The 95,331-nt window shown below is 72.9% G+C and carries 96 protein-coding genes and 1 pseudogene (1 of these 97 running past the window's edge); 42 read left to right on the plus strand and 55 right to left on the minus strand.

Annotated elements, in window-relative coordinates; genetic code table 11:
- From ABD665_RS10970 to ABD665_RS10985, 4 genes are all read right to left on the minus strand, one after another.
- Positions 1-734, minus strand: partial view of a hypothetical protein gene (locus tag ABD665_RS10970; RefSeq protein ID WP_204910623.1) — the 5' portion only. It extends 577 nt beyond the left edge of the window; 734 of the gene's 1,311 nt are visible here — the first part of the coding sequence; it begins with the start codon at positions 732-734; the stop codon falls past the left edge of the window.
- Between the two features lie 79 nt (positions 735-813).
- Complete coding sequence (locus tag ABD665_RS10975) at positions 814-1,284, minus strand: cupredoxin domain-containing protein (protein WP_204910622.1); 471 nt, start codon at positions 1,282-1,284, stop codon at positions 814-816.
- 189 nt (positions 1,285-1,473) lie between these two features.
- Positions 1,474-2,331, minus strand: coding sequence for a cation diffusion facilitator family transporter (locus ABD665_RS10980; protein ID WP_344742300.1), 858 nt, complete (start codon positions 2,329-2,331; stop codon positions 1,474-1,476).
- 127 nt (positions 2,332-2,458) lie between these two features.
- Positions 2,459-2,863 carry an ArsR/SmtB family transcription factor gene (locus tag ABD665_RS10985; RefSeq protein WP_425562143.1) on the minus strand — a complete coding sequence of 135 codons (405 nt, stop codon included), beginning with the start codon at positions 2,861-2,863 and terminating at the stop codon, positions 2,459-2,461.
- Between the two features lie 88 nt (positions 2,864-2,951).
- On the opposite strand from ABD665_RS10985, the gene ABD665_RS10990 reads away from it, so the two are divergent.
- The 3 genes from ABD665_RS10990 (at position 2,952) to ABD665_RS11000 (ending at position 4,870) form a co-directional block, all read left to right on the plus strand.
- A complete protein-coding gene (locus ABD665_RS10990; protein ID WP_204910619.1) occupies positions 2,952-3,698 on the plus strand; it encodes a ZIP family metal transporter in 747 nt (248 codons plus the stop codon).
- 81 nt (positions 3,699-3,779) lie between these two features.
- Positions 3,780-4,004: a hypothetical protein gene (locus ABD665_RS10995; protein WP_204910618.1), complete on the plus strand. Its 225-nt coding sequence runs from the start codon at positions 3,780-3,782 to the stop codon at positions 4,002-4,004.
- Positions 4,005-4,108: 104 nt separating this feature from the next.
- Positions 4,109-4,870 carry a VIT1/CCC1 transporter family protein gene (locus tag ABD665_RS11000; protein ID WP_344742303.1) on the plus strand — a complete coding sequence of 254 codons (762 nt, stop codon included), beginning with the start codon at positions 4,109-4,111 and terminating at the stop codon, positions 4,868-4,870.
- A 113-nt stretch (positions 4,871-4,983) separates the two neighbouring features.
- Here the strand turns inward: ABD665_RS11000 and ABD665_RS11005 are convergent, their stop codons facing one another.
- From ABD665_RS11005 to ABD665_RS11015, 3 genes are all read right to left on the minus strand, one after another.
- Positions 4,984-5,487: a signal peptidase II gene (locus ABD665_RS11005; RefSeq protein WP_204910617.1), complete on the minus strand. Its 504-nt coding sequence runs from the start codon at positions 5,485-5,487 to the stop codon at positions 4,984-4,986.
- Between the two features lie 57 nt (positions 5,488-5,544).
- Complete coding sequence (locus ABD665_RS11010) at positions 5,545-6,111, minus strand: cation diffusion facilitator family transporter (protein ID WP_344742306.1); 567 nt, start codon at positions 6,109-6,111, stop codon at positions 5,545-5,547.
- A gap of 119 nt (positions 6,112-6,230) precedes the next feature.
- Complete coding sequence (locus tag ABD665_RS11015) at positions 6,231-6,614, minus strand: metalloregulator ArsR/SmtB family transcription factor (protein WP_204910615.1); 384 nt, start codon at positions 6,612-6,614, stop codon at positions 6,231-6,233.
- A gap of 98 nt (positions 6,615-6,712) precedes the next feature.
- Between ABD665_RS11015 and ABD665_RS11020 the strand changes: the two genes are divergently transcribed.
- Positions 6,713-7,540, plus strand: coding sequence for an undecaprenyl-diphosphate phosphatase (locus ABD665_RS11020; protein WP_204910614.1), 828 nt, complete (start codon positions 6,713-6,715; stop codon positions 7,538-7,540).
- Positions 7,541-7,839: 299 nt separating this feature from the next.
- Here the strand turns inward: ABD665_RS11020 and ABD665_RS11025 are convergent, their stop codons facing one another.
- From ABD665_RS11025 to ABD665_RS11055, 7 genes are all read right to left on the minus strand, one after another.
- Positions 7,840-8,079: a hypothetical protein gene (locus ABD665_RS11025; protein ID WP_204910613.1), complete on the minus strand. Its 240-nt coding sequence runs from the start codon at positions 8,077-8,079 to the stop codon at positions 7,840-7,842.
- Between the two features lie 14 nt (positions 8,080-8,093).
- On the minus strand, positions 8,094-8,807 hold the full coding sequence (locus tag ABD665_RS11030; protein ID WP_204913722.1) for a cytochrome c biogenesis protein CcdA: 714 nt from the start codon (positions 8,805-8,807) through the stop codon (positions 8,094-8,096).
- Positions 8,808-8,866: 59 nt separating this feature from the next.
- Positions 8,867-9,538, minus strand: coding sequence for a redoxin family protein (locus ABD665_RS11035; protein WP_204910612.1), 672 nt, complete (start codon positions 9,536-9,538; stop codon positions 8,867-8,869).
- Complete coding sequence (locus ABD665_RS11040) at positions 9,535-10,116, minus strand: vitamin K epoxide reductase family protein (protein WP_204910611.1); 582 nt, start codon at positions 10,114-10,116, stop codon at positions 9,535-9,537. Before ABD665_RS11040 ends, ABD665_RS11035 begins: the two co-directional genes overlap by 4 nt.
- Before the next feature lie 128 nt (positions 10,117-10,244).
- A complete protein-coding gene (locus tag ABD665_RS11045) occupies positions 10,245-10,991 on the minus strand; it encodes a thioredoxin domain-containing protein (protein WP_204910610.1) in 747 nt (248 codons plus the stop codon).
- 102 nt (positions 10,992-11,093) lie between these two features.
- Positions 11,094-13,331: a heavy metal translocating P-type ATPase gene (locus ABD665_RS11050; RefSeq protein WP_204910609.1), complete on the minus strand. Its 2,238-nt coding sequence runs from the start codon at positions 13,329-13,331 to the stop codon at positions 11,094-11,096.
- On the minus strand, positions 13,324-13,692 hold the full coding sequence (locus ABD665_RS11055; RefSeq protein ID WP_344742313.1) for an ArsR/SmtB family transcription factor: 369 nt from the start codon (positions 13,690-13,692) through the stop codon (positions 13,324-13,326). The genes ABD665_RS11050 and ABD665_RS11055 overlap by 8 nt, the downstream gene beginning before the upstream one ends.
- A gap of 316 nt (positions 13,693-14,008) precedes the next feature.
- Here ABD665_RS11055 and ABD665_RS11060 point away from each other — a divergent pair, with 316 nt between their 5' ends.
- Both ABD665_RS11060 and ABD665_RS11065 read left to right on the plus strand, forming a co-directional pair.
- Entirely contained in the window at positions 14,009-14,464 is a 456-nt protein-coding gene (locus ABD665_RS11060; RefSeq protein WP_344742315.1) for a DUF4307 domain-containing protein, read from the plus strand.
- A gap of 55 nt (positions 14,465-14,519) precedes the next feature.
- A complete protein-coding gene (locus ABD665_RS11065) occupies positions 14,520-15,401 on the plus strand; it encodes an SURF1 family cytochrome oxidase biogenesis protein (RefSeq protein WP_204910607.1) in 882 nt (293 codons plus the stop codon).
- 184 nt (positions 15,402-15,585) lie between these two features.
- On the opposite strand, the gene ABD665_RS11070 is transcribed toward ABD665_RS11065, so the two are convergent.
- The 6 genes and pseudogenes from ABD665_RS11070 to ABD665_RS11095 all read right to left on the minus strand — a co-directional run.
- Positions 15,586-16,404, minus strand: a complete 819-nt coding sequence (locus tag ABD665_RS11070) for a cytochrome c biogenesis CcdA family protein (protein WP_344742317.1) — start codon at positions 16,402-16,404, stop codon at positions 15,586-15,588.
- Entirely contained in the window at positions 16,401-17,027 is a 627-nt protein-coding gene (locus ABD665_RS11075; RefSeq protein ID WP_204910606.1) for a redoxin family protein, read from the minus strand. Before ABD665_RS11075 ends, ABD665_RS11070 begins: the two co-directional genes overlap by 4 nt.
- Positions 17,028-17,035: 8 nt before the next feature.
- The gene (locus ABD665_RS11080) at positions 17,036-17,632 is read right to left on the minus strand and encodes a hypothetical protein (RefSeq protein ID WP_344742319.1); all 597 of its coding nucleotides are present in this window, start codon (positions 17,630-17,632) and stop codon (positions 17,036-17,038) included.
- Positions 17,633-17,804: 172 nt separating this feature from the next.
- A complete protein-coding gene (locus ABD665_RS11085; protein ID WP_204910605.1) occupies positions 17,805-18,446 on the minus strand; it encodes a DUF305 domain-containing protein in 642 nt (213 codons plus the stop codon).
- 126 nt (positions 18,447-18,572) lie between these two features.
- Complete coding sequence (locus ABD665_RS11090) at positions 18,573-19,076, minus strand: DUF6153 family protein (RefSeq protein ID WP_204910604.1); 504 nt, start codon at positions 19,074-19,076, stop codon at positions 18,573-18,575.
- 153 nt (positions 19,077-19,229) lie between these two features.
- Positions 19,230-19,667: pseudogene (locus ABD665_RS11095) on the minus strand (DUF305 domain-containing protein); the annotation flags it as partial.
- Between the two features lie 628 nt (positions 19,668-20,295).
- On the opposite strand from ABD665_RS11095, the gene ABD665_RS11100 reads away from it, so the two are divergent.
- The 7 genes from ABD665_RS11100 (at position 20,296) to ABD665_RS11130 (ending at position 27,369) form a co-directional block, all read left to right on the plus strand.
- A complete protein-coding gene (locus tag ABD665_RS11100; RefSeq protein ID WP_344742323.1) occupies positions 20,296-22,482 on the plus strand; it encodes a heavy metal translocating P-type ATPase in 2,187 nt (728 codons plus the stop codon).
- Between the two features lie 242 nt (positions 22,483-22,724).
- Positions 22,725-23,201: a metalloregulator ArsR/SmtB family transcription factor gene (locus ABD665_RS11105; RefSeq protein ID WP_344742326.1), complete on the plus strand. Its 477-nt coding sequence runs from the start codon at positions 22,725-22,727 to the stop codon at positions 23,199-23,201.
- Positions 23,198-24,313, plus strand: coding sequence for an ACR3 family arsenite efflux transporter (arsB, locus tag ABD665_RS11110; protein WP_344742329.1), 1,116 nt, complete (start codon positions 23,198-23,200; stop codon positions 24,311-24,313). Before ABD665_RS11105 ends, arsB begins: the two co-directional genes overlap by 4 nt.
- A 62-nt stretch (positions 24,314-24,375) precedes the next feature.
- On the plus strand, positions 24,376-25,827 hold the full coding sequence (locus ABD665_RS11115; protein ID WP_204910602.1) for an FAD-dependent oxidoreductase: 1,452 nt from the start codon (positions 24,376-24,378) through the stop codon (positions 25,825-25,827).
- Between the two features lie 2 nt (positions 25,828-25,829).
- A complete protein-coding gene (locus ABD665_RS11120; RefSeq protein ID WP_204910601.1) occupies positions 25,830-26,261 on the plus strand; it encodes an arsenate reductase/protein-tyrosine-phosphatase family protein in 432 nt (143 codons plus the stop codon).
- Positions 26,258-26,929: an arsenate reductase/protein-tyrosine-phosphatase family protein gene (locus ABD665_RS11125; protein ID WP_204910600.1), complete on the plus strand. Its 672-nt coding sequence runs from the start codon at positions 26,258-26,260 to the stop codon at positions 26,927-26,929. Before ABD665_RS11120 ends, ABD665_RS11125 begins: the two co-directional genes overlap by 4 nt.
- A complete protein-coding gene (locus ABD665_RS11130) occupies positions 26,926-27,369 on the plus strand; it encodes an arsenate reductase/protein-tyrosine-phosphatase family protein (protein WP_204910599.1) in 444 nt (147 codons plus the stop codon). The genes ABD665_RS11125 and ABD665_RS11130 overlap by 4 nt, the downstream gene beginning before the upstream one ends.
- Here ABD665_RS11130 and ABD665_RS11135 read toward each other — a convergent pair.
- The 3 genes from ABD665_RS11135 to ABD665_RS11145 all read right to left on the minus strand — a co-directional run bounded on the left by ABD665_RS11135 (position 27,353) and on the right by ABD665_RS11145 (position 31,174).
- The gene (locus tag ABD665_RS11135; RefSeq protein ID WP_344742336.1) at positions 27,353-28,495 is read right to left on the minus strand and encodes an ArsO family NAD(P)H-dependent flavin-containing monooxygenase; all 1,143 of its coding nucleotides are present in this window, start codon (positions 28,493-28,495) and stop codon (positions 27,353-27,355) included. The genes ABD665_RS11130 and ABD665_RS11135 overlap by 17 nt on opposite strands.
- Positions 28,496-28,557: 62 nt before the next feature.
- Positions 28,558-29,799, minus strand: coding sequence for an MFS transporter (locus ABD665_RS11140; RefSeq protein ID WP_204910598.1), 1,242 nt, complete (start codon positions 29,797-29,799; stop codon positions 28,558-28,560).
- 28 nt (positions 29,800-29,827) lie between these two features.
- Positions 29,828-31,174, minus strand: coding sequence for an NAD(P)-binding domain-containing protein (locus ABD665_RS11145; protein WP_204910597.1), 1,347 nt, complete (start codon positions 31,172-31,174; stop codon positions 29,828-29,830).
- 153 nt (positions 31,175-31,327) lie between these two features.
- Between ABD665_RS11145 and ABD665_RS11150 the strand changes: the two genes are divergently transcribed.
- Entirely contained in the window at positions 31,328-31,675 is a 348-nt protein-coding gene (locus ABD665_RS11150) for an ArsR/SmtB family transcription factor (protein WP_344742339.1), read from the plus strand.
- 116 nt (positions 31,676-31,791) lie between these two features.
- Here ABD665_RS11150 and ABD665_RS11155 read toward each other — a convergent pair whose 3' ends face one another.
- The 5 genes from ABD665_RS11155 to ABD665_RS11175 form a co-directional block, all read right to left on the minus strand.
- Entirely contained in the window at positions 31,792-32,790 is a 999-nt protein-coding gene (locus ABD665_RS11155) for a bile acid:sodium symporter (RefSeq protein ID WP_204910596.1), read from the minus strand.
- On the minus strand, positions 32,787-33,512 hold the full coding sequence (locus ABD665_RS11160; protein WP_344742418.1) for a MerR family transcriptional regulator: 726 nt from the start codon (positions 33,510-33,512) through the stop codon (positions 32,787-32,789). Before ABD665_RS11160 ends, ABD665_RS11155 begins: the two co-directional genes overlap by 4 nt.
- Before the next feature lie 268 nt (positions 33,513-33,780).
- Positions 33,781-34,230 carry a hypothetical protein gene (locus tag ABD665_RS11165; protein ID WP_204910594.1) on the minus strand — a complete coding sequence of 150 codons (450 nt, stop codon included), beginning with the start codon at positions 34,228-34,230 and terminating at the stop codon, positions 33,781-33,783.
- A 444-nt stretch (positions 34,231-34,674) separates the two neighbouring features.
- Complete coding sequence (locus ABD665_RS11170; RefSeq protein WP_204910593.1) at positions 34,675-36,768, minus strand: GMC oxidoreductase; 2,094 nt, start codon at positions 36,766-36,768, stop codon at positions 34,675-34,677.
- Positions 36,755-37,804, minus strand: coding sequence for a LacI family DNA-binding transcriptional regulator (locus ABD665_RS11175; RefSeq protein ID WP_344742342.1), 1,050 nt, complete (start codon positions 37,802-37,804; stop codon positions 36,755-36,757). The genes ABD665_RS11170 and ABD665_RS11175 overlap by 14 nt, the downstream gene beginning before the upstream one ends.
- Before the next feature lie 420 nt (positions 37,805-38,224).
- On the opposite strand from ABD665_RS11175, the gene ABD665_RS11180 reads away from it, so the two are divergent.
- From ABD665_RS11180 to ABD665_RS11195, 4 genes are all read left to right on the plus strand, one after another.
- Positions 38,225-39,547, plus strand: a complete 1,323-nt coding sequence (locus ABD665_RS11180; protein ID WP_204910592.1) for an extracellular solute-binding protein — start codon at positions 38,225-38,227, stop codon at positions 39,545-39,547.
- 103 nt (positions 39,548-39,650) lie between these two features.
- Positions 39,651-40,610 carry an ABC transporter permease subunit gene (locus ABD665_RS11185; protein WP_204910591.1) on the plus strand — a complete coding sequence of 320 codons (960 nt, stop codon included), beginning with the start codon at positions 39,651-39,653 and terminating at the stop codon, positions 40,608-40,610.
- Positions 40,607-41,491, plus strand: coding sequence for an ABC transporter permease subunit (locus ABD665_RS11190; RefSeq protein WP_204910590.1), 885 nt, complete (start codon positions 40,607-40,609; stop codon positions 41,489-41,491). Before ABD665_RS11185 ends, ABD665_RS11190 begins: the two co-directional genes overlap by 4 nt.
- A 62-nt stretch (positions 41,492-41,553) precedes the next feature.
- Complete coding sequence (locus tag ABD665_RS11195) at positions 41,554-42,585, plus strand: glycoside hydrolase 5 family protein (protein ID WP_204910589.1); 1,032 nt, start codon at positions 41,554-41,556, stop codon at positions 42,583-42,585.
- Between the two features lie 25 nt (positions 42,586-42,610).
- On the opposite strand, the gene ABD665_RS11200 is transcribed toward ABD665_RS11195, so the two are convergent.
- Positions 42,611-43,036 (minus strand): Rieske 2Fe-2S domain-containing protein, encoded by a 426-nt coding sequence (locus ABD665_RS11200; protein WP_204910588.1) that lies wholly within the window; start codon positions 43,034-43,036, stop codon positions 42,611-42,613.
- A gap of 91 nt (positions 43,037-43,127) precedes the next feature.
- On the opposite strand from ABD665_RS11200, the gene mmuM reads away from it, so the two are divergent.
- Entirely contained in the window at positions 43,128-44,060 is a 933-nt protein-coding gene (gene mmuM, locus ABD665_RS11205; RefSeq protein ID WP_204910587.1) for a homocysteine S-methyltransferase, read from the plus strand.
- Between the two features lie 239 nt (positions 44,061-44,299).
- Here the strand turns inward: mmuM and ABD665_RS11210 are convergent, their stop codons facing one another.
- The 6 genes from ABD665_RS11210 to ABD665_RS11235 all read right to left on the minus strand — a co-directional run bounded on the left by ABD665_RS11210 (position 44,300) and on the right by ABD665_RS11235 (position 50,993).
- On the minus strand, positions 44,300-45,511 hold the full coding sequence (locus ABD665_RS11210; RefSeq protein WP_204910586.1) for a SigE family RNA polymerase sigma factor: 1,212 nt from the start codon (positions 45,509-45,511) through the stop codon (positions 44,300-44,302).
- A 144-nt stretch (positions 45,512-45,655) separates the two neighbouring features.
- A complete protein-coding gene (gene efeB, locus ABD665_RS11215; RefSeq protein ID WP_204910585.1) occupies positions 45,656-47,002 on the minus strand; it encodes an iron uptake transporter deferrochelatase/peroxidase subunit in 1,347 nt (448 codons plus the stop codon).
- A 25-nt stretch (positions 47,003-47,027) separates the two neighbouring features.
- Positions 47,028-48,248: an iron uptake system protein EfeO gene (gene efeO, locus ABD665_RS11220; protein ID WP_344742348.1), complete on the minus strand. Its 1,221-nt coding sequence runs from the start codon at positions 48,246-48,248 to the stop codon at positions 47,028-47,030.
- A gap of 3 nt (positions 48,249-48,251) precedes the next feature.
- The gene (gene efeU / locus ABD665_RS11225; RefSeq protein ID WP_204910584.1) at positions 48,252-49,130 is read right to left on the minus strand and encodes an iron uptake transporter permease EfeU; all 879 of its coding nucleotides are present in this window, start codon (positions 49,128-49,130) and stop codon (positions 48,252-48,254) included.
- Between the two features lie 184 nt (positions 49,131-49,314).
- Complete coding sequence (locus tag ABD665_RS11230; protein ID WP_204910583.1) at positions 49,315-50,646, minus strand: MATE family efflux transporter; 1,332 nt, start codon at positions 50,644-50,646, stop codon at positions 49,315-49,317.
- 74 nt (positions 50,647-50,720) lie between these two features.
- A complete protein-coding gene (locus tag ABD665_RS11235; RefSeq protein WP_204910582.1) occupies positions 50,721-50,993 on the minus strand; it encodes a cell division protein CrgA in 273 nt (90 codons plus the stop codon).
- Positions 50,994-51,182: 189 nt separating this feature from the next.
- On the opposite strand from ABD665_RS11235, the gene ABD665_RS11240 reads away from it, so the two are divergent.
- From ABD665_RS11240 to ABD665_RS11290, 11 genes are all read left to right on the plus strand, one after another.
- A complete protein-coding gene (locus ABD665_RS11240; protein WP_344742351.1) occupies positions 51,183-51,998 on the plus strand; it encodes a DUF881 domain-containing protein in 816 nt (271 codons plus the stop codon).
- Positions 51,999-52,357: 359 nt separating this feature from the next.
- Entirely contained in the window at positions 52,358-52,558 is a 201-nt protein-coding gene (locus ABD665_RS11245) for a hypothetical protein (RefSeq protein WP_204910581.1), read from the plus strand.
- A gap of 2 nt (positions 52,559-52,560) precedes the next feature.
- Positions 52,561-52,953, plus strand: a complete 393-nt coding sequence (locus ABD665_RS11250; protein WP_204910580.1) for a TadE/TadG family type IV pilus assembly protein — start codon at positions 52,561-52,563, stop codon at positions 52,951-52,953.
- On the plus strand, positions 52,950-53,393 hold the full coding sequence (locus ABD665_RS11255; RefSeq protein ID WP_204910579.1) for a TadE/TadG family type IV pilus assembly protein: 444 nt from the start codon (positions 52,950-52,952) through the stop codon (positions 53,391-53,393). Before ABD665_RS11250 ends, ABD665_RS11255 begins: the two co-directional genes overlap by 4 nt.
- Positions 53,390-53,812, plus strand: coding sequence for a pilus assembly protein TadG-related protein (locus ABD665_RS11260; protein ID WP_204910578.1), 423 nt, complete (start codon positions 53,390-53,392; stop codon positions 53,810-53,812). Before ABD665_RS11255 ends, ABD665_RS11260 begins: the two co-directional genes overlap by 4 nt.
- Positions 53,813-53,814: 2 nt before the next feature.
- Positions 53,815-54,522 carry a hypothetical protein gene (locus tag ABD665_RS11265; RefSeq protein WP_204910577.1) on the plus strand — a complete coding sequence of 236 codons (708 nt, stop codon included), beginning with the start codon at positions 53,815-53,817 and terminating at the stop codon, positions 54,520-54,522.
- A 4-nt stretch (positions 54,523-54,526) separates the two neighbouring features.
- Positions 54,527-55,306 (plus strand): CpaE/TadZ family protein, encoded by a 780-nt coding sequence (locus ABD665_RS11270; protein WP_204910576.1) that lies wholly within the window; start codon positions 54,527-54,529, stop codon positions 55,304-55,306.
- The gene (locus ABD665_RS11275) at positions 55,303-56,841 is read left to right on the plus strand and encodes a TadA family conjugal transfer-associated ATPase (RefSeq protein WP_344742356.1); all 1,539 of its coding nucleotides are present in this window, start codon (positions 55,303-55,305) and stop codon (positions 56,839-56,841) included. The genes ABD665_RS11270 and ABD665_RS11275 overlap by 4 nt, the downstream gene beginning before the upstream one ends.
- Positions 56,842-56,848: 7 nt before the next feature.
- Positions 56,849-57,724 (plus strand): type II secretion system F family protein, encoded by an 876-nt coding sequence (locus ABD665_RS11280; RefSeq protein ID WP_204910575.1) that lies wholly within the window; start codon positions 56,849-56,851, stop codon positions 57,722-57,724.
- Positions 57,721-58,614 carry a hypothetical protein gene (locus tag ABD665_RS11285; RefSeq protein ID WP_204910574.1) on the plus strand — a complete coding sequence of 298 codons (894 nt, stop codon included), beginning with the start codon at positions 57,721-57,723 and terminating at the stop codon, positions 58,612-58,614. Before ABD665_RS11280 ends, ABD665_RS11285 begins: the two co-directional genes overlap by 4 nt.
- Before the next feature lie 142 nt (positions 58,615-58,756).
- Positions 58,757-61,921 (plus strand): LysM peptidoglycan-binding domain-containing protein, encoded by a 3,165-nt coding sequence (locus ABD665_RS11290; RefSeq protein WP_204910573.1) that lies wholly within the window; start codon positions 58,757-58,759, stop codon positions 61,919-61,921.
- A 39-nt stretch (positions 61,922-61,960) separates the two neighbouring features.
- Here the strand turns inward: ABD665_RS11290 and ABD665_RS11295 are convergent, their stop codons facing one another.
- The 3 genes from ABD665_RS11295 to ABD665_RS11305 all read right to left on the minus strand — a co-directional run bounded on the left by ABD665_RS11295 (position 61,961) and on the right by ABD665_RS11305 (position 64,846).
- Positions 61,961-64,225, minus strand: coding sequence for a heavy metal translocating P-type ATPase (locus ABD665_RS11295; protein WP_425562159.1), 2,265 nt, complete (start codon positions 64,223-64,225; stop codon positions 61,961-61,963).
- A gap of 2 nt (positions 64,226-64,227) precedes the next feature.
- Positions 64,228-64,440: a cation transporter gene (locus tag ABD665_RS11300; protein ID WP_204910572.1), complete on the minus strand. Its 213-nt coding sequence runs from the start codon at positions 64,438-64,440 to the stop codon at positions 64,228-64,230.
- A 106-nt stretch (positions 64,441-64,546) separates the two neighbouring features.
- Entirely contained in the window at positions 64,547-64,846 is a 300-nt protein-coding gene (locus ABD665_RS11305) for a metal-sensing transcriptional repressor (RefSeq protein ID WP_204910571.1), read from the minus strand.
- Positions 64,847-65,442: 596 nt separating this feature from the next.
- On the opposite strand from ABD665_RS11305, the gene dnaB reads away from it, so the two are divergent.
- Both dnaB and ABD665_RS11315 read left to right on the plus strand, forming a co-directional pair.
- On the plus strand, positions 65,443-66,786 hold the full coding sequence (dnaB, locus tag ABD665_RS11310) for a replicative DNA helicase (RefSeq protein ID WP_204913709.1): 1,344 nt from the start codon (positions 65,443-65,445) through the stop codon (positions 66,784-66,786).
- A 92-nt stretch (positions 66,787-66,878) separates the two neighbouring features.
- On the plus strand, positions 66,879-67,772 hold the full coding sequence (locus ABD665_RS11315; RefSeq protein ID WP_204910570.1) for a prolyl oligopeptidase family serine peptidase: 894 nt from the start codon (positions 66,879-66,881) through the stop codon (positions 67,770-67,772).
- A 57-nt stretch (positions 67,773-67,829) separates the two neighbouring features.
- On the opposite strand, the gene ABD665_RS11320 is transcribed toward ABD665_RS11315, so the two are convergent.
- A complete protein-coding gene (locus ABD665_RS11320) occupies positions 67,830-68,195 on the minus strand; it encodes an aldo/keto reductase (protein ID WP_204910569.1) in 366 nt (121 codons plus the stop codon).
- A 72-nt stretch (positions 68,196-68,267) separates the two neighbouring features.
- A complete protein-coding gene (locus ABD665_RS11325) occupies positions 68,268-69,233 on the minus strand; it encodes a sigma-70 family RNA polymerase sigma factor (protein ID WP_204910568.1) in 966 nt (321 codons plus the stop codon).
- Between the two features lie 88 nt (positions 69,234-69,321).
- Here ABD665_RS11325 and ABD665_RS11330 point away from each other — a divergent pair, with 88 nt between their 5' ends.
- On the plus strand, positions 69,322-69,720 hold the full coding sequence (locus ABD665_RS11330; protein ID WP_204910567.1) for a VOC family protein: 399 nt from the start codon (positions 69,322-69,324) through the stop codon (positions 69,718-69,720).
- 37 nt (positions 69,721-69,757) lie between these two features.
- On the opposite strand, the gene ABD665_RS11335 is transcribed toward ABD665_RS11330, so the two are convergent.
- Positions 69,758-70,807, minus strand: coding sequence for an alcohol dehydrogenase catalytic domain-containing protein (locus ABD665_RS11335; RefSeq protein WP_204910566.1), 1,050 nt, complete (start codon positions 70,805-70,807; stop codon positions 69,758-69,760).
- A gap of 459 nt (positions 70,808-71,266) precedes the next feature.
- On the opposite strand from ABD665_RS11335, the gene ABD665_RS11340 reads away from it, so the two are divergent.
- A complete protein-coding gene (locus tag ABD665_RS11340; protein ID WP_204910565.1) occupies positions 71,267-71,407 on the plus strand; it encodes a hypothetical protein in 141 nt (46 codons plus the stop codon).
- 101 nt (positions 71,408-71,508) lie between these two features.
- Here ABD665_RS11340 and ABD665_RS11345 read toward each other — a convergent pair whose 3' ends face one another.
- The gene (locus tag ABD665_RS11345) at positions 71,509-72,015 is read right to left on the minus strand and encodes a hypothetical protein (RefSeq protein WP_204910564.1); all 507 of its coding nucleotides are present in this window, start codon (positions 72,013-72,015) and stop codon (positions 71,509-71,511) included.
- A 270-nt stretch (positions 72,016-72,285) separates the two neighbouring features.
- Here ABD665_RS11345 and ABD665_RS11350 point away from each other — a divergent pair, with 270 nt between their 5' ends.
- Positions 72,286-73,362: a peptidoglycan-binding protein gene (locus ABD665_RS11350; protein ID WP_204910563.1), complete on the plus strand. Its 1,077-nt coding sequence runs from the start codon at positions 72,286-72,288 to the stop codon at positions 73,360-73,362.
- A gap of 58 nt (positions 73,363-73,420) precedes the next feature.
- Here ABD665_RS11350 and map read toward each other — a convergent pair whose 3' ends face one another.
- Both map and ABD665_RS11360 read right to left on the minus strand, forming a co-directional pair.
- Positions 73,421-74,188, minus strand: a complete 768-nt coding sequence (gene map, locus ABD665_RS11355; RefSeq protein ID WP_204910562.1) for a type I methionyl aminopeptidase — start codon at positions 74,186-74,188, stop codon at positions 73,421-73,423.
- Between the two features lie 41 nt (positions 74,189-74,229).
- The gene (locus tag ABD665_RS11360; protein WP_204910561.1) at positions 74,230-74,934 is read right to left on the minus strand and encodes a DUF429 domain-containing protein; all 705 of its coding nucleotides are present in this window, start codon (positions 74,932-74,934) and stop codon (positions 74,230-74,232) included.
- Between the two features lie 56 nt (positions 74,935-74,990).
- On the opposite strand from ABD665_RS11360, the gene ABD665_RS11365 reads away from it, so the two are divergent.
- On the plus strand, positions 74,991-76,043 hold the full coding sequence (locus ABD665_RS11365; protein WP_344742367.1) for an LLM class flavin-dependent oxidoreductase: 1,053 nt from the start codon (positions 74,991-74,993) through the stop codon (positions 76,041-76,043).
- A 66-nt stretch (positions 76,044-76,109) separates the two neighbouring features.
- Here ABD665_RS11365 and ABD665_RS11370 read toward each other — a convergent pair whose 3' ends face one another.
- Positions 76,110-76,865, minus strand: a complete 756-nt coding sequence (locus ABD665_RS11370) for an exodeoxyribonuclease III (RefSeq protein WP_204910560.1) — start codon at positions 76,863-76,865, stop codon at positions 76,110-76,112.
- A 43-nt stretch (positions 76,866-76,908) separates the two neighbouring features.
- The gene (locus tag ABD665_RS11375) at positions 76,909-78,465 is read right to left on the minus strand and encodes a molybdopterin-dependent oxidoreductase (protein ID WP_204910559.1); all 1,557 of its coding nucleotides are present in this window, start codon (positions 78,463-78,465) and stop codon (positions 76,909-76,911) included.
- A gap of 89 nt (positions 78,466-78,554) precedes the next feature.
- Between ABD665_RS11375 and ABD665_RS11380 the strand changes: the two genes are divergently transcribed.
- The gene (locus ABD665_RS11380; RefSeq protein ID WP_204910558.1) at positions 78,555-79,025 is read left to right on the plus strand and encodes a hypothetical protein; all 471 of its coding nucleotides are present in this window, start codon (positions 78,555-78,557) and stop codon (positions 79,023-79,025) included.
- Positions 79,026-79,178: 153 nt separating this feature from the next.
- Here the strand turns inward: ABD665_RS11380 and ABD665_RS11385 are convergent, their stop codons facing one another.
- From ABD665_RS11385 to ABD665_RS11395, 3 genes are read right to left on the minus strand one after another with little or no spacing between them, the layout of a single operon-like run.
- Positions 79,179-81,080 (minus strand): ABC transporter transmembrane domain-containing protein, encoded by a 1,902-nt coding sequence (locus ABD665_RS11385; RefSeq protein ID WP_204910557.1) that lies wholly within the window; start codon positions 81,078-81,080, stop codon positions 79,179-79,181.
- Entirely contained in the window at positions 81,077-82,816 is a 1,740-nt protein-coding gene (locus ABD665_RS11390; RefSeq protein WP_204910556.1) for an ABC transporter transmembrane domain-containing protein, read from the minus strand. The genes ABD665_RS11385 and ABD665_RS11390 overlap by 4 nt, the downstream gene beginning before the upstream one ends.
- On the minus strand, positions 82,810-83,439 hold the full coding sequence (locus ABD665_RS11395; RefSeq protein ID WP_204910555.1) for a TetR family transcriptional regulator: 630 nt from the start codon (positions 83,437-83,439) through the stop codon (positions 82,810-82,812). The genes ABD665_RS11390 and ABD665_RS11395 overlap by 7 nt, the downstream gene beginning before the upstream one ends.
- Before the next feature lie 289 nt (positions 83,440-83,728).
- Here ABD665_RS11395 and ABD665_RS11400 point away from each other — a divergent pair, with 289 nt between their 5' ends.
- Complete coding sequence (locus tag ABD665_RS11400) at positions 83,729-84,388, plus strand: HAD-IA family hydrolase (RefSeq protein WP_344742372.1); 660 nt, start codon at positions 83,729-83,731, stop codon at positions 84,386-84,388.
- Between the two features lie 22 nt (positions 84,389-84,410).
- On the opposite strand, the gene ABD665_RS11405 is transcribed toward ABD665_RS11400, so the two are convergent.
- The 5 genes from ABD665_RS11405 to ABD665_RS11425 all read right to left on the minus strand — a co-directional run bounded on the left by ABD665_RS11405 (position 84,411) and on the right by ABD665_RS11425 (position 89,505).
- On the minus strand, positions 84,411-84,965 hold the full coding sequence (locus ABD665_RS11405) for a heavy metal-binding domain-containing protein (RefSeq protein ID WP_204910554.1): 555 nt from the start codon (positions 84,963-84,965) through the stop codon (positions 84,411-84,413).
- A gap of 282 nt (positions 84,966-85,247) precedes the next feature.
- Positions 85,248-86,096 carry a transglutaminase N-terminal domain-containing protein gene (locus ABD665_RS11410; RefSeq protein WP_204910553.1) on the minus strand — a complete coding sequence of 283 codons (849 nt, stop codon included), beginning with the start codon at positions 86,094-86,096 and terminating at the stop codon, positions 85,248-85,250.
- Between the two features lie 31 nt (positions 86,097-86,127).
- On the minus strand, positions 86,128-87,057 hold the full coding sequence (locus ABD665_RS11415) for an alpha-E domain-containing protein (RefSeq protein WP_204910552.1): 930 nt from the start codon (positions 87,055-87,057) through the stop codon (positions 86,128-86,130).
- A complete protein-coding gene (locus ABD665_RS11420; RefSeq protein ID WP_204910551.1) occupies positions 87,054-88,766 on the minus strand; it encodes a circularly permuted type 2 ATP-grasp protein in 1,713 nt (570 codons plus the stop codon). The genes ABD665_RS11415 and ABD665_RS11420 overlap by 4 nt, the downstream gene beginning before the upstream one ends.
- A gap of 94 nt (positions 88,767-88,860) precedes the next feature.
- A complete protein-coding gene (locus ABD665_RS11425) occupies positions 88,861-89,505 on the minus strand; it encodes a hypothetical protein (protein ID WP_204915024.1) in 645 nt (214 codons plus the stop codon).
- Between the two features lie 94 nt (positions 89,506-89,599).
- On the opposite strand from ABD665_RS11425, the gene lysS reads away from it, so the two are divergent.
- Positions 89,600-91,120, plus strand: a complete 1,521-nt coding sequence (gene lysS, locus ABD665_RS11430; RefSeq protein ID WP_204913706.1) for a lysine--tRNA ligase — start codon at positions 89,600-89,602, stop codon at positions 91,118-91,120.
- 74 nt (positions 91,121-91,194) lie between these two features.
- Here lysS and ABD665_RS11435 read toward each other — a convergent pair whose 3' ends face one another.
- On the minus strand, positions 91,195-92,874 hold the full coding sequence (locus ABD665_RS11435) for a YibE/F family protein (RefSeq protein WP_204910550.1): 1,680 nt from the start codon (positions 92,872-92,874) through the stop codon (positions 91,195-91,197).
- Between the two features lie 180 nt (positions 92,875-93,054).
- On the opposite strand from ABD665_RS11435, the gene ABD665_RS11440 reads away from it, so the two are divergent.
- From ABD665_RS11440 to ABD665_RS11450, 3 genes are read left to right on the plus strand one after another with little or no spacing between them, the layout of a single operon-like run.
- Positions 93,055-93,795, plus strand: a complete 741-nt coding sequence (locus ABD665_RS11440; protein ID WP_204910549.1) for a DUF3152 domain-containing protein — start codon at positions 93,055-93,057, stop codon at positions 93,793-93,795.
- Positions 93,792-94,328 carry a GNAT family N-acetyltransferase gene (locus ABD665_RS11445; protein WP_204910548.1) on the plus strand — a complete coding sequence of 179 codons (537 nt, stop codon included), beginning with the start codon at positions 93,792-93,794 and terminating at the stop codon, positions 94,326-94,328. The genes ABD665_RS11440 and ABD665_RS11445 overlap by 4 nt, the downstream gene beginning before the upstream one ends.
- A 13-nt stretch (positions 94,329-94,341) precedes the next feature.
- On the plus strand, positions 94,342-95,295 hold the full coding sequence (locus ABD665_RS11450) for a DNA-3-methyladenine glycosylase family protein (RefSeq protein ID WP_344742378.1): 954 nt from the start codon (positions 94,342-94,344) through the stop codon (positions 95,293-95,295).
- The last annotated feature ends 36 nt before the right edge of the window (positions 95,296-95,331 follow it).

Below are 95,331 nucleotides of genomic sequence, written 5' to 3' on the forward strand. Positions count from 1 at the left end.
GTGCCGGACGGGGGGACGAGCCGGGACAGGTTCACCAAGGGCGAGGATGCGGTGAGCACGCCTGCGCCGTTGCGGCCCCACACCGACAGATGCGCCATGAAGGTGGCGTAGACCTCGAACGGGTCGGCCGCGGCGAACCAGCGTCGCCCGAACAGCACGGACCCGCAGGTCAGCACAGCGATGTAAAGGGCGGCGCCTAGGAGCAGCATGTGGATCGTCGTCCGGTCCGGGGCGACGAGCTCTAGGTACACGAACCCGAACAGCCCGGCCACCGCCGGCCAGACGCCGACGCCGGGTGGTAGGTCGAGGGCGCCGTGGTCAGGGTCGATGCGCAGCGCGCGGCAGACCAGCAGGTGCAACGTCCGCAGGGGGTTCAACAGCGGCCACACCCGGCCGAGGAGCAGTGACAGCGGGACCAGCCCGATCCACACCCAGACGTAGACGAAGCCGAAGATCGGGTTCGTCAGGTTGTCCGCACCTGCAAGTAGCGCCCATGCGGCCCACGCGCCGGCGGCCAGGCCGAGAACGCGGACCATCCAACGCACGGCCGCGCTGTCGACCAGGCGGGTCAGGCGGGGCAGTGCCACCGTGCCCCGCCCCGCGGAACGGGTCGCCCGCCACGTGAGCGAGAGGACCACGAAGGACGCGAGCACCGCCAGCATCGCGCCCACCACGACGATCTCGAACGGCACGGGCAGGTCCTGACGGCCGCCGATGCCGTGCAGCGGCACCATCAGGACCTTCCCCGATGACGCGTGGCGGGCCGACTGTCGATGCTCTCGTCGCTGTGGGTGTCGCTGTGCGTGGGACTAGTCACGTGACGGCGAGCTTCGCGACGAGCAGCTCGGTCTCGTGGGTCTCGACCTCGAAGACGCCCTTGACGTCGGCGACGAAGCTAACCGAGGCGGCCTCGCCTGGGGGGAGGTCGAGGGTCTTGTCGTAGCCGTGGACGTGGACGGAGTCTTTGACGTCGCTCGTGGCGGTGATGGTGACCTTCTGGCCGGCCTTCACCTTCGTGGTCTGCAGGCCCGGGCGGACCCGCCCGCCACTGACTTGCACGTTCACGACGACGGCGTCGGTCTCCGCCGTCGGGCTCGGGTTGCCCGGGCTGGTGGGGGTGGGCGAGGTGTCCGGGGTGCTGGGGGTGCTCGATGTCGACGGTGCGGTGCTGGCTGCTGGTGCGGACGAGGTCGCCGGTGGCGACGCGGGTGTGCTGCTGGTGCCGCAGGCGGCGAGCGGCACGGCGAGCACGCTCAGCAGGACGGGCAGGAGGGCCGTCCTCAAGGAAGCTCGCATCGGGGGCCTTTCGGGGCTGCGGTCATGACCGGTCGGAAGGAGCAACGCAGCACGGCTCGTCGTGGTGCCCGCGGCAGGCGAGTCACGAAAGCAACTCGCGTGGGACAGCTCGGCCCTTGCGGCCGCGAGGCGCAGGAAAGTGAGCGCTTCGGCGGCTAGGGCGCCTCGGAGCAGGGGTCACAGGTGCTGGATGGTCTCGTGGTCTTGGTGGCCGACCGGTTCGAGCTGGAAGGTGCAGTGCTCGACCTCGAAGTGGTCGTCCAGGCACGTTCCGAGGTTGTCGAGGACCTCGCCGGAGCGCCCGGCGCGCCACCACTCGTCGGTGACGACGACGTGGGCGGAGAGCACCGCCGAGCCGCTGGTGATGGTCCAGGCGTGCAGGTCGTGCACGTCGACGACCCCGGGGGTCTCGGCGATGTGGCGCCGTACCTGGTCGAGGTCGACGCCGGGCGGGGTGCCCTCGAGCAGGACGTGCACGACGTCGCGCAGCAGGGACACCGCGCGCGGCACGATCAGGCAGAAGATGGCGATGGAGGCGATCGAGTCGGCGCGGGTGTAGCCGGTCAGCCCGATCACCACGGCGGCCACGACGACGGCGATCGAGCCGAGCAGGTCGCCGAGCACCTCGAGGTAGGCCCCGCGCAGGTTCAGGCTCTCGTCTTTGCCGCCGCGCAGGATGAGCAGCCCGACCACGTTCGCCACGGCGCCGCCGAGGGCGACGAACAGCATGAGGGTGCTGGAGATGTCGGCCGGCTGGTTCCACCGCCGGACCGCTTCGACGAGGACCCAGACCGCGATCCCGGTGAGCAGCAGCCCGTTGACGAGCGCGGCGAGGATCTCGGCACGCTGCCAGCCGAACGTGCGGCTCGAGGTCGCTGGTCGGGCGGCCAGGGAGGTCGCGATCAGGGCGATGACGAGACCGGTGGCGTCGGTGAGCATGTGCCCGGCGTCGGCGAGCAGGGCCAACGACCCTGACAGCAGACCACCGATGACTTCGGCGACGAACACGGCCGCGGTGATGCCGACCACCAGCACCAGCCGCCACCGGTGCCTACCGGTCGCCGTCGACGCCCCGTGATCGTGACTGTGCCCGTGGCCGCTCATGCGCGGCACTGACGCGACAGGGCACGCCCCGTCGTCGGGCGGACGACTCGACGGGCTGTCATGCGCCCACCTGCGCCGGGTCGTGCGCCTCGCCGGTGTGGTCGATCCGGGGGCACAGGGTCACGGCGTCGCCGGTGGCGGCGAGGACGCGTTCGGCGGCGCTCAAGAGATCCATCAGCTCGGTCGCTACGGCGAGGGAGTAGACCGACGACCGCCCGACCGTGCGGACCTGGACCAGCCCGCAGTCGCGCAGGCACGCCAGGTGGGTCGACGTGGTGCTCTGCGCCAGCCCGACGTGCTCGGTCAGCTCGACCACCCGGTGCTCCCCGAGGGCAAGGTGCAGCAGGATCCGCAGCCGGGTGGGGTCGGCCAGGCTCCGGAACAGGCACACGGCCGCCGAGGAGTCCGACTCCGCCGCCGAGGTGGCAGCGGCAGCCAGCTCCGGCTCAAGTTCGATCGACACCAGACGATGACATCGCATCTGGTAGGTTCCGTCAAATCATCGTTCGATTGCGATGGCATCGGCTCAGGCAGTGGCTTCAGGGAAAGCGGTGGACGTGGACGACGTGGCGCGGGCTGCCCTGTACGTGAGCCTGCCCGTCGGGGCCGCGCTGGTCGGGTCCCTGATCGCCCTCGTGCGGCGCCCCAGCGCGGCGGTGGCGAGCGCGATCCAGCACTTCGCTGCCGGGGTGGTGATGGCCGCCCTGGTCGGGGAGGTGCTGCCCGGCCTGCGCGAGCAGGGCCACCTGCCCTGGGTCGTCGCCGGTTTCAGCGTCGGGGTCGCGCTGATGCTCGCCCTTGGTGCGTGGAGCCGCCGCCTCGAGCAGCGCCGCACCAGCATCGCCCGTAGCGAGACCTACGTGCTGCCGATCGGCCTGCTCGCCGCGGTGGGCGTCGACCTCCTCATCGACGGCGAGCTCGTCGGGCTCGGCGTGACCCTCGGCTCGAGCACCGGGCTCATCATCACCCTCGCCCTCACCGTCGAGATCCTTTTCTTGTCGTTGTCGGTGGTCGCCGAGCTCACCGACGCCGGCGTGCCGCGCGGCCGGTCGGCGCTGATCACCGTCGGACTGGGTCTGCTGACCGGCGTGGGCGCGGTCCTCGGCGCCGCGCTGCTGGGCGGCGCCAGTCACGAGGTGCTGGCCGCGGGCCTGGCCTTCGGCACGGCCGCGCTGCTCTACCTCGCCGTCGAGGAGCTGCTCGTCGAGGCTCACGAGGAGCGCGAGACCACCGTGCTCAGCGCCATGTTCTTCCTCGGATTCCTGATCGTCTACGTCCTCGGAGAGGTCGCCGCGTGAACCCCAAGCCGGTGTGCCCACCAACCTGGCCGATGGCTCGTGATGCCCGGCCCTTCCGCATCGCCCTGAAGGAGTCGGCTCGTGCTTGATGCCAAGGTCCGTCGAGAGATCGCGCAGCTGGGCCGGCTGTGGCTGCTCGCCCTCGCCTGTGCGGGCACCGGCGCGACCGTGGTGTCTCGAACCGGGTCGGTCAAGGTCGGGATCATCGCGTTCCTGATCAGCCTCGTCATACTCGGTCCCGTGCTGTGGGTCATCGAACGTCGGCTGCGTCGACGCCGCCCACAACCAGACGCAACCCGGCCGTGAACGCGACCACACCGCCAGCAGGCAGGCCCGCGGACGACAGCAGCACCCTCGGCGGCTACAGCCACAGCCGGTCGGCAGCTGCACCCGCCGCGACGACCGGGCCCGTGACCCCGCCCCGCCCTGCAGCGGCACCGCTGCTCGAGACGGCACCGGTGCAGGAGGCCGCCCTGGCCAGAGGTTGGAGCCACCGGCACCGCGACGTCTCCGGCGGCTGGCTGCGCCCGACCGTGTTCGGCGCCGTCGACGGGCTCGTCACCAATGCCTCGCTGATCGCCGGTGTCGGCGGGGGTGGCGTGTCCACCCACACCATCGTGCTGACCGGGCTGGCTGGGCTGGTCGCCGGCGCGTTCTCGATGGGGACCGGGGAGTACGTGTCGGTCACCAACCAGAACGAGCTCGTCCACGCCGAGGTCGCGGTCGAGAAGACGATGCACGCCCGCTTTCCCGAGGCCGAGCAGGCCGAGCTGACCGACACCTTCGCCGGCTACGGCGCCGACCCCCAGACCGCCGCCACCATGGCCGCCGCCGTCTCCGCCGACCCCGACGCCGCACTGCGGTTCCACACCCGCGAAGAGCTCGGCGTCGACCACACCGACCTGCCTTCCGCGATCATCGCCGGGGCCGCGTCCTTCGCCGCGTTCTCGGTCGGCGCGCTGCTGCCGCTGCTGCCCTACCTGCTCGGTGTGGCGCTGCTCGAGGTGGCGATGGTCATCACCGCGGTCGCGCTCATCGTCGGCGGCATGGTCGTGGGCCGGCTCACGGGTCGCCCCTTGCTCCGCTCCGGCCTGCGCCAGCTCGGCCTCGGCGGTGCCGCCGTCCTCGTCACCTACGGCATCGGCCGCCTCATCGGTGGCTCCGTGGCGTGATCGGCCCCCCCCGGACACGACTGACGAGTGGGCCGAGGGTCGACGTCGAGGCGGCCGGCATCCCGCCCAACTCCGCCGGACCAGCTCCTTCCTCGCCGGCCCCGGATTGGTCGCTACGTCGGCTGCTGGCCGCTCGTGTCCGCCGCCGCGGCCCCTGCGCTCGGCGAGCGCCAGGCAGCCACGAGGACAGCCACCGCACCGAGGGTGATGAAGACGTCCGCGAGGTTGAAGGTGGGCCACCAGCCGGAGTGCAGGTAGTCGGTCACCACGCCGTCGCCAGCGCGGTCGACCACGTTCGCCGCCGCACCGGCAACGATCGCAGCCAGTCCGAGAACCATGATCGAGAAGCCCCTCGCCGCTTCATGCCACGCGAACACGGCCACACCGGCGGTGATCAGACCGACGATCGCCAGGATCAGAGCGGCAGGCAGCTCCGCGCCGACCCCGAACGCGGTGCCGGAGTTGAACCCCAGACGCAGGTCGAGCAGGCCGAGGTCCACGACCCGACCGGCACCGAGGGTCCGCTGCGCGGCGGCCTTCGCAATCAGGTCAGCACCACCCAGGCCGACGATCAACCCGACGAGCAGCAGCCGCGCTGAGGCGGTGTGTCCGCCCATCAGCGCCGCACCTCGTGCGACAAGACCTGACGCCGACGCGGCCCGTGCGATCGGAGCTCAGTCGTCATCGTCATCGCCGTCATCGCCGTCGTCGTCGCCGTCTTCGACCAGCTCGCCTTCCCAGGCTTCTCGGCCTTCGTTGATCGCGAAGACGGCGATCACGAAGCCGGCGACGGGATCGAGCCAGGCGGCGCCGGTCAGGGTGAACACGACCAGCCCGACGAGGGTCGAGATGCTCAGCAGCACGCAGATCCGGGTCTCGGCAGCGTCGGCCAGGATCAGCGGGTCACCGCCGAGCTGTTCCCCGACCCGCCGCTTCGCCCGGGCCAGCACAGGCATCACGACGATCGACAGCACCAGCAGCACGATCCCGACCGTGCTGCGCTCCGGCGTCTCTGCGCCGAGCAGGGACCGGATGCCCTCGACGACGACGTAGGCAGCGAGCAGGAAGAAGGTGACCGCGACCGCCTTCAGAGCGCGGCGTTCCTTCACCTCGTCGGCCTCGCCGTGGCGCAGGCGGGCGGCGAGGCGCAGCCCGACCAGCACCGCCGAGACGGACTCGATGCCGGAGTCGAGCCCGAAGCCGACCAGGGAGACCAGCCCGGCGAGCAGGCCGAAGGTCACCGCGACCGCGCCCTCGACGACGTTGTAGGCGACCGTGAACCGGGCCAGCCGCAACCCTCGGCGGGTGAGCCGTTCGACGTCGGCCGACGAGACCGAGGCGGCTGGAATACCAGATGAGGTCATGCCTGGAGCTCCTGGAGCGTGGTCGAGCCGTAGCGGGGGCAGAGTGTCACGGCCTCGCCGGTGAGAGCGAGCAGCACCTCGGCGGCCTGCAGCAGGGCCAGCACCGCGTCGGGGTGCGTCAGGGTGAACACCGACGCCCGCCCCTGCGGCCGAGAGGACACCAGGCCGCACTCCTTGAGGCAGGCGAGGTGCTTGCTGACCGTGCTCTGCGCCAGGTCCAGGTGTGCCGCGAGCTCCCCGACGCGGTGCTCACCGAGCGCCAGGTGCTGCAGGATCGCCAGCCGGGACCGGTCGCTGAAGCCGTGGAACAGACACGCGGCCGCTTCCCGCGCCGGCGGTCCCGTGTCACCAAGAGCAACTTCGAGCCCTATTATCGCCATTCGGCGATACTAGCGGGCCGGTTCGGTCTCGCCAGGTCGACCGCCTGCCGACACCGACGTCAGCGGCAAGAGGACGCGCGAGGACGAAGGAGAACACGGTGGATTTGGGCGAAGCGGTGCTGCTCGGCGTGACGGAGGGCCTGACCGAGTTCCTCCCGGTGTCGAGCACCGGCCACCTGACGGTGGTGGAGAAGCTGCTCGGGCTGCGCCTCGACGACCCGGGCGTGACCGCGTTCACCGCGATCATCCAGCTCGGCCCGATCCTGGCGGTCCTCATCTTCTTCCGCCGCGACATCGTCGCCCTCGCCGGCGCCTGGCTGCACGGGATCGCCTCGCCCAGCCGGCGTGGCGACCAGTACCGCCTCGCCTGGGCGGTGGTCCTCGGCACGATCCCGATCGGCGTCGTCGGGTTCCTCGGCCGGGACGCGATCAGCGCCGCCCGAAGCCTATGGGTGGTCGCGGCGGCTCTCGTCGGCTGGTCGCTGGTGATGGTCGCCGCCGAACGAGCAGGAACTCAGAGCCGCAACGAGAGCGAGATCCGCTGGCGCGACGCGCTGGTGGTCGGGCTGGTGCAGTGCGTCGCCCTGATCCCGGGGGTGTCACGATCGGGCGCCACGATCAGCGCCGGCCTGCTGCGCGGTCTCGACCGCGTCAGCGCCACTCGGTTCTCGTTCTTCCTGTCCATCCCGGCCATGATCGCGGCGGGGGTGTTCGAAGCAGCCAGCGAAGGCTCGGCCGTGTCCCGGACAGTCGGATGGGCAGCAACCGGCACGGGAACGTTCGTCGCCTTCGCCGTCGGCTACGCGGCGATCGCCTGGCTGCTGCGTCTCGTCGCCCGACACCCCATCACCGTGTTCGTGCCCTACCGGATCGCCCTGGGACTGCTCATCGCTGCCGCACTCGCGACAGGTCTCATCACGCCCTAGCTGACGTGTACTAACCCGACTTGCCGGGCTCATACTCGACGACGAGGGCAACTTCGGGGGGAAGAAGGACTGGCATGGTCCGACGGGTCGTCGTAGGGCTTCTGGGACTGTATGTGCTGCTCGCGGTCGTGAGCCGGTTCGTCGAGGGCATGGGCGCCGTTCGGTGTGGCTGTACGGACGCCTGCTGGTGTCACCGTCCGATCCTGAGCACGTTCCGATGGGTGTTCCCCTGGGGCCATCGTTGAGCGTCCGTCGTTGAACCGAGGCCTTGCCGGTCGTACCTCGAAACGAGCCTCTGCTCAGCCAAGCCGCTGATCACGGGGTCGCTTCCGGCCGGACTTGCTGCTTGCGTGGAGCCCGAACACGATCAGGCCGGTGCTGACGAGCAGCCCGGCGACGAGATGGACCATCACGCTGCTCGGGCCGTGCTTCGACCCGACGGCCACCACGCCCACCAGCTGCACGACGAAGGTCAGCAGGCCCAGCTGGAGAGCGACCGTGTGCAGCTGAGCGCGGGCACGGGTGTCCAGGGGGCTCATGGTCGGATCCTTCTTCAGATGGCGGTGGTGAACTGTGCGGCCCACTGGCGCAGCACGGCCGTGGCGTGGTCCCACAGACCGGTGACCATGAGCAGTCCGACGGCGATCATGGCGAGGCCCCCGATGCGCAGGAGAAGGTGCTCGTGGCGACGCAGCACGCTGATCGCGCGAGAGGCCTTGGCGAAGGCGGCCGCGGCGATCAGGAACGGGATGCCGAGCCCGAGGGCGTAGGTAAAGGCGAGCAACCCGCCACGGGTGGCGCTGCCCTCGGTGAGGGCGAGTGAGAGCACGATGCTGAGGGTGGGCCCGATGCACGGGGTCCAGCCGAGCCCGAACACCACGCCCAGCAACGGCGCACCCGCCAGTCCGACCGCGGGCATCCGCCGTAGCCGCACATCGGCCCGTCCGAGCGGGAGCAGGCCGGTGAAGACCAGGCCCATGACGATGACAACAACGCCCGCGATGCGGCTGATCAGGGCCTGGTAGGTCAGCAGGACCTGACCGAGTGCCCCGAGGACGACGCCGGCGGCGACGAAGACGCTCGCGAAGCCGAGGACGAACAACGCCGCCCCGAGGACGGTCCGCTGGGCTCGGGTGTGACCGGCGACCAGGTCGGCGGCACCCATGCCGCTGGCGTAGGCGAGGTAGCCGGGTAGCAGCGGCACCACGCACGGGCTGAAGAACGACACGAGCCCGGCCAGCAGCGCGACGGGAAGCGCGACCAGCATGGTCCCGGTGACGGCGTCCTGCATCCAGGCGGCCAGCTCGATCAGCACGGTCGGCGCACCTACTTGCCCTCGTAGGTCTCGTCGATGAGGCCGAGCAGGGTGGTCAGGCTGACCACGCCGACGACCCGAGCGGCGATCCGGCCCTGCCGGTCGATGAACAACGTGGTCGGGATCCCGTTCGGCGGAAGAGTGCCGGCGAAGCGGACGAGCTGTGCGGCGCTGGGGTCGTAGATGTGCGGGTAGTCGATGTCGAAGGTCCGCAGGAACGCCTGGGCGGTCTGCGGGCTGCTCTCGCGGACGTTGATGCCGACGAATGCTGCCGTGTCGGCCCGTTTCCGGCTGGCTTCGGCGAGGTCGGGCGCCTCGAGGCGGCACGGGGCGCACCACGCTCCCCAGACGTTGATGACGACGACCTTGCCCGGGTAGTCCGCGGTAGAGACCGTGCCCTCGCCGGACAGCGCGGGGCCGGACGCCACCGGCGCCGGCAGCCGTTCCTCCACCGGAATCCGGGTCAAGGCCTGGGTGACCGGACCGTCGGCGCCGGGCGTGCTGCCCAAGGGGCGGCTCCCGGTGCGGGTCAGCGGGTTGATCGAGTCGCCGCCGCACCCTGCTGTCAGCAGGACGAGCAGCAACGCGACCAGCGGCGCCGTACGGCCGGCGATCCCGGTGCTTCTGCTGCTCGCGGGCGAACCGACGCGCCGCAGGGTCGGCTGCGCGGCCGTGGTGCTCACGCGATCACGGTGATCGTGACGACGGCGGCAACGAGGAGGAACCAGCCCAGCAGGATCGAGCTGTGGTTCTGGGTCGCTATGTCGAGAGCGGGACGGACAGGGGTGGGGAGCCGGCGCCGGTTGCGCCCGAGGTTGTGCAGGGTGACGTACCAGAGCGCGGTGAACGTCGCGGCCCACGCGGCCATGCAGTAGGGGCACAGCGCCCCGATGGAGACCAGGCTCTGCCACATCAGCCACCCCACGAACGCGGTCCCGGCGAGGACCCCGACCTGCAGCCCGGCGGCGTACCAGCCGCTCAGCCGGCCGCCGCTGAGCAGCATCGCGCCGGTGGCGGCGACGACGGCGAAGCCCGCGATCCCCAGGTAGGGGTTGGGGAAGCCGAAGACCGCGGCCTGCGCCGAGCTCATCACCGGACCGCAGGAGACGGTCGCGTTGATGCTGCACGACGGCGTGTAGAACGGGTTGGTCAAGAGCCAGTACTTCTCCACCGCCAGCACGAACGCTGCCGCGAACCCGAGCAGCCCGGCAGCCAGCAGCGCGACGCCGACCAGGCGCTCTGAGATGCGAGCGGTCGGCATGGGCTCGGGCTGAGTCCCCTCGGGCGGACCGGTCTGGGGCAGAGCGGTCTGGGGGAGTGTGACCTCGGAGGAGGCGGCGTCAGATGCGGTGTCGGTGACGCGGGTTCCCGGTCGGTCGTGCTGGATGGTCACGACCCGGCCAGGGCGGTTTCGATGGCGACGGTGAGCTCGTCGACCGACTTCGGTTCGAGCCGTTCACCGTTGAGGAAGAACGACGGGGTCCCGGTCACGCCAAGGGATGTGCCGTCGTCGATGTCGGTCTGGATCCGGGCCTTTGTGGCCGGCGAGGTGTAGTCGGCCTCCCAACGCGTCATGTCGAGCCCGAGCTTGCGGGCGAGGTCGCGGAACGCGTCGTCCTGCGGCGTCTGCTGCTCGCCCCATTGGGTCTGGGTCTCGTACATCTGCCGGTACATCGCCTCGAACTGTCCCTGCTGAGCTGCGGCTTCGACGGCCCGCGCCGCTCGCTCACCGTTGACGTGACCGGGCAGCGGGAAGTAGCGCACGACGAAGCTGACCCGGTCGCCGTAGGTGCTGCGCAGCTGCTCCACGACCGGGAACGCGGCGCGGCAGCCCTCGCACTCGAAGTCGAGGAACTCCACGAACGTCACCTTGCCGTCGGCGACGTCGTTCAGGCGGTGCGAGTCCTCGCGGACGGTGGCCCCCACCCCGCTGGCAGCGGTGTCGGGGGAGTCCGCACCGCGCAGCTGCACGACCGCGACGACGCCGAGCAGCAGGGCCAGCAGCCCGCCAGCGACGCCGGTGAACAGCCGGTTCCTCCTCCGGGTGAGCCGCAGGGCCTCCTGCTCGGCGGCCAGCCGCTTACGGCTGGTCGACGTGGTCGGAGTTGATCGGCTCGTCGATCGGTTCGCGGCCATGCTTCTTGTCCTCTGTGCCTCTCGGTCGGGACCTCTGCGGGGGTGCCGCTCGGCGTCTCGGTCGGTCATCGTCGATGGGTCGTCGCCCTCGTGCGTGCCGGGTCAGCTGCAGCAGGCGCAGCCCGGAGCGCAGCCACAGCCGCTGTCGGAACCGTGAGACGTCTCCTGTCGTGTCGCGGGCCGCGTCGCCGACAGGGTGAGCACGGACGACAGGGTCAGTGGGGAACGCGGAACGTCGACACCGCCACCAGCAGACGGCTTCGTGGTCTGCGGCAGGTTCACCAGCGGCATGCTCATCACAGGTAGGCCTCCCGCAGGTACGGCTGCAGCAGAGCGGTGTTGGACCGGCAACGACCTGGCCGAGGCGGAAGTTCCTGCCCGGAGGGCGGGACGCGAGGGCAGGAACAGTCGTCGACCGGCGCGGAGGCCGTTCAGGATCACGAGCACCTCGGCCAGCTCGTGGGTGGCGACGACGGTCGGCAGGCCGAGGACGCCGAGCGCGGACAGCGGCACCAGGACGGCGATGATCAAGCCGGACAGCACCAGGTTCTGCACGAAGATGCCCCGCGCGTGGCGGGCGTGCGCGACGGCGTCCGGGAGGCGCCGCAGGTCCTCGCCCATCAGCGCGACGTCGGCCGCCTCGATGGCCGCGTCGCTGCCCATGGCGCCCATCGCGACGCCCGCGTCCGCGGTCGCCAGTGCGGGCGCGTCGTTGATGCCGTCGCCGACCATTGCGACCGGTCCGCGCTGTCGGAGGTCGGTGACGATCGCGGCCTTGTCCTGCGGGCTCAGCTCGGCCCGGACGTCGGTGATGCCGGCCTGGGCTGCGATCGCGTTGGCGGTGCGCGTGTTGTCACCGCTCAGCATGACCACGTCCATGCCCTGCCGGCGCAGCAGCGCTACCGCTTCCGCGGCCTCGGGGCGGATCTCGTCGCGCACAGCGACCGCGCCGAGCAGCTCCCCGTCCTGCTCGACCAAGACGACGCTCGCACCATCGTCCTGCAGCCGGGCCACGGCATCGGCAAGATCTGCCGCTGCGACGAAGCCCGGCTTCCCGAGCCGCGCCGGCCTCCCCGCGACCGTCCCGGTCAGGCCCTGACCCGGCACGGCGATCACGTCGCCCGCCTGCATTGCGGCGAGGTCCTTCGCTGCTTCGAGGATCGCCGCGGCCAGCGGGTGCTCGCTGCGCGTTTCGAGCGCTGCGGCCACCGCGAGCACCCGGTCGGGTGTGACCGTGGGGGAGGAGGGGACGACCTCGACCACAGTGGGCTCGTTGCGGGTGAGGGTGCCGGTCTTGTCGAGCGCGACGGTGCGGACGGAGCCGAGCGCCTCGACCGCCGCGCCGCCCTTGATGAGCACCCCGCCGCGCGACGCGGCGCCGACCGCGGCGATGACGGCGATCGGCACGCTCAACGCGAACGCGCACGGTGCGGCCGCGACGAGCACGACCAGGGCACGCGGGATCCAGACCGCGGGGTCGTCCAGGACGCTGCCGAGCAGGGCGACCAGTGCGGCCAGCACGAGCACTCCGGGAACGAGGGGTCTGGCCACCCGGTCGGCGAGTCGCTGGCTGCGGCCCTTGCGGTCCTGCGCCTCCTGCACGACCCGGACCAGCCGGGCCAGCGAGTTGTCCGCCGCCGTCGCGGTCACGCTCACCTCGAGCGCACCGGTGCCGTTCACGGTCGCGGCGAACACCGGCGACGCCGGGCCGACCTCGATCGGAACAGACTCCCCGGTCACGACGGAAGCGTCGATCGTGCTCCGACCGCTGCGCACCACGCCGTCGGTCGCGACCTTCTCGCCCGGACGGACGAGCAGGACGTCGCCGACGGCCAGCTCGTCGAGCGCCAGCGTAACTGAACGATCACCACCGCCGCTGCCACCACCAGCGCCACCGCCGCGCAGGACCGTCGCCGTCGGCGGCGCCAGGTCCAGCAACGCCCGCAGGCTGTTCCGCGTCCGGGTCAGGGCGTAGTCCTCCAGCCCCTCGGCGATGGAGAACAAGAAAGCCAGGGTCGCGGCCTCCGCGACCTCGCCGAGCAGCACCGCCCCGACTGCGGCGATCGTCATCAGCAGACCGACCCCGAGCCGGCCCCGCAGGAGCCGGCGAAGCGCCGACGGCACGAACGTCGCCGCACCGACGACTGCCGCCGCGTAGAACATCACCAGCTCGAACGAGGTGCCGCCGGGAGCGACCGCACCGGCCAGCAGGAGGACGCCTGACAGCGCCGCAGCCTGGATCTCGCGCGCCCGCCACACCGGCGTAGGTGTCGTGCCCTGCTCCGCGTCGTGGGCGTCGGCCTCGTCGACCTCGTCAGGGCCGCAGCATGCGTCAGCCACGACCAACCGCCAGCTCCGCAGCCACCTCGTGGTCGGTGCAGGCGTAGTCGTCAGGCCCGCACGGCTCACCGGCCGATGCGCCCTGGTTCACCACGAGGACCAGTGACGCGAGCTGCGCCAGCGCCCCGGCCAGCCGGGGATCGGCGAGCTCGTAGCGGACCCGGCGCCCCACGTGCACGGTCGACACCAGTCCGCAGCCGCGCAGGCACGAGAGGTGGTTCGACACGTTCCCGCGCGTCAACGACAGCGCGTCCGCCAGGTCCGACGGGTACGCCGGACCGTCCACCAAGCGCAGCAGCAGCCGCCGTCGCGTTGGGTCGGCCAGAGCCGTCCCGACCCGACCTAACGCGTCCGCGTCCACGAGGACGCCCACAGGCTCATGCTCGACCGTCACGACACAAACACTACAGCCGTCGCTTAATCAAGCGCAGAGGGTGGGAGTGGGGCACGGGAAGATGCGGCGATCACCACGGTGGCCGGGAACTGCAGTCGGCATCCGAGTCGTTGGGCTCGGTGTGCCGCCGCCACGTGACCCGGCGCCGTCACCTCGCGTCGAGCACTCCCGTCGACCGACCTCGGCGTCCAGTGCAGCACTCGCAGCCGTTGCCGCGCTCGAGGAGCATCGTGCAGCGCGCTGCCGCGCAGCCAGCTTTCCCCCGGCATGTGGACGCTGAAGGGTGGCCAGGACTCGACCGGGTCGTCGCGTACGGGGTGAAGGGGAGGCACCGGGCGCCGGCGTCGCCGAGGTCGAGCTGCGCCTGGCGAGGCGCTACCCAACACCTCGGGTTGATCGCAAGATCAAGGTTGCGCTGATCGGTGCGGCCACGGTGTGCGCCCTGACGTGGCTGGTCTCCACGGCACTGACCCACGCCCGCCCGGCCGTCGATGCTCAGGTGCTGTCCTTCGACGTCAGATCCGACACGACCATCAGCGCGGAGATCCTGGTGCAGCGCCGCGACCCGACGAAACCGGCCGTCTGCCGGCTCCTGGCGCAGAGCACCGACTTCCAACCCGTCGCCGAGAAGGACGTGGACGCACCCGCCGACCACTCCGAGCTGACCCGGGTCGAGGTCGACCTGACCACACTGCGCCGCGCCACCTCGATCAAGGTCACGACGTGCCGCACACGATGACCCACCCGTTCCGCGAGCGCGAGCGCCCGAACAGCCGCCCACGCGCGGACGAACCGTGAACCAGCCCCCCGACCCCGACACCTCGAGCTCGGCCAGCAGCCGACCTCCGGCCCTGAGCGAATCGGCGACAGCCTCTGGAGCCCCAGGCCGACCCCCCGCGAGGCCGGAAGGTGACAACAAGCGCCTCTGGATCCGCTGGGCATTTCTCGTCGCGTTCGTCGCAGCCCTCGTTACGGCCTTCGTCTACCTCGGCGACTGGCAGCTCGAACGGCTGCAACAACGACGCCAACGCAACATCTCGACCGTCGCCAACACCCAGAACGAGGTGTTGCCGTGGGAGGAGGTCTTCACCCGGACCATCACCGACGCCGACCAGTGGCAGCGGGTCAGTGCAGTCGGGGTCTTCGACGCCGAACGCCAGGTGCTGCTGCGCTACCGCACCAGTGGTGATCTCAACGGCTACGAAGTCCTCACCCCGCTGCGCACCACGGCAGGAACCGTCCTGGTCGACCGCGGCATCGTCCCCCTCAGCGCCGGCGAGGAGGTCCCCAGCACCGCGCCACCACCCCCGACCGGAACGGTCACCGTGGTCGGTCACGTCCGACGCAACGAAGTGGGCCGGACCACAGCCAGAGTCCCCGTGAACGGGTCGGCCAGGCTCATCGACTCCACCGCCGTCGGTGCGACGCTGCCGTACCCCGTCGCGAACGGCTACATCGGCCTGCTCACCGTCGAGCCCAGTCAGACCGGCAACTTCAAGCCCGTCGCACTACCCGAAATCTCCGACGGACCGCACTTCTGGTACGCCGCGCAGTGGTTCATGTTCGCCGGGATCGGTGTGCTGGGCATCGTCGTCTTCATCCGAGGGGACCTCCGCGAACGTCGCATGGGCGTTCGATCCGGCACTCAAGGCCCCCGAGAACCTCGCTCGGGCTGACGGCAGAGTCGGCCACTCGACCACCCGGTCTGTCGAGACCTGCCCTTTAGAGGGCCGATGAGTTGGACGAGACCAGTGCTTGGCGGATGGCCGCCCCCCTTGAACCAGTGGCAGGACGAAGAGCGACCTCGGTCTGAACCGGCACATCGACGTTGCAGCCGTGCGCGTTCACCTCCTGACCACCTCAGAGGGGCGTCTGCCAGTTGGCGACGAGGCCCTGCAGCTGCGCGATCAGCGAGGCCCAGATGCCGCTGACCTGCATGATGCCCACGACGATCAGTAACAACCCGCCGACTTGCATGATCCGGCGGGCGTGCCGCTGGGCGAACGCGAAGACTTTGAAGGCTCGCTGGACTCCCAGGGCGGCCAGCAGGAACGGCAGTCCGAGGCCGACGCTGTAGGCGAACGACAGCAATGCGCCGCGGCCCGCGCCGCCGGTGCTGAACGACAGGGAGAGGACTGCGGCGAGGGTGGGACCGATGCACGGGGTCCAGCCGACTCCGAAGAGCACGCCCAGCAGCGGGGCGCCGGCCACCCCGAGGCGGGGCTGGAAGTCCAGGCGGAACGAGCGGTTGAGCAGCGGGACCCGGGCCAAGACCCCGGTGAAGATCAGGCCGAGCACGATGGTGAAGACGCCGAGCACCTTGATGATCAGGCCCTGATGGGTGAGCAGCAGGGTGCCGGCGGCACCGAAGGCCGCGCCGTAGCTGGTGAAGACCGCAGCGAAGCCGAGGATGAACAGCAGGGTCCCGGTGACCGTGCGGCTCGGTCTGCTCCGGCGACGTGGTCTTGGCGCGGCCTCGAGAGCTGAGCTGGCTGAGCCGTGGGTCAGCCTGGTGGGACCTGTCTGGGCGTCGGCCCCTGCGGTGCCGCTGACGTAGGCGAGGTAGCCGGGCACGAGCGGCAGGCAGCAGGGGCTGAGGAACGAGACGAGTCCGGCCGCCATGGCGACCGGGATCGCCAGCAGCAGCGGCCCGTACGCGACGAGGTCCCCGGGGTTCACCGGGTGGCCTTGCTGGCCGCGATCTCGTCGTCGAGCAGCCCTTGGAGGGTGGTGTAGGTGACCGGTCCGATGATGCGGGCGGCGACGCGGCCTTGCCGGTCGATCACGACGCTGGTCGGGACGGCGGTGGTGGGGATCGTGTCGCGCAGGGCGAGGAGGACCTCACCGTTGTGGTCGACGACGCTGGGGTAGGCGACCTTGTTGGCCCGCACGAAGGCCTTTGCGGCATCGGGGTTGTCGCGGGTGTTGATCCCGACGAAGCTGACGCCGCGACGGGCCTGTTCGGTGGCGACCCGCACCAGGTCGGGTGTCTCGGCGCGGCACGGTGCGCACCACGACCCCCACACGTTGATCACCACGATGTCGCCGGCCAGCTGTGACAGGGCGAGCGGCTTGTCGTCGAGGGTGGTGCCCTCGAGCTTCGGTGCCGGGACCCGACTCGCCGCCGGGTAGAGGTCCAGGCCCGGTTCGGCGGTCACCCCGGTGCCGTCGTTGGCCCGGGAGAGCGCGTTGTCGTCGTTGCTGGACCAGGGCCTCCACCACATCATCAGGAGCACCAGAGCCAGAACGGCGAGGACCCCGGCGAGGGCCTGGAGCCGGCGAATCGCCTGCACGGCGGTCATGGGTGCGTTCATGGCAGCTGCAGGACGATCTGCTGGTCAGGCTCGAGACGAAGCCGTGCCGGGTCGCCGCTGACCGCTGTCCCGTTGCTGGTCAGCGTGACCTGCTGGCCGTCGGCGGCTTGCACGCCCCCGATCTGGGTCGTGGTCAGCTCGACGCCCCACTCGACGAACAGCTGGCCGAGGGTGAACGTCTCCCCGGCCCGGTCGGCCTCGATGTGGATCGTGCCGTCCCGCTCGTGGGTGTGCAGCGCCGACATGGCACCGGTGGTGGGGTCGACGCCGATGTTGGACGGTACCGGCACCTCGCTGCCCTTGACGATGATCCGAAGTCGGGGGTGGTAGTGCTCGGCGGTCCCCATCGGTCCGAGGTCCAGGCCGGCGGCCGCGACGCGTGCCGTGACGTCGGTGGGTACCGGCCATGGCGGTTGGGACCGGCTGTCCGGCTCGACGGGTTGCGGCGCTGCCGAAGGCTGGTCGGGGGCGGTCGTCGGCGCAGGGGCGCTGCACGCGCTGGCCGCGGCGACGACGAGGAGGCTGAGGACGGCAGCGGCGACCGGTCGGCGACGCCGGGCGGGGATGGTCGAGATGATGGCTAGCTCCTTCAACGTGGGTGAGAGCGACGCCGCTGACGGGCTCGCTCAAGGGACGGCGTCGACCGAAGCGGCCTGTCTCGGTCCGCAAGAGGGCGGCTGCGGCGCCGTCCGAGTGGCTGACGACCGTGTGGCCGGGTAGGTCGACGAGGCCGGGACCGGTGATGCCGGTCCCGGCACGTCGTTCCTACAGGGTGGCGAGCAGGTCCTTCATGACACCGACCTCTTGCTGCTGGGTGGTGATGATGGTCTTGGCCAGGGCGATGGCGTCGGGGTTCTTGCCGTTGCTGACCTCGGACTGAGCCATCTTGATCGCGCCCTGGTGGTGCGCGGTCATCAGCTGCAGGTACGTCTTCTGCCCGGCCTGACCATCGGCCTGGTCGAAGTCCTTCAGCTGGGCGTCGGTGGCCATCCCGTCGTCGCTGCCGTGATTCATGCCGCCCATGCCGCCGCCGCTCATCTCCTGCTGGCCCCAGGCGGCGAGGTAGCCCTTCATAGTGTCGATCTCGGGCTGCTGCGCGGCCTTGATCTGCTCGGCGAGCGCGGTCACGTCCGGGTTCACGCCGCTCTTGGCGAGCAGGGTGTCGCTCATGGCGACGGCCTGCTCGTGGTGGGGCAGCATCATCTGCACGAACATGACGTCGGCGTCGTTGAACTCGGCCGAGACGCTCGTGCTCGAACTCGTGCTGGCACTCGTGCTGCTGGCGGGCGGGGCCGTCGAGCTGGGCGCCATGGCGCCCATGCCGGTGTCGCTGCACCCGGCCAGGGCGAGAGCGGCGGTGATGGTCAGGGCCGCGAGGCCCGTCTTCAGTGCGCGTGGGTAGGTCATGAGGGTTCTTCTCCGTACAGGTCTGTGTGGACATCCGGGACACCCGCGTCACAGCCCGCTCGAAGCGGGGTGCGTCCGGGGTGGGGCTGAGCCGAGGCTCAGCGGGTCGTCAGCAGCACAGGTCGATCAGGTACGAAGAACAGACAGCTCCGCCAGCGACAGCGGTGGAATCAGCCGACCCGCCACGAAGAGGGTCACCAGCCGGGACAGCCGCGTCAGGCGGGGGAGCAGGAACGGTAGGACGCGCGCCGGCCGCGGCGGGGCGAGCAGCCACCGGAGCACGAGCAGGGTGAGGGCGAGCAGGCACGACCCCAAGGCCATCTGGTGGTCGGCGCAGTCCGGGCAGCCGCCTCCGGTGCCCGTGCCTGACCTGCCAGCGTCGGCGTGAGCGCCCGCGTGCGCCGCAGCCATCGGCAGCATCTCGCCGGTCCCGCTGTGCCCGGCGTGGTCGCCTTGAGCGGAGGAGGTGGCCGGGCTGAGGGCCATGTCGTGGCCGAAGGCCATCTGGTGCATGCCGACGATGCCGAGCACGACCACCACGAGGGTGGCCGCAAGCAGCAGGCGTCGAACCCAACGACGGTGCGTGCGCGGACGGCGGTCGCCTGCGACGACCTGCAGGTCGGGCCTCACGTCGCACCTCCACTCCGTCTTGATCGGCCACGCCAGGCTAGCGCCGAACCCCAGGGGGGTATCGGAGCGCCGGACGGGCGGTTTGCGCGACCCACCCGTGCGAGGGCCGCCGATGAGTTGATACCCACGCCGGCGCCCCTGGTCCACCAGTGGCTAGCGCGGTGTGGCGTCGGGGTTCGGCGTCGTCGCGGGCACCGCAGCGGCGGCGTCGAGCAGGACCGTCAGCTCCGCCTCCCGGGTGCGGAGCACCATCTGAGCGAACTCGAGCAGGGCCGGGCTCTTCCCGTGGGCGATCTCGTCCTGGGCGGCGGCGACCGCGCCACGGTGGTGCTTGGTCATCATCTCGACGTACAGCGCCTGAGCGGCGGCGCCTGTGGCGCTGTCGAGCGCGTCCATCTGGGTCGGGGTGGCGATCCCGTCGCCGCCGCCACCGTGGTCGTGCGGGGCGTCGGCCGTGACCGGTTCGCCACGCTCGGCGACCCAGGCCTGCAGCTGGTCGGTCCCGGTGCTGCGGTTCTCGCGGAGCTCGACGGCCAACGCCGACAGGGCCGGCGGCAGGCCCTTCTGCTCCAAGACGAGCTCGCTCATGGTGGCGCCCTGCTCCGTGCGGGATCATCGCGCGAGCGAAGACGACGTCAGCCTCGTTGTAGTCGACAGTCGTGGCGCCAGGCGTAGTGCCGCCGGTGACGTCCGGCGCCGGGTCCTCCGTAGTGCCACAGGCGACCAGGGCGGCCATGACCGTCAGGACAGCGACCAGCACCGCTACACGTTGCCGTGCGGACGCCAGCAGCTGACCCGCGCCGTCTTGCCACACCGTCGTCGTCACGCCCTTCCGTCGCCGCTCATGTCGCTGCCGTGCGACCCCGATCATCCTCGACGGCGCCCGAGCAGCGCTTGGAACGGCTCGGAAGGGCCTGGACGGCTGCTGCGTGCTGGGAGGACCTTGTCCGGAGGGGGAATACGACGGGAGCCTTGCCGGTTCGGCCGAACGAGAGCAACATACCCCTAGGGGGTATCAACGGAGAGGTTCGAGGTGAACGAGCAGCACCACGACAGCCACGCCGCCACCGGCGCAAGCACGGACGAGACCAGCAGCCCGGAGGCGACCCAGGGTCCGGCTGGCGCCCAGGAGGGCCACGTCTCCCCAGGCGGGCGCCTCAGCGCACCCGGAGCCGAGCACCAGGCTCACTCGTACGAGGCCTCGCCTGCGCCGTCTCAGGTGGCCACGATTCAGCAGGCAGACGCCGACGCCACGGCCGCTCCGGGGAGCCACGGCGCCCACCAAGACGTCCACCGTGGAGCGCTCGAGGACGGGCACCAGGACCACGCCGACCACGCCGGGCACGAGGGTCATGCGGAACACGGCGACCACGCCGAGCACGCGGGGCACTCGGGACATGCGGGTCACGGCGACCACGTGGCGATGTTCCGGCGGCTGTTCTGGATCATGCTCGCGTTCGCGCTGCCGGTCGTTTTCCTCTCGCCGATGTTCGCGATGATCGTGGGCTACGACCTCCCCGACGCCGGCTGGGTCGGGTGGGTCTCGCCGGTCCTCGGCACAGTCATGTACGTGTGGGGCGGGCGTCCGTTCCTGACCGGCGCGGTGTCGGAGCTCCGGGCGAAGAGCCCCGGGATGATGCTGCTCGTCGCGCTGGCGATCACGGTCGCGTTCGTGTCGTCGCTCGGCGCAAGCTTGGGCCTGCTCAGCCACGAGCTCGACTTTTGGTGGGAGCTGGCGCTGCTCGTCGTGATCATGCTGCTCGGCCACTGGATCGAGATGCGGTCCCTCGCGCAGTCGGCGTCGGCGTTGGAGTCGCTGGCCGCGTTGCTGCCCGACGAGGCCGAACGTGTCGACGGCGACCAGACGGTGGCCGTCTCCCCAGCCGACCTGCGCGTCGGCGACGTCGTCGTCGTCCGCCCCGGCGGCCGGGTCCCCGCTGACGGCACCGTCGTCGACGGCACCGCCGACGTGGACGAGTCGATGATCACCGGCGAGTCACGCCCCGTAGCGCGCAGTGTCGGCGACACCGTCGTCGCGGGCACCGTGTCGACCGACTCCGCGCTGCGGGTACGGGTGTCCGCGGTCGGGGACGACACCGCCCTGGCCGGCATCCAGCGTCTCGTCGCGCAGGCGCAGGGCTCGTCGTCGCGGGCGCAGCTGCTCGCCGACCGTGCCGCGGGCTGGCTGTTCTGGTTCGCCCTGGGCGCAGCCGCGCTCACCGTCGTGGTGTGGACGCTGCTCGGGTCCCCGGACAACGCGTTGATCCGCACCATCACCGTGCTCGTCATCGCCTGCCCGCACGCCCTCGGCCTCGCCATCCCCCTGGTCGTGTCCATCGCGACCGAACGTGCCGCCCGCGGAGGCGTCCTCATCACCGACCGAACCGCGCTTGAGGCGATGCGCACCGTCGACACCGTCCTGTTCGACAAGACCGGCACCCTGACCAAGGGCGAGCCGGCCCTCACCCACGTCCTCGCCGTCGACAGCCACACCAACGACGGGTACACCGACGACGAAGTGCTCGCCCTGGCCGCGGCCGCCGAGGCTGACAGCGAGCACCCGCTGGCTCGCGCCATCGTCACCGCCGCGAGCGAGCGGAGCCTGCCGCGACGTCGCGCGTCCGGGTTCCAGGCATCAACTGCGGTCGGCGTCAGTGCCACCGTCGACGGGCACACCGTCGCCGCCGGCGGCCCCGCGCTGCTGCGCGAGCACCAGCTGACGCCGCTTGACGGCGTCCAGGCATGGGCCGAGCAGGGCGCGATCGTCCTGCACGTCCTCGTAGACGGCCGCATCGCCGGTGCCCTGGCCCTGGCCGACGAGGTCCGCCCGGAGTCGCGCGAAGCTGTCGACGCCCTGCACAAGCTCGGCCTGCAGGTCGTCATGATCACCGGCGACGCAGAACCCGTCGCCCGCAGCGTCGCCGCCGAGCTCGGCATCGACGAGGTCTTCGCCGGGGTCCGGCCAGAAGACAAGGGCGACAAGGTCGCCCAGCTCCAGGCCCGAAACCAACGCGTCGCGATGGTCGGGGACGGCGTCAACGACGCCCCCGCTCTCGCTCAGGCCGACGTCGGCATCGCGATCGGCGCCGGAACAGACGTCGCCATCGCCTCCGCAGGTGTCGTGCTCGCCAGCGACGACCCCCGTTCAGTCCTGTCGGTGATCGAACTATCCGAGGCGAGCTACCGAAAGATGCGCCAGAACCTCGGCTGGGCGGCCGGTTACAACCTCGTCTCCGTGCCCCTGGCCGCGGGCGCCCTCGCTCCCGTCGGGTTCGTGCTGCCGATGGCTGTCGGCGCGCTGCTGATGTCGGCGTCGACGGTCGTGGTTGCGGCGAATGCCCAACTGCTGCGCCGCCTAGACCTCAGTCCCCAGGCCAGCACCGGCAGGGTGCTGCGCCGGCCGTAGGTTGAAGATTCCGCAGGTCCTGCTGTACGGCGGTCGGAGGCGGGCTGCGGTCTCGGCCCCCAGGACGCCGTTCCGCAGGAGTCCGCTCGGGGCGCCGTGCGCTTTCGAGCATTCGGGCTGCCGGGGAACGCGTTGCAGCTGAGGCTATTCAGTGGCTCCGCTTTCCCTGGCGTGCCGGGGGGCCGCGTCAGGAAAGATGCCCCGGCGGCGGGCTGCGGTCCGGCGTCGTCAGGAGCGCTCAGGTGCAGGTGCTCGGTCTGAAGCGGAGTGGGCGACTGTCGCCGCAGTTGCGCGATCAGTTGCAGCCAGACATCGACGTGTGTCAACATTTACGAGTGTCGATGTCTATGAGCGTGATGTCTCCTGTAGAGACGGTGGCGTGCTGCTCGCCTCTCTCGCGGGAACCGCTGACCCCTACCCAGGCCGAGCAGGTGGCGCCGCTGCTGAAGGCGCTCGCTGACCCGGTCCGGCTCCGGCTCATGTCGATCGTGGCTTCGCACGAGGGCGGTGAGGCGTGCGTCTGCGATCTCACCGACTGCTTCGAGCTCTCGCAGCCAACCATCAGCCACCACCTGAAGGTGCTGCACGCGGCCGGCCTGCTCGAGCGCAGCAAGCGTGGCGTCTGGGTCTACTACCGCGTCCGTTCGATGGCTCTTGCTGACCTCGCCACCCTCATCACCCCGACGCCTCAGACCGGTACCACCAGGAGCTGCTCGTGAGCGCCCACACCTCGAAGCTGGCGACCGGCGAGCAGGAGACCCGGGCGCGCCTGTCAACGGTCGACCGGTTCCTGCCGGTGTGGATCGTGGCGGCGATGGCGCTCGGGCTGCTCCTGGGCCGGGTGGTCCCGGGATTGGCCGGGGTCCTCGACGCGGTCAAGATCGGGTCAGTGTCGCTGCCGATCGCCATCGGTCTGCTCGTGATGATGTACCCGGTGCTGGCCAAGGTCCGCTACAACGAGACCCACCGGGTGCTCGCGGACCGGCGCCTGATGATCACCTCGCTGGTGATCAACTGGGTCTTCGCGCCGGCGTTCATGTTCGCCCTGGCCTGGCTGTTCCTCCCCGACCTGCCGGAGTACCGGACCGGGCTGATCATCGTCGGGCTCGCCCGGTGCATCGCCATGGTGCTGATCTGGAACGACCTCGCCTGCGGAGATCGGGAGGCGGCAGCGGTGCTCGTCGCCATCAACTCGGTGTTCCAGGTGCTGGCGTTTGGCGTCCTTGGCTGGTTCTACCTGCAGGTGCTGCCGTCCTGGCTTGGTCTGCCAACGACGTCAGCCGGATTCTCGGTGTGGGCGATCACCGCGAGCGTCCTCGTGTTCCTCGGCATCCCGCTCGTGCTCGGCTTCCTAACCCGCACCATCGGTGAGCGGCGGCTGGGACGCGAGACCTACGAGCAGAAGGTCCTGCCGAAGATCGGACCCTGGGCGCTCTACGGCCTGCTCTTCACCATCGTCATCCTGTTCGCGCTGCAGGGCGACACGATCACCTCGGAGCCCCTGCACGTCGCGCGGATTGCGCTGCCGCTGCTCGTCTACTTCGCCGTCGTGTTCTCGGTGAGCCTGCTCATCGGCCGCGCGCTAAAGCTCGGCTACCCCAGGGCCACGACGCTGGCCTTCACGGCGGCCGGCAACAACTTCGAGCTGGCCATCGCCGTTGCGATCGCGACGTTCGGGGTCACGTCGGGCCAGGCCCTCGCCGGGGTCGTAGGGCCTCTGATCGAGGTCCCGGCCCTCGTCGCCCTGGTCTACGTGAGCCTGTGGGCCCGCAAGCACCTTTTCCCCGACGGCACGGCCACCCAGCCGCTGTCCCGGGCGTCGCGCGACTGATCCTCACGCGCCGGGGTCGTCGGCACCGGCGCTCTTCTCAGATCTTCTGGAAAGGCTTCTCGATGCACCTGGTGGCCATCGGGGGCAGCGACGCCGGCATCTCCGCCGCGTTGCGTGCCCGCGAGCTCGACCCGTCCGCCGACGTGACCGTGGTGGTCGCCGACGCGTACCCGAACTTCTCCATCTGCGGGATTCCGTACTACGTCTCGGGCGAGGTGGGGCACTGGCGCAACCTGGCCCACCGGACCTCGGCGGACCTTGAGGCGACGGGGATGCGGCTTCGGCTCGACACCTTCGTCACCGACATCGACGTCGCCGGTCGCCGGGTGCTGGTCCGCGAGCCGGACGGCGGGCGCTCGTCCATCGAGTACGACGAGCTGGTCGTCGGGACGGGTGCACTACCGGTCCGCCCGCCGATCGCGGGTCTGGACGAGCTCGGGGCCCAGGACGGCGTCCATCTCCTGCATTCGATGGGGGACACCTTCGCCCTCACGGAGAGCCTCGACCGGATCCGGCCACGCAAGGCCCTAATCGTTGGGGCGGGTTACGTCGGGCTGGAGATGGCGGAGGGCCTGACGGCGCGTGGCATCGAGGTCACCCAGGTCGAGATGCTGCCCGAGGTCCTGCCGACCGTGGACCCCGAGCTCGGTGCGCTGGTGCACGCCGAGCTCGACCGCCACGGCGTCCGCGTCCACACGAGGACCACCGTCACGCGCATCCGCCGCACCGGTCAGGACGAGCACGGCAAGGGCTCCGGACGCCTGCACGTCGAGGGCACCGGGCAGCACGGCGAGCCGCTCGGTTGGGACGTCGACCTGGTCCTCGTCGTCGTGGGCGTGCGTCCCGACACCGACCTGCTGGTCCGCGCCGGCGCCCAGACCGGACCCCGCGGCGCCGTCAGCGTCGACGAGACGATGGCCACCGGCCTGCCGCACGTCTGGGCCGCGGGAGACTGCGCCGTCACCCACCACCGCCTGCTCGGCACCACCTACCTCCCGCTCGGCACGACCGCACACAAGCAGGGCCGCGTGGCCGGGGAGAACGCACTGGGCGGCGCCACCCGCTACGCCGGCAGCCTGGGCACCCAGGTCGTCAAGGTCTTCGACCTCGTCGCCGCCCGGACGGGCCTGCGTGAGCACGAGGCCGTCAGCGCCGGGTACCGGCCCGGTACGAGCCAGTCGAGCCCGGACGACCACAAGGCCTACTACCCGGGGGCGCAGCCCATCAGCATCCGCGTCACCGGCGACCTCGACACCGGGCGGCTGCTCGGTGCCCAGCTGGTCGGCGCGCGAGGCACCGAGACCGCGAAGCGCGTCGACACGTACGCGGCGGCGTTGTTCCACGCGATGACGGTCGACGGCATGTCCGAGCTCGACCTGTCGTACACCCCGCCGCTGGGCTCGCCGTGGGACGCCGTGCAGATGGCGTCGCAGGCCTGGGTGCGCGAGCACCAGCTGCCCCCGCAGCAGGTTGCCCTCGCCACGTCGCTCCCCTCGTCGCTCGCGCGGCCGTGACCGTGGCGACGGTGCTGTTCGTGTGCGTCCACAACGCGGGGCGCTCTCAGCTCGCCGCAGGCCTTGCCGCGTACCGGGCCGGACCAGGCGTGCGGGTGCTGTCGGCGGGGACGGAGCCGGACGCCCACGTCGACGCAGTGGCGCTGGCGTCGCTGGCCGAGCTGGGCATCGACCGGTCTGACCAGGTGCCGTCGCTGCTGACCGACGACCTGCTCGACCAGGCCGACGTCGTCGTGACGTTGAAGCCTGGCCTCGCCGTGGCGCAACGTCCGGGCGTGCGGTACGAGAACTGGCCGCTGCCCGACCCGCAGGGTTGGGACCTCGACGGCATCCGCGGGTTGCGCGATCACCTCGACGCCCGCGTCGCCCAGCTCCTGGCCGGCCTCTCGACCGGACGCGACCCATCTGCACTCGACGACGAGGACACCCCATGACCGACACGCACACGGACACGCAGCTCAAGACCCCGCTGCACGGGCTGACCAGCGACGAGGAGGTGCTGCACCGCATCGTCGACAAGCTCGCCGACCGGTTCGAGGGCATCTTCGCCGCCGAGACCGTCGACCGCTACGTCTTCGAGTCCTACACGGCCCTCGCACGGACCTCGAAGATCCGCGGCTTCCTCGTCACCCGCACGGAGCGGTTCGCCGCCGACCGGCTCAGGGCTCTGGCGACCGCGAAGGGCGCCCTCGAGCAGACGGTGCCGGAGGTGCTGTTCATCTGCGTGCAGAACTCCGGCCGCTCCCAGATGGCCGCCGCGCTGCTCAAGGACCGCGCCGGCGACCGGGTCCACGTCCGCTCCGCCGGCTCCGCACCGGCCGAGCAGATCGACCCGCACGCCATCGAGGTGATGGCGGCGCGCGGCATCAGCCTCGACGAGGAGTTCCCGAAGCCGCTGACCGACGACGTGGTCCGCGCCGCCGACGTGGTCGTCACGATGGGCTGCGGAGACTCCTGCCCCCTCTACGCGGGCAAGCGCTACCTCGACTGGAACGTCGCCGACCCGGCCGGGCGCAGCCTCGAGGAGACCGAAGTCATCGCCCGCGACATCCAGACCCGCGTCGACACCCTCCTCGACGAGCTGATCGGAGCCACACGATGACCGACACCACCCCGACCACCCAGCCTTCACCGAAGCCCTCGGTGCTATTCGTGTGCGTGAAGAACGGCGGCAAGTCCCAGATGGCAGCCGGGCTGATGACCCGCCGCGCCGGAGACACCATCGAGGTGGAGTCGGCCGGCACGAAGCCGGGCACCACGGTGAACGCGCTGTCGGCAGAGTCGCTGGCCGAGGTCGGCGTCGACATCAGCGCGAACACCCCAAAGCCGGTCACCGATGACCTTGTGCGGGCCGCCGACGTCGTGGTGACCCTCGGCCGGGAGGCGCACGTCGACGAGGTGCCCGGCACGACGTTCGAGAACTGGGACACCGACGAGCCGTCCGAGCGTGGCATCGACGGCATCGAACGGATGCGGCTGGTCCGCGACGACATCGCGCGCCGGGTCGACGAGCTGTACGAGCGGCTCAACGCCGGACGCTGACCCGCCCCGCCCGGTCGCCCAGCTCACGCAGTTGCTCGACGATGGCGTCGACGCTGGCGCGGGCGACGCCCCCGACCCCGATGAGGGTGGCGGACGCGGGTCCGCACCAGTCGCCGTAGCCGAGGAAGAACAGTCCCGGGTCATCGACCGAGCGCGACGGCAGCGGCGGGTCGGTGACCGGCAGCGCGTCGCTGCGGGTCAGGGCCAGCCCAGCGAGGTGGCGCAGGTCGGGACGGAAGCCGGTGCACCACACGATCGCGTCGGCCGCCAGCTGGCGGGGCGGGTCGTTCCAGGCGACGCCGGTTGGGGTCACCCGGTCGAACATCGGCTGCGCCTGCAGGTCGCCGCGCCGGCGAGCGGCGAGGACCGGCGGGACCATCACGATGTCGCCGAGCCCACCGACACCCGGGTCCGAAGGATCGCCGGCGGCGGCCGCGCGGACCCGGCGGGTGGCGAGCTCGAACAGCTTGCGACCGTCGACGTCGTCGGGCAGGAACCGCGGCGGGCGGGCCGTTACCCACGCCGTCTCCCCGGTGGGGCGGCTGGTCAGGTCGGCGGCGATCTGAGCGCCGGAGTTGCCGCCGCCCACGACCAGCACGGTCTGGTCGTCGAAGTCGGCCGCGCTGCGGTAGCCGGCACTGTGCAGCTGCCGTCCTGCGAAGGCGTCCATGCCCGGGTACGTCGGCCAGAACGGCCGGCTCGCGCCGGTCGCGTTGACCAGCACCCGGCACCGCCACACTCCGCGGTCGGTGACGACGTCGAAGCCTTCGGTGGTGCGCGTGACGGTCCGGACGCGGACCGGCCGGTGGACGGGCAGCTGGTAGCGGTCCTCGTAGGCGCTCAGGTAGTCGCGGACGTGCTGCGCCGACGGGTTGCCCTCGCCGGTCCAGGGGGGCATCGGCCAGCCGGGCAACGAGCTGAAGCCGGCGGGGGAAAACAGCTGGAGGGTGTCCCAGCCCGCCGTCCATGCGCCGCCTGCGCTCGGGTTGGCGTCGAGGAGGGCGAAGCTCAGCCTGCCCAGCTCTCCCGGTGCGCTGGGTCCGCTGGTGGCCCGCCGGCGGGCCCGCTGCAGGTAGTAGCCGGTGGCGAGCGCGGCCTGCCCGCCGCCGACGACGAGCACGTCCACGTCGCCGGCTGCCGGGCCAGGCGTAGGCCCTGTCTGGGGCGCCGAAGGTGGTTCGGCGGTGCTCACCGCTCCAGTGTTCCCGCCGGACGAGACCCGGGGAGCGAGCCGAGGCTGAGCGCGGCCGCACCCAGACCGACCGCGGCCATCACCGCGAGCATCGCGGCGTAGCTGCCGAGCGCCACGGCCAGGGCAGCGCCGAGGAACGGTGCGACAGCGGTGGTGAACGTAAGCGGGGCGGCGAGGACGCCGCTGAGGGTGCCGTAGTGGTGGGCGCCCCAGCGGTCGGTGACCGCGGTGGCCTGCAGCAGGGTCACGATGCCGCGGACCATCCCGGCCAGGACCGCGACGGCGACCAGGGCAGGCAGCCAGGTCAAGACCCCGAGCAGGCCGGTGCTGAGCGCGACAGTGGCCAGCACGACCAGGGTCCGGGCTCGCACGCCGAGGCGCCGGGCGAGCGGGGCGTAGCCGAGCCGGCCGATGACCTGCCCGACACCGCCCACACTGAGCACGACGGCAGCGGTCGACGCCCCGATGCCCCGCTCGCCGAGGAGCGGGACGAGGTTCACGACCACCACGTACGACGTCAGCGTCGCCAGCCCGAACGAGACCACCAGAGTGCGGAACGCCCGGCTGCGCAGCACCTGCCTGGGCGCGTGCGGTACTCGGGACGAGGCGGTCGCTGGGCGATGCGCGGGCCGTGCTGGCCAAGGCAGGCGCAGCCCCCACACGTGGGCGGGGACGGTGACGACGGCTAGCAGGACCGCCAAGACCAGGTAGGTGGTGCGCCAGTCCAGGCGTGCGGCCAGGCCGGCGGTGAGCGGGGCGAAGATCGTGCTGGCCAGACCCGCGGCCAGCGTCAGCACCGTCAAGGCCCGCACCCGCGCCTCACCGAACCAGCGGGTCAGCGCTGCGAACGCGGGCGGGTACAGCACCGCGCTCATCGCGACCCCCGCCACCGCCCACGCCGTCACGAACCAGGCGAACGTCGGCGCGAGCGCGACCCCGACGGTCGCGAGCACGGCCAGCACGGACCCGAAGGTCATCAGCCACCGCGGCCCGTGCCGGTCCAACCAGCGTCCGACGCCGATTCCGAGCACCGCCGAGACGACCAGACCGAGCGAGAACGCAGCCGTCAACCGGGTCAGCGACCAGCCGGTGTCGGCGCTGATGCGTACTCCCAGGACGGGGAACGCGTAGTAGAGGACACCCCAGCTGGTGGTCTCGGTGACGCACAGCGTGACCAGGACCCGACGGAGCCCGCCGTGCGGGCGCGGGACGGGCTCCGACGTCAGGGCTGAGACCACGAGACGGCTGGCTCGGCGACCGGGCGGGTCAGGGCCTGGTGAGCAGGCTACCGATGCTCAGCAGCTGCGGCTCGACCCGTGCGGCACCGGCGGGCGCGGGGGCGCAGCAGCCACCCGACGACGCGCCGTCGGGGTCGTCGAACAGCCCGGCGCCGCCGCACACGCCGGTATCGGGCAGTGTCAGCTCGACCCGCGCGGCGGCCTCCTGGTCACCGGTCAGCTCGGCGACGACGCTGCGGACCTGCTCGTAACCGGTCAGCGCGAGGAACGTCGGCGCCCGCCCGTACGACTTCATCCCGACCACGTACAAGCCCGGTTCGGGCTGCGCGAGCTCCGCCGCGCCATGGGGGCTGACGGAGCCGCACGAGTGCAGGTTCGGGTCGACCTCCGCAGCCAGGCGCCGGGGAGCCTGCAGCACCGGGTCGAGGTCGAGGCGCATCTCGGATAGGAACGACAGGTCCGGGCGGAACCCGGTCAGCACCACGACGCGGTCGGCTTCCTCGAGACGCCGGCCGTCCTCACTGACCAGGACCACCTTCGCGTCGCGCTGCTCCACAGACTCGGTGCGGAACCCGGTCACCATCGTCACCAGCCCGTCCTCGACCGCCTGGCGGGCCCGCACGCCGAGGGCGCCGCGCTGTGGCAGCTCGTCGGCGGCGCCCCCGCCGAACGTGTCGCCGACCAGGCCGCGGCGCAGCACCCATGTCACCTGGGTGCCCGACGTCCGCGCGGCGGCAGCGAGATCGTTGACCGCGGTGAGCGCGGAGTGACCGCTGCCGACGACCACGACGTGGCGGGAGGCGAGCGAGTCGATCTGCTCCGGGGTCGGCGGGAGATAGGTCAGGAGCCCGGATGCGGCGGCAGCGCGCTCCCCGATCGCGGGCAGGCCGTCGGCGCCGGCCGGACCGGGCTGGTTCCAGGTGCCGGAGGCGTCGACGACCGCGCGGGCTTCCACCCGCGACTCGGCCCCGTCGGCGTCGACCAGGTGGACCGTGAACGGCTGGCCGTCGCGGCCGGCCGAGACCAGCCGGTCGCGGCCACGCCGCGACAGTCCCTCGACCCGAGTGCCGTAGCTGACGCGGTCACCGAGGGCGTCGGCGAGCGGGGCGAGGTATTCCGACACCCACTGCGCTCCGGTCGGGTAGCCCTCGCCCGGTGCCGTCCACCCGCTGGGCTCGAGCAGCCGGGCCGCGGCCGGGTCGACGAGCTCGGGCCACGGCGAGAACAGCCGCACGTGCGCCCACTGCTTGACTGCGGCGGCGGGTCCGTCGCCGGCCTCGAGGACGAGCGGGGACTCACCGCGCTCGAGCAGGTGTGCCGCGGCGGCTAGGCCCTGGGGCCCGGCACCGATGACGACCACGGGAAGCGTGTCCATCCCTCGATCCTCCTACAGATTGACGGAACTCGATACGTCAGACAGTAGCGTCCCATCGACCGATGTCAATGCGGCGGGCATACTGGTGGGGTGCCGACCGCTACCGCTTCTGCTGCTCGAACGTCCTCGACGCTCGGTCTGCTGCCTGTCGGCGTGGACCTGCTGGGTGCCGACGTGGCGGGTTGCTGCTCGCCGCTGACGGGTGAGGTGCTGAGCGACGCGGCCGCCGAGCAGCTGTCGCGGGTATTCAAGGCGCTCGCCGACCCGACCCGGGTGAAGCTGGTCTCGCTGATTGCGGCCGCCGGGCCGGACGGTGCGTGCGTCTGCGACCTGGTCGGACCGGTGCGGCTGTCCCAGCCGACGGTGTCGCACCACATGCGCCAGCTGGTGGAGGCGGGGCTCATCACCCGAGAGCAGCGCGGCAAGTGGGCCTACTACCGCCTCGTGGAAGGCGCCTTCGCGTCAGCGTCACGGGCACTGAACCCCGACCCGGCCACCTGACAGGGGCGACCTGAGGCAGCCCGGGGCGGTCGGGCATGCGGTCGGCCAGCCGCAATGAGGCGGCGTGAAGGCGACCGCGACTCTTAGCTGAGAGCTGGCTCGGCCGGGCCAGTCGTCTAGCGGGAGACGAGCTGTGCTTGCCGGGTCCGGTCTGGGATGAGTCGCGGGACGAGGCGGACGTAGACCACCATCCCGACCAGCTCGACGAGGGTCTGGGTGACCACGACGGCCGGCGCTATCGCCAGGGCCGGAGGCAGCGCGAGGGCGAGCGGCAGCACCACCAGTGAGTTGCGGGTCGCACCGCTGAACGTCAACGCACGCGACGTGGGGACGTCGAGGCGCACCGCTCGGGCCGTGAGCACGCCGACGACGGCCATGACGACGAGGAAGCCGGCGTAGAGCGGGACGAGCCCGGCCAGGGCGACGCTGTTCGTGGTCAACCGCTGTGCCTGGGAGGCGACCACGACGAACAGCACGAGCATCATCAGCGGCACCATCGACGCCGGCGCTGCGGCTGCGACGCCGGCGACGAGCCGGTTGCGGGCGGTGGCCCACTGGGTCAGCGCAGCGGCGAGCAGCGGGACGACGATCAGGACCAGGAACGCCTCGACGAACGGGCCGACCTCGATGATGCCGAGCGTGGACGCCCCGGCGAACATCCACAGGTAGGCCGGCAGCAGCACGAGCTGGACCAGCATCAGCAGCGGGGCGGCGGCGAGCAACTTGTCCTGCGCGGCGCCGGCTAGTCCGGAGAACACGATGACGTAGTCGATGCACGGGCAGAGCAGGACCAGCAGTACCCCGATCAGCAACGCCGGGTCGTGGGCGACGAAGCGCGACAGCGCGAACACCACGAGCGGGACAGCGACGAAGTTGACCACCAGCAGCGTCGTGAGGAACCGGACGTCGGTGAACGCCGCCCGCAGCCGGGTCAGCGGGATGCCGAGAAAGGTGACGTAGAGCAGCAGTGCGATCGACGGGTTGATCCCGACCTCCAGCACGTGCGCGCCGGCCACCAGCAGCGCCACCGCGAACCCCGCCACGATGGCGAGCAGGTACAGAGCGATCTGGTGGCGCTCCAGCCGTTCCACGACTCGGCCCCACGACGTGCTCACGGGGCCTCGACGAGGTCGGGGAGGCCGGTGATCTCGGCGAGCAGCGGCAAGCCCTTCGGCGGGGTTCGGATTGTCAGGGTGAACGTGTCGTGGCGCAGCGAGAGGTCGAAGCGGAAGAACGGGCAGCACGCCTGCTCGGCCGCGGCGAGAGCGGCAGTGTCGGCCAGGGCGGTGACCGGTAGTCGGTAGCGCACGCCGCCCCCACCACCGACACCGTTCAGCCGTTCGGCGGGGGTCTCGGCAAGCAGGGCATGCCACCGGTCCACCTGCCCGCTGCGCTCGGCACCGAGACGGCACACGACCGGCGCGGCCGGCGTGTGGAGCAGGAATCCGCACGACGGGTCGCACTGCTCGTCGCGGTCAGGCAGCTCGTCGAGGTGAGCCCGGGCGGCGTGCAGGTGGTCGCGCAGCTCGGTCAGGGTGTCAACGGCGTCGTCGACCGTCGTCAGCTGCGCGGACAGCAGCGGCCGGAGCCGGGCCTTCGCCGACGCGCACGGGCCCGCCTCCCACTCCGCCAGCAGGCCAGCGATGTCCTCGAGCGGCAGATCGAGCTTGCGTGCGGAGTCGATGAACCTGAGCCGGTCGAACACCGAGTCCGGGTACGACCGGTACCCGTTCGGCAGCCGCCCCGACCGCACCAGGCCCAGCTGGTCGTAGTACCGCAACGTCGACGCCGGGACGCCGCTACGCGCAGCGACCTCAGCGATTCGCAAAGGGCTCACACGGGCGACGCTAAACCTTGAAGTCGACTCGAAGGCCGAGTCGGGTCCTCGAAGGAGACAGGGTTCGCCACCGGTCCGGCTGAGCCTGGCTGCCAAAGGTCGTGTTCCGCTGCACCCGGCTCCTCGACGACCTCACACCTCAGTCGCCAACCACTGCGTCATCGAAGTGGTGGAACTTGTGACCGTCGGTCGTGCGCAGCACGCCTCGCTGTTGGGTCCACCGGCGGCACTGCCGCCAGGCAAAGTTCTGAGAGCTCCCGGTGTCGGGTCAGGACCTGCCGAGGTCTCCCAGGTTGTTGGCACAAGAGACGCCCTTCGAGTGCACCTCGTCGCGGCTGGCAGCGGAGGCCGCGGACCACGCGGTCGGAACCTCGTCTGTCTCCAACCAGGCCGGCGGATGGTGCCGGTCGGTGACGGCAGGGTCGAAGTAGCGGTGCCACTGCGACCAGGCCCACGCTCTGGCCTGGTCACGTTCGCCCTCGAGCTCGCCGACGCGGGCGAGCAGCCTCTCCAGGTCCTCGCGGGCGTGGGCGATCAGGTCGGCATCGGCAGCGGTCCCGACACCCTCGGCGACTGGGCGGGCAGCGGTCTCCGCGTCGCCAGCGTGCACCGCCAACAACCTGTCGGAGGCGGCGTACCACGGGCCCGGTGTCGCACGCCCTAGCCGGGCTCGGATCGCCTCGACACCCACCGCCAGAGGAGCCAGGTCGTCGTTCACAAGCCAGACGATAAGACCGCGGCAGGACACCCAGGGCGCACATGTGTGCTGCACGAGCCCGGTCGGCCCGACCCGTGGGTGCTGTCGAGAGTGCCTTGTCCGCGGTGACGTGCCCACGGGGTCGCGACGAACCTGCTCGTCCGGTGCGACACCTAGCATCCGACCATGGCATCGAAGCGCGATGAGCGACGAGGTCCCCGGCCGGCTCAGTTCCTCGAGCCAGCAGCGCTCGAAGCGCTGCAGCGGACGTCGTCAGTGTCCGACCTGGTACTTCAGGCGGAGGAAGCGCCCCAGGACGGGAGATCTCCCGGGTTTGCGGGGCTTACTCCCCCCTCGCGCACGACCTCAGGACCGGTCCTTCGGGGCCGGTCCTTGTGCGTTGCGCAGGTCTTCCCGCCGCGGGACCTCGCGCGTCGCGCGCGTCTCGCCGCAGAGCGGCACCCCTCAGGCGGGCCAGCTGTCGCGCAGGTGCTCGGCCACGCGCATCGCGTTGGCCACGATCGTCAGGGTCGGGTTGACGCTCCCGTTCGTCGGGTGCAGCGAGGAGTCGCAGACGACCACCCGGCTGCTGCCCCAGAGCCGCCCGTAGCGGTCCGTCGCCCCGGTCGCCGGGTCGTCGCTCATCCGCGCGGTCCCGCACGAGTGCTCCCCGGCGGCCGACGCGGTCGCCGCGCCGCGGTGGCGGTGCACGCCCCGCGCGCCCGCGGCCTCGAGCCAGCGGGTGCCGTGCTCGGCCAGGCCCGCCTCGACCTCGAGGGAGGCGGGGTGGGTGCTCTTGCGGAGCCGGGCCCCGGGCCGGCCCCAGCGGTCGGTGACGTCGGCCAGCGTGACGGCCGAGGTCGCGCTGGGGATCTCCTGGCCCATGCCGAAGGCGCCGAACGCGTACGGCCGGCGGTCCCGCATCCACTCCTTGTGCGCCAGGCCCCAGCGGGGGACGCCGACGCCCGGGTCGGACGCGGAGGTCAGCGGCAGCACGCTCATCAGGTCGACGAGGACGCCGCCGCCCCAGGGGATCGTCTGCGCGTGCACGTGGTCGAGGGTGCCCACGGAGTGGCCCGGGCCCAGCCCGTTCTTGAGCGGGGTGTCGACCTCGCAGCGCAGGCTGACGAAGCGGTGGTCGTGCAGGTGGCGGCCGAGGTGGGCGTTGCCCAGCCCGCTGGCCAGCAGCAGCCGGGCGGACTCGACCGCGCCGGCGGACACCACGACGACGTCGGCCCGGACGGTGCGGGCCACGGCGTCGCCGGAGCAGCCGGTCATGACCTCGACCGAGGCGCCGCCCGGCCCGTCGTGCACGACGGTGACCTCGGCGTCGACCAGCAGGTCGACGTTCCCGGTGGCCAGCGCCCTCGGCAGGAACGTGTTGTGCGAACCGTTCTTCGCGTCCACCGGGCAGGCGTGGCCCACGCAGGACGAGCAGCGCACGCAGGCCGGGCGGCCGGACGCGGGCACGCTGTTGATCGCGAGCGGGAGCGCACCGGCCGCCCAGCCGAGCCGTCCCGCCGCGGAGGTCAGCGCGTCCCGGGCGGGTTCGCCGCCCATCGGTGGCATCGGGTAGCCCTTCGACCGCCGCGTCCGTCCGGTCAGCGGCCCCTCCTCGCCGGAGACGCCGAGCTCCCACTCGGCCCGGGTGTAGTACGGCTCCAGCTCGTCGTAGCCGACGGGCCAGTCGGCGAGGGTGGCCCCGTCCGGGTTCCCGTAGACGGACGCCATGGCGAAGTCCTCGGGGAAGAAGCGCCAGGCCATGCCCTGCCACAGCCGGGTCCCGCCCCCGAGCGCGTACGCGTTGAGCCCGTAGGCCCAGGCGTCGTCGCCGTCGACGAGCGTCTCGTGCAGCCGGCCGTCTTCGCTCTCGTGCACGGTCAGCCGCGGGTGACCCGGTCCGGGTCCGGCGGGGGAGCGGTAGACCGCGTTGCGCTTGCCGTGCAGGTGGTCGCCCCGCAGGCCGGCGTTGGGGAGCAGCGGCGCACGCTCCACCACCAGCACGCTGTGCCCGGCCTCGGCCAGGGTCTGCGCGGCCACGCCGCCGCCCGGGCCGGACCCGACGACGACCGCGTCGTAGTGGTCCCGCAGCCGGTCCGCCGCGACGGTCGTGGGCAGGTCGAGCTCGACCGGGCTCGTGCCCGGGGGCAGGTCGCGGAACCCGAGCATGGACAGTCCCACCGGCCAGGTCGCCGCGTGCGCGGGGTCGCCGGCGCTCCGCCGGGAGGCGTAGTAGCCCTCCCAGCACAGCCGGACGAGGGCGTCGAGGTCGGCGCCGAGCGTCTCGTGGGCGGCGACTTCGCGCAGCGCCGCGTCCTGGTCCTGCGCCGGCAGCGCCGCGAAGCCGCGGCGCGTCAGGTCGTCGACCAGCCGTTCCAGGGCCGGCAGGGCCCACCGGGGCTCGGGGTCCCCGTCGCTCAGGTACGCGCCGACGCCGCCCTTCCAGCCCCCGGGCCACGCGTCGGCCGGGACCACCCGGTCGACGGCCGTCCGGAGCTCGGCCGACGTCACCAGCCGGAGCCAGCGCTCGTCGTCCGACCCCGGCTCAGCCGTGCGCACGGGCAGCACCTCCGTGGACCAGGGGCGACCCGTCGAGCGGTGCCGTGGACGCACGGACGACGAGCTTCGTGGCCAGCTCCACCTGGCGCCCGAACGGCTCGTTCTCCGTCAGCATCTCGGCGAGGATGCCGGCGGCCGTGCGGCCCATGTCGGCCAGCGGCTGGCGCACGGTCGTCAGCGGCGGCGAGAACCACCGTGCGACCGGGAGGTCGTCGAAGCCGACGACGCTGAGGTCCTCGGGGATGCGGCGCCCCGTCACCCGGGTGGCCTCGATGACCCCGAAGGCCTGCTCGTCGCTGCCGGCGAAGATCGCGGTCGGCGGGTCGGGCAGGTCGAGCAGGGCGAGGGCCGCGTCGTAGCCGGCGCGGTGGTGGAAGCTGCCGTGCCGCACGAGGGCGGGGTCCAGGGCCACGCCCCACGAGGCGAGCTCGGAGCTGTAGCCGGCGATGCGCGCCCGGCTGCACAGCATCGCCTCCGGTCCGCCGATCACGGCGATGCGCCGGTGCCCCAGCTCGAGCAGGTGGCGGGTCGCGGACACCCCGCCCGCCCAGTTGGTGGCCCCGACGGTGGCGACCGACGGGTCGGGCAGCTCGCCGGCGGGGTCGATCAGCACGTACGGCAGCCGCGCCCGGGCCAGGTTGTCCTGCACGGCCGGCGTCAGCTCGGAGGTGACGAGGATGGCGCCGCAGCGCTCCTGCGACGTCAGCCCGGCCGACCAGGCGACCAGCTCGCTCGCGGTCGGCCTGGACGACACCACGACGTCGAGCGGGCCCGAGGTGACGCCGCGCAGGATCTCCACCGAGTAGGGGCTGTCGAGGGCGCCGAAGATCAGCTCGACCGGCAGGCGTACGGGCGTCGTCCGGCCCGGTGACCGTCGCGGGGGCGCGTAGTCGTACTCCTCGAGCAGCCGCTGCACCCGCAGCCGGGTCCCGGGGCCGACGTCGTGGCGGTCGTTCAGCACCTTGGACACGGTGGCCATCGAGACCCCGGCCGCGACCGCGACCGTCTCGAGCGTGGCGCGCCCGGGCTTGGTCACTGTCCGCTCCTTCGCGGGTCACGGGCTCCGCGACGTCGCGCAGGCTCGCGCTGGGTGCCTCGGTGCACGTGGAGCTGGTGGCGCCGGTCCGGACGGGCCGCGCAGCGCGTCTCGGCGCCCTGCCGCGAAAGTGTCCCGACGGACCGGTGATGTCTCGCCGTGGTCAAAGAGAAACTCTTCGAAACGATCCTGTCAAGGTTTCGGTGAAATCATTGACGCGCAGGTGAGAGCGTCTTAATGTCGCCGACACCGACGAACACGATTCGAAAGTTTCGGTCCACGAACCGCCGGGGGTCGGCCCGACAGCTCGACAGCACGTTGACGCAGATGGGCCGGTGACGTGCCGGCCACGCCGTCCGAGCGCCGTTGGCGCGCATGCACGACCAGCAGTTGTCTTGTTCTGAGCAAAGGAGCCCAGGAATGGTTGACAGCACCAATTTTTCGCGACGTTCGTTCATGGGGCTGAGTGCGGCGGCTCTCGCCGGCACGGCCCTGGCCGGCTGCTCGGGCAGCAGCGCCGGCGGTGGCGGTGGCGGCGGTGGTAGCAGCGAGCCGCTCAAGTTCTGGAACATGCCGTGGGGCCAGACGACGTTCAACCCCCTCGACGAGAAGATCACCAAGGCGTACGCGCCCGCGGCCGGCATGCCGCCCGTCACCTACCAGGTGATCCAGTGGGCCAACTTCAACCAGACGTTCGCCTCGGCGGTGGCCTCGCGGACCAACCCCGCGGTGAGCTCCGGCGGTGGCACCCAGGTCTTCCAGTTCGAGGCGCAGGGCGGCATCGACTACGTCGACAAGCTCTACGAGACCTGGAAGCAGAACGGTCTCTACGACGACTTCCTGCCGGGCCTGATCGACACCCTCAAGGTGGAGAAGGGCTACGCGGCCATCCCGTACAACCTCGACATGCGCGTGCTCTGGTACAACCAGGCGCTGCTCAAGCAGGTCGGCGCGGACGTGCCGACCGACTGGCAGTCCTACCTGGACACGGCCGCCGCGCTGAAGAAGGAGAACATCTACGGCTACGGCACGGGTGCCGGCGCCGGGGCGTACACCGGTCAGCACGCCATCGTCTGCTGGATGATCAACAACGGCGGCGGCCTCTTCGACGAGAACAAGCAGCCGAACGCGGTGACGCCGGAGAACATCGAGGCCGTCGAGTTCGTGCTCGAGATGGTCTCGAAGGGCTACGTCGACCCGGCCAGCTCCACCTACACGTCGGACAACGTGCAGAGCCAGTGGAAGGCCAAGAAGTTCGGGATGGGCTACGACACCGGCGGCCTGGCCGCGAACGTCGCCGGCGAGATCGCGAAGGACCTGATCGTCATGAGCCCGATCACGTCGCCGTCGGGCAAGAAGGGCGCGCTCTACTTCCCGAACAACGTCATGGTCTACGCCAACAACCCGAGCGTCGAGGGCACGCACGCCTTCCTGACGTACTACTACCAGAACATGGCGCCGCTCTGGACGGAGGCGACCGGCATCGGGCTGCCGCCGCTGAAGTCGATCGCCGCGACGGACGAGTTCAAGCAGAACAAGAACAACGTCAAGATCATCGAGGAGTGGCAGCCCATCTCCAAGACGTGGGCCGCGCCGGGCACGGAGGCGAACTTCCTCAACGTCACGACGGTCGACGCCACCCCGGCGATGAACGTCTTCACCCAGTCGATCCTCGGCGGCCAGACCGATGCGCGCACCGCGCTGACGAAGCTGCAGGACGAGGTCAAGGCCAACCTGAAGTAGTCCTTCGGGTGCGTGCCATGGCTGACTGCCTGGTGCATCGCCCCGCCCGCCCGGTGTCGCCGGGCGGGCCGGGGTGGCGCCCACGACCGGAGAGGTGACACCCGTGTCCACCCGTACCGTCGAGCAAGACCTGGGCCGCGCGCGCAAGGGCGTCGGGGTCGCCGGACCCGGACGTCCGGGCCGCCCCGCCCCCCGGCGACCGGGGGCGAGCACGTTCACGCTGCTCGCCTTCGCGGCCCCCGCGATCATCCTGCTCGTCCTGCTGAACCTCTACCCCGTGCTCTACGCCGGCTACCAGAGCCTGCGCGACGGGAGCCTCATCTCCGCCGGCGACTTCGTCGGCGCGGAGAACTACCTGAAGGTGCTCTCCAACCCGGAGTTCTGGGCCTCGGCGCGCTTCACGGTGGTCTTCACCCTCGTCGGCGTGTTCGGGAGCTGGCTCGTCGGCCTGGCGCTGGCGATCCTGCTCAAGACCAAGGTCCCGGGCTCGACGCTGTTCAAGGTCCTCCTGCTGCTGCCGTGGGTCGTCCCGGTCGTCGTGTCGGCCACCGCGTGGAACTGGCTGGTGGCGACGCCGCAGAGCCCGCTGCCGATCCTCGCCGAGGCGCTCGGGCTCGGGAACGTGCTCTTCCTGGCCAACCCGACCCTGGCGCAGGTCACGGTCTGCGTCTTCAAGGTCTGGATCAGCTTCCCGTTCATGATGATGATGATGGGCGCGGCGCTCGCGTCGGTGGACAACAACGTCTACGAGGCGGCCCGGGTCGACGGCGCGAGCCGGTGGCAGGAGCTCACCAGCATCACGCTGCCGATGATCTCGCGGTCCACCTACATCAGCTGGATCCTCATGACGATCTTCTGCGTCAACGACTTCCCGACGATCTTCCTGCTGACCGGCGGCGGCCCCGTCAACGCCACGCAGTCGCTCGTCGTCATGGCCTACAACACGGTGTTCCAGAACTTCAACACCGGGACCGGGGTCGCGATCGCCTTCGTGATGACGCTCGTGCTGATCATCATCTCGGTCGCCCTGTTCCGGCAGATCAGGAAGGTGCAGATCCTGTGACCGCGACATCGATCCCCGTCCCCACCGGGGCGGCCAAGCCCGCGGTCAGGCCCGCGAGCCGCAACCCCGACGCGGGGACGCGGGGCGCCAGCGCCGTGCGGTTCCTCGTGCTGCTGGTCGTCACGGCCATCGTGCTCGTGCCGATCCTGGCCGTGGTGGGGCTCTCGCTCCAGCCCGCGCTGGGCAGCTCGGCCACCGGGCTGACGCTCGAGAACTTCGTCAACATCTTCAGCCAGACCGACGTGCTGCGCTGGCTGCGGAACAGCATGAGCGTCACCCTCGTGACGGTCGTCGTGTCGGTCGCGGTCGCCGCTCCCGCCGGCTACGTGCTCTCACGGGGTCGCGGCAAGCTCGTGTCGGGCTTCTCGCTGATCCTGTTCGTGATCCAGTCGCTGCCGGTCGTCACGGCGATCATCCCGCTGTTCATCCTCTTCGCGGTGCTGGGCCTGGTGGACACGCTGTGGGGCCTCATGATCATCTACGTCGGCTCGACGATGTCGGTGGCCATCTGGATGATGGCGGCCTACTACGACTCCATCCCGGTGAACCTCGAGGAGGCGGCCTGGATGGACGGGTGCTCGGTCTTCGGCGGGTTCATCAAGGTCGTCCTGCGCAACTCGCTCCCGGGCATCCTGTCGACGGCGATCTTCTCGTTCCTGCTGGCGTGGAACGACTACCTGGTCGCGCTGGTGTTCCTGCGCTCTAACCTGAACTTCACGTTCCCGGTCGGCCTGCAGAGCTTCTTCCAGCAGAACGCGACCAACTGGGGCCTGGTCATGGCGGTCGCCGTGATGATGATGCTGCCCCCGGTGATCCTGTTCGCCTGCCTGAACAAGTACTTCAGCGTGGGCGGCATCGGCGGGTCGCTCGCCGGGCAGTAGCCCGGCTCGGCCCGCCGCACCCCTCGGAACCATCCGGACGATCACACGAGAGAGCAGACGACGTGCGGACCGAGGACGTCCACGGCTTCAACTACGACGGGTCCTGGGGCACCAGCGGCCTCGACCTGTGGCAGCACCACGACCACGGCCGGATGGCCGTCGAGGTGGCGCGGGGCAAGGAGTACTTCCCCGGCTGGAACGTGGCGCGCTGGTGGCTCTCGCACGAGGCCCACCAGCGCGACCCGGCTCGGTTCCTGGCCAACTTCGAGGCCGGGCTCTCCCTCTTCGAGCGCCACGGCATCCTCGTCGTGCCGGTGCTGTTCAACCGCTGGCGCGACCCGGTGTGCGACTTCGGGGGCGTGCCGCTGGACCACATCGTCCCGCACCACAGCGCCTGGACGGGCGTCGACGACCTGTTCGCGGACCCGGACGCGGGCGACCCGGTCGCCGCTCCGGTGCAGGCCCTCTTCCACCGCTACCTGGTCGACGTCGTCGGCAGCCACGTCGACGACCCGCGCATCTGGGCCTGGGACCTGTGCAACGAGCCGCTCATGGGCCGCTACGTCGAGGACGACGACAGCCCCGTACGCCGGGCCGAGCTGACCTGGCTGACCTGGTGCCAGCGGGTCTGCAAGGGCCTGGGCGCGGTGCAGCCCCTGACGATCGGCAACTTCGCGAGCGTGAAGGCCCTGGAGCTGACCGAGCCGATCTCCGACGTGCTCGGCTTCCACCCCTACTTCATGGCGAACGGCAGCGGGCACAACGAGAACACCCTGACCAAGCCGGCGTTCGAGGCGTTCCTCGACGCCTGCGAGGCGGTCGCGCAGCGCTCGGGCAAGCAGCTCTACGCCAGCGAGACCGTGTGGGGGGCGCGCGACGACGCCGCCCACGTCGAGGTCATGCGCTACACGCTCGGCCAGCTCGCCGCCCGACGCATCGGCTTCACCGTGCACGCCCTCGGCCACAGCCTCGTGGCCGACCTGCACCAGGACGCGTACGGACCGGTCGGCAGCCCGGAGTGGCTGCACTTCGTCGAGGCCGACGGCTCGCTGCGGGCCGGGCACGAGGCGTTCAACGAGTTCGCGCCCCGCTAGAGGGCGCGGCTCCCGCCCCGAGGGGTCAGGCCACCGACAGCGAGTCGCCGGAGACGGTCACGGTCCGGGCGGCGAGGGGCTGCGTCGCGGGCCCGTTGACCACGGAACCGTCGGTGATCGAGAACTTGCTGCCGTGGCAGTTGCAGTTGATCGTGTCGGTCACCTCGGCGACCGGGCAGCCGGCGTGGGTGCAGATCGACGAGAAGGCCTTGAAGTCGCCGGCCGTGGGCTGCGTGACGACGGCCTGGCCGGCGGCGAAGACCGCGCCCCCGCCGACCTTGATCTCGCTGGTCTTGGCGGTCACGGGTCCCGCGGAACCACCGGAACCGGGTGCGTCGTCACCGCCACCCCCGCAGGCGCTGAGGCCACCGACGGCGGCGGCGGCCAGGCCGGCCGTGGCGAGCAGGGACCGACGGCTGATCGTGCGGTCGGGACGGACGTACGGGGTCATCGAGGGCTCCAGGTGCGTCGGTTCCAGCGGGTCAGGACGACCGTACGTGGTGACCGGGAACGCGTCGTCGGACCACGCCTACGCTGACCGGGTGACCCACCCGGCGCCGCGCAGCTTCACCGAGGCCCTGGCCGAGGGCCCGCTGGTCCTCGACGGCGGCCTGGCCACGCAGCTCGAGGCGTCGGGCCGCGACCTGACGTCGTCGGTCTGGTCGGCCCAGGTGCTGGCCGACGACCCCGAGGCGGTGGTCGACGCGCACCGCGCCTTCTTCGCCGCCGGCGCCCAGGTCGCCACCACCGCGTCGTACCAGGTGTCGTCGCGCGGGTTCGCCAGCGTCGGGCAGGACAGCCTCCACATCAGCCGGCTGCTGCGCCGCAGCGTGCGGCTCGCGCGCCGGGCCGCGGACGAGGTCGACGGCGAGACGTGGGTGGCCGCGAGCGTCGGCCCGTACGGCGCGGCGCTCGGCGACGGTTCGGAGTACCGGGGCGACTACGGCCTCTCGGTCGCGCAGCTGCGGCGGTGGCACCGGTTCGGCATCCAGGTGCTGGCCGACGTCGGCCCCGACGTCCTCGCGCTCGAGACGGTGCCCTGCCTGGCGGAGGCCGAGGCGCTGCTCGAGGAGGTGCGCGGGCTGTCGCGCCCCTCCTGGCTGTCGATGACCTGCGTCGGGGACCGCACCCGCGCGGGCGAGCCGGTGGCGGAGGCCTTCGCGATGGCGGCGGACGTCCCCGAGGTCGTCGCGGTGGGCGTCAACTGCCTCGACCCGGCCGACACCCCCGCCCTCGTCGCCCTGGCCACGGAGCTCAGCGGCAAGCCCGCCGTCGTCTACCCCAACGCGGGGGAGCAGTGGGACGCGGTCGCGCGCCGCTGGACCGGGGACCAGGCGGACGTCGGGACCTACGTCGGCACCTGGCTCGACGCGGGCGCCGGCCTGGTCGGCGGCTGCTGCCGCGTCACGCCCGCCGACATCGGCGAGATCGCCCGGGCCGTGGGCCGCAGGACCGCGGCTCCGACCCCGGTCTGAGTCCCCACTAGGTCCGGGGGCCGAGCGCGCACAGGAACCACACACCTGCGTGTGATGTGTCGCACACGTCCGCGACGCACCCTCGAGTCATGACCATCATCCAGCCGGCCCTCGCGGCCGCCGTCGTCCTCGGGGTCCTCGTCGTCGCGCTCTCGGCCGTCGTCCCCGACGTCCTCGACTGGGGCACCCGGGCCCGGCACTGATCTCGTCGGCCTTCTCCGGTGCGCGAGCGGCTCCCGTCAGAGCTCGGGGAGCCGCAGCCGTTCGTCCTGCAGCAGCCGGACGAGCTGCGCCCGGTCGATCGTCAGGGCGGGGCCACGTCCGACGTTCTCGGCGATCACCGTGATCACCTCACGGCCGTCGGGGCGGTACTGCCCCTCCAGCCCGTCGACCGTGTCGAGCCCGTCGCTCAGGACGAAGCGGTTGCCGTCCATGAAGCGGATCGAGGTGCAGGCGTTGCCGGTGGCCTCGCCGCAGCGGGGGGCGTACGAGCGGTCGGTCGCGATCTGGACGGAGACCTGGGTCGCGCCCTCGCCGACCCGGAACACCTCCATGCCGAGCGCGCCCCGCTTGGTGCTCCAGAGCCCCTCGGTCTCGTCGCGGGCGTAGTAGCTGGAGGCGTTGAAGTAGGCCCCCTCGGGGTCGAGGTAGTCGGCGACCACCTCGTAGACGGTGGCGCGCCAGGCCCGGACGAGCGCCGCCTGGCAGACGACCTGGGTGCGGTCGCAGGCCGCCGTCGGGCTGGGCGTGACGGTCACCGTGGAGGTCGGGGCGGGCGCCACGGGGGCGCTGGCCGGGACCTGCGCCGTCGGGCGCAGCTGGGTGACGACCAGGACGAGCAGCACGAGGGCCGCGGCGGCGGCGACCGAACGTCGGGCCCAGCGCTGCCGCACGAGCCGGCGGCCCTGGGTCAGGTCGTCGTAGCGGCGGACCGAGCGGACGTCGGGCGGGACCGCCTGGTCGAGCCGGAGGGCGAGGACGGCGTCGTCGGCGAGCTCCGGGGCCCCGCGGACGAGGGCGGCGCGGGCGTCACGGGAGACGTCGCCGACGGTGGTGACCGACGAGTCGAGCACCGCCGCGATCTCCACGCTCGGCAGCCGCGCGACCCACTCGAGGACGACGACGAGCCGCTGGCGTGCGGACAGGGAGCCGAGCAGGGTGACGAGCGGGTCGACGGCCTCCTGGCGCGTACGCGCGTCGACGAGCTCGAAGCGGGCGCGGGGCGAGGAGTCGGGCAGCGTGCCCAGGTCGGTGGTGTGCAGCAGCCGGAGCGCGACGAGGCGGGGGTCCCGGACGCGGCGCCAGCGGGCGTACAGGTCGGCGAGGGTCGCCCGGACGAGCTCGTCGGCGGCCTCGCGCTGACCGACCAGGAGGAAGGCGCACCGCTGGAGCAGCGACCGCTCGTCCTCGACGAACGTCGCGTAGTCCCGGTCCCGCGTCAGGCTGGTCATCTGGCCCCCTCGGCAGGGTATTCGGAACCGGCCACCCTGCGCGATGCCCCCGCCCCGCCCGAGGGCGTCAGGCTTGACGGTCGTGCATCGAGCCCGATGCAGAGGTGTCCTGCTCGACGGCCGGTCCGGGCAGGAGAAGCCGGGTCAGGCGAACAGGGCCTGGCCGACGTGCTCGCCGGGCTTCGCGCCGGGCGGGACCGCGAACAGCGCCGAACCCGTGTGCTGCAGGTACTCGCTCAGCCCGTCCTGGCGGGCGAGCTTGGTCTGCAGCGGGATGAAGTGGGTGCGCGGGTCGGTCACGTACGCCATGAAGAACAGCCCGGCGTCGAGGCGGCCGAGGTTCGTGCTGCCGTCGACGAAGTTGTAGCCGCGACGGAGAAGCTGCACGCCGTCGTTGTTGTCGGGGTGCGCGAGGCGGACGTGCGCGTCGGTGGCGACGACGGGCTGCTCACCGCGCCCGAGCATCGCGAAGTCCGGTTGGGCGAACTCGCCGCCGCCGGACAGCGGTGCGCCCTCGGCCTTGGTCCGGCCGATCACCCGCTCCTGCTCGCTCAGCGGCTGACGGTCCCAGGTCTCGATGGTCATGTTGATCCGGCGGGTGACCAGGTAGGAGCCGCCGGTCAGCCAACCCGCCCGCGGGTCCGCGCCGCCGGGCACCCACACGTGGGCGTCGACGCCGGCGGGGTCCTCGGCCTTGAGGTTCATGGTGCCGTCCTTGAACCCGAAGAGGTTCCGCGCCGTGACCTGGGAGGTCGACGTGGACGACGTCCGCCCGAAGCCCAGCTGCGACCAGCGCAGGGCGGCCCGACCGAAGGCGATGCGGGAGAGGTTCCGGATGGCGTGCACCGCGACCTGCGGGTCGTCCGCGCAGGCCTGTACGCACAGGTCGCCGTCGGAGCGGGACTCGTCGAGGTTGTCGCCGGGGAACTGCGGCAGCCGCTTGAGCGCGGCCGGGTGGCGGGCGGCGATGCCGAACCGGTCGGTGCCCGACTCCCGGAACAGCGACGGCCCGAAGCCGAAGGTGATCGTCAGGCCGGAGGCCGGCAGCCCGATGGCCTCGCCGGTGTCGTCCGGGGGCGCGTCGTACGGGCCGGAGGTGGGGCCGTACTCGCCGGCGCCCTCGCCCTGCGTCATCCGCGCAGCGGCCTCGGTCCAGTCCTGCAGGAGCGAGACGAGCTCGGCGCGCGAGGAGGTCGTGACGTCGAACGCGGCGAAGTGCAGCCGGTCCTGCGCGGGCGTCGTGATGCCCGCCTGGTGCTCGCCGTAGAAGGGGTAGACCGGAGGTCCGGCGGCCGGCTTCGGGGCCGGGGACTCGGCGGCCCGGGCCACGCCGATGCCGCCGGCGAGACCGACGGCCGCACCCGCGATGCCCGCGCCCGACACCCCCAGCGCGCGACGGCGGGAGAACCGCCAGCGGCTGCGCGGGACCTGCTCGCCGACCGGTTCGGTCGTCGGGGCGGGCGTGGTGTCGGGACGCGTCTCGTCGGGCACGGTCAGCGGGTCACTTCCTCGGAGCTCAGGAGACGGCGGCGGTCAGCTTGGACAGCGGCTCGGCCAGCGCGTTCACCGAGTCGGACAGCTTCTTGACGTCGCTCTTGCTGACCTCGTCGTAGAGCTTGAAGCCGTCGCCCGACTTCTGCTGGTCGAGCAGGGTCTGCAGCGCCGAGAAGCGCGTGTCGAGCTGGGTGTCGAGCGCGGGGTCGCGCTGCTGCAGGATCGGCCGCAGGCCCTCGTACGCGATCCGCGCGCCGTCGACGTTGGCCTGGAAGTCCCACAGGTCGGTGCGCGACCAGTACTCCTCCTCGCCGGTGACCTTGGTCGTGGCGACCTCGTCGAGCAGGCCGCGCGCGCCGTTGGCGATCTGGTCGGTGGTGAAGGTGAGCGTCCGGGTGCGGTCGTAGAGGGTCTTGATGTTCTTGGCCAGGTCGTCGGCGTAGGTCGCGCGGGCGCTCGTGCTCAGCGCCTGGTAGCCCTTGGCCCGGGCCGGCCACAGGTCCTTCTCGATCCGGTGCCAGCCGGTCCACTTCTGGCCGTCCTCGAGGTCGGCCTCGCGCAGGTCCGTCTTCGGGTCGAGGTCGCCGAACGACTCGGCCACGGGCTCGATGCGCTCCCAGTGCTCGCGGACCTCGGGATAGAGGGCGCGGGCCTTGGCGTCGTCGCCGGCCTTGTAGGCGGTGACGAACTCCTCGGTGCCGGTGAGCAGCGAGTCGGTCTGGTCGCGGACGTACGAGGCGTAGTTGGCGTTCGCGACGGCGACGAGCTCGCCGTCGTCGCCGCTCGCGGAGGTGTTCTCGCCGGAGTCAGCCACGGCGAAGGGTGCCCGGATGCCGTCGCCGACCATGCCCGGCTTGCAGGCGGTGAAGTAGCCGCCGGCGGGGGCGGTGAGCACGAGGTCGCGGGTGATGCCCGGGCCGATGTTCTCGATCTCGCCGACGATCCGGAGGCCGTCGCCGGCCAGCAGGTAGAACTCGTTGATCTTCGAGCCGCTGTTGGTGACGGTGAAGGTCAGCTTGCCCGAGGGGGCGCCGGTGCCGGAGACCGTGCAGGCGGTGTCGCTGGCCGCGACGGTCAGGGTGCGGGGGTCGGCCGACGGTCCGTCGCCGGAGGAGGACTGCGTGTTGTCGGTGCAGCCGGACAGCACCGGGAGCACGAGCAGCGCACCGGCGGTCGCGAACGGGGCGAGGCGGCGCATCGCGGGCCGCGCGGTGCGCGGGCGACGGGTCGTCGGGACGAACACGGGTCAGTTCCTTCCGGAGGCCACGGGCTGCGCGGACGCAGGGGCGGCGGGACGAGGGGCGGGCGCGGCGCGGTGCCGGCCCTGGCGGACGAAGACGGTGAGCACGGGCACGACGTAGCAGACCCAGGCGACCGCCTCGAGGACCGTCGTGGCGGGGGAGAAGTTGAAGACGCCCTTGAGCACGGTGCCGTACCAGGAGGTCGGCGGGATGACGTGCGAGACGTCGAAGGCGAGGGTGTTGAGCCCCGGCAGGATGCCGGCCTCCTGCAGGTCGTGCACGCCGTAGGAGAGGACCCCGGCGGCGACGAAGATCAGGAAGATCCCGGTCCAGAAGAAGAAGCGGCTCAGGTTGATCTTCACCGCGCCGCGGTAGGTCAGGTAGCCGAGCACGACGGCCACGGCGATCCCGAGGACCGCGCCGACCAGCGGCTGGGCGCTGCTGCCGGTGGTGCCCGTGGCGGCGGAGGTCGCGGCCCACAGGAAGATCGCCGTCTCCAGGCCCTCGCGGCCCACGGCCAGCATCGCGACGATCGCCAGCGACCAGGCGGTGCCCTCGGCGGCCTTGTCGACGGCGGAGCGCAGCTCGCCCGACAGGGTGCGGGCCGTCCGCGCCATCCAGAAGATCATCCAGGTGACGAGGGCGACGGCGACGATGGACAGCGAGCCGCCGATCGCCTCCTGCGCGGTGAAGGTCAGGCCCTTGGGACCGAAGGTCAGCAGCGCGCCGAAGCCGAGGGACACGATGATCGCGACCCCTACGCCGAGCCAGATCCGGGGCAGCAGTGACTGGCGCCCGGTCTTGACCAGGTAGGCGATGAGGATGCTCACGACGAGCGCGGCCTCGAGGCCCTCGCGCAGGCCGATGAGGAAGTTGGCGACCATGCTGGGCTGCTCTCCTCGGTCCGGTCGGGCGGCTGGTGCTCTGCGGCCCGGGGGGGCTGGTCGACGGAGCGGCTCCTAGGTGAGCCTCGCCTAAGTTAAGCCACCCTTACCGTGCTCGGCAACCAGTGTGACGCGGCAGACAGAGTTAGGCCACGCCCGCGTGCCGAAAAGACGAGGCTGCGGGTCAGGCGCCGGTGCGGGTCCAGGCCGTGCCGCGGGCCCGGAGGCCGAGGGTCGTGGCCCGCGTGGCCATGAACACCGCGTACGACGCCCACACCCACGCGAGCCCGACGCCCAGGTGGTGCACGACGAGGGCGACGGGGAGGTAGAGGGCCAGCGAGACCAGGCCGGCCAGCGCCAGGTAGCGGGCGTCCCCGGCGCCGATGAGGATGCCGTCGAGGACGTAGACGATCCCGGCGAGCGGCGCCTGCAGGGCGACGACGAGGACCACCCGGCTGACCAGCTGCTGCACCTCGGGGTCGGGCGTGAACAGCCCCACGTACGCCGGCCGCGCCACCACGAGCGCGAGGCCGAAGACGAGCCCGGACACGACGCCCCAGCCGAGCATCCGCCGGGTCAGCGCCCGGCCCAGCGCCACGTCGCCGCCGCCGAGGGCCGACCCGATGAGGGCCTGCCCGGCGATGGCGACGGCGTCGAGGGCGAAGGCCAGCAGCGTCCACAGCCCGCCGACGACCTGGTGCGCGGCCAGGGTGACGGCGCCGAGCGCGGCGGCGACGAGGGTGTTCGTGGTGACGGCCGCCTGCAGGAGGGCGGTGCGGACGACGAGCCAGCCGCCGGTCCGCGCGACGGAGAGGATCCCGCCCGGGCGCAGGGCCAGCGTCGCTCCGGCCGCCCGCGACCGGCGGACGACGACGGTCACCACGACGACGGCGGCCCCGGTCTGCGCGACCAGCGTGCCGAGCGCGGAACCGGCGATGCCCAGCCCGACGCCGTAGACGAGGGTGACGTTGAGGACGACGTTCGCGAGGTTGGCCGCGACGACGACGACCAGCGGCGTACGCGCGTCCTGCAGCCCCCGCAGCACGCCGGTCCCGGCGAGCAGGACGAGCACCGAGGGCAGGCCGAGCGCGGCGACCCGCAGGTAGGTGGTGGCCAGCGCGGCGACCTCCGGCTCGACGCCGTAGAGGCCGACGACCAGCGGCAGGGCCAGCTCGAGCCCCAGGGCGAGGACGACCCCGACGACGACGGCGAGGACCAGGCCGTCGAGCCCGCCGGTCAGCGCGGCGAGGCGGTCACCGGCGCCGAGCCGGCGGGCGACGGTGCCGGTCGTGGAGTAGGCCAGGAAGATCGACAGGCCGACGAGGACGTTCAGGACGTTGGAGCTGAGCCCCAGCGCGGCGAGCGGGGCGGTGCCGAGGTGCCCGACCACCGCGGAGTCCACGAGCAGCAGCAGGGGCTCCGAGACCAGGGTCGCGAAGGTCGGCAGGGCGAGGGCGAGGATGCGCCGGTCGAGCGTCCGGGCGGACGCCGGACCGGCGGGCGTGGAGTTGTCCACAGGAGTTGTCCCCAATGTGGAGAATCACACCGGTGTAAGCAGGTGCTCCCCGGAGCGTGCGGGAGGCGGTGCGGTCAGCGCCAGAGGGTGGCGAGGCCGAACGCGGCGGCCATGCCGCCCATGCCGATGAGGATGTTCCAGTTGCCGAGGTCGCTCATGAGGGGCACGGCGTCGCCGGCCACGTAGTAGACGATCAGCCAGGCGACGCCGAGGAGGCCGACGGTGATGAAGGTCGGCGGCACCCAGCGACGGCTGGACGGTGCCTTGACCTTCTTGGCCTTGGCGACCTGCTGCTTCTTGACCTTCTGCTTCTCGTCGGCAGACTTCCGTGTGCGGGACTCGGGCACGACCATCTTCCTCAAGCGCTGGGGAGGCTCCGCCCCGACCGGGCAGGCCCGCGGGTGGGCCGGTACCTCACTTCGAGCCGTTAGCGTAGTTGCTGGTGGGCCCCGGGGCGACGTCCCGAGCCGACCGCCGCGCGTGGCGCCGCTCCCGACGGGGTCGGACGCCACGTGAGCCAGCAGTCAGGAGAGCGAGTGCCGCAGGACGCGCACACGTGGGGCGACCGCGTGGTGGCGGCCCTGCTGCGCGGCCGCGAGGCCAGCCGCCGACGCCGGGCCGGCCGCCGTCCGACCGCCCGCGCGCTGACCGCCGGGGTGTGCGCGATCGCCGCCTTCCTCGTCGTGGTCAGCACCGTGAACGCCCGGGGCAGCGACCTCCGGCCCGCCCGCAACACCGACCTCGTCAGCCTGGTCGCCGACCAGTCCCGGCAGAACGCGCAGCTCACCCGCCAGGTCACCGACCTGCGCGCCGAGGTCGACGCCCTCGCCGACTCGGAGAACGCGGGCGCCGGCTCCGACCTGCCCCAGCAGCTCCAGCGCCAGGAGGCCGCGGCCGGCCTGACCCCGGTGACGGGCCCGACGGTCTCCGTCACCCTCAACGACGCCCCCTCGTCCGTGGCCGCGAACGGCGTCGACGCCGACCTGCTCGTCGTCCACCAGCAGGACATCCAGGCCGTCGTGAACGCGCTCTGGGCCGGCGGCGCGGAGGCGATGACCATCCAGGGCCAGCGCGTCATCTCCACCACCGGCATCAAGTGCGTGGGCAACACCGTCGTCCTGCACGGCGTCCCCTACGCCCCGCCGTATGTGATCAGCGCGATGGGCGACCAGGACCGCCTCGAGAACGCCCTCACCACCTCCGAGCCGGTGGACATCTACCGCCAGTACGTCGCCGCGTACGGCCTCGTCTACTCCGAGGGCCGCGAGGCCACGGCCACCTTCCCGGCCCACGAGGGTTCGCTCGACCTCCAGCACGCCGCCCCGCTGACCACGAGCGCAAGCCCGCGCTGAGGGCCGAGTTCCCCATCCCAAGCTGGGCTCCTCACTCCGAGCGACCACTGGTCACGTGGGGATGGTGGGAGTGGCGATAGGAGCCCCCAAGTGACCAGTGGTCAGCGACGGCGGGGGTGACCCGGGCAGGAGCTCGGCCTTCTGGCGGTACGGACAACACCTGAGGCCGCTCGGACAACAGGTCGGACAACACCGGTTTGTCACCCTGAGCCTGTGAAGGTCCACAAGATCGACAAAAGCCCGCCTCACGTACGCCGCCGCCGGTAGCGTGTCGATGTCGGCCTCGGGGGAGTCTGCGTGCTAAGGGGCGGGTCGACGCGCCGACCTGTCCGAGCCTTCCCCCGCGTGGAAGGACTGCGATGAAGATCAGAACCCTTGCCGCCGTGATCATCGGTGTGCTGCTCGTGCTCCAGGCTCCGCGGGCGCCGAGGCCTGTCCGGGATGAGCGCGGGCTCAGCCAGTCGGCCGAGACGGCGATCCTGCTCGCCGGCGCGGTCGTGGTCGCCGGGATCGTCGTCACGGTCATCACCGCCTTCGTCAAGTCCAAGCTCCCGAAGTAGCTGTGCGCAGGAGCGGGCAGCGCCCGGTCAGGGCCGACCAGCGCGGCCTCAGCTCGTCCACCCAGCTGGCCGTCGTCTTCCCGCTGCTCATGCTCCTGACGCTGGGCATCGTCCAGGCCGGACTGTGGCTGCACGCCCGCAACGTCGCCCAGCGTGCGGCGACGTCCGCGGTCGACGTGGCGCGCGGCAGCTACGGCACCGCGGGAGAGGGCGAGCAGCGCGCCCGCGACCTCGCCGCCGCGGCGGGGCTGACCGACGTCGTCGTCCACGTCGACCGCGGACCCCAGCGGGTCACGGCCTCGGTGACGGCGCACGCGACGCTGGTGCTGGACCTGGGGCTGGGGACCGTCGATGAGACCGCGTCGGCGCCGCGCGAACGGGTGAGCAACCCGTGACCCCCCGTACGCCCACGCGGTCCGGGCTCGGGGAAGCCGGGTCCGTCGCCGTCGAGATCGCTCTGCTCGCTCCCGCCCTCGTGCTCGTCCTGGGGCTCCTGGTCGCGGGCGGGCGCCTCTGGTTCGCCCGGACGACCGTCGTCGAGGCGGCGCAGACCTCGGCCCGGGCCGCGTCCCTGGCCCGCGGACCCGCCGAGGCCTCGGCGGTCGGCGCCGACGCCGGACGCCAGTCGATGACGACGGCCGGGCTGCGGTGCGCGCAGAGCTCGGTGCGGGTGTCCACGGCCGCCTTCGCGGTCCCCGTCGGGACGCCGGCCACCGTGACCTCCGACGTCACGTGCGCGGTGCCGTTCGGCGACGTCCTCCTGCCCGGCCTGCCCGGCACCCTCAACCTCACCGGTCGCGGCAGCGCGGCCCTCGACACCTACCGGGCGCGATGACCGGCCCCGCCTCCGGGCCCCGCCGCGACGAGCGGGGCCTGACGGTGAGCGTCTTCGTGCTGCTCGTGCTCGCGGCTCTCGTCGCCGTCGCCGGGCTCGTCGTCGACGGCGGGCAGAAGGTCACCGCGGCCAGCCAGGCCGAGGCCGCCGCCGACGGTGCGGCCCGCGCCGCCGGGAACGCCGCCGCCACCCAGCGCCTCGCCGGACGGGACGGGGCCGGGGCGGGCGTGCTCGCGGCCAAGGCGTACCTGGCGGGCCAGCCGGGCGTCACCGGTTCGGTGAGCCTGTCCGGCGGCGTGGTCCGGGTGAGCACGGCGGCGACCGAGCCGACCGTGTTCCTGTCGGCGATCGGCATCGTCGAGGTCACCGGGACGGGCGCGGCGACGGCCAGCATCGTCCCCACCGGCAAGGAGCGCTGAACGTGAGCACGGACGTCGACCAGTCGCGCAACGGCACCCGGCCGGCCCGGCGCAGGACCGCCCGTCCCGCCGTCGACGGGGCACCGTCCGTCCCGGTGCCGCCGCGCCTGCCCGGCCGCCGGAACCCGCGCTGGGTCGCGCTCGGGGTGATCGCCATCTGCCTCGGCGGCCTCCTCGCGTACGCGGTCTACGCGCGGGTCAGCACCGAGACCCGTGTCCTGACGCTGTCCTCGACGGTCTACCGCGGCGAGGTCGTCGAGGCGGGGGACCTGACGAGCGTCGTGCTGCACGGCGACCCGCCCGGGCCGACGGTCGCCGCGACCGACCAGGCCAGCGTCGTGGGCCGGCGCGCCGCCTTCGACCTCCCCGTCGGCTCGCTCGTGGCGCCAGGCTCGCTCACCGACGCGACGGTGCCGGACGCCGGCCGCTCGGTCGTCGGCCTGCGTCTCGCCACGGGACGCGCGCCCGCCACCCTGCTCGTGCCCTCGGCGCCGGTGCGGATCGTCGCGCTGCCCGCGCCGTCCAACGGGACCGGCGCGGCGGACTCGCTGGTCGGCAAGACGTACGCGGGCCGTGTGGTCGGGGCGACGCCGGGCGCGGACGGCACCTCGACGGTCGTCGACGTCGAGGTCGACGCCGGGCAGGCGCCGACGATCGCGTCGCTGGGGGCGCAGGACCGGATCGCGCTCGTCCGCGACGCGGGGACGTGACGACGTGGCCATCCTCCTGCTGACCTCGGCGGCCGGCTCGCCCGGCGTGACGACGCTCGCCGTCGGGCTCGCCCTCACCTGGCCGCGCCCGGTGCTCCTCGCCGACTGCGACCCGGGGGCGCACCAGGCGGTGCTCGCCGGCTACCTGTCCGGCCAGAGCGCGGGCGGACGCGGCCTGCTGCGCGTGGCCGAGGCGCACCGCGACCGCCGCCCGCTGCGGGAGGCGGTGCTCGACCAGAGCCTGCCGATCAGCGGTGAGGACGGCGAGCGGCAGCTCTTCCTGCCGGGCTTCAGCCGGGCGGCGAGCGCGGGCCTGTTCGGCGGGGTGTGGGACGACCTGGCCGACACCTTCGACCGGCTGGGGGAGGTCGGCTACGACGTCATCGTCGACGCCGGCCGCCTGGGCCCGCACGGGCTGCCCGGCCCTCTGGTCGAACGCAGCGCCGTCACCGGGCTCGTCCTGCGCACGAGCCTGCGCGCGGTGATGGCGGCCCGCGTCCACCTGCCCTCGCTCACCGAGCAGGAGCGCCTGAGCACCGCCGGGCGCACGGGCCTCGTGCTGGTCGGCGAGGGCCGGCCGTACGGGCGGCGCGAGGTCGCGCAGGCGCTCGGGGTCGGCGTGCACGCCGTCGTCCCCGACGACCCGCAGGTCGCCGCGCACCTGTCGGACGGCGAGCCGCGACCCCGGCGCTTCGACTCCTCGCCGCTGGTCCGCAGCCTGCGCGCCGCGGCCGGGGTCCTGGCCGGCCGGATGGCGCGAGCGAGCGAGGTGGTGGCGCGGTGAGCGTCGACGAGACCTCGGCGACCCGGGCGGAGGAGACGTCCGACCCGGGCGTGCGCTCCCTCGACGAGATCCCGCTGCTCGTCGAGTCGGTCGCCGAGGCCGAGGGCGCTTCCAGCCCGGTCACGCGACGGGCGCTGCAGTCGTACGGGGCCTTCCGTCGCGACGACCTGCGCGCCGCGACGCTGCCGCTGCCCACCGCGGAGCTCGACTGGCCGCAGGTCGTCCAGCTGCGCCGGCGGGCGTCGGAGGAGATCGCCGGCGAGAGCGAGCACCAGCTACGCACGACCGGGACCCCGATCACGGGCGACGACCGCCTGCTGCTCGGACGTTCCGTCATCCGCCGGGTCGTGGCCGAGCACGTCCGCACCCTGCACCGCGAGGGCGCGGCGCTCTGGTCGCCGGCGCAGGAGCAGGCGTACGTCGTCGCGGTGGAGGCGGCGGTCTTCGGCTACGGCCGCCTGCAGCCGTTGCTCTCGCTGCCCGACGTGGAGAACGTCGAGATCCACGGCTGGGACTCGGTGGTCGTCCAGCGCGGCGACGGCACGCGCGAGGTCATGCCGCCCGTGGCCGACAGCGACGCCGAGCTGGTCGAGGCCATCCGCTTCCTCGGTCAGAACGCCGAGCCGTCGCGCCCGTTCGACGACGTGCACCCGACGATGACGCTCGCGCTCGGGGAACGGTTCCGGCTGCACGCGATCGGCTTCGGGCTCTCGTACCGGCCGAGCGTGGTGATCCGCCAGCACACGATGACCTCGGTCTCGCTCGCCGACCTGGCCGAGACCGGGCTGATGCCGGTCGAGGTGGCCGAGATGCTCGACGCGGCCGTGCTGGCCCGCCGGTCGATCGTCATCTCCGGCGACCAGGGCGCGGGCAAGACGACCCTGCTGCGCGCGCTCATCGACGCCATCCCCGCCGACGAGCGGTTCGGCACGCTCGAGACCGACTACGAGCTGATGACCCATCTGCAGCCCGGGCGGCAGAACATCCTGGCCCTGCAGGCGCGGGTCGGCCACGGCGAGGCAGCGGCTGGCCGGGCGGTCGGTGAGTTCACGGTCGCCGACCTCATGCCCGAGGCGCTGCGGCAGAACCTGTCCCGCCTGGTCGTCGGCGAGGTGCGCGGCAGCGAGGCGGCGTCGATGTTCGAGGCGATGCAGGCCGGGACGGGAACCCTGTCGACCACGCACTCGCACTCGGCGTCGTCCACGGTCGACCGCCTGGCCTCCCGCGTCGCGCAGGGCGGGGTGCTGTCGGTCGAGGAGGCCTACCGCCAGATCGCGCACAACATCCACCTGCTCGTGCACGTCCGTCTCGTCGACGACGGGTGGCGCGGCGGGCGGCGGAGACGGTTCGTGTCGGAGGTCCGGCAGGTCGTCGGCGCCATCGAGAACGGGCGCCCGGTCACCCACCTCACCTACAGCGCCGGGCCCACGCCCGGCCAGCCCGCAGGCTTCTACCCCGACGCCGACTTCGCCGCCGAGCTAGCGCCCTTCCGCCGCGAGCTACCGGTGCGCCGGCACACGGACGAGGACGGGTGAGCACGTCGTGACCTCGGTCGTGGTCGTCCTCGCCGGGCTGCTGGTGTCCGCGGGCCTGGTCGGCGTCGTGGCCGGGTTCCGTCGGCTGCCGCCGCGGGTGCGGCCGGTCCGCGAGCGGACCCTCGCGACGACCTGGGCCAGGCTCACCCGCCGGCCGTCCGGGCGTGCGGGGAGGCGGCGGGACCTGCTCGTGCTCGGTAGCCTCGCCGGCGGCTTCGTGCTCGCCGCCCTGTCGGGCTGGGTCGCGGCGATCGTCGTCGTGCCCGGCCTGGTGCTCGCCCTGCCCTACCTGCTCCGCGCGCCCCGGCCCCGCGACGTCGCGCTGCTCGAGGCGATGGACCGCTGGGTCCGCACGCTGGCCTCCACGCTCTCGACCGGCCGTTCAGTGACGGACGCCATCCGCGTCTCGCGCCGGACCGCACCACCGGTCATCGCGGAGGAGGTGGAAGTCCTCGTGCTGCGGCTCAACAGCCGGTGGGACACGCGCACCGCGCTGCAGCGGTTCGCCGACGCCCTCGACTCGCCCGATACCGACGCGGTCGTCGCCGCGCTGATGCTGGCCGCCGGGCGAGGCGCGGCGGGAGCGGCCGCCACGCTGAACGCGCTGGCCGAGTCGATCCAGGCACAGCTGCGGGCGCGACGGGTCATCGAGGTCGAGCGCGCCAAGCCGTACGTGGTGGTCCGGCAGGTCACGGTGATCACCCTCGTGACGCTCGGCGGCATGTTCCTGCTGCGGCCGGAGTTCTTCGCGGGCTACCGCACGCCCGTCGGGCAGGCGGTGCTCGTCGTGCTGGTCGTGGTCTACCTCGGGTCGCTGCTGCTGATGCGGCGCAAGGCCCGGCAGCCCCGCCGACCGCGGATCCTCGTGGGCGGCGGGACGTGACGCCCGGCTGGGCCCTGCTGGCCGGGGTGCTCGTCGCGGCGGGGCTGGTGGCCCTGGTCGCCGGGCTGCGTCGCTCCACGCCCGGCCTGCGCGCCGCGCTCGACCGCGTCGGTGGTGCGGGTGGTCCGGCAGAGGCGTACGAGGAGGCGCCACGGCTCGGTTCGGCGTCCGAGCGGTGGGGCGCGCTGCTGCAGCGCCACGTCCCGGTCCCCCTGACCCCCGGCCAGCGCCGCGCGCTGCGCCTGCAGGACAAGTCGGTGGCCGAGCTCTACGCGGACAAGACGGTGATGGCCGTCATCGGCACGGTGCTGCCCGCGCTGCTGGGGTCGGGCGCGAGCTGGGTGCTGACCGGGCACGTCGGGGTCCTGCCCGCCGTCGCCGCGGTCCTCGGCGGGGCGCTGGGCTTCTTCGTCCCCGACCTGCTCCTGCTCCGGTCCGGTGCCGAGACGCGGACGGCCGCCCTCGAGGCGCTGCTGGTCTTCGTGGACCTCGTGACGCTCGAGCGGCTCGCGAACGCCTCCGCGCCGCAGGCTCTCCTGCGTGCCGCGAGCCTCAGCCAGGTCGGGCTGTTCGTGCAGATCCGGACCGCCCTCGAACGCGCGAGCCTGGAGCAGCAGAGCCCGTACGCCGAGCTGCGGCGGCTGGCGGAGTCGCTCGACCTGCCGGAGCTCGCCGACGTCGCCGACGTCATGCAGCTCGACGAGACGGGCGCCGCGCTGTCGGGGACCCTTCGCGCCCGCGTTCGCGAGCTGCGCGACGCCCACCTCACCGCCGAGCAGATCCGGGCGAGCGCCGACGCCGAGGGGATGACGATCTACATGACGCTGCCGGCCATGGCGTTCGGGCTGATCCTGCTCACCGCCGCCCTCCTGCAGATCGTCCTCGGATGAGCGCGGCAGGGCTCGGCGCGGCAGGAGGGCCCGCCGCAGCACGAGGGACAACACCCGTACCGGACGGACAACACCTGATCCGCCCGCAACGGGCTGTCGCGCACGACAGTGGAGGGGACGTCGGCAGCGGAGGAGGACAGGCGTGACCGAGCGCATCGAGCGCTGGTCCCGGGGGCTCGCGTCCCTGGCCCTGCTCGTGGGTCTGGTCGTCGGTGTGCCGGCGGCCCTGCTCGTGCTGGGCGGCGACCCTCTGCCGCACACCTGGGACCCGGCCGGCCTCTGGTCCGTCCTGCTGCAGCCCGACGACGGCACGGTGCTCGCCCGCCTCCTGACGCTCGTCGGCTGGGCGGCCTGGGTCGTCTTCACGGTCAGCCTGCTCGTCGAGCTGGTCAACCAGCTGCGGCGCCGGTCCTCGGCGGTCGTCCTCCCGGGCCTCGGCGGGGTGCAGCAGTGGGCGGCCGGCCTGATGCTCGCCGTGGTGGCCCTGGGCGGTGCGGCCCAGCTGACCTCCGTGCCGGCCGCGAGCACCGCCGTCGCCCGCCTGGTTCCGGGGGCCGACGCTCCGCGCGCGCAGCCGGCCCCGGAGCAGGAGGGCGCGGCGCCGTCGCCGTCGTCCGTCCGTGCCGAGGCTGCCGACGCCGAAGCGCTCGCTCGCGACGCGGCGGACCGGCCGGGGGCCGGGACGGACCGTGCACCGGCACCCCTGCCCGCACCCAGCGGGACCCGCGAGCGGGTCCACGTCGTCGAGACCGGGGACGACCTGTGGTCGCTGGCCGAGCGCTACTACGGCCGGGGCCAGGAGTGGCGACGGATCGCGACGGCGAACCCCGACCTGCTCACCGGGGGACCGGACCGTCTGCGGGTGGGCTGGCGCCTCGTCGTGCCGGAGGTGCGGACGGCGCAGGACGCCCGTGAGTCGGACGAGGTCCGGTCGGTCCGGGTCCGGAGCGGGGACACGCTGTCGTCCATCGCGGAGCGTGCGCTCGGTGACGCCGACCGCTGGGACGAGCTCTACCGTGCCAACCGCGACCAGCTCAGCGACCCCGACGCGCTCCCGGTCGGCCTCTCCCTGCGGCTGCCCGGCCGGGCGTCCGAGCCGAAGAGCGCGGAGGGGGAGGACGTACGCCGGGCCGCGGGCCCGGAGACGGCCGAGGTCGCACCGCCAGCGCCGACACCCGTCCCGTCGCCCTCCTCCGAGCCGGAGCCACCGGCACCTGAACCACCGGCACCTGCCTCGACCTCGGCACCCACCACCGCTCCGGGACCGACCACGGCACCCGTACCGACGACGGCCGCGACGGCCGAGCAGCCCGCTGGTCGCGCTGCCGCCCAGCCGGACGCGGAGGTGCCCTCCGACGAGGCCGACGGCGCCGGTGCGGACGACCAGGAGCGGAGCCTCGTCCCCGGCCTGGCCACCGTCGGCGGGCTGCTCGCGGCCGCGCTAGTGGGAGGTCTGGCCTCGCGCCGACGCTGGCAGCTGCAGCGCCGCCCGCTGGGGCGCCGCATCGCGCACCCGCCGGCCACGACCCGTCCGGTCGAGGTCGCGCTCGCCCGCCGCGCCCGGCCCATCGGCCTGCGCACGCTCGACCGAGCCAGCCGGGCGGTGGCGGCCGCGTGCGCCGAAGCCGGCGTGCCCGTCCCGCCCTTGCGCTCGGCGTCGGTGTCGGAGGAGTGGCTGGTGCTCGCCATGGGCGGACCGACCCCACCGGCCCCGCGCTGCTTCGTCGACACGGGCGGTACGTGGACCCTGTCGTCGCAGGACGTCGACGGGCTCCGGTCGGTGCCCGGCATCGGTGCCGCGGCCCGGCCCTGGCCGCTGCTGGTGACTCTCGGGCAGGACGACGAGGGGGCCGAGCGGGTCGTCGACCTGGAGTCCCTCGGGCTGCTGGCCGTCACGGGCGAGCACGACCGCGGCACGGCGGTCCTGGCCGCCATGGCCCTCGAGCTGGCCTGCTCCCCGTGGACCGACGAGCTGCGGCTGACGCTCGTCGGCGACGAGCGTCTCAGCCCGGCGCTCGCGCAGCACAACGTGTCGACGACGGACGACGTGGAGGCGCTGCTCGCGCGGCTCGAGCAGACGGACCGGGCCCGCCGGTCGTACGGCCGGGCGAGGGACGCGCGCGACCTGCGCCTCGATCCGGACCTCGGCGAGGCGTGGACGCCCGAGGTGGTCCTCGTCGACGTCCCCGTCACGCGCGCCCAGTCCGACCGCCTCACGGACCTCCTCGCGGGTGGGCCCGGCACCGGGCTGACGGTCGTGGTCCGCGGTGTGGTCGAGCACGCCCCGGCGATCTTCGCCCTCGACGGCGGGGGCCGGGCCACGCTCCTGCCCGAGGGCGTGCGGATGGTTCCGCAGACGCTGCCGGCGGCCGGGCTCGACCCGGTGGTCGAGCTGGTCGCGGCGACCGGCAGCGCGGAGACCGACCCGGCCCCGTGGTGGTCCGCGGCCGGGCCGCCGGAGCCGCCGCCCGACAACGTGACCTACCTGGGGCGGCGACGGAAGACGGACGAGGCGGACGAGCAGGAGAGGAGGGCAGCGGTGGAGGCACGGATCAGCGAGGCGGCAGCCGGCACGGCCCGCCACCCGCTGCTGCAGCTCATCGGTCCTGTCGAGCTCCTCGGTGCGGCCGGGACGCCACCCACCCGCGCGGCGAAGCAGTGCCTCGAGTACTGCGCCTGGCTGCTCGAGAACCCGGGCGCCACGGCTCAGGTGATGGCTGCCGGCCTGCTCGTCGCCGAGGGGACCCGCCGGTCCAACATGAGCCGGCTGCGGACCTGGCTCGGCAGCGACGCGGACGGCCAGCCCTACCTGCCGGACGCCTACAGCGGACGGATCCGTCTCGACCCGGTCATCACCTCGGACTGGCACCAGCTCGGGCTGCTGCTCGGCGACGGGGTCGACCGTGCGCCGACGTCGGTCCTCGAGCTCGGGCTCCGGCTGGTCCGGGGCGCTCCGCTCGCCGACGCGGCACCGGTCCAGTGGCACTGGGCGGAGGAGCTGCGCACCGACATCGTGTCCTGCGTGCGCGACATGGGCGTCGAGCTGGCCCGGCGGTGCCTGGACGACCGGGACCTCGACCTGGCGCGGTGGGCGGCGGCCCGGGCGCTGGTCGCGGCCCCCGGCGACGAGCTGCTGCTCGCGACGCGGATCCGGACCGAGCACCTGGCTGGCAACGCGGCCGAGACCGAGCGGCTCTGCCTGCAGCTCGCCCGACAGGCCCGGACCCTCGGCGTCGACCTCGAGCCGGAGACGGTCGACCTCATCCAGGAGGTGATGGAGGGCCGGGTCCGGGCCCGCCTCGCCTGAGACGAGTGTGCCGCCGGGATCGGCGGCGCACCCGGTGCGTCAGGAGGCGAGCGGGGCGAACCGCCGCAGCCGCAGGCTGTTGCCCACGACGAACAGCGAGCTGAAGGCCATGGCCGCGCCGGCGAGGACCGGGTTCGCGAACCCCAGCGCGGCGAGCGGCAGAGCGGCGACGTTGTAGGCGAAGGCCCAGAAGAGGTTGCCGCGGATGGTGCGCAGGGTCGCGCGGGCGAGGCGTACGGCGTCGGCGGCCTGGAGCAGGTCGCCGCGGACGAGCGTCAGGTCCGCGGCTTCGATCGCCGCGTCCGTTCCGGTGCCCATCGCGATGCCGAGGTCGGCCTGGGCGAGGGCGGCGGCGTCGTTCACGCCGTCGCCGACCATCGCCACCCGGCGGCCCTCGGCCTGCAGGCGGCGTACGGCGTCGACCTTGCCCTCCGGCCGCACGTCGGCCACGACCTCGTCGATCCCGACCTCGTTGGCCACGGTCGCCGCGGTCCGGGCGGTGTCGCCGGTCAGCAGCACCGGGCGCAGCCCCAGTGCGACGAGCCGGCGGACGGCCTCGGCGGAGGAGGGCCTCACCGTGTCGGCCACGGCGACCAGGCCGCGGGCCTGCCCGGACCAACCGACGAGCACGACGGTGCGGCCCTGCTCCTGCTCGGTCGTGAAGGCGGCCGCCAGACCGGCGTCGACGGTCAGGCCCTCGGCGGAGAGCAGGTCCGCCCGGCCGACGACGACCGTCCCGACGCCCACGACCTCGGCGACGACACCCTGCCCGGCCGGCTCGCGGAGGGCGGTGACGTCCGGCAGAGGTCCGGCGTCCCGGGCGTGCGCGGCGACGGCCTGGGCCACCGGGTGCGACGAACCCGCCTCGGCAGCCCCGGCGTACCGGACCAGCTCGCCCTCGTCGACGCCCGCGGCGGGCACCACGGAGACGACGGTCATCCGGCCCTCGGTGACGGTGCCGGTCTTGTCGAGCAGGACGACGTCGACGTCGCGGGTCGCCTCCAGGACCTCCGGGCCCTTGATGACGATGCCGAGCTGGGCGCCGCGGCCCGTGCCGACGAGCAGCGCGGTCGGCGTGGCCAGCCCGAGGGCGCAGGGGCAGGCGATGATCAGCACCGCGACCGCGGCGGTCACGGCGAACGAGGCCCCGGCCCCCACGAGGAGCCAGACGCCGAGCGTGACCAGGGCGAGCACGAGGACGACGGGGACGAAGATCCCGGAGACACGGTCGGCCAGCCGCTGGACCGCGGCCTTGCCGCTCTGCGCCTCGGTGACCATCGCGGCCAGCCGGGCGAGCTGGGTGTCCGCACCGACGGCGGTCGCCTCGACGACCAGGCGTCCGGATGTGTTCACGCAGCCGCCGACGACCGCGTCGGACGGGCCGACCTCGACCGGCACCGACTCGCCGGTGACGCTGGAGGCGTCGACGGCGCTGTGGCCCTCGAGGACCGTTCCGTCGACGGGGAAGGTGGCGCCCGGCGCCACGACGACCCGGTCGCCGACGACGAGCGAGGCGGCGGGGACCGTCACCTCACGGCCGTCGCGCAGCACCCGGGCCTCCCGGGCGCCGAGGGCCAGCAGCGCCCGCAGCGCCGCCCCGGAACGCCGCCGCGCTCGCGCCTCGAGCCAGCGCCCGACGAGCAGGAAGAGCGGGATCGCCGCGGCCGCCTCGAGGTAGGGCTCGGCCATTCCGGTGTGCCGCTCGAGCCGCAGCGCGAAGGTGTGGGTGTAGCCGAGCGCGCCGGCCGGACCGGTGAGCGCGTACGCCGACCAGCCGAGGGCGGCGAGGGTGCCGATGGAGATCAGCGTGTCCATCGTGGCCGCGCCGTGGCGGGCGTTGACCAGCGCGGAGCGGTGGAAGGGCCAGCCGGCGCCGAGCACGACGACCGCGGCCAGGACCAGCCCGACCCACTGCCAGCCGGGCACCTGCAGCGCCGGGACCATCGAGACGACGACGACCGGGAGCCCGAGGACCGCGGCGACCAGCACCCGCAGCCGCAGGCGGCGTTCGGCGGCGTCCGCGCGGCCCTCCGCCGCGTCCGGGTCCGGGTCGGGCTCCACGACGCTCGCGCCGTAGCCCGTCTGCTCGACGGTGGCGACCAGGTCGGCGATCGTCGTGCCGACGGACGCGACGACGTGGGCGCGCTCGGTGGCGAGGTTCACCGACGCTACGACCCCGGGCAGCTTGTTGAGCTTGCGCTCGATCCGCGACGCGCACGAGGCGCAGGTCATCCCCGTGACGTCGAGGTCGACGACCGCACCCGTCACGTCGGCGGGTGCTGCCGGGGTCGAGGTGCCGGCCACGGTCACCGGCTCCCGAGGGTGTAGCCGGCCTCGCTCACGGCGGCGCTGAGCACGTCGAAGTCGACCGGCTCCTCGCTGGTCACCTGGAGGCTGCCGCCGTCGAGGTGCACGGTGACCTCGCGGACCCCGGGGACGGCCAGCACCTCCTCGGTGACGGCCTGGGTGCAGTGCTCGCAGGTCATGCCGGCGACGACGTAGTCCTGGGTGGTGGTCATGGTGCTCCTTGCTCGGGGACGGTGTGCGGGAGGTTCGGGTGTTTGAAGGAGGGGCGTTCGGGGAATGCGGGCGCCGAGGGTGTTTCTCTCAGGAAGTCGGCCGCGGTCAGGACCGGACGAGCCGCGCGATGGCGTCCGCGGCCTCCTTGACCTTGGCGTCCGACTCGGACCCGCCCTGGCGGGCGGCCTCGACGACGCAGTGGCTGAGGTGGTCGTTCAGCAGACCGAGGGCGACCGACTGCAGGGCGCTCGTCATGGCGGAGACCTGAGTCAGGATGTCGATGCAGTACTTGTCGTCCTCGACCATCTTCTGCAGCCCGCGGGCCTGGCCCTCGATGCGTCGGAGGCGTCGGAGGTGGTCCTCCTTGCTCCCGCTGTAGCCCGGGGGCGGGTGCTCGGTGTCCATGCCTTCTCCTTCCTTGATACCCCCCGAGGGTATACCGGAGGGCCAAGGGCCAGGACATGACGTTTTCTCAGGAATGGTCGTGCTAGCGGTGGAAAACGTGTGGGTCAAATCGAGCTCGTAGCGGTCCGGTGCAACGGTGTCAAGGTCAGGAACAGGCCATGTCCGGATCGGCAGAGGTCCTCAGAAGAAGTTTTCCTCCACTGCCGCCGGAGGGCGTATCCCCTGGTCAGACCCATAAAGTGGTACCCGTACCAACCCCGTCCCCAACGTTGTCCCCAAGCTGTGCACACGCCCTGTGCGTGTCCTGCACAGGGCCGTCCGCGTTGTCCACAGGACCTGTGGAGAGTCGTCTGGCCCTCACAGCCAGAGGCGCGTACGTTCACCTGATCCCCCGCGTCGGCGGGTCGACCCCGAGGTGGTCGAGACGGTGTCGGGGCCGGTCTGGCGGAAGTGTCAGTGGCGGCTCCTACCTTCGTCCTCGAACCTGTCCTGGTCGCCCGTCGGCGGAGCCGCGCGTGGACGCCGGTGGGGGTGCCTGCCCCGGCGTGCGGGGCATGACGAACGAAGGAGCGTGGTCGGTGAGCCTGGCCGAGGTGATGCCGCCGTACGAGAGCTCGTCCCGCGGTCCGGACCGCACCCCTCCCCAGGACATGGACGCCGAGCAGAGCGTCCTCGGGGCGATGCTGTCGAGCAAGGACGCCATCGCCGACGTGGTCGAGGTGCTGCGGGGCACCGACTTCTACCGCCCGGCCCACGAGCTGGTCTACGACGCGATCCTCGACCTCTACGGCCGCGGCGACCCCGCCGACGCCGTCACCGTCTCCGACGAGCTGACCAAGCGCGGCCAGCTCACCCGGGTCGGCGGCTCCGGCTACCTCGTCGACCTCATCGGCTCGGTCACCGTGGTGGCCAACGCGAGCTGGTACGCGACCATCGTCCGGGAGAAGGCCGTGCTGCGGCGCCTCGTCGACGCCTCGGTGCGGATCAACCAGATGGGCTACGCCGGCGAGGGCGACGTCGACATGATCGTCGACCGCGCGCAGGCCGAGGTGTACGCGGTCACCGACCGCCGGGCGGCGGAGGACTACAAGTCCCTGGCCGAGCTGATGCAGCCGACGATGGACGAGATGGAGGCCATCGAGAACCGCGGCGCGGGCCTGGCCGGGATCTCGACGGGCTTCGCCGACCTCGACGAGCTGACCAACGGCCTGCACCCCGGCCAGCTGGTGATCGTCGCGGCCCGACCCGGCTGCGGCAAGTCGACCCTGGCCCTGGACCTGGCGCGGTCCGCGTCGATCAAGCAGGGCCTGACCTCGGCCATCTTCAGCCTGGAGATGAGCCAAATCGAGATCACCATGCGGCTCCTGTCGGCCGAGGCGAGCGTCCCGCTCGGCCACATCCGCGGCGGTCGGATGAACGACGAGGACTGGCAGCGCGTCGCGCAGAAGATGGGTCAGGTCGAGTCGGCCCCGCTCTTCATCGACGACTCCCCGAACCTCACGATGATGGAGATCCGGGCCAAGGCCCGGCGGCTCAAGCAGCGCCACGACCTCCGCCTCATCTGCATCGACTACATCCAGCTGATGACGTCGGGCAAGAAGGTCGAGTCGCGCCAGCTGGAGGTCTCCGAGTTCTCCCGCCAGCTCAAGCTGCTGGCCAAGGAGCTCCAGGTCCCCGTCGTCGCGCTGTCCCAGCTCAACCGTGGTCCCGAGCAGCGCACGGACAAGAAGCCGATGCTCTCCGACCTGCGTGAGTCCGGCTCGCTGGAGCAGGACGCCGACATGGTCATGCTGCTCTCGCGCCCGGACCTCTACGACAAGGAGTCCGAGCGGGCGGGCGAGGCCGACTTCGACGTGGCCAAGCACCGCAACGGCCCGACCCGCACGCTCACCGTGGCCTTCCAGGGCCACTACTCGCGCTTCGTCGACATGGCGCGCTGACCGCTCCCGGCCAAGCCGGTACCGCCGGTGGCGCCGAAGGGGGTGCGGGAGCCGGGTCCGGCACCCGCACCGTCGACCTCCCGGGAGCCCGCATGCGCTGGTCCAGGCGCCGCTTCCTCGCCGCGGCGGGGGCGTACGCCGCCCTGACCGGCTGCTCGGCCGGAGGCGCCCGTCCGGGCGGTGCGGCCGGGCGGGAGGATGAGGCGGTGCCGACCTACCACTACGGGGACCACCCCGCCCAGTTCGCCGAGCTCAGCCTGCCCAGCGGGACCAGCGTCGTCCCCGTCGTCGTGATCGTCCACGGCGGCTTCTGGCGCGACGCGTACGGCGCCGAGCTGGGCCGCCCGCTGGCCCGCGACCTCGTGAACCGCGGCTACGCCGCGCTGAACGTGGAGTACCGCCGGGTCGGCCCCAACGCCCAGGCGGGCGGCGGCGGCTGGCCGACCACCTGCCTCGACGTCGCCGCGGCCGTCGACGCGCTGGCCGAGGCGGGCCAGCGGCTCGCCGGCGGCCGGCTGGACCTGTCCCGCGTCGTCGCGCTCGGCCACTCGGCCGGCGGCCACCTCGCGGGCTGGCTGGCCAGTCGTGCGCGCCAGGAGGCCGGTGCCCCCGGCGCGGACCCGCAGGTCACCCTCAGCGGCGCGGTGATCCAGGCGGGCGTCGTCGACCTCGTCGGCGGCTACGAGGCCGACCTCGGGGGCGGGGCCGTGCGCGACTTCATGGGCGGCTCCCCGCACCACCTGGGCGACGCGTACGGGCAGGCCTCGCCCCTCGCGCGGGTGCCGCTCGGCGTCCCCACGGTCTGCGTGCACGGCCGCGAGGACGACGTGGTGCCGATCGGGCAGTCGGAGACGTTCGTCGCCGCGGCCCGCGAGGCGGGGGACACCAGCGAGCTGCAGGCCTTCGACGGCGACCACTCCGACGTCATCGACACCAGCCACGAGGGCTGGCAGCTCTGCGTCGAGGCGCTCGAACGGCTCCTCTGAGGCTGGGGGCCGCCGGTCGCGAGGCCGGCGGCCCACCCCTGGTCGCCCGGGCTCCCGTCACCAGGAGTGCGCCTCCGGGGAGGCGCCCGGCCCGATCCGGCGACCGTTGTTGATGTTGAAGATGGTGTCGAGCCGCTCCAGCACGGCCGGCTCCAGGACGAGCGACGCGGCCCGGTCGAGGCCGTCGAGCTGCTCGACGGTCCGGACGCCGACGATGGCGCTGTCCACGGCCGGGTGCTGCAGGACCCACGCCGTCGCCACGACCCCGTCGGGCTCGCCGAGCTCGCGGCAGAGCGCGGAGAAGTCCCGGAACTGGGAGTTCTCGGGTCCGATCGTGATGCCGTACTCCTCCTCGAAGTGCATGGTGCCGAGGCAGATCTTGCTGACCGTCATCGTGGAACGGCCGAGGTTCGTGTACTCCATGAGGCCCGAGCATCGCACCCCGCACGGACCCGGGGCGGTGGCGGCCGGTCGGGGCGCTCGGGAGCCCGGACCTCAGGCGTCCGCCGGGCGCCCGTCCTCGGGGTCGTCCCACCAGAGCACCGTCAGGCCCGGCTCTCGGCTGACGTCTGCGCGCGCGATGCGCTCGGGGTCGGCGACGAGCAGCAGCTCGCGGACCCGCCCGCCGTCGGCCGTGAGGTCGACGTCGAAGACGAAGACGACCTTGATCTCGCCGAGGTGGCGCCACACCGCGCCGGGCAGGCCGTCGACCAGCGCCGGGGCGATCGCCCGGGCCCGTCCCTCGTACGCCCTCGCCACGGCCTCCGCACCGCGGAGCTCGCGTTCCGAGCCCATGGCGGCCGCAGCCGCGTCGGACCGGACCACGGCGTCGGGGTCGAGCACGGCCAGCAGGTCCGCGAACCGGCCCTCCCGCGACGCCGCGAGGAACGCGTCCACGACCTCGCGCCGCCGGCTGCGGCTGACGGCGACGGTCGCGTCGGGGGTGCCGCCCTGGACCCGGCGCCGGGCCCGGCTGGCGAGCTGCCGGGCGGCCGTGGGGGACCGGTCCACCACCGGCCCGATCTCGTCGAACGGCAACGCGAACACGTCGTGCAGCACGAAGGCGAGCCGTTCCGCCGGGGCCAGCGCGTCCAGCACGACCAGCAGGGCCGTCCCGACCGCGTCGGCCGCCTCGGCGTACGCCTCCGGCCCGACCTCGGCCGCGCTCACCGGCCGCACCGCGTCGTCGCCCAGGAGCTCGGGCCGCGCCCGACGGGCCCGCAGCACGTCCAGGCAGATGCGGCTGGTCACGGTCGTGAGCCAGCCCCCGAGGTTCGTGATCTCGTCCGCGCCACCCGGGCTGCCGGTCCCACCTGCGCGCTGGAGCCGCAGCCAGGCCTCCTGGACGGCGTCCTCCGCGTCGCCGCGCGACCCCAGCAGCCGCTGCGCCACGGCAGTCAGCCGCGGGCGCGCCGCCTCGAACTCCCGCGCCAGCCCCTCGTCGAGCCCGTCCGTCGTCATCGTCCCCGCCCCGTCACGTCCCGGTCGCCGCCACCGTCACCCTCTCTGACGCCGCCACCCGGGCGGACGTGACCCGAGAGGAACCCCGATGACCCCGACCCCGACGAACCCGACCCCGACGAACCCGACCCCGACGACCGGGTCCACCCCCGCCGCTCCGAGCCTCGTCGTCTTCGGCGTCGGCGACCTGGACGCCGCCCGGACGCTCTACACCGCGGTGCTGGGCACCGCGCCGTACGTCGACTCGCCCTTCTACGTCGGCTACCGGGTCGGTGGGGTCGAGGTCGGGCTCGACCCGCACGCCGCCGGCCCGGGCACGGGCGGCCCGATCACCTACTGGGCCACGGACGACGTGCCCGCCCGGGTCGAGGAGCTCGTGGCCGTGGGTGCGGTCGTCCGGCGCCCGCCGGGTGACGTCGGGGGCGGGACGGTCGTCGCCGTGCTCGCCGACGCGGACGGCAACCTGCTCGGCCTGCGCGGGGCCTGAGGGCAGGCCCCGCGGCGGCGGACGGCGTACGGGTGGTTCAGCCCTGGGGCAGGACCATCGACTTGATCGCCTCGGGCTCGCGGCGACCGGCGGTCAGCGCGGCCTCGGTCTCCTCGAGCCCGAAGCGGTGGGTGATCAGCCGGTTCACGTCGACCGCGCCCGAGGCGATGAGCTCCAGCGCCAGCGGGTAGGTGCGGGCGTAGCGGAACGTCCCGGTCACGGTGAGCTCGCGGCTCTGCACCAGCGGCACGTTGATCGGGACCTCGTCCGGCCCCATGCCGACGAGGACGGCCCGACCGGCGCGGGCCAGGGCGGCGAGCCCCGTCCGGACGGCGACGGGGGCGCCCGAGCACTCGAGCAGGACGTCGTACTCGCTGGTCAGCGGCTGGTCGGCGCGCTGCGCGTCGAGGCCGAGCTCGGCGGCGACGCCGAGGCGGAAGTCGCTGACGTCGGTCACGGTGACGTGGCGGGCGCCGAAGGCCCGGGCGACCTGGCCGGCCAGCAGGCCGATCGGGCCGGCGCCGGTGACGAGCACGCGGTCCCCGGCGGAGACACCGGCCTTGCGGCAGGCCCAGACGCCGACGGAGACCGGCTCGGCCATCGCCGCCTGCTCGGCGTCGATGCCCTCCGGCGCGGGGAAGGCGAAGTCGGCGTCGAGCGTCACGAGGCGGGCGATCGCGCCGTCGACCGGCGGGGTCGCGAAGAAGACGACGTCGGGGCACAGGTTGTAGCGCCCGGCGAGGCACTGCTCGCAGTGCCGGCAGGGCACGCCCGGCTCGAGCGCGACGAGCTGGCCGACCCGGGCGGGGTCCACGCCCTCGCCGACGGCGACCACGGTGCCGGCGGCCTCGTGGCCGATGACCATGGGCGCCTCGACGACGAACGGGCCGATCCGGCCGTGCTCGTAGTAGTGGACGTCGGAACCGCAGATGCCGACCGCGCCGACCTCGACGAGCACCTCGCGGGGCCCGGGCTCGGGCACGGGACGGTCCTCGACGACGAGGTCGCGCTCGCCGCGGAGGACGGCGCTGCGGTTGGTCCGGGTCGCTCCCGGGGCGGTGGTGCTGGGGTCAGCGGTGGTGGTCACGACGGTGCTCCTGGGTCATGGGTCCCGGCTCTGGGACGGGTGCTCCGAACGCTAGCCCGTGCCGCCGTACGCCCCTCCGGGCGACCACGGGCCGACGTCCCGCCGGCGACCGGAGGTGCCGTGACCCGCGACCTCGGTCCCGTGGCCCGGCGTGCACGTCGTCAGGCCCGACGGTGAAGGGGCCGTGGGCGACCAGCTCTCGAAGCTCCCCGTGACTCGTCCAGCGGCCGCCCACGGGCGGCCGGCCTGGAGCAGCAGGTCCCCCGGGGGACGCTCCCCCAACCGGGGTCCAGCCGCCTGCTCCTGCTCGGTGCTGACAACGTTAGGCCGCCGGTCCCGTCCGCGCGGGCGAACCGGCACATTGCCCGTGAACCAGGGGCCGGTCAGGGCGGAGGCCCCACCGGTCAGGGGGTGCTCCCGACTACCGTTGATGTTCCGACGACCCACCAGGAGAACCCCATGGGCATGCTCAAGTCCGTCCTCAGAACCGCAGTCGCCGCCAAGGTCGTGCAGGTCGTCTCGCGCGAGCTCTCGAAGCCGGAGAACCAGCGCAAGCTCAAGGAGGGCATCTCCAAGCTCGCGCAGTCGCGTCGCCGCTGAGGCTGACGCGTACGCCGCCCCGGACGTCCTGAGGGCGTCCGGGTCGCGGCACGCTCCGGTGGTGCGGTGCCGACGTCGCACGTGACGTCGGCACTGCGCCGCTAGCCGCTGGCCAGGCTCGTGACGACGCCCACGACCACCAGCAGCACGACCAGGAGCATCAGGCCGAGCAGGACGAGGCCCACGACGGTCGCCGCCTTGCTCGGCCGGCCGCCCATCACCACGACGGTGGCCCCGGTCGTGAGGTTCTGCACCTTGGCCACGTTCCACCGCCCGGTGGCGTCCGGAGGCCCCGCCACCTCCACCCAGTCCCCGTCGCGCACCGTCCCCGAGAGGGACCGTCCGCGCAGGACCACGTCGAGGGGCCGCGGGCTGCCCGGCTCGAGCAGCCTCAGCTCGAGGACCGTGAGCCCGAGCGTCGTGCTGCTGCTCTGGCGCAGCGCCTCCTGGCGCACCGACACCCCGCTCACCCGCCCGAGGCGTGCACCGGGCGCGGGCGGTCGCGGCGGCTGGTCGCCGTTCGGCACCAGGTAGCCGCCGGGCGCGTAGCCGGCCGGCTCGTACCCGCGGTCCTGCGGCCCGTCCGGCCCGCTCGGAGGTTGGCTCATGCCCGGCATTCTCGCCGTCCGGGGGTCCACCCGCAGGCCTTAGCGCGCCCCGCGGGTCACGGACCGGTCACGCGCCGCGCTCGAACCTCGACCCCGCGTCGAGGTCCCGGTCACGGGGCGGCTTCGCGGCCGCCGAGGTGGTGACGGCGGGCCGGACGTGAATTAACGTGAACCGGACGAAGGCGTCGCCCGGTTCGTGGTGCGCTGCTCAGGACGACCGGGAGGGCACACGTGCGGACCACTGCGAGGACAGCGTGGGCGGGGGCCCTCGTGGCTGCCGCCCTGCTCCTGCCGGCCTGCGGCACCGTCCCGGCGGGGGAGCCCGGAGGGGCGGTCGTGGAGCAGACCCCGGCCCCGGCTGCGGACGCGTCCACCAGCGCGACCGCCGGCCCCAGCCCCACGCCCAGCACGGCCCCCGTGACCAAGCCGGCCGCCGACAAGCCGAAGGCCGCACCGAAGCCCGCGCTCGTGCTCGCCAAGGGCGCGAAGGGCGAGAAGGTCCGCGACCTCCAGGTGCGGCTGCGGGATCTCGACTGGTACGCCGGGTCGATCACCGGCACGTACGGCAAGAGCACCGTCGCCGGCGTCAAGGGGTTCCAGGGCAAGCGGGGGCTGAAGAAGACCGGGGACGTCGACAGGGCGACCTGGTCGCAGCTGACGAAGCGCACCTCCACGCCCACGAAGGACGAGCGGCACAACGTGCTGCGCCCCGGCAAGGCGCTCTACCAGCAGGGCTCGAGCGGGGACAAGGTGCGCGAGCTGCAGGCGCGGCTGAAGCAGATCGGGTGGTTCGCGGGTTCGGTGACCGGCTCGTACGGCAGCGCCACCGCGAGCGGCGTGCGCGGGTTCCAGGACAAGCGCGGGATCCCCGAGACCGGGGAGGTCGACGCCCGGACCTGGAGCCGGCTGACGGCCATGACGCGGACGCCCACCGACGACGCCAAGCACAACCGGACGCCGAAGCCGTCCGCGAACGGGCTCGACAAGCGCTGCCTGACCGGGCGGGCGATCTGCATCAGCAAGTCGTCGAACAGCCTGACCTGGGTGGTCGACGGCAAGCCGCAGCTGAAGATGGACGTGCGGTTCGGGGCCGTCGGCACGCCGACGCGGGAGGGGACGTTCAGCGTGCTGCGCAAGGAGCGCACCTGGACATCGACGATCTACCACTCGAAGATGCCGTACTCGATGTTCTTCTCGGGCGGCCAGGCCGTGCACTACAGCTCCGACTTCGCCGCCCGCGGCTACGCCGGCGCCTCGCACGGCTGCGTGAACGTCCGCAACCTCGCCGGCATCCAGTCGCTCTTCTCCCAGGCCCGTAACGGCGACAAGGTCATCGTCTACCGCTGAGAGCGCTGAGAAGCTTCCGCCGTCCGACCACCGCCGCGGTGGTTGGACGGCGGAGGGCTCAGCCGCGGGCCGTGAAGACGACCGGGCCGTCCTCGGTGATCGCGATGGTGTGCTCGGAGTGCGCGCCGCGCGAGCCGTCGCGGCTGCGCAGGGTCCAGCCGTCGGCGTCGGTGTAGATCTTGTCGGTGCTCTCGCAGAACCAGGGCTCGATGGCGATGACGAGGCCCGGCTTCAGCACGAGCCCGCGGCCGCGACGGCCGTCGTTGGCGATGTGCGGGTCGCCGTGCATCGTCCGGCCAACCCCGTGGCCGCCGAAGTCGGTGTTGATCTTGTAGCCGGCGTGGTGGGCGACCTGGGCGATGGCGAAGGAGATGTCCCCGACGCGGGCGCCGGCCTGGGCGGCCTCGATCCCGGCGGCGAGCGCCTCCTGGGTCGTCTCGATCAGCCGGCGGTCCTCGGGCCGCTCGGTCCCGACCACGACGCTCACGGCCGAGTCGGCGACCCAGCCGTCGACCGAGGCGGCGAAGTCGACGCTCAGCAGATCGCCGTCGGCGAGCGTGTAGTCGTGCGGCAGCCCGTGCAGGACGGCGTCGTTCACCGAGGTGCAGAGCACCTTGCCGAACGGGCTCGCCCCGAAGGAGGGGTGGTAGTCGATGTAGCAGGACTCGGCACCGCGCTCGTCGATCATGCGGTGGGCCAGGGCGTCGAGCTCGAGCAGGTTCACCCCGACGTCCGCCCGCTCGACGAGGGCGGTCAGCACGTCGGCAACGAACCGGCCGGCGGGCCTCATCTGCTCGATCTCGGCGGGGGTGCGGTACTCGATCACGCCCGTGATTGTGCCCCAGCGGCCAAGCCGACGGCGGTCGGTCAGGCCCAGACGGCCGCGTGCAGGCCGTGCGGGAGGAGTTCCGGGGGGTCGGGGAGGCTGACCGCGGTGCCGGCGGCGAGCCGTCGGGCCGTCCAGGCGGCGGCCGCCGCGTCGACGACGTCGTCGGGTCCCGCGGAGCCCGTGGCGCCCGTCAGGGCGTCGAGCCGGATGCCGGCCGCGTCGAGCAGGGCGACCCGTTCGCGCTGGCCCGCCCACGTCTTCTTGGGGTGCCGGGCCGGGTGCCCCGCCATGGTGGTGAAGCTCAGCTCCGGGTGCACCTCCCGCACCCGGTCCTCGCCGTCGCGCACCAGCCGGTCGACCTCGCGGACCTTCCCGCGCAGCCCCCAAGCCTGGATCGAGAAGCCCGCGTCGCTCGCCGCGCGGCTGAGCAGCACGCCGGCCGCGTGGTCCGTGGCCTCCAGCGCCGCCCGCACCGGGGTCGCGAAGAGCGACGCCCTCCGCGGTCCCAGGGCGGCCCGGACGAGGGTGTCGGCCGCCCGCCAGCCGGAGTCCGCGAGCCCGACCGGGATGTCCACGCCCACACGGACCACGGGGCCGTCCTGCTCGGCCAGCCGGACGAGCGTGCGCAGGTCGGCCGCGACGTACGCCCGCGGGCCGTCGGGGTCCGGCGCGACGCCGACCCAGCCCTCACGGCAGCCGTCGACGCCGAGCACCCGCCCGGTCTCCGTCGTCGCCGCCGTCACGGGGACGGTCTACCACCGGACGGAATGGTCGCGGCGGCCGAGCGGTTGCACCAGACGTGAGCATCCGTCGGCTTTCCGTCCTCGACCTGATCCCCGTCCGTGACGGGCAGAGCACCGGCCAGGCCCTGGCCGCCAGCGTCGCGCTGGCTCAGCGCGCCGAGGCGGCCGGCTTCCACCGCTACTGGGTCGCCGAGCACCACAACATGCCGTCCGTCGCGTCGACGAACCCGCCCGTGATCATCGGCATCCTCGCCGGGGCGACGAAGGAGATCCGCGTCGGTTCCGGCGGCATCATGCTGCCGAACCACGCTCCGCTCGTCGTGGCCGAGCAGTTCGCGCTGCTCGAGGCCGCGTACCCGGGCCGGATCGACCTCGGCATCGGCCGCGCCCCCGGCAGCGACCCGGTCACCAACTGGGCCCTCCGCCACGGCGGCCCCCAGACCGGCGACGCGGACCGCTTCCCCGAGCACGTGGACAACCTCGTCGCGATGATGGAGCCGGCGGGCGTCGGCCTCAACCTCCAGGGCCGCTCGTACGCCCTCCGCGCCACCCCGCAGGCGATCGGCCGCCCCACCCCGTGGCTCCTCGGCTCGTCCGACTACTCCGCGCGCCTGGCCGCCGAGAAGGGCCTGCCGTACGTCTTCGCGCACCACTTCTCCGGCGACAGCACCGCGGCGGTCCTCGACCTCTACCGGTCCTCGTTCCGGGCCTCCGACGTGAGCCCGGCCCCGCAGACCTTCCTCACCGTGAACGTCGTCGTCGCCCCCACGCAGGAGGAGGCCGAGCGGCTCGCCCGGCCGTACGTGCTCGCCATGGTCGCCCTGCGCACCGGCGGCGAGCTCGGCCCGCAGCTGAGCGTCGAGGACGCCGCCGAGGTCCGGATGCCCGAGGCCCACGCCGCGATCGCCGCGCAGATGAGCGAGCGGTGGGTCGTCGGCACCCCCGAGACCGCCGCCCGTCAGCTCGAGGAGCTGGCCGAGCACTTTGGCGTCGACGAGGTCATGGTGCACCCGGTCGCGGGGGCCCTGGCCAGCGACCCGGTCGACCGCAACCCGGGCCGCGAGGCGACGCTCGAGCTGCTCGCCGCGCAGGTGTTCGCCGCCGCCTGAACCGCGGTCCTCAGCCTGTCGTCGCTGCCCTGACCCTCGTCACCGCTCCCTGAGCCTGACGGAGGGTCAGGGCAGCGTCACGTCCACGACGATCGGCGCATGGTCGGACGGACCGGTGCCCTTGCGGGCCTCGCGGTCGACGTACGCGTCCTGCACGGTGACCGACGGGCTGAGCAGGACGTAGTCGATCCGCATGCCCAGGTCCTTGTGGAACATCCCGGCCCGGTAGTCCCAGTAGGTGAAGGGCCGGTCGTTCTTGCCGGGCCGGGCGGTGACGTCGACGAGGCCCCAGTCGATCAGCGACTCGAGCGCCGCGCGCTCGGGCGGCGTGACGTGCGTGCTGCCGTCGAACTTCTTGATGTCCCACACGTCGGCGTCGGTGCGCGCGACGTTGAAGTCGCCCATGATCACCAGCGGCTGCGCCGGGTCCTGGTCGTCCAGCGTGCGTCGCAGCTCCGCGAACCAGTCCAGCTTGTACGCGTAGTGCGGGTCGTCCACGGAACGTCCGTTGGGCACGTAGACGCTCACCGTGCGCAGGCCGCCGCAGTCGGCGACGGCGTAGCGGGGCTCGGTCATGCCGGGCAGCTGACGGCTGACGGGCTCGAGCCCGACCCGCGACAGCACGGCGACGCCGTTCCAGCGGCCGTCGCCGACGTGCATCACCTGGTAGCCGAGCGCCTCGACCTCGGCGGTCGGGAAGCCGGCCTCGTTGGTCTTCGTCTCCTGCAGCGCCACCACGTCGGGTTCACGGGTCTGCAGCCAGTCGAGCAGGCGCGGGAGCCGCGCGCCGACGGAGTTCACGTTCCAGGTGGCGATCCGCACCGGCCCATCCTGCCCCGGCCGTGGTGCCGGCCCGGACCGGTGGTCAGCGGACGGTGACGCGGACCGAGTGGTAGCCGCTCGCGCCGTTCGGCGCGGGTGCGGCCTCGGCGGGGTCCTGCAGCGTTCCGTCGGCGTCCGTGGCCCGGACGGTGAGCTCATGGTCGCCGGCCGGGGCGTCCCAGGCGTAGCGCCACTGGCGCCAGGTGTCCGGACCGGTGGTCTCGGCCAGCTCGGCCCGGTTCCAGTCGCCGCCGTCGATCTTCACCTCGACGCCGCCGATCCCGGTGTGCTGGGCCCAGGCGACCCCCGCGACCGCGACGGTCCCGACGGGCGCCTCGCCCCCGGGGACGTCGATGCGCGAGGCGAGCTTGATCGGGCCGCGGGCCGACCAGCCGAGCGGGGTCCAGTAGCCCTCGTCCTCGGCGAACGTCGTCACCTTGAGCTCGACGACCCACTTGGTCGCCGAGACGTAGCCGTACAGCCCGGGCACGACCATCCGCACGGGGAAGCCGTGCTCCAGCGGCAGCGGCTCGCCGTTCATGCCGACGGCCAGCAGGCTCTGCCGGTCCGGGTCGGTCAGCGCGTCGAGCGGCGTGCCGGCGGTGAAGCCGTCCTCGCTGCGCGACAGGACCATGTCCGCGCCGGCCAGCGGCTTGGCGCGGGCGAGCAGCTCGCGGATCGGGTAGCCGAGCCAGGTCGCGTTGCCGACGAGGTTGCCGCCGACCTCGTTCGAGACGCAGGTCAGCGTGGCGACGTGCTCGACCAGCGGCAGGCCCAGGAGCTCCTCGAAGGTCAGCGACACCTCCTGCTCGACCATGCCGACGACCCGGACGGACCACTTCGCGGGGTCGATCACCGGCACCTGCAGGGCGGTGTCGATCCGGTAGAAGTCCTCGTTCGGCGTCAGGTAGGGCGACAGGTCCGCGATGGCCAGGTCCGCCCCGGCGGGCACGGCGGGGGCCGGCGTCGCGGGCGTCGGCAGGCGGATGCCCGAGCGGGCGGCGCTGACCCGGTTGGCGGCACCGACCAGCACCCGGCCACCGACGACGGCCGCGGCGGCGAGCACGCCGAAGACGGAGGTCGCGACCAGGAAGCCCCGGCGGGCCGGGTCGGCGGGCCCGTCCGGGCGGAGGGCCGCGCGGGCCGGCTGCCAGCGACGCAGGCGGGTGATCAGGCTGCTGAGCAGCATGAAGGCCAGCAGCAGGCCGACGACCGTGGGGACGTACGCCGCCACGTCGCTGCCCGACCCGATCGCCACGGCGACGAGGCCGACGACCGCGACGAGCGCGAACACGGCGGCCCCCGCGCCCTTGCGGCGAAGCTCCGCGATCCCACCGAAGGCGGCGAGGGCGATGACGCCGAGCGCGACGATCGCCAGCAGGATCGGCTTGTCGGCGGTGCCGAGGTAGTCCTTGCCGAAGTTCACCATCCCGGCCGGCAGCAGGTCGATGATCACGGAACCGACGGCGGCGAGCGGCGAGCCCGCGGGGGCGGCCAGCCAGGCGGCGAGGTCGGAGATCCCGATGCCCGCCGCTCCGGCGACCAGGCCGCAGACGGCGGCCCATCTGGTCTGGGTTCGGGACGGCACGGGACGCAGCACGCTCCCACTATCCGTCGCGCGCGAAACGTTGACCAGAAGACCGGGGAAGTGACCCCCGGAGGGAGCCCGCCAGGGCTAGCGTGACGGCCATGCGGCTGCGGTGCTCGTCCCTGCAGGCCTGCGGCCGGGACTCCCTCGCCGAGGCGCTGACCCGTCCCGTCCTGCTCTGCCGGGTCGCCTGGCCGGTGCTCACCTTCACCCCCGTCGACCCGCCCGTGCTGGCGGACCGGTGGGCGTACCGGCCCTACCGGTTCGTGCTGCGGGTCGGGGGACGGATCGGGCTAGGCGAGCACACGATCGAGCCCCGACCGCCGCATGGGGGCGACGAGGTGTGGCACGACGCCGGCCACAGCGACCTCGTCACCGTGTGGGACCACCGCATCGAGCTCGCGGACTTCTACGGCATGACCCGCTACACCGACGTGGTCGAGGTGCGGGCGGGGGCGCTGACGCCCGTGGCCTGGGCCTTCGCGCAGGTCTTCTACCGCCACCGGCAGCGTCGGCTGAACCGCCTCGTCGCCCGCGGCACCCTCGTGCGTCGCGAGCCCGCCCGCGGCTGAGGCTGTGGACGACCCCGTCGCACCACACGTCGGACCACACGTCGGACCACACCGGTCCGCGCTCCTGGGGGCATGAGGCTGCACGACGAGGTCCGGTCTCCGGGCGGCCCTCCGGGGCATCGAGCGCCACGGGTCGAGCACGTCGGCCCGCGGCTACTCCGCGGCCGCCGCGAACTGCGCCTCGTACAGGCGCCAGTAGGCGCCGCGGCGCTCCAGGAGCTCGGTGTGGCTGCCCTGCTCGACGATCGCGCCGGCCTCCATCACCAGGATCACGTCGGCGTCGCGAATGGTCGAGAGCCGGTGGGCGATGACGAAGCTCGTCCGCGCCGACCGCAGCGCGGCCATCGCCTTCTGCACGAGCACCTCGGTCCGGGTGTCGACCGAGCTCGTCGCCTCGTCGAGGATGAGCAGCGTCGGGTCGGCCAGGAACGCCCGCGCGATGGTGATGAGCTGGCGCTCGCCGGCGCTGACGTTGCTGCCCTCCTCGTCGATCACCGTGTCGTAGCCGTCCGGCAGCGAACGCACGAAGCGGTCCACGTACGTCGCCTCGGCCGCCGCGAGGATGTCGGCCTCGCTCGCGTCCGGCCGGCCGTACGCGATGTTCTCGTGGATCGTCCCGTGGAAGAGCCAGGTGTCCTGCAGCACCATCCCGACGGCGGACCGCAGCAGCGCCCGCGGGATCGTCGTGACGTCCACGCCGTCGAGCAGGATCCGTCCGGACTGCGGGTCGTAGAAGCGCATCAGCAGGTTGACCAGGGTGGTCTTGCCCGCGCCGGTGGGCCCGACGATCGCGACGGTCTGGCCGGGCTCGGCGGTGATCGTCAGGTCCTCGATCAGCGGCTGCTCCGGGGTGTACGAGAAGGACACGTGCTCGAACTCCACCCGGCCGCGCACCGGCGGCAGCGTGACGACGCCCTCGACGGTCTGCTCCTCGGCGTCCAGCACCTCGAACACCCGCTCCGCCGACGCGACGCCCGACTGCAGCAGGTTGGCCATCGACGCGACCTGGGTCAGCGGCTGGGTGAACTGCCGGCTGTACTGGATGAACGCCTGCACGTCGCCGAGCGTCATGGTCCCGCTGGCCACGCGCAGCCCGCCGACCACGGCGATGACGACGTAGTTCAGGTTCCCGATGAAGAACATCGTCGGCATGATCAGCCCGGACACGAACTGGGCGCCGAAGCTCGCGCGGTAGACGGCGTCGTTCTTGTCCGCGAAGACCTGCTCGACCTCGCGCTGCCGGCCGAACACCTTCACCAGGGACTGGCCGGTGAAGGCCTCCTCGATGTGGGAGTTCAGCTCACCGGTGGACTTCCACTGCGCCACGAAGAGCTTCTGCGCCCGCTTGCCGATCACCGTGGTCACGCCGATCGCGACAGGGATGGTGACCAGCGCGATCACCGCCAGCACGGGGGAGATCACGAACATCATGATCGTCACCCCGACCACGGTCAGCAGCGACGTCAGCAGCTGGCTGAGCGTCTGCTGGAGCGACTGCGCCACGTTGTCGATGTCGTTGGTGACGCGGCTCAGCAGCTCGCCGCGGGTCTGCCTGTCGAAGTAGGAGAGCGGCAGGCGGTGGACCTTCGCCTCGACCCCGTCGCGGAGCCGCCGGACCGACCGCTGCACGGCTCCGTTGAGCAGGTAGCCCTGCAGCAGCAGCACCAGCGAGCTCACGACGTAGAGCCCCAGCGCGAGGAGCAGCGTGGTCCCGAGCCGGTAGAAGTCGAGCCCGCCGGCGCCGGTGATGCCCGCGACGATGATGTCCGTCGCCTGGCCGAGGATGCGCGGGCCCATCACGCTCAGGCCGATGCCGACCACGGTCAGCAGGACGGCGCCGAGCAGCACCCAGCGCTCCGGCTGCAGCTCGCCGAGCAGGCGGCGCAGGGAGGGGAGGAAGTTCAGCGACTTCTCCGCCACCCGGGCCCCGCCGAAGGGACCCCCGCTGCGGCCGGCCTGGGCCGCGTACGCGGGACGCTCGGGGGCCTTGGCGCCGGGTGCGGCCGGGGTGGGTTCCGGGGACGCGGCGGGGGACGGCGTGCTGGTCGTGCTCATGCGAGGACCTCCTCGGCGCTCAGCTGGGAGTCGACGATCTCCACGTACGTCGGGCAGCCCGCGAGCAGCGACTCGTGGGTGCCCTGCCCGACCACGCGGCCGTCCTCGAGGACGACGATCAGGTCTGCCTCGCGGATCGTGGCCACCCGCTGGCCGACGATGATCACGCAGGCGCCCTCGGTCTCGCGGGCGAGCGCCGCCCGCAGCCGGGCGTCGGTCGCCACGTCGAGGGCGGAGAAGGCGTCGTCGAAGACGTAGACCTCGGGGCGCTTGACCAGCGCGCGGGCAATGGCGAGCCGCTGCCGCTGGCCGCCGGAGACGTTCGACCCGCCCTGGGCGATGGGGGCCTCGAGCTGCTCGGGCATCGCGCGGACGAAGTCCTCCGCCTGCGCGGTGCGGAGCGCGGCCCACAGCTCCTCGTCGGTGGCGTCGGGACGCCCGTAGCGGAGGTTGCTGGCCACGGTCCCGCTGAAGAGGAACGCCCGTTGGGGGACCAGGCCGATCCGGCCCCAGAGCGCCTCCGGCTCGAGCTCGCGGACGTCCACGCCGTCCACCTCGGTCACCCCGGCGGTCGCGTCGAACAGCCGGGGCACGAGCGAGACGAGCGTCGTCTTGCCCGACCCCGTGGAGCCGATGATCGCGGTGGTCTGCCCGGCCTCCGCGGTGAAGCTGACGTCGGAGAGCACCGGGGAGTCGGCGCCCGGGTAGGTGAAGCCGACGTGGTCGAAGCGCACCCGGGAGACCTCGGGGGTCTCGGTGACGCCCGCCTCCGGCGCCACGACGGACGAGTCGGTCCGCAGGACCTCCTCGATGCGCTCGGCGCAGACGGCGGCGCGCGGCGCGATCAGCAGCAGGAAGGTCGCCATCATCACCGACATGAGGATCTGCACGAGGTAGGTGAGGAAGGCGGTCAGGGCGCCGATCTGCATCTCCCCGGCGTCGATCCGGCGGGCGCCGAACCACAGCACGGCCACGCTCGAGACGTTCAGCACGAGCATGACGATCGGGAACAGCGCGGCCTGGTAGCGGCCGACGGACGTCTGGGTCGCCGTGAGCTCGGCGTTCGCCCGGCCGAAGCGCTCGGCCTCGAAGGGTTCGCGGACGAAGGCCCGGACGACGCGGATGCCGGTGATCTGCTCGCGCAGCACCCGGTTCACGGTGTCGATCCGCGTCTGCACGACGCGGAAGAGCGGCCGCATCTTCCAGATCAGGGCGCCGATCGAGAGCACCAGCACGGGGACGGCCACGATGATCAGCCAGGACAGCACCACGTCCTCGCGCAGGGCCATGATCACGCCGCCGATCATGGTGATCGGCGCCGCGACGAAGACCGTCGAGGAGAGCAGCGCGAGCAGCTGCACCTGCTGCACGTCGTTGGTGGTGCGGGTGATCAGGGTCGGTGCGCCGAAGTGGTTCAGCTCGCGGGCCGAGAAGGACAGCACCCGCTCGAAGACGGCCCCGCGGACGTCCCGCCCGAAGCCCATCGCCGCCCGCGCGCCGAGGTAGGTCGCGACGGCCGCGCACACGATCTGCACCAGGCTCACGGCGAGCATGATCTTGCCGGTGCTCCAGATGAACGCGGTGTCGCCGGTCAGCACGCCCCGGTCGATGATCGAGGCGTTGAGGCTCGGGAGGTAGAGCGAGGCGAGCGTCCCGACGAGCTGCAGGACGAGCACGCCGAGCAGCAGTCGTCCGTACGGCCGCAGGAACCGTTCGCGGAGCAGCGAGATCAGCACGTTCGTCCCTCGGTGTGTGGTGTGTCGCGGGCGACCCCGTGCAGGACGAGGTCGACGATGCGGTCGGGTCGGGCGAGCCGCTCGTCCCCGAGCAACGGGTGGGTCAGGGCGAAGACGGTCCCGCGCAGCACGGTCACCGCCTCGCCCGGGGAGACGCGGAGGAGGTCCGCGTCCGGGCCGATCAGGTCGAGCAGCACGAGCTCCAGCTGCTCGTGGTCGTGGCGCTGGCGGGCGTGCAGCGAGTCGTGCGCGGGCGGGTCCTCGCCGTCGCTCCGCGCCCAGCCCGGACGCAGCCGCAGCGCGTGGAACAGGGCGAAGACCCGGCGGGTCCGGTCCTGGAGCACGGTGACGGCGGCCAGCAGGCGTTCCGGCAGGGGCAGCGACCGGTCGATGGCGGCGATCGCGGTCCGCGCGCGGGCCTCGTCGAACACCTCGTCGACGACGGCGTCGATCAGCTCGTCCTTCGTGGCGAACGCCCGGAAGATCGTGCCCTCGGCGACGCCGGCGGCCTCGGCGATCTGCCGGGTGCTGACGTCGCGGCCGTAGCGCTCCAGCAGCGGCTCCGTCGCGGCGACCAGCGCGGCACGCCGGTCCTCGAGGGGCAGGGGGGTCGCGCGGGGCACGACCGAGAGCATATGAGTGAGTGCTCACTCACGCAAGGGAGAAGCCGAGCGGGATCAGCCCCGGCGCTGGGGCACCGCGACCGTGCCGTGCCCGAGCTCACCGACGTGGTCGCCGGTCGGCGTGGCGGTCCAGCCGACCTCGGGCGACGTCGGGGAGGACGACGATCAGCATCGACTCCGGTCCCGCCGCGGGGCGTGCGCTTCTCGGCCGAAGGTCGTGGTCGGCCCCGCCCGGGGGCGGGTGCGAGGATGGGCGGCCGACGGCGGGACGACGGGGAAGAGGTCAGGCGTGGGGCTCAACGGGCTCGAGGACAGGGTCTTCGACGCGGTGCTGTTCGACATGGACGGGACGCTGGTCGACTCGACCGCGGCCGTCTACCGGGCGTGGGCGCGCTGGGCGGTCGAGCACGGGGTCGCCGAGGAGCAGATGCGCGGCCACGACGGGATCCCGGCGGCGAGCATCGTGGCCAAGTTCCTGCCCGAGGACCAGCGCGAGGCCGGCATCCTGCGCATCAACGAGCTCGAGCTGTCGGACACCGGCGGCCTGGCCGTGCTGCCCGGCGCGGCCGAGGCGCTGGCCGCCCTGGTCGACGCCCCCAACGCGATCGCCACCTCGTGCACGATGCCGCTGGCCAAGGCCCGGATCGCCGCGTCGGGGCTCGCCGCCCCGACGGTGCTCGTGACGGCCGACCAGGTCGAGCACGGCAAGCCGGCGCCCGACCCCTACCTGCTGGCCGCGGAGCGCCTCGGCGTCGACCCCGCGCGCTGCCTGGTGGTCGAGGACGCGCCGCTCGGGCTCCAGGCCGCCAAGGCGGCCGGCTGCGCGACGCTCGCCGTCGTCACCACGACGGCCCGCGAGAAGCTGGACGCGGACGCGATCGTCGGGGACCTCTCCGAGGTGCGCTTCGAGCCGGGCGCCGACGGCATCCGGGTGCGCCCCGCCGCCTGAGGCGCGGTCCGGGAGCCGGGGCTCAGGCCGACGGCTCCTGGCGGCCCTCGGGAGCCGGGGAGAGCTTGACGGCGGTCCCGTACGCGACGACCTCGCTCAGGGACTGGGTGATCTCGCTGCAGTCGAAGCGGAGCCCGACGACGGCGTCCGCGCCGGCCTCGCGCGCCATCTCGACGACCTTGGCGATCGCGTCCTGACGGGAGTCGGTGAGCATCGCGGTGTAGCCCTCGACCACGCCCGCGTTGCGCAGGTCGGGCCGCAGCTCGCGGGTCCGGGCGACGACGGAGACGACCGGGCCCAGGACCTCGGTGGTCTCCCGGCCGGGGACGGCGTCCATGGTCAGCACCGGCATCCCGAAGCGGCGCAGCGTCGGTCGCTGCGGCGCGGGCGGCGCCCACTGCTGCTGCTGCCCGTACTGGCCGTAGCCCTGCTGCGGCGGCTGGCCGTAGCCCTGCGGCTGCCCGTAGGGCGCCTGCTGCGGCTGCTGCCCGTAGGGGCTCTGCTGCGGCTGGCCGTACGGGTTCGGCTGGCGGCCCGGCTGCCCGTAGGGGGGCTGCTGGCCGTACGGGTTGCTCATGCCGCCCAAGATATCGGGCGCAAGGCCCTCGCGAGGCCCGGCCGGCCGGCCGGGTCCACCCCGGGCTGTCGCGTTCCGCGAGCGCTAGCGAGTGGATCGCAGGCGGGGGGGGTGTGGGGGGTCGTCCCCCCTCGTGGGGCTGTCGCGTTCCGGGAGCGCCAGCGAGTGGATCGCACGCGGGGGGTGTGGGGGCTCGTCCCCCCTCGTGGGGTTGTCGCGTTCCGGGAGCGCCAGCGAGTGGATCGCGGGCGGGGGGTGTGGGGGGTCGTCCCCCCTCATGAATCAGCCGAGCTCGGTCATGGAGACCGACACGAACATCTCCGACTCGCCGCCGGAGTAGGTGCCGCGCAGGGGCGCCACGTCGCCGTAGTCGCGGCCCTGCCCGACCCGGACGTAGCGGTCGGTCAGCCGCTGGCCCTGCGTCGGGTCGTAGGAGACCCACGTGCCGCACCACCACTCCACCCAGGAGTGGCTCTCGCCGGTGACCGTGCCGCCCGCCGAACCGCCGGGGTGCAGGTAGCCGGACACGTAGCGCGCCGGCAGCCCGATCGAGCGCAGCGCGCCCAGGGCCACGTGGGTGAAGTCCTGGCAGACCCCGGTGCCGAGCTCCCAGACCTCCGCCGCGGTGCTGTTGACCGTCGTGGAGCCGCGCTTGTAGCGCAGGTGGTCGTGCACGATCCGGCACACGTCGAGCCCGGCCAGCCGCGGCGCCTGCCCGGCGACGGCGGCGACCTCCGCGGCGAGGGCCGGCGGCGGGGTCGTGCGGTCGGTCACGGCGAGGAAGTCGGTCATCGGGTCGATGACGCCGCGGTCCCGCAGCGCCGCCCAGCCGAGGTCGTTGCGCGGGGGGCGCCGTTCGGTGTCCCAGGCGATCTCGTCGGCCCGCGTGTCGACCACGGCCTGGGCGTGGACGGTCAGCCGCTCGTGCGGCTCGTGCAGCTCGAAGGTCGTGACCGTCGTGCCCCAGTAGTCGACGTAGCTGAAGCTCCACGCCGTCGGCTCGATGGTGATCCGGTTCGTCCAGACCGTCTGGCCGTCACGGGTCAGCGGCGTCATCCGGGCCTCGTTGAACGACGAGCGCACGGGGGAGTCGTACCGGAAGCCGGTCTGGTGGTCGATGCTCAGCCGCATGGGGTGACCTCTCTGGCCGGCTCGGTGGGGGTCACCGGGTGCCCCCGGTGACCCAGGCGTGCTGGTCCTCGGCGGCGAAGTACTGCCGCGTGACGAGCTCGGTGACCGCGGCCGTCACGTCCTGCACCGCGCCCATCTCCTCGTCGAGGTGGGCGACGAGCTCGTTCATGTCGGCGTACTCGAGGCGGGCGCGCAGCTGGCCCAGCTGGCGGCGGGCCTGGGAGGCGCGGCCGGAGGAGTCGGCGTCGTCCACGGCGAGCTTGGCCAGGCAGTCCGAGGCGGCGGTGAGCCCGTGCATGATCGAGCGCGGGAAGCGGCCGTCCAGGATCAGGAACTCGGCCGCGGAGGCGTCGTTGTGCACCCCGCGGTAGGTCCGCAGGAAGGCGTCGTGCCCGCCGCAGCCGCGCAGCACGGAGGGCCACTGCGACGCCCCGCCCGACACCGACGCCGACGCCACCAGCCGCGACGTCATGTCGGCCTGCTCGAGGCACCGGCCGAGCGAGAGGAACTGCCACCCGTCGTCGCGCACCATCGTCCCGCGGGCGATGCCGCCGAACAGGGCGCTGCGCTCGCGCGCCCAGTTCAGGAAGCCGTTCGCCCGCGCGACGCCGAAGCCGCCCGACGGCAGCTGGTGCCAGGTGGTGTTGATGCACTCCCACAGGTCCAGCGGGATGACCTCGCGGGCCCGCCGCGCGTTGTCCCGGGCGGCCGCCCAGCAGGAGAAGATCGAGCTCGGCTCGTGGCGGTCGAACGCCAGCAGCCGCAGCAGGTCGGTGTGCGTGGGCTCCTCGACGCCCTCGACGCTCATCAGGGCGAGCAGGTTGGCGCTCGCCTGCATCTCGGTCGAGCTGTCCTCGACGAGCAGGCGGAGGTGGGTCTGCAGGAGGCGGGCGGTGTCCTCGGCGCGCTCGACGTAGCGCCCGATCCAGAACATCGACTCCGCGATGCGGCTGAGGATCATCGGGCCGCCCCCGTCCCGGGCCGTCCGTCGCCCTGCTGCTGCTGCTCCTCCTGCTGGCGGTGGCCGGGGGTGCGCGAGGGCACGTCGACGCGGGCCCGGCCGACGACCATCGGCACGACCGGCCGTACCGGCGGGGCCGCGGTCGGCGGGGGGACGACGGGCGCGCGTTCGGGGGCGACGTCCGGGTCGACCGGGGCGGTGGCCACGGTGCCGGCCAGGTCGCCCTCCTCGGCGCGCAGCTCGGCCTCGACCGCGTCCACGTCGTCGACGACGCGGGGGAACGACGTGCTCAGGACCCAGGTGTCCTTGCTGCCGCCGCCCTGGCTGCTGTTCACCACGAGCTCGCCCTCGGGAAGCGCGACGCGGGTCAGACCGCCGGGCAGCACGTAGACGCTGTCGCCGTTGTTCACCGCGAAGGGCCGCAGGTCGACGTGGCGCGGGCGCAGCTGGTCGTCGATCAGCGTCGGCACGGTGGACAGCTGCACCACCGGCTGCGCGATCCAGCCGCGCGGGTCGGCGACCACCCGGGCGCGCAGGGCGTCCAGCTCCTCGCGGGTGGCGCGGGGGCCGATGACGATGCCCTTGCCCCCGGAGCCGTCGACCGGCTTGACCACGAGCTCGTCGAGGCGGTCGAGGACCTCCTCGCGGGCCTCGTCCTCCTCCAGCCGCCAGGTGTCCACGTTCGCGATGATCGGGTCCTCGTGGAGGTAGTAGCGGATCAGGTCGGGGACGTAGGTGTAGATCAGCTTGTCGTCGGCGACGCCGTTGCCGATGGCGTTGGCCAGGGCGACCCCGCCCGTACGCACGGCGTTGACCAGGCCGGGCACGCCCAGCATCGAGTCGCTGCGGAAGAAGACCGGGTCGAGGAAGTCGTCGTCCAGGCGGCGGTAGATGACGTCCACGCGACGCAGCCCCGCGGTCGTCCGCATGAAGACCTTGCCGCGCCGGCACTCGAGGTCGCGGCCCTCGACGAGCTCGACACCCATCGTGCGGGCGAGCAGCGTGTGCTCGAAGTAGGCGGAGTTGTAGACGCCGGGGGTGAGCACGACGATGTTCGGGTCGTCGGTGACCGGCGAGGCCTTGCGCAGCGCCTGCAGGAGCCGGGCCGGGTAGTCACCGACCGAGCGGATCCGCTGGTTGGCGAAGGCGTCGGGCAGCGCGGTGATCATCGCGGTGCGGTTCGTCATGACGTACGAGACGCCGCTCGGCACCCGGAAGTTGTCCTCGAGGACGCGGACGTCGCCCTCCGGGGTGCGGATCAGGTCGACCCCGGCGACGTGGATGCGGACGCCGTTCGGCGGCCGGACGCCCCACACCACGCGGTGGAAGTGCGCGGACGTGGTGATCAGCTGGCTCGGCACGACGCCGTCGGAGATGACCTTGGCGTCGGAGTAGACGTCGTCGAGGAACAGCTCCATCGCTCGCACGCGCTGCGCGACGCCGGACTCGATGGTGTCCCACTCCGCGGCCGCGATGACCCGGGGCACGAGGTCCAGCGGGAACGGCCGCTCGACGCCGCCGACGTCGAAGGTCACGCCCGCCTGCGTGTAGTTGCTGGCCAGGGCCTCGGCGATGCCCTTGAGCTCGGCCGGCGTGCTCTGCTGCAGCGTCGCGTGGATCGCCCGGTAGCTGGGCCGGACGCTGCCGGACGCGTCGACCATCTCGTCGAAGGCGACACCCGGGCGGTAGTCGGACAAGACGTCGGGCATGACCGTGACCCTACTCAGAGCGACGCACCTCACATCATCGGTGCTCGGCCGGGTCCTCCTGTGTGAACTTCTCAGCCTCGGCCCGGGCGGGCGCTCAGGTGTTGCCCAGCACCACCGCGAGGACGACGAGCAGCAGCAGCACGAAGAGGAAGACCATGAGGCCGACGAAGACCGCGCTGCCCGGACGCTTCTGGGGCGTGAACCCCATGGCGCCGTCCTTGCCGACGGTCGTCATCGGCCCCGAGAAGAAGATCTCGCTCGTGGAGCCCGGCTCGACGGGCACCGCGAGCGACGCGCGGCCGTACGTGCGCCCCAGGTAGACCTGCGCGGCCTCGACCTGCCGCAGCCCGGCCGGCGCGGGAAAGGCGTTGCGGCCCCAGCGGACCGTCGCCCGGTGGCCGTCGATGGTCAGCAGCGGCTCGATCATCCCCATCGCCCCGACCGGCTTGTTGAGGTTGATCACCAGCTCGCCCGTCGGACCGCTCCCGTACGCCTCCGGCGCGACCAGGGGCGCGCCGTAGCCCGCCGGGACGAAGCCCTGCTCGGCGAGCGGCTCGGACGTCGGGCCCGGCGCCGGGGACCCGTGGCCCTGGGGCGCCCCGTAGCCTTGCGGCGCTCCGTACCCCTGCGGGGCGCCGTACCCCTGGGGTGCTCCGTAGCCCTGCGGTGCCCCGGCGCCCGGGGGCGGTCCCGAGGGGGCGGGCTGGTCGGGGGACCACGGCTGCTGCGGCGACGACATGGCCGCCAGTCTGTCAGCGCGAGGGTCCTCGGAGGGCTGGATCCGGACTTATCCCCAGGTCCCCGGCCACTAGTCTGAGCCGGTGCCAGACGAGCTGACCGACGCCGCGACGACCGAGGCCACGGAGGCGGCGGCGGTCTCCGAGCAGCGCCGCGTGCGGCAGGAGAAGCGGGCCCGGCTGCTCGAGGAGGGCCGCCAGCCGTACCCCGTGTCGGTCGGGCGGACCCACTCGCTGCGCGAGGTGCGGTCGCGCTGGGCGAGCCTCGCCACGGGCGAGGAGACGCAGGACGTCGTCGGCGTGGCCGGGCGGGTCGTGTTCCTGCGCAACACCGGCAAGCTCTGCTTCGCCACGCTCCAGGAGGGCCTCTCGACGGCCGACACGGGCGTCCGCCTCCAGGTCATGCTGTCCCTCGCCGAGGTGGGCGAGGAGGCGCTGGCCGCCTGGAAGGCCGACGTCGACCTGGGCGACTTCGTCTACGTCCGCGGCCGGGTCGTCTCCTCCCGCCGCGGCGAGCTGAGCGTGATGGCCGGCAGCTGGGAGCTGGCGTCCAAGGCGCTGCGGCCGCTGCCCAACCTCTACACCGAGCTCTCCGAGGAGACCCGGGTCCGGCAGCGGTACGCCGACCTGACGGTCCGCGAGGAGGCCCGGCAGATGGTCCTGACCCGCGCGAAGGTGACGCGGAGCATCCGGGACACGCTGCACCGCCACGACTTCCTCGAGGTCGAGACGCCCGTCCTCCAGCTGGTGCACGGCGGTGCGCACGCACGCCCGTTCCCCACGCACCTGAACGCGTTCGACGTCGACATGACGCTGCGCATCGCGCTCGAGCTCTACCTCAAGCGCGCCGTCGTCGGCGGCGTCGACCGGGTGTACGAGATGGGCCGGATCTTCCGCAACGAGGGCGTCGACTCGACCCACAGCCCCGAGTTCACGATGCTCGAGTTCTACGAGGCGTGGGGCGACCAGAAGACCGTCGCCGACCTGACCCGGCAGATCATCCTCGACGTCGCTGACGTGCTCGGCACCCGGCAGATCGAGACGCCGGCCGGCGTGATCGACCTCGACGGCGAGTGGCGCTGGCTCGGGGTCTACCCCGGCCTGTCGGCGGTGCTCGGCGAGGAGGTGCTCCCGGAGACCTCGCTCGAGCGCCTGCACGCGATCGCGACCGCGCGCGGCGTGGCCCTCGACCCGGCGTGGGGCGAGCAGAAGGTCGTCATGGAGCTGTTCGCGGAGCTCGTCGAGCCGACGCTGCTGCAGCCGACGTTCGTCTGCGACTACCCGCCGATCGCGCAGCCGCTGGCCCGTCCGCACCGCAGCGACCCGGCGCTCATCGAGGCCTGGGACCTGTTCATCGGCGGGGTCGAGCGGGGTACCGGCTTCTCCGAGCTGATCGATCCGGTCATCCAGCGCGAGCGGCTCACGGCCCAGTCGCTCGAGGCCGCCGCGGGCGACCCCGAGGCGATGCAGCTCGACGAGGACTTCCTGGACGCCCTCGAGCTCGGCGCACCGCCGATGGGCGGCGTCGGCCTGGGGCTCGACCGGCTGATCATGCTCTTCACCGGCGTCGGCATCCGCGAGTCGATCCTCTTCCCGCTGCTGCGCCCCGGTTCCTGACCGGGAGCCGGACGAACGGGGAAGTTCTGACCGCGTAGTCGCGGCCGGAACTTCCCCGTTCTCGTCGGGCAGGGCTAGCGCGAGCGGCGCGGGCTGGGCTCGTCGGGGTCGCGGAGGTCGGAGAAGTCGCCGAAGTCGTCCTCGTGACGGCGCCAGCGGCGCCGCGACGGCTTCTCCGTGGCGTCCGAGACGACGTCGGCCACGGGGTCACCGGTGGGCACGGGATCGGCCTTCGGCTCCGGGGCGGTCGTCGGCGCGGCGCCGGAGGCGCTGACGGCCGGCAGGATCGTCTTCTCCGTGTCGCCCTCGGGCTCCACGGTCGGCGCGGCCTCCTCGACCGGGGCGGCGGCGACGGCCGGACGCTTACGGCCGGGGAGCGAGAGGCGTCGGCGCTCCGACGGGACGAGCGCGGTGCCCTCACCGGCGGCGCCGGCCCCCGCCCCGACCCCGGCGGGCTGAACGCGGCCGGCGCGGACGACGGCCACCCCGATCGCCGTGGTCAGGGGGACGGCGAGGACGAGGCCGATGGAGCCGACGAGGGTCCGGACGATCTCGTCCGAGAACTGCTCGGTCTGCAGCACCTGCAGCAGCGGCCGGTCGTAGACGGCGATCAGCAGCAGCACCGACAGCGACGCACCCGCCGTGGCGAAGGCGATCGTGTAGACGGTCGAGGCGATGTGGTCGCGGCCGATCCGCATGGCCCGCGTGAACAGGTCGCGCTTGCGCAGGCGCAGGGCCTGGCCGTTCTCGTCGAGGTAGTGACCGTCGGCCAGCTCCCAGACGGCCGAGGCCTGGGTGATGGTCACGTCGTTCAGCACGCCGAGGCCGGCGACGATGATCCCGCAGATCACCACCGACGTCAGCTGCAGGTCGGGCGTCGCGGCGGCGAGGATGTAGTCGTCCTCGCTGGCGACGCCGGTCAGGTGCGCCCAGCCGGTCGCGAAGGCGCCGAGCGCGGCGCTGAGCCCGAGCCCGAACAGGGTCCCGACCAGGGCGGTCGTCGTCCGCGCGCTGAAGCCGTGGGCCGCGTACAGGACGACGAACATGATCGCGGACGAGCCGATCAGGCCGATGACGACGGGGTTCTGGCCGGCGACGAGGGCCGGGAACATGAACTTGACGAGGATCAGCGCCGCGAAGGCCAGGCCGAGCAGCGACGCCAGGCCGCGCCAGCGGGCGACCGCGACGACGACGAGCGCGAACACGATGCTCAGGACGATGAGCGGCGTACGGCGGTCGAAGTCGGAGAACTGGTACGAGGCGCCCTGCCCGTCGCCCGGCGGGACCCGGATCAGGACGATGTCCTGCCCGACCTCGGCGCCCGAGGCGTAGAGGGCCTGGGTGAGCGGGACGCTGGCCACGTCCCCGCGGCCGTCGCCGTCGGTGACCGTGGCCGTCAGGTTGGCGCAGGCGTTGGCGCCCTGCTCGCCGGGCGTCGAGCCGGGCAGGCCGTCGCAGGCGATCTGCTCGACGCCGGTGATCTTCGCGTGCGGGTAGGTGACCCCGGCGACGCTGTAGCCCGCCGCGTCGGCGTTCACGTGGTCGGCGACGTCGCCCGGCCAGAGGGCGATCAGGCCGACCAGGGTCCAGATCCCGAGCGGGATCAGCACCACGATGAGGATCCGCAGCGCCCGGCGGTGGCGGTAGAGCTCCGCGGCGGTGACCTGGTGCTCGGAGCCGTCGTGGGCGGCGAGGTGACCGTGCCCGGCCGCACCACGTCCGCCGCGTGCGGCGTTGCTGTGCGTGTGCGCCACGTCGTCCGCCTAGTCTCTTGGTCCGTGAGCCGATCGTCGGAGGGGCGTCGGACCCACGACCCCCACGAAGATCCACGGCCCGCGCGTGGCCCGCGCGACGTCGGCGGACAATCTAACCCAGCCGACCCGAACCCCCCGTCTTCCGCGCAGCGACCGGCCCTCACCGTCGGACGCCGCTGGATGCTCCTCTGCGCGGCGATCGGTCTCGCGCTGCTGGTGACCGGCGCGTGGTCGCTACCCCGGCCGTCCGCCCTCGTCCCGTCCTCCGCGCCCGCCATCGGGGCCGCTCCCGCCCGGGCCTCGGCCTCGCCGGGCGAGCCGGCCGCGTCGAGCCCGGCGGCCCCGCCGACCACGGAACCCGCCCAGGCCCAGGGCGTCCTCGTCGCCGACACGGGCCCGGGCACGTACGAGGAGGCGAAGGTCTCCGTCCCGAGCACGACGGACGAGGGCCGGCTCTACCGCTTCGACGTCCGGGTGGAGAAGGGCCTCGACCTCGACCCGGACGCGGTGGCGCGCGCGCTCGAGAAGACGCTCGACGACCCCCGCAGCTGGCGGTCGACCGGCCGGGTGCGGTTCGCCCTGGTCGCCGCCGGCGAGACCGCCGACCTGCACGCGTACGTCGTCACGCCCGGCACGACCGACAAGCTGTGCGCGCCGCTGCTGACCCGCGGCGAGGTGTCCTGCCGCGCGGGGGACAAGGTCGTCCTCAACGCCAAGCGGTGGGTGCTCGGGGCGGACGCGTACGGGACCGACGTCGCGGCCTACCGGGAGTACCTCGTGAACCACGAGTTCGGGCACGCGCTCGGGCACTCCCACGTCGGCTGCCCGCGGACCGGCCAGCCCTCCCCGGTGATGCTGCAGCAGACCAAGGGCCTGCAGGGCTGCACGGCCAACCCGTGGCCCTCGGTCACGAAGGGATGAGCGCCGCCCCCGACGTCCGGCTGGAGCGGGTCCCCGTCGCCGTCGCCCGCGCGCTGGTCGACGGGAGCCTCGTGCGGCCGCGGACCTGGCACCCGGAGTTCCCGGCCGGCGGGACGCTGAGCGCCGCGCGGATGCTGCTCGGCGCGTACGAGGCCCTCGGTCGCGACCCTGAGACCTCGCCCTGGTGGTTCTTCGCCGTGGTCGTCGACGGCCGGGTCGTCGGCGACGCCGGGTTCCACGGGCCGCCGCCGGAGGACGGCCCGGCCGAGGTCGAGGTCGGCTACCAGGTCGCGCCGGCCCTGCGCGGCCGCGGCGTCGCGACCCGGGCGTGCGCCCTGCTGCTCGAGCACGCCTGGCGCCACGGCGCCGACGTCGTCCGCGCCGAGGTCGAGCCCGACAACCCGGACGGTCCCGCCTCGCTCGCCGTGCTGCGGGCCAACGGGTTCGTCCGGACGCCGCGGGGCGACCTCGCGGTGGTCGCGCCCGGGAGCGCGGAGCCCGTCACCGGTGCGGGTGTCGGCGGGCCGACATAGAGTTTCCGACGCGATGAGCACGGAGGTCGGGGGTCTGACCCGGCGCCTGGTCCTGGACCGGACGCCGATGCTCGGCGCCTTCTTCGCGCCGCACCGGCGCGGTTCCGGGGACCCGACGCACCGGTCGCTGGGCGGCATCCACCTCCGGACCACGCGGACGTCGACGGGCACGGCCCTGCTCAAGGTCGTCGCCCAGGGCACCGAGGTGTCCGCGCGCGCCTGGGGCGACGGCGCCGAGCAGGTGCTCGACCAGCTGCCGCGCTTCCTGGGCGAGGACGACGACGTGAGCGGCTTCGAGCCGCGCCACCCGGTCGTCGCCGAGGCGCACCGCCACCACGCGCACTTCCGGGTCGGGCGCACGGACGCCGTCTTCGAGGCCATGGCGCCGGCCTGCCTCGAGCAGGTGGTGACGGGCAAGGAGGCGTTCCGCGCCTGGCGGCTGCTGGTGCGCGAGTTCGGTGAACCCGCGCCCGGCCCCACGCAGGAGCCGGGCTCGGCGGCGTACGGGATGTTCGTGGCGCCGACCCCGGAGGTCTGGGCGCGGGTGCCGAGCTGGCGCTTCCTGGCGGCCGGGGTCGAGGAGCGACGCAGCCGCACCCTGGTCCGGACCGCCCAGCGGGCGGCGGCGCTCGAACGGACGCTGAGGGGCACGAACGAGGCGGCCGACGTGGCGCTCCGCAGCCTTCCCGGCGTGGGTCCGTGGACCTCGGCGGAGGTGCGTCAGCGCGCCCACGGCGACGCCGACGCCTGGAGCGTGGGCGACTACCACGTGGGCAAGAACATCACCTGGGCCCTGACGGGCGAGGTGCTGGACGACGACGCGGCGACCGAGCTGCTGGAGCCCTACCGCGGGCACCGCTTCCGGGTGCAGCAGCTGCTCGGGCTGGTCGGGGCACGACGGCCCCGGCACGCGCCACGGATGACGTTGCCGACCCACACCCCGTACGCGACCCGCGGCCGTTCCTGAGGCTGCGGCCCGCACGAGCCCGGACGCGCGTCGGGC

It is taken from the genome of Microlunatus spumicola, assembly GCF_039536445.1.
Classification (GTDB): Bacteria; Actinomycetota; Actinomycetes; order Propionibacteriales; family Propionibacteriaceae; genus Microlunatus; species Microlunatus spumicola.

Coding starts and splice junctions, on each gene's coding strand:
- ABD665_RS11030 (WP_204913722.1), bottom strand. CDS start 8,807: ATGCTGGTCGCGCTTCCCGTCGCGCTGCTGGCCGGGCTCGTGTCGTTC.
- ABD665_RS11045 (WP_204910610.1), bottom strand. CDS start 10,991: ATGGCCGCGAACCGATCGACGAGCCGATCAACTCCGACCACGTCGACC.
- ABD665_RS11180 (WP_204910592.1), top strand. CDS start 38,225: ATGGTTGACAGCACCAATTTTTCGCGACGTTCGTTCATGGGGCTGAGT.
- ABD665_RS11015 (WP_204910615.1), bottom strand. CDS start 6,614: ATGGCGATAATAGGGCTCGAAGTTGCTCTTGGTGACACGGGACCGCCG.
- ABD665_RS11145 (WP_204910597.1), bottom strand. CDS start 31,174: ATGGACACGCTTCCCGTGGTCGTCATCGGTGCCGGGCCCCAGGGCCTA.
- ABD665_RS11380 (WP_204910558.1), top strand. CDS start 78,555: ATGCGGCTGCGGTGCTCGTCCCTGCAGGCCTGCGGCCGGGACTCCCTC.
- ABD665_RS11125 (WP_204910600.1), top strand. CDS start 26,258: ATGACCGACACGCACACGGACACGCAGCTCAAGACCCCGCTGCACGGG.
- ABD665_RS11075 (WP_204910606.1), bottom strand. CDS start 17,027: ATGACCGCCGTGCAGGCGATTCGCCGGCTCCAGGCCCTCGCCGGGGTC.
- ABD665_RS11210 (WP_204910586.1), bottom strand. CDS start 45,511: ATGACCAGCCTGACGCGGGACCGGGACTACGCGACGTTCGTCGAGGAC.
- ABD665_RS11025 (WP_204910613.1), bottom strand. CDS start 8,079: ATGAGCCCCCTGGACACCCGTGCCCGCGCTCAGCTGCACACGGTCGCT.
- ABD665_RS11200 (WP_204910588.1), bottom strand. CDS start 43,036: ATGACCCCGTACGTCCGTCCCGACCGCACGATCAGCCGTCGGTCCCTG.
- ABD665_RS11445 (WP_204910548.1), top strand. CDS start 93,792: ATGAGCGCCGCCCCCGACGTCCGGCTGGAGCGGGTCCCCGTCGCCGTC.
- ABD665_RS11315 (WP_204910570.1), top strand. CDS start 66,879: ATGCGCTGGTCCAGGCGCCGCTTCCTCGCCGCGGCGGGGGCGTACGCC.
- ABD665_RS11305 (WP_204910571.1), bottom strand. CDS start 64,846: ATGGACACCGAGCACCCGCCCCCGGGCTACAGCGGGAGCAAGGAGGAC.
- ABD665_RS11005 (WP_204910617.1), bottom strand. CDS start 5,487: ATGGGCGGACACACCGCCTCAGCGCGGCTGCTGCTCGTCGGGTTGATC.
- ABD665_RS11325 (WP_204910568.1), bottom strand. CDS start 69,233: ATGACGACGGACGGGCTCGACGAGGGGCTGGCGCGGGAGTTCGAGGCG.
- ABD665_RS11040 (WP_204910611.1), bottom strand. CDS start 10,116: ATGCCGACCGCTCGCATCTCAGAGCGCCTGGTCGGCGTCGCGCTGCTG.
- ABD665_RS11320 (WP_204910569.1), bottom strand. CDS start 68,195: ATGGAGTACACGAACCTCGGCCGTTCCACGATGACGGTCAGCAAGATC.
- efeU (WP_204910584.1), bottom strand. CDS start 49,130: ATGGTCGCCAACTTCCTCATCGGCCTGCGCGAGGGCCTCGAGGCCGCG.
- ABD665_RS11260 (WP_204910578.1), top strand. CDS start 53,390: ATGACCGGCCCCGCCTCCGGGCCCCGCCGCGACGAGCGGGGCCTGACG.
- ABD665_RS11450 (WP_344742378.1), top strand. CDS start 94,342: ATGAGCACGGAGGTCGGGGGTCTGACCCGGCGCCTGGTCCTGGACCGG.
- ABD665_RS11085 (WP_204910605.1), bottom strand. CDS start 18,446: ATGACCTACCCACGCGCACTGAAGACGGGCCTCGCGGCCCTGACCATC.
- ABD665_RS11420 (WP_204910551.1), bottom strand. CDS start 88,766: ATGCCCGACGTCTTGTCCGACTACCGCCCGGGTGTCGCCTTCGACGAG.
- ABD665_RS11410 (WP_204910553.1), bottom strand. CDS start 86,096: ATGCGGCTGAGCATCGACCACCAGACCGGCTTCCGGTACGACTCCCCC.
- ABD665_RS11245 (WP_204910581.1), top strand. CDS start 52,358: ATGAAGATCAGAACCCTTGCCGCCGTGATCATCGGTGTGCTGCTCGTG.
- dnaB (WP_204913709.1), top strand. CDS start 65,443: ATGCCGCCGTACGAGAGCTCGTCCCGCGGTCCGGACCGCACCCCTCCC.
- ABD665_RS11405 (WP_204910554.1), bottom strand. CDS start 84,965: ATGAGCAACCCGTACGGCCAGCAGCCCCCCTACGGGCAGCCGGGCCGC.
- ABD665_RS11345 (WP_204910564.1), bottom strand. CDS start 72,015: ATGAGCCAACCTCCGAGCGGGCCGGACGGGCCGCAGGACCGCGGGTAC.
- ABD665_RS11425 (WP_204915024.1), bottom strand. CDS start 89,505: ATGTCGTCGCCGCAGCAGCCGTGGTCCCCCGACCAGCCCGCCCCCTCG.
- ABD665_RS11440 (WP_204910549.1), top strand. CDS start 93,055: ATGCTCCTCTGCGCGGCGATCGGTCTCGCGCTGCTGGTGACCGGCGCG.
- ABD665_RS11130 (WP_204910599.1), top strand. CDS start 26,926: ATGACCGACACCACCCCGACCACCCAGCCTTCACCGAAGCCCTCGGTG.
- ABD665_RS11385 (WP_204910557.1), bottom strand. CDS start 81,080: ATGAGCACGACCAGCACGCCGTCCCCCGCCGCGTCCCCGGAACCCACC.
- ABD665_RS11330 (WP_204910567.1), top strand. CDS start 69,322: ATGACCCCGACCCCGACGAACCCGACCCCGACGAACCCGACCCCGACG.
- ABD665_RS11415 (WP_204910552.1), bottom strand. CDS start 87,057: ATGATCCTCAGCCGCATCGCGGAGTCGATGTTCTGGATCGGGCGCTAC.
- ABD665_RS11300 (WP_204910572.1), bottom strand. CDS start 64,440: ATGACCACCACCCAGGACTACGTCGTCGCCGGCATGACCTGCGAGCAC.
- ABD665_RS11115 (WP_204910602.1), top strand. CDS start 24,376: ATGCACCTGGTGGCCATCGGGGGCAGCGACGCCGGCATCTCCGCCGCG.
- ABD665_RS11340 (WP_204910565.1), top strand. CDS start 71,267: ATGGGCATGCTCAAGTCCGTCCTCAGAACCGCAGTCGCCGCCAAGGTC.